This is a genomic window from Wandonia sp. (genome assembly GCF_984588085.1).
In genome coordinates this window covers 1-115,343 of the sequence record NZ_CFIGVI010000001.1, presented here as the reverse complement: position 1 = coordinate 115,343, position 115,343 = coordinate 1, and the positions used below count along the sequence as shown (strand labels likewise).

The window sequence follows — 115,343 nt, the reverse complement described above, 5'->3', positions numbered from 1 at the left end:
ATTGCTCGCACATCTTCAAATTGATAAAAAAGTACTTCCCTTTCACGCTCACAATGAACACAAGGCTTTGGAATCCGCTATTCGGGAACTAAAAAACTCGGAATTAACCGTACTTGTATCTGATGCAGGAACTCCCGGAATATCTGATCCTGGATTTTTACTGGTACGTGCAGCTTTGGAAGAACAAATCCCAGTCGAGTGTCTTCCGGGACCTACAGCGTTCATCCCTGCACTTGTTGCAAGTGGATTCCCTTGTGATCGCTTCGTATTTGAAGGGTTCCTTCCACACAAGAAAGGCAGACAAACAAAACTCAAAGAACTTTCTACAGAAGAAAGAACATTGGTTCTGTATGAATCTCCTCACCGTCTACAGAAGTGTCTGGAACAATTAGTTGAGTTCTTCGGAGCAGAACGAAAAATCTGTGTAGCCAGAGAAATCAGCAAGTTTTTTGAAGAGTTTGTAAGGGGAACAACTCAGGAAGTTTTACAGCATTTCCTTAAAAATGAACCAAAAGGAGAGATTGTGGTAGTTATTGAAGGTGCTCCCAAACCGGAAAAAGTGACCGGAAACAAATACAAGGATAAAACACAGGACAATGATTAAATCAATTCCACACCTTCAGCCAGGCGATCTCATACGCATTGTAAGTCCTGCCAAAGCGATTGATCAGGAACTTCTTGACTATGCCGGTAAATTAATTGAAGACAAAGGATATCGGGTAAAAATAGGGCAATATGCTGCCGGGCGATGGAATTATTTTTCCGGAACGGATGAACAACGCGCTCATGATATGCAGGAAGCTTTGGATGATCCCGAATGTAAAGCGATCATTTGTGCCCGTGGAGGGTATGGCTGCATTCGCATTGTAGATATTCTGAATTGGGCGGGATTTCTAAGAAACCCGAAGTGGGTTGTCGGTTTTTCGGATATAACCGTTTTTCATCAACATATTCAACGGTATGGACTCCCTAGCATTCACGCCACTATGCCCCTGAATTTTCCCGATAATTCTCAGGAAGCTATTCACAGCTTATTTAACGCATTGGAAGGAAAAAACAACACATATCATTTTTCCACCTCTCATTCCAAACCCGGGGTTGCAGAAGGAAAAGTTATCGGTGGGAACTTATCCATTCTCTATAGTCTCCTCGGAACCGATGACCGTCCTGATTTTGAAAATGCAATTCTCTTTATTGAGGATTTATGCGAGCAACTTTATGTACTCGACCGAATGTGGTATAGTTTCGAAAAATCAGGAGCTTTGGATCAGATTTCGGGACTTATTGTCGGTGGAATGACTGATATGAAAGATACATCTCCAAAAACCGGATTTAGCGTAGAAGAGATCATAAATAATATGTTTTCGTTCAGAAATATCCCCGTTGCGTTTCATTTTCCCGGTGGACATATCACGGATAATCGCGCAATCATACTGGGTAAAGAAGCAAAGCTTACTGTCGAAAAAGATATAGCAACATTAATTCAGTAGTTCCTTCTACCAATGCGGACAGCTATTACAGTCGTTCGTTGGTCGAATGTAGAACAATACGCCGATAGCCGTTTCTGAAGCTATATATCCAAACTTTTGTTTCGCATGATCTGTTCCTCCCGGTCGGGTTCTGACACGGGTTTGGTGTAAAAATCCTCCTGCTAAATTAGTTTGCAGAAACAGATGGCGCCAAAATTCGAAACGCAGCCCGATATGCCCGGAAACCCCATAACCACTGGCACTTATTGTTCGTCGTGTAAACTCTCCTCCAAAATTTAAGTCATTATACGAAAGAATCATTCCGGCAGAGACTCCCATAAGTGTATTAAATGCAAACCACCCGTTTCTCCGGGTTCTGTACCACTGATCTACACGGGAAAGTTGTAATCGAATGTAATTCAATCCATCCGAATTTTCATAGTGAAAATGTTTATCATCTATCGTGACCGGTTGCCCGTTCATTTCTCCTTCCCACAAATCATCTATTCCGGGAGCAATATACCCATCAATTGAAGTTTGCTGCCCATTACTCAGTATGTACTTCATGTGATCATATCCCAACGAAAGGTTCCAGTTGTTCCAGAAGTTATATCCGATCCGGATATTAAACTGCGGAACTGTTATTTTCTTCGGATTGATATAGGTCGAGGAAAAAGGCTCCGGGCGGTCATTTGCCTGAATTTTATTTACTGTAAAATCATATCCGCTACCAATAAGTTGAAGATCACTCCTTGTATATGCCTCACGGTTATATCCCCAGTAAAAATTTAGTGTTCCACGCGCATACGAATTTTTGGGCTTACTTTTTTTTCTCTGCCCCATCACCGGAACAGTAACGATAAGTAAAATCGAAATTAGCAGTACCTTCTTCATCACAGACAAAAGTAGATTTTTTCTTTTTAAAAACCTTTATAACCAATAAGAACAAAAGTCAATCTTGTTACAATTCAGACTTCCTGGCATCCTGTTTCAGATCTGAATTGATTTAAAAATTTGTATTTTTACGTTACTAACCACAACCTAAAGACACCATGGCTGATCACAATGACCTGGGAAAACTGGGTGAAGATCTCGCTCTTAAGACCTTACTAAACAAAGGCTTTAAACTGAAAACAAGAAACTACCGGTTCGGAAAAGGAGAAATTGATTTGATTATGGAAGATGCTGACACACTTGTTTTCATCGAAGTGAAAACCCGGCAAACATCCGAAATCGGCGAACCCTTTCAAGCCGTTACAAAACGGAAACAAAAGCTTTTGATCAAAACTGCCGAACAGTATATTCTGTCGACAGAATCAGACCTCCATGCCCGTTTTGATATTGTTTCAATCATTCATAATCAATATAAAACTGAAGTCACTCACATAGACAATGCCTTTTATCCTTCCTGATAGTTTTTGAGAAAAATCAAGACCATGAGAAACATCGCGAAAAAGTAATTCCTATCTTTACAGTCCCATTCCGGGACATTTCTATTTTGATATTTGTATGAACGAACTCAAAACAATAAAGAGACTTTTACTGATCCTGGTAATTCCGTTAGCATTTTACGTGCTCCATATTCTGAAATTTATTTTTATTCCACTTATGGGAGCAATACTTCTTGCGCTACTCTTTATGCCTCTGATGCGCTGGATGGATAAGCGTAAAGTACCCCGGATTATTGCTGTTATCACTTCCGTCGTATTGATGGTAGTAGGAGTTTCAACAGCATTCTTACTGGTTCGTTTATCTGCTCAGGAAATCTTAAGTGCAGACTCCGGTTTTTGGGAAAAGCTCACAACAAAACTGGACACACTCTTCACCATGGTTCTCAACACACTTGGTGTTGAATCACTTCAGGGAATGACAACTTTCTCAGATCTCATGCAAAGCGAAGGAGTTACGAACGCTATTTTCAGTAGTTCGGGCGAGACAATCAGCTCCATGGGAAGCACTATTACCATGCTATTAATGACCCTCTTCTTCCTTGTGCTTTTGATTTCAGGATCTATGAATGTTCAGCGGATCATGGAAAGAACCATTTTTAATTATCAGAGTTTTCCTTCTATCAGAACCTATCGGCTGATAGAAAAAAGCATGGTAAAATTCATCAAAGTGAAGTTTATTCTTAGCTTACTAACGGGCATTGGGTTCTCACTTGCCTGTGTTTATTTTGATGTTTCTTTCCCTCTTTTTTGGGGAGTTTTCACTTTTGCTATCAATTTTGTGCAGATGATCGGTTCTATCATATCCACCGTGTTACTCACCCTGTTTGCACTGGCTGAGATGGAACCCTCAGGTACCTTGCTCATATTTGCATTGACGATAACCGGTGTTCAGGTATTATTCGGAAGTATTCTTGAGCCTATTTTTATGGGAAAAACATTTTCCATCAATACAATAACTGTTCTTATTGTCCTTATGTTCTGGGGGTTCCTGTGGGGAATTCCGGGTATGATCCTTTCTATTCCGCTAACGGTTCTTATCAAAACGATACTGGAACAGTTCCCGAAAACAAGGATTATAGCCAATATAATGAGCTAGATATACGTCACAATACAAATTTAGGTCGTACCTTTGCTCCAAATTTCAAAGTATGAATTCCAAGAAAAATCCGTCGAGAGGACGCAGTAACCAAAATCGCAACCCAAAAACAAATGCGAAAGGTAAATTCGGAACCACAAAAAAAACACAGTCCGAAAAAGAATTCAAGCCCTTCTCTAAACGATCAAAATCAAACGTGGGAGATCCGCTTCCCAACATGAATACAGATGAAGTTCGTCTGAATAAATTCTTGTCAAATGCGGGAATCTGCTCCCGAAGAGAAGCAGACGTCTTGATACAGACAGGTGTCGTTACCGTAAACGGTAAAGTTGTCACTGAAATGGGTATGAAGATCAAGCCTACTGATGTCGTTCAATATGACGGAGAAACTATCAACTCTGAAAAGAAGAGATATGTACTTCTTAATAAACCTAAGGATTTTATCACAACAACCAATGATCCCTGGGGAAGAAAGACGGTTATGTCTTTAATTGCCCGCGCTTGTAAAGAGCGTGTTTATCCTGTAGGACGACTGGATCGCGATACAACAGGTCTGATGTTATTTACCAATGACGGTGACCTCACTAAAAAACTGTTACACCCTTCACGGACAGCAGTCAGTCTTTTTCATGTAGAAACAGATCACCCGATCAAACCGGAAGATCTTGCCAAACTAACAAAAGGTGTACAAATGGACGAGCATATCTCATTAAAAGTCAGAAAGGCTGAATATGTTCCCGGAAGAGACAACAGGGAGGCAGGAATTGAAATTGCATCAGAAAAAAGCCAGGTAATCCGCAAGATATTTGAACGATTGGGATATAAAATTGTTAAACTGGATCGCGTGATGTTTGCCGGACTCACCAAAAAGGATCTTCCAAGAGGTCACTTCCGTCATCTTACCGAAAAAGAAATTGCTTTCCTTCGAATGGGGTAAGTTTCCGTAATTACATCCTGATAAGTGCCCACATCGGGCTTTTCAAAGGGTAAAAGTGAATAAATTCACTCCTTTTAACGTTAGTAGCGTAAAGGTATAACGTATATTCACGTTACTATGTGGAGAAAAGTGCTGAAATGGGTCAGGTGGTTAGTAGCAGGAATTGCAGGATTAGCTCTGCTCATCACCCTGTTACTACTGATTTTCAGGAAAGATATTCAGAATTACGCACTCTCTCAACTGGACAATTATCTTAATACCAAGGTCTATGTCTATGACATGGATATTGCATTTTGGAAAACGTTCCCGAATATCTCTATTCAATTTGACAAAGTACTTATTAAAGACGAAATGATTGTGGAAGGGACAGTCCCCGACACCATGATCTACGCTGAAAGAATATTTCTGAAACTGAATACTTCTGATTTCTGGAAGGGAGATTATACCGTAAAATCTATCGATATTGATAACGCCCGGCTGGGTTTACGTGTCAACAAAGAGGGAAAAGTGAATTATGACATTATCCGGTCAGATTCTACTTCAACCGGGGAGGCTTTCCGGTTTGTTCTGGATAAAGTCAATATTCAAAATCTGGATTTCACGTATGATAATTACATCACTCAGCAACATTACCGGGCTCATGCAAAACATTTAAACTTCTTCGGTGAGTTCAATGAGAAATCCTTCGATATGCGTACAGCAGGAGATCTGTTTGTTCGTAGGATCAAAAGTAAATCCGTTGCACTGATTACGAATAAAAATGCCCGTTTTGATGTCGTTCTTTCTATCGATAAAATGAATAAGGTCTTCCGGTTAGAAAAGAGTTCCGTCGCCATCGAAAACCTTCCGTTTCATGTATCAGGAGAAATTGCCCGCGATTCCATTGACTTTTTACTCTCCGGACATAATATTTCTTTAACCGATTTCGCTGAAAACTTCAACCAGTCGGGCATTGACGCTATAAAAAAATACCAGGGCAGCGGAAATGTAAACTTCACTCTTGGTATCCATGGTCCTATTGCTTTGGAACAAGCTCCTCTCACAGAGGCACGATTCACGATTACCAATGGAAGTCTGAAAGATCCTTCCGGTAAAGTCGCTCTAAAACAGGTGAAACTAACAGGCGAATTTTCTAATAATTATGGAAAAAATGAAGTTTTGTCGCTTAGTGAACTGCACTTCGTAACGTTAAACAGCTCCTTTGACGGAACGCTGCATATCAAGAATTTTAGTGCCCCGACAATCAAAACCAGCATGAACGGAACCGTTGACCTGGCAACCTTATTCCACTTTTTCCCCATTTCAGGTATTGATCATATCAGCGGAAAAGTTGTTGCGGATGGTCAGATTCATTTAAAAATGAATGACCCGAAAAGAGATCCGGGCAATATTACCCTGTACAGTTCAAGAGGAGATTTTGACTTTTCCGGAATCCGAATGAAGATCAGAGAGGATTTACCGGAAATCAGTGAACTATCCGGGAAGGTCAGTACTTCAGGTGATAATGCAATACTATCCGGAATTACAATCAGAACCGGTAAATCACGCATTGAATTATCCGGTTCGATCCGAAACATTGTTGCCTATTTCTCAGAAAAGGCGAACCTTTCTGTAGACGCTGTAGTAGATGTACGTGAATTGTATTCGGCAGACTTTTATTCCAATAAAAATCCACAACAGGAAGTAGTCAGCAATCCGGGAGCCTACTTACTTCCTAAGAACCTGAACGGAAAGGTTATCCTGAGTATTCAGAAATTCCATCTGGATAAACACTTATTCGAAGATATTTCGTCCCGCTTTTACATTAATAACCGGACGTACTCAGCATCTGCAATACGGTTCCGACACTCCGGCTCAACCACTAATGGTTCATTGGAAATACGTGAGGATAAACCCTCTCAGATTGAGGTTTCAGGAGATTTAAGCGCCTCAGGCATTGGATTCAAAGAATTATTCAGCGAGTGGGATAATTTTGAACAGGAACTCATCACTTCAGATAAGATTTCAGGAATTGCTGATGTATCTCTTCATTTTAAACTTCCTTTCAACCTTCAAAAAGGATTACAAAAAGAAAAACTGGAAGCTACAGCCAATTTTACTATAAAAAACGGAGCATTGAGGAATGTCGAGACTTTCCGGTCGATCACTGCCAGTATGCGGGAAAGTAATCTCGTAAAGACTGTTTTGGGTAAAAATATTGATGCCCTGGAAGCCAAATTATTAAATCTTACCTTTTCAACACTTGAAAACAGACTTACCATCCGTGAAGGAAAAATCAATGTTCCGGAAATGGCCATTCGATCCAACGCGCTGGATATTGATTTCTCAGGATGGCATACATTTGATAATGAGCTGGATTATCGCTTCGACTTCAGACTGCGTGATCTTAAGTTCAATAAAAAGTCATCCGAATTTGGCGATGTTATTGATGATGGCACCGGTAAACGTATCTTTCTACATCTATACGGAAGTACAAATAATCTCAATTTTGGTTGGGATGCGGAAGCCAATAAAGAACACCGACAGGAGCAACGGGAAAAAGAGAAAGAAACCATAAAAAGTATGTTCAAAACTGAGTTGGGAATGTTTGGTAAGGACACAACTATTGGTGAGTTTACCGTGAAAGAAAAACCTCAGGAAAGACTAGAGGTAATCTTTACGAATGAAGAAGAAAATAATCCAGAGGAACTCCCGAAAGAAAAAAAGAAAATGAAAAAACTTTTTGGAATGGATCTCGAAAAAATGCGTGAAGAAAACCAAAAAGAAAAGGAAACTGAATTTAGTATCGAATAATGAATCTATACTCCAACAAACAAAAATGGAAAATAGCATTACTGCTGGTTGCTATATTACTGGTTGCTGCTTCTCTCTTTTTCTCCAACCAGATCGTTACTAAAGTTCGCGAGCGGGAAAAAGAACGGATTACACACTGGGCCGATGCAATCCGGAAAAAAGCTGACCTCGTTAACCTGACGAACCGTACGTTTGATGAACTTCGGGAAAAAGAACGACAAAAAGTCAAATTATGGGCAAAAGCAACACGCGAACTCGCCAAACCTTCTCAGGATTTCAACATGAACATGGATTACACATTCCTGCTTGAAATCATTCAGGCAAATGATGACATTCCTGTGATATTGATGGATAAGAACAATAAAGTACTTAGTCATATTAATCTCGGATTTGATAAAGATAAACTGCGTGAAGTATATCCTGAATTTGACAAAAAAGCTATCGATAAAAAATTCAATGATTCATTAGTGACACTGAGCGAATCGTGGCAGGACTCTCATGAACCAATTGAAGTAGAAGTGTACCGCAATATCAATCAACGTTTTTATTATTTTGATTCCAGGAAATTAGGTTACCTTGAAAACCAAAGAGATTCTCTGATTCATGCTTTTAACCGGGAATTAATTGACAACCGGTCTCTTGTTCCGGTCGTATTTATCAATAAAAACAACCGGGAAGTCATTGAGACAAACATTGACTCTCTCACTCCCCGGATAGGCAAACTTCTTCCTAATGAAGAAAAGATCATTTCTGCAATGCACGATTCTCTTGAAATTAGTTTTCAGGATTATCAGACCGGAATTGTCTATTTTGATGAAAGTGAAGAACTGCAACAACTTCGTTTTTATCCTTATTTGCAATTTGGAAGTATCGGACTCTTTATCCTGATCGGGTACCTTGTCTTCAGTACTTTCCGTAAAGCCGAACAGAATCAGGTTTGGGCAGGGATGGCAAAAGAAACAGCACACCAGCTCGGAACTCCTCTTTCTTCTCTGATGGCCTGGATTCAGTTACTGGAAGCAAAAGGAGTTCCCAAAGAGGATTTGAATGAGATGAATAAAGACATTGACCGGCTGACAATAATAGCAGATCGATTTCAGAAAATTGGTTCCGGGGCTATGCTGACAGATCAGAATATTGTGGATACTGTATCTCACGTAACTGACTATCTGCGTTCCCGGATTTCCTCAAAGGTTACTTTTCGCTTTACGCATTCTGAAGATGAAATTATGCTGGCACATAATGCCCCACTGCTGGAATGGGTAATCGAAAATATATGTAAAAATGCCGTAGATGCTATGGAGGGGCAGGGAGAACTAACCGTCCTCCTTGAGCAAGGTCCCAAGAAGGTCTATATTGATATTACCGATACAGGGAAAGGTATTCCTGCAAATATGCAAAAGACAATTTTCGAACCTGGTTTTACAACTAAAACGCGAGGTTGGGGACTCGGTTTGTCGCTCGTTCGTCGGATTGTGCATACCTACCACAAAGGAAGTGTATTTGTTCTTCGTTCCGAACCGGGAAAAGGAACTACCTTTAGAATCAGTTTACCTAAAAAATGAAACGCATGAACAGACCTGTTGTAATAGGAATAGCAGCATTTATTATCATCGCATTAATCACCATTCTGGCTCCGGTCGAATTGTATGATGGTGTAGTCATTCTGGAATCAGGAGAAGAGATTCATGAAAAGATGAGTCTTCAATACCTCATCAATAAAGAAAAATACATAGAGGCATATTCCGGAACCGGACTGGCTGATATACGTCTAAGACCTGTTGGTTGGTTATTTATTTTTTTGATTAACTTTCTACTTCCCGCAATCATTGGTTACCGGGCTTCATTAGGGACTAAAAATACGCCATCATGAATAACTCTTCTTCGAAATGGGCTAATTATCTTATCATAACGTTCATGATTTGCCTCCTTCTCTATTACGGAGGAAATATCGTAATGCCTTTTATTTTTTCTGTCTTTATTTCCCTGTTACTTCTACCTGTTGTTCATTTTCTTGAGCGACGGAAGTTTCCGGTTTGGTTATCCTCTCTACTTGCTGTTTTGAGTCTGACTGTATTAATTTGCGGAGTTGGTTTCTTTCTTTATCTGGAGATTGATCAGATGGTAAAAAACTTACCTGAAACCGTTAAATCTAACACAGGTGCCGTGCAACAAGCCAGTGCGTGGTTTGCCGACCTGAATATTGCAGAAAATATCGAACGCTTTTCGACAGACATTGTAACAAATTCTGCCGATTATCTGCAACAGATCATTACCTATATATCCTCCACGGTAATGATGATGGTAACTATTCCTGTATACGTGTTTTTTATGCTGGTATATCGGGATCGGGTAGAGGCTTTTATTGATCTTAAATTTGCAAAAAACATCGATTCGGCTAAATCTGTAGCGCATTCAATCAATCAGTCGGTTCGGAATTATATTTCGGGTCTATTCTTTGTAATTCTTACGGTAGGCGTACTCCTTTCTACCGGACTCTACTTTTTAGGAATTCCTTACTGGTTACTTCTCGGTATTTTATGTGCCCTGCTTACTTTACTTCCATATATTGGTGTTGTATTAGGAGCACTTTTACCTATTACCATTGCTGTACTGACGAAAGACTCCCTCTTTTATCCGATAGCTGTTCTGGGACTCTTTATTCTTGTCCAGTTTCTTGAAGGGAATCTCATTACACCAAAAATTGTTGGTAATGCCGTAAATATCAATCCCGTTATCCTCATGTTGGGATTATTAATTATGGGCGCGCTTTCAGGGATTATGGGTCTTGTTCTGACTATTCCAATTCTGGCAGTACTCCGCATTCTTTTCAACTCCAGTGAGGAGCTGAAACCTTTCGGAAAATTAATGTCCAACGAGGATTAATCTGTCAGGAGGTTTTTAAAATCTCCTGAAGCCAGTGAAATGTTCAACGTCGAAGTAAGGTAATTTAACTGTGCATTCAATAATCGGCTACGGGCAAGGGTTATCCCAAACTGAATTTCCCTAAGTTCCAAGGGAGTTAATGCTCCTGATTGGAGAGATTTCTCCATTATATCCGCCATCTCTTCAGCTTCCATTGCGTTCCGTTGCTCGAATTTCATCATTCTAACGGCCCACTCGTAGTCCTGGAAAGCGATGTGCAATTCGGTTTTTACCGCTAACTCTTGTTGTTCGGCTGCTATTCCGGCACTCTCTACCCGAATCCGGGCATTTTTAGTCTCCTTCATCCGCGTCAGTCCATCAAGAATGTCCCAACGAAGTGTCAATCCAAACTGAGGTCCATAACTTCTGTTAGACAAAAGAAAACCAACTTCATTCTGAGATGTGCCAAAATTATAGGCTCCGTAAAAAGCCAACTGAGGATAATAACGACTCAATGCTTCCTTTCTCTCCTTCTCACGCACAGCAATACCGGATTTCGCCAGTAGCAAAGTAGTATTTTGTGTCAGAGCGGCTTCTGTCAACTCCTCCCATGTCAACTGCTTGATTGTTTCAGGAAGTTCGCCCTCCAAATACAATTCAACCTGTGGTGAACGCCCTAACAACTTGTTCATCTCCGCACGCAATTGCTCAATGGCTCTCATATTATCCAACAACACAGCACTATCAGCTGTTACATCTAATCTTGCCTGAATAAGCTCCATTTCGGATGCCGCTCCTTTTTCCACACGTAATTCGAGTAGCTCCTTGCGAGCATGAGAAAGGTCTACAGATTGTTCATATACCTTTTTCATCTCTGACAAAACCAGATAGGTATAATAGGACAACGTCGCACTGTAAATCTTCATCTCCATTTCGGCTGCAAGGTTCAATTTTGTCTGTTCTTCCAACAAATCCAGTTTCTTGTCGGTCGCAAACATCCTAAAGCCATCGAAGAAAGTCCAGTTCAACATCACCCCTGCCGTAAATGCCTGGTTTTTTGCATTGGAAGCTTCATTTACCTGCCCGCTTAAAAATTCTTGTCGTGCACTATTGATTGTCCAGTTCTGCTCAGCAGTCACACCAATTGTTGGTAAATATCCTGCTGCTCCCGGGTTGTTTTCATTCTCCGAAATAAGCACTTCATTTTTCATCAGTTTGATCCCGAAATCATTCTCAAGAACCGCTGAAATATAGGTATCCAATGTATATGAATCCTGCCCTGTGGCTCTACAAAAGGTCAGTACAACCAGTAGTATTGTAAGTAACTGTCTCATGCTCTTCGTTTTGAAGTTATGTATATGTACAACCCCGGAATTACATAAAGGGTGAGAATCAAAGAGAAAGTAAGTCCTCCTATTATAGCAATACCCATCGGAATCCGGCTTGTAGCGGCGTCTCCCAATGCCAAAGCAATCGGTAATGCCCCAAGAATTGTCGCCAGAGAAGTCATAAGAATTGGGCGGAAACGTTGTGAAGAGGCATCAATAACTGCTTCCCTGACAGATAGTCCCGCTTCTTTTCGTTGATTCGCAAATTCAACGATCAAAATACCGTTTTTCGTAACCAAACCAACCAGGACAATTATACCAATCTGGGAGAAAATATTTAAGGTATGACCAAACAGCCATAAGGTAAGAACTGCTCCTGCCAGTGCCAACGGTACTGTAAGCATAATAACCAAAGGGTCCGCAAAACTTTCGAACTGGGCTGACAGTACCAAATAAACAAGTACTAATGCAAGTATCAGGGCAAAAACCAAACTACTTCCACTCTCTCTGAATTCTTTAGAAGTCCCGGCAAGTGCTGTGGAAAATGAATCATCCAGAAGGTCCTGTGCTATCCGGTCCATTGCTTCAATACCGTCCCCTATTGTCTTACCGGGAACAGGGTTCGCCGAAACGGTTGCCGAGACGTATCTGTTATAACGATACAGTTGGGGAGGGCTAGAAGCTTCTGTAATTGTCACAAGGTTATCCAGTGGAACAAGTTTACCATCTGCACTCCGAACAGAAGCTTGTCTCAAATCCATCGGATCATCTCTGAATTCCTTTTTTGCTTCTCCAATGACTTCGTATTGCTTTCCATTCATTATAAAATAGCCATAACGCTGCCCGGCAAAGTAGAGTTGCATAGTCTCCGCTATATCTCTCACATTCACCCCCATAGCCGCAGCCTTATCTCTATTGATTACTACCTGCAATTCCGGTTTATTAAATTTCAGATCTACGTCTACTACCTGAAAGGTAGGGTCTTGGGCTGCTCGTTCGATGAATGTCGGTAACACCTCTTCCAATTTTTCCAAAGTAGGTGCCTGAAGGACATACTGCACCGGAAGCCCGGCAAAACGGCCGCCACCTATTGTTTGTTCCTGTGCTACAAATATCCGAGCAAAGTTATATCCCTTTAAAATCCCACTCAATTCGTCTGCTATTTCCTGCTGACTTCGTTTCCGGTCTTTCTTAGGAACTAAATTAAGTCGAACAAAGCTTGAGTTAGCTGATATGGAAGCTCCGAAACCGGGAGAAGTAACCCCTAATATGTTATCCTTTTCGCGTATCGTATCCGTAAGTGCAATTAATTTTTGCTGGAATTCATCCATTCGCTCATACGAAGTTCCTTCCGGCGCAGTTGCCCGAATAATCATTCTTCCTTTATCCTCCATCGGAGCCAGCTCACTCTGTAAAGATCCACCAACAAACACAATTAATAGAAACGAAACTCCCATCCAGATAAATGCTACCCAAGGACGTCTCATAAAACGTGTCAATGAATTCCGGTATCCCTTCATCATACCCTCAAAAAAAGGTTCGGTTTTCTCGTACAACCAGGAATGCCTTTTCCGTTTCCGCAGTATCCGTGAGCTCATCATCGGCGTTAATGTCAACGAGATGAATGACGAGATAATTACCGATCCGGCAACAACAATTCCAAATTCCCGGAAAAGTCTCCCTGTTAATCCCTGTAAGAAAATCACAGGCAGAAACACTGCTGTTAGTGTAATCGTTGTTGATATAACAGCAAAAATAATCTCTTTTGATCCCTTATGAGCAGCCTCCATCGGTTGTTCGCCATTCTCTACCTTTGTATAGATGTTTTCCATTACCACAATGGCATCATCTACAACCAGTCCTGTTGCCAGAACAATTCCAAGTAGTGTCAGAATATTGATTGAAAAGTCCATCGTATACATCACGAAGAACGCTCCGATCAGCGAAATAGGAATAGCAATAATCGGGATCACAGTTGTTCTCCAGTCGCGCAAGAACATAAAAATAACAAGTACAACCAACAGAAAAGCGATAATCACTGTCTCCTGCACCTCGTTGATTGATTTCCGAATATTTTCCGTACTATCCAACGCTACTCCAAGCGTAATATCCTCTGGTAAATCCTTTTTTATCTGATCTACACGCTTGTAGATTTCATCGACAATCTCGATGTAATTGGATCCTGGCTGCGGCGTAACAGCAATTCCAATCATAGGAACACCTCCATTACCGCGCAATAAGGTCCGTTCATTCAGGGGGCGTAACTGAGCTGAACCAATATCTTTGAGCCGGACAATTTGCCCGTCTTTCTCCGCTACGATCAGGTTATTAAATTCCTCTTCAGTTGTCAGTCTTCCAAAAGTACGAATAGCCAGTTCGACCTGTTCGCCATCTATCTTTCCGGAAGGAAGCTCAATATTTTGTGAGAGAAGTGCACTTCGTACATCAGAAGCTGTAATTCCCATTCCAGCCATTTTCACCGGTTCGAGCAATAACTTCATCGAGAAGCGTTTCTCTCCCCAAATGTAAATTTTACTGATCCCCGGAATCGTCTGAAGCCGTTCTTTAAAGACATTTATACCTAAATCTGTTAACTCCAGCAAACTCTTCGACTCTGATTGTACTGTCAGGGAGAATATCGTCTCCGCATCAGCATCCGATTTTGCCACAATAGGAGGGTCCGCATCCTGCGGAAGGTTTCTGACTGCTGCAGAAACTTTGTCCCTGACATCATTCGCCGCCGCATCCATATCACTACTCAGCTCAAACTCAACCGTAATGGTACTTCGCCCGTCACTGCTGACTGATGTCATGGTACGAATCCCTTGTACCTCATTGATGTATTCTTCTAATCTCTCTGTTATCTGGGACTCGATAATATCTGCATTTGCCCCGGGATAGTTTGTCGTAACTGTAATAATCGGAGGGTCAACAGAAGGAAACTCCCGAACCCCGAGATAACTAAAACCGATAAACCCAAAAATCACTACTGCAATTGACATAACAGTAGCCAGTACAGGCCGGTTTATACTTAGTGATGCCAGGTTCATAATTACTTTTGTTTTGCTTTCACATCCATTCCTTCCCGCATTCCCAATAATCCGGTAACCGCAATTGTGTCCCCCACTTTAACAGCTCCGGATATCTGCACTCGGTCTTTGGTACGTATTCCTGTTTCTACAGGAATGCTCAGCGCCTTTCCACCTTTTATAACCCAGACGTTTTGGCCCTTTAATACCGGAACAATAGCAACTGCAGGAACCATAATTGCATTGTTGATTTTACCCAGATCATAAGAAACCGAAACAAAAGAACCCGGGTAGAGACTTTGATCACCTTCCAAAACAGCTCTGATTACCAACATTCGGGTTACAGGGTCAACCATTGGCTCTGCCGCATATACCTCTGCTTCATATACTGTGGAATCCTTTGCCGTTGTCAGTGCAATTTTTTGTCCCGGCTCTACCAAAGCAACATATTGCTCGGGAACAGAGAATTCAATTTTAACATTCTTATTCTGCGCAATCGAAGAAATTTTTGTGGTTGAAGTAAGATACGCTCCCTCACTAACCTGACGTAAGCCTATAACTCCCGAAAAAGGAGCATATACCGACCCTTTTGCTATTTGCACATCCAATAATGCCCGTTGTGCTTCCAATGCCGCCAATTTAGATTGTGCCTGCTCGTATACTTCTAAGCTAAGCGCTTTACTTTCCAGCAACTCACGCTTTCTTTTTTCATCTTTCTGTGCCAGATCCAGATCAACTTTGACCTGATTACGTTGTGCTTCCAGGATATCAGTATCAATACGAAGCAGTAACTCTCCTTTACGGACTTCTTTCCCTTCCTGGAAATAAATCTTTCTAACCCTACCCGAAATCTCGGCATACAGGTCAACCTTTTCAAAAGGAAGTACTTCTCCGGGAATACGAATGATATTATCTATATTTTCTCCCTCTGCGACTACTACATCAACCTCAGGAATTACCGGAGTTTTACGCTCCGGTTCTTTTCCTTCCGACATACAAGCCGTAAGAAAAAGACCTGTTGTCAAAAGTGTGTAAACAAACTTTTTCATCTTTATAGTTCTGATTGTGCGTTTATAGTTCTGTAAACAGAACAGATATACTTCTCACAGGCAAAAACGGTGTCGATTAATCTCCAAAAAGAGATCCTGGCATATACCCTGAGTTTTTTCCCAGATGCTTATACGCTTTATCTGTCACCTTTCTTCCTCTGGGAGTTCTCATTATATACCCCTCCTGAATCAGGAAGGGTTCGTAAACTTCCTCTAATGTTTCCGCATTCTCTCCCACAGCTGTGGCAATAGTTGTTAAACCTACCGGACCACCACTGAATTTATCAATGATTGTCAGAAGAATTTTATTATCCATTTCATCCAGACCATTTTTATCAACGTTCAATGCCTCTAAGGCAATGTTGGTAATCTTCGTATCTATCGTTCCGGATCCTTTTATCTCTGCAAAATCTCTCACACGTCTCAGCAATGCATTTGCTATACGAGGCGTCCCCCTGCTTCTGCTGGCAATCTCGTAAGCTGCCGGAACATCAATTCCAATGTTCAGAATCCCAGCCGATCGTTCAACTATATCGGAAAGTATTTTCGCATCATAATACTCCAGTCGGGCATTAATTCCAAAACGTGCCCGAAGCGGTGCTGTCAGCAAACCGGAACGAGTCGTCGCTCCGATAAGTGTAAATGGGTTTAAAGCTATCTGAACTGTACGCGCGTTAGGCCCCGTATCAATAAGAATATCAATAACATAATCCTCCATAGCACTATACAGATATTCTTCTATCACAGGAGAAAGACGGTGAATTTCATCAATGAAGAGCACATCACCCTCTTCAAGATTTGTTAGGAGACCTGCCAAATCTCCCGGTTTATCAAGAACCGGACCTGAAGTAACCTTAAATCCGACTCCCAACTCATTTGCTATAATATTCGCCAATGTTGTTTTTCCAAGTCCGGGAGGTCCGTGTAATAGAACATGATCTAAAGACTCTCCCCTTTTTTTGGTAGCTTCAACAAATACTTCCAGGTTTTCAATTACTTTTTTCTGTCCGGTAAAGTCATCGAACTGTTTGGGACGCAACACTTTTTCAAGTTCTTTGTCCTTTCCTGAAACTCCCTCTGACCTGTAATCGAATGAATCCAAACCGCAATTGTAATTTGGTCAAAAATAGTAAAAACAAAGGAGAGGCAGGAAACAAATATCAAATGAAAAACGAAATTCATCTGTCATTTTGAAATTATCCTTTAATTTTATCCTCCAAAATTGATTTTACTAAGGTATCATGGCTGGCATACAAGATTATGATTTTGCAGGGAAACGCGCTCTTATACGTGTTGACTTTAACGTTCCGTTAAATAAAGAAACTTTTGAGATTACAGATGACACCCGCATCCGAGCGGCATTAAAAACCATCAACCACGTGCTTGATAACGGAGGGAGTGTTGTACTGATGTCCCACCTCGGACGACCAAAATCAGGTCCAGAGGAAAAATTTTCGTTGAAGCATATCGTTCATCATTTGTCAAAACTTCTCAACAGAGATGTAAAATTTGCAGATGATTGTGTCGGTGAAAAAGCATGGGAGATGTCTGCTAATCTGAAGCCGGGAGAAGTTTTATTACTTGAAAACCTGCGTTTTTATGCTCAGGAAACTGCCGGCACAGAAGATTTTGCTAAGAATCTTGCCCGACACGGGGATTGTTATATTAATGACGCGTTCGGAACTGCTCATCGTGCCCATGCCAGTACAACGGTTGTTGCCCGATTCTTTCCGAATGATAAAATGTTTGGTTATCTGATAGAAAGTGAGATTATTGCTGTCGACAAAGTATTGAATAGTACTGAAAAACCTTTGACAGCTATCGTCGGAGGAGCGAAAGTGTCATCCAAGATTACTATTATAACCCGTTTACTGGAAAAAGTAGATCACCTGATCGTAGGTGGAGGGATGGCTTATACATTTGTTAAAGCTACCGGAGGAAATGTCGGAAGTTCACTTGTAGAAGATGACTTTCTGGGTACAGCAAGAGATATATTACAAAAAGCACAGGAAAAGGGAGTTAAAATTCACCTCCCGGTAGATACATTTGTAGCCAATAAATTTGATAATGATGCAGATAAAAAGTTATTCCCTATTGGTGAAATACCGGAAGGGTGGATGGGACTTGATATAGGACCTGATTCGTCTACTATTTTTGCAGATGTTATCAAACAATCAAAATTGATTCTGTGGAATGGTCCCATGGGAGTGTTTGAATTCAGTAATTTCAGTAAAGGAACTGCTGATGTTGCTTACGCTATTGTCGAAGCTACGAAAAACGGTGCGTACTCTTTGATAGGAGGTGGAGACTCCGTAGCTGCCATTAACCAATTCGAGCTTGCCGAAAAAGTAAGTTACGTATCAACGGGTGGTGGTGCAATGTTGGAATACCTGGAAGGAATTGAACTTCCTGGAATCCGTGCCATAAAAGAAAACTAATTTAGGATCTAAACAATAAGACTTTGTCTTTTTCGTATTGATAAGGTCTTTTGTTTAAGAATCCGAAAGACAAGAACACAGAATTACTACATGGAATTAAAAAAGCTATCCATACTTATACCGGCGTATAATGAGGAAAATACTATTCAGGTGATCCTTGAAAAAGTAAAAGAGGTTCAATTGGATCACGGAATACAAAAAGAAATTGTCATTGTCAATGACGCCTCAAAAGACAAAACTGTTGAACGGGTAGAAGAGTATATATCAAGAAACCCGGAAATGGATATCCGTCTTTTTAGTCAGGAAAAAAACCAGGGAAAAGGTGCCGCAATTAATCGCGCTATTCAGGAGTGTTCGGGAGACTACCTTATTATACAGGATGCTGATCTGGAATATGACCCTCATGAGTACAACCTGTTGATCAAACCTGTTTATATGGATAATGCCGATGTGGTTTACGGTTCCCGTTTTATGGGACACCACCCACATAGAATCCTCTTCTTCTGGCATTCTTTGGGGAACAAGTTTCTCACCTTCCTGTCTAATATGATGACGAATCTGAACCTGACGGACATGGAGACCTGCTATAAGTTGATCCGCACATCGTTGGCAAAATCAATAAAAATTAAGGAAAACCGATTTGGAATCGAACCCGAGATTACAGCCAAACTTTCCCGCATCAAGAAAATTCGAATTTATGAAGTTGGGATTTCGTATTACGGTCGTACCTACGAAGAAGGGAAAAAAATAGGCTGGAAAGACGGGTTCCGCGCCATCTATTGTATTTTTAAATACAGGTGGTTCAAGTAATGGCATGGTGAACCATCTCCATATCGGTAAGCTGTCAGGTATATTGAAACGACATTTCAGTCTGATCTGCCTGATTTTCATTACTCTGTTTTATTTTTACGAAGGGCACCAGAAATCACGTTGGAGAGAAAATCGCGTGATCATAAATGATGTCGTTATTTATTATTCGTATCTACCTGCTACTTTCATAAAAAAAGATCCGCTTTGGAACTTTTACGAAAAGCATGAAAAAGAATACAATCAAAAGGGACAATACTGGGCATTCAAATCACCACAAGGCGATTATATTCCTAAAATGTCCATGGGGAAAGCCATGATGGACCTTCCTTTTTTTCTGATCGCCGACTGGTACACACAGTTCATTTCAAACTCACCCCGTGACGGTTTTTCCCGACCGTATCAATATATCATTACCTGGTCGACACTTATCTATTCCGTACTCGGTCTTCTTCTACTTCGCGGGTGGCTCAGGCGCTTTTTTGATGATAAAACAACCGGGTGGACATTACTTGCCCTGGCACTAGGAACGAATTTGTTTTTTTATGCTACTCATGAGACAGGGATGTCACACCCACACAATTTCTTTCTCCTGGCGGCAGCACTCTACATTTTTCCATTGTGGTACAACAAACGTTTGTTTATTCTCTCCATAAGTTTTGGCATTGTAATCGGGTTACTCATTCTAATCCGACCGATCAACATTCTTTTACTTTTCCCAATTGTATTTCTGCACCGTCCTAAAAACATGGGAATGATCCCGTATATTCAATCCATTCTTTCTTTAAAACAATTGTTAATTAGTATTGCAGCAGCTGTTATAATATGGACTCCACAACTAATTTTCTGGAAGATGCAATCGGGAAACTGGTTATACTACTCATACGGAAGCGAATCATTCTTTTGGTTAAAACCACATGTTTTTGAAGGGTTGTTCTCTTTCCGAAAAGGTTGGTTTATCTATACGCCCATGATGCTGTTAGCTATTCTTGGATTCATCCCGCTTTATCGGAAGAACAAAAATTCAGTCCGTGTCCTGTTACTCTTTCTGTGTGTGTTTCTCTACGTTACGTTTTCCTGGTGGTGTTGGTGGTATGGCGGAAGCTTTGGCGCACGTACCCTGATTGATATTCTTCCCCTGATGGCATTTCCTTTGGCAGCAGGATTTGAATGGGTATCCCGTCAAAAAAAGCGATGGATTCTATTTATTGCTCCTGTTTTCTTTGTTTACCTGAACAATTACCAAAGCTGGCAATATTCGCAAGGGTTTATTCATTTTGATTCGATGACGTATGAAGGCTATACAACCATTTTTCTGAAGGATCACACGCCTATTGGCTACTGGGAAAAACTGATTACGCCAGATTACGAAAACAGCCAAAAGTACGGTGAAGAACGAAATTCTGTTCCTTTGCAATAGAACTACAAAGTAACCGACTGAACAAACTTCAACAGTTTCTCCAGAACAATCGGGTTGATCGTTTCATCCAGCTCTCCGTATTCAGTCAGATTGCACACATCACACTTCTGGAATAAATGATTCAGACCTTCCAGAATTTCCACCTGACTTTTCTCCTGAGAGGCGGCACTTAGGTTGTCTTTAATTCCCTGGCTATTTGACACAGCAGGAACCTGAAAATCTTTAGACCCGATCAACGACAGAACAGGCACCTCAATGTAGGGTAAATACTCTTTTACATCCCACTTTGAAAACTGCCGCCCGAACTCATTGTTAAGAAAAGTCGAAAGTCCCATTACGAATTGAAGTTTGGTTGTACCCTCCGTTGCACCTTCAGGAGCTTTATCCCATTGTTCGGATAAAAAATCAGTCAGCAGTTTTGTTGCATCTTTCTGAGAATGTTCATCAATAATATCCAACATTCCGGAAAATGTAGATTGATTCCATCTCGCCATTTCTTCCGACTTACCATCGTATATAATCATCAGATACTGTTGTTCTTCCAATATTTGCCTCCCGGTTGTTCCGGGACCTGCCAACGAAATAATGAAAGCAACGTCATCGTGTTTTTTGGCTGTCATCAAGGCGTGCATTCCTCCTTCTGAGTGACCAATAAGTCCAACGGGATGATCAGGGAATTTAGCTTTCACAAACCCATACGCTGACTCCAGATCGGTAGCAAATTGTTCAAGTGAAGTTCCCTGAAAAACACCTTCCGATTCCCCTGTTCCCCTGTCATCAAAACGAAAACTACCAATACCGTTTCGCGCCAGGTAGTCTGCAATTACTAAAAAAGGCTTGTGCCCTAACATCTCTTCGTTTCTATCCTGTGCTCCGGAACCTGAAGAAAACACAAGAATCGGAAACTGTTCTGTAGTATCTTCCGGCAAAACAAGAGTCCCGCCAAATGACAAGGACTCAGAAATATGTTTGAATGTATACTCCTTTGTATGATACGCAAAAGGAGGTTGAGGTTCCTGCGGGCGTACAACGATCTTTTTTTCTTGGCGTTCTCTGTGAAAACTCAAGGATGCTTTCATTCCCATTTGTTCAAACTCTCCTTCAATCACTACATCCTCTGCATTCAATACTCCCTTATATTTTGCTCCTATTGCCGAAATAGCAAATTCAAACTTCTCCTTTTCTATTTCAACCACATCTGCTGAAAGTCCCATTGCAGTGCTGTCTTGTGGATGCAACAGGTGAACTTCATATTTCTTCTTGTTCTTGTTCACTTTCAATAATAGTTCGTGTGACTGCCCCATAAGAACCATTGAACCGCTCCACAATCCCTCATACTTAATCTGCTGCGAAAAGGAAAAAGAACTTAAAAAGAATACGACTAACGCCAGGTATATTTTCATTATTCAACTTTGTTTTGATCTATAATAGTACGTAATTTACAGGAGACGGCAATATCAACTACCTGCTTTATACCCCGAAGCGAAACACGCTTGTAGCAAATATCCCCCTGTCGGAGCGTCCCAGTTCAACATCTCTCCCGCACATTTTATCTTCGGAAATTTCTTTAGTGACAAATCCTCATTCAACTCTTCCCACAAAACCCCTCCGTATGTGGAAATGACCTCATCCAACGGACGAAACCCAGAGACTGTCAGGGGATACTTTTTTATAATCTCTGCCAGTAACAAAGGAGTTGTAAATACTTTCTTTGTGGTTTTCTTAAGTAATTCGAGTTTTACACCGTCCAGTTTCATACTTCGTAAACCGTCTGTTATTTTTTTACTCCCTGCTAATCGAGTCTCAATTTCAACAGCCGAAAGGTTGGGCTTTAAATCCAAGAAAATCTGCTGCGGGAAGCTCTTTTGTCTGATAAATCGATTCATAAAGTACACAGGAGAGCCTTCAATTCCATAGTGAGCGAAAACTAATTCTCCGCTTCTCTCTGCTTCTTCCGTATACAAACGGATGTTTTTCAAAGGTCGACCTTCCAGATCATGATAAGCTTCTGACATCTCCAGTCCTGAATTGGAAGGTTCCAACAAGGAAACCCCTATCTCTTTTTCAGAAAACAACTCTGTCCATGCACCATCCGAACCGGTTTTCGACCAGGATTTACCTCCGAAAGCAAAAACAGCATGCTCGTACTGCACATTTTTCTGTTCTCCTTCTGAATCAAACACCAGATATTCCTGATTAAAATCAATCAGCCTGTGAGAAAAGTGAAATACTACACCAGACTGCCTGAGGGCATTCAGCCAGTTTTCGAGCACATGGATCGGTTTTATTCCCTTCACCGGAAACACTTTCCCGGATGACCCCACATAGGTGTCAACTCCAATACTTTTCAACCAGTCAATTGTTTTTCCGGTATCAAACTCTTGTACTATTTTTCTGATTTCAGGATGGTCATACCGCGTCAAAAAAGCAGCTAAATCTTCGCTATGTGTGAGATTAAATCCTCCATGTCCGGCAACCAGAAACTTTCTTCCCGCTGCTTTCTTATGATCATACACGTGTACTTTCATTCCTCGCGCTACACAACTTGTGGCTGCCATTAACCCGGCCGGTCCTGCACCTACTATGTGTATCGAACTCATTACCACAAAGCTAAAAAAATAACTAATTGTCTCAATTATCCAGTATATTTGAAAGTAAAGAAATTTTACGCCATGAAAGCATATTATCTCAAGCAATACGGAAAGGCTGACACCGCTTTTGAGTTAAGAGAACATCCCTTACCCGCTTCGGTTCAACCGGACGAAGTACGCATTCAGGTTGAGGCGTTTGGGTTAAATTATGCCGATGTAATGGCACGTAATAAAAAATACAGAGAGGCTCCTCCAATTCCCTGCGTAATCGGTTATGAAGTTGTTGGGACAATAACAGAAGCCGGTGCGGATATCCCTAAGGATCATCTGGGAAAACGAGTGGTAGCTTTTACACGTTTTGGTGGTTATGCTCAGGAAGTTATTACGAAACAATATGGTTATGCGGTAATCGGGGATATGGAAGCCGGAAAAGCATTGGCTTTGGCCACGCAATATGTTACGGCTTATTATATGGTGAACGTACTAACCAATATTCTGCCGGGGGACAAAGTCCTTGTTCACTCTGCTGCCGGGGGAGTCGGAACGGCATTAATTCAACTTCTTAAAATCCGCGGAGCAGAAGTTTTTGCCAAATCCCGCTCTGACAAAAAAAAGGACTACGTGCTATCCCAGGGAGCAGATCATTTTATTAATTACTCGAAAGAAGAATACGCTACTCAAATACGCCGTATTCTAAAAGAGGACCGACTGGATGTATCATACAACCCGATAGCGGGAAGTACTTATAAGAAGGATATGTCTTTATTAGGAAGCGGAGGACGAATAGTATTGTTCGGAGGAGCTGAATTATCCGGCACGAAATGGGGAATCTTCTCGCAGTTGAATTTCCTTCGAAAAATGGGACTTGTGATCCCTGTAGGACTAATGATGACTTCACGCAACATTCTTGGCGTCAACATGCTGAAAATAGCCGATAATCGACCAAAAGTAATGGCGTTATGCCTTGAGGCAGTTGTTGACTTATACCAACAGGGAAAGATTCATCCCGAGATTGGATCTCTGTATTCACATGAGCAGTTAGGAGAGGCTCACGCTTTTCTCGAATCGGGAAATTCTGTCGGAAAAATCGGGATTATCTGGTAGCAGTTGACTCACTTCCTCTGTGTCCGTAGTCACGTTACAATTCAAAATTTCTCCTTAACTTCATCCTTTCAAATAAAAAACAGCATAAATGGACAAAACACAGTCATACATTCAAACCAACAAGGATCGTTTTTTGAACGAACTCATTGACTTACTAAAAATTCCTTCTATATCAGCGGATCCCGCTTATTCAAAAGATGTACACGCAACAGCAGAAGCAGTAGCAGAGTCGCTTCGTAAAGCAGGTGCCGATGTTGTAGAAATTTGCCCAACCGCAGGATACCCGATTGTTTACGGAGAAAAAATTATTAACCCGGAACTACCAACCGTATTGGTATACGGGCATTATGATGTTCAACCGGCTGATCCAATTGAACTTTGGGACTCTCCTCCATTCGAACCTGTCATTAAAAAAACAGCTATTCATCCGGAAGGAGCCATTTTTGCCCGTGGTGCCTGTGATGACAAAGGGCAGATGTACATGCATGTAAAGGCTTTTGAAGCGATGGTAGCTTCAGGAGAACTTGCCTGCAATGTGAAATTTATGATCGAAGGGGAGGAAGAAGTAGGAAGTTCTAATCTGGCTATTTTTGTAAAAGAAAATAAAGAGAAACTTAAGGCTGATGTCATTCTTGTTTCGGACACCGGAATTCTGAGTAACGATACGCCTTCTATTACAACAGGGTTACGTGGATTAAGTTATGTTGAAGTTGAAGTAACCGGTCCCAATCGCGACCTTCACTCCGGTTTGTACGGAGGAGCTGTTGCAAACCCAGTCAATATACTTTGTCAAATGATTGCGTCACTGCATGACGAGAATAATCATATTACCATTCCAGGTTTTTATGACAAGGTAGATGAATTATCCCGTGACGAACGTGACGAAATGGGACGTGCGCCTTTCAGTCATGAAAAATACTGTGAGGCACTGGATATTGCAGATACTCACGGTGAAAAAGGATACACGACCATGGAACGTGCTTCTATTCGACCAACGTTGGACGTAAACGGAATCTGGGGAGGTTATACCGGTGAGGGAGCAAAAACAGTAATTGCGTCCAAAGCGTATGCAAAGATATCTATGCGTCTAGTTCCAAGTCAGGTGTCAGATGAAATCACTGAGCTTTTCCAGAAGCATTTCGAGTCTATCGCTCCAAAAAGTGTAAAAGTGAAAGTTAAACCCCATCATGGTGGAGAAGCTGCAGTAACTCCTATTGATTCTGAAGAATATAAAGCCGCGTCGATGGCCATGGAGAAAGGATTTGGTAAAAAACCTATTCCGATCAGAAGCGGAGGAAGTATTCCTATTGTTGCCCTGTTTGAAAAAGAACTTGGTTTAAAGACAATGTTGATGGGCTTTGGATTAGACAGTGACGCGATCCATTCTCCCAACGAGCATTACGGTGTTTTCAATTATTTCAAAGGAATTGAAACCATTCCGTATTTCTATCATTATTACAGTGAACTAAAGAAATAAATTATGATGCGATCTCTTTTTATCCTGTTGCTTACAACCCCTTTATTTGTTAGTTGTTTCTCGTACAAAGATGTCAGCTTTAAAGGAGTTGAAAACTACAAAATCGGAAAGATTCAGGATGGTGAATTATCCTTCGGGTTTGATGTTAAACTGGAAAATCCGAATAAATATAACATCAAAATAAAACCAACCGATTTGCAGGTTTTTGTTGGTGACAGGGAATTAGGAATTGCACGACTGGATAAGAAGTTGAAAATAAAGAAAAACAGTTCGGCTTCTTATCCTGTTATGATCAATGCCCGACTAAAAAATCTGGCTGGGGCAGGGATGGGAGCTATCCTTGAGCTCGCCACAAAAAAGTCGGCAGATGTACGAATTAAGGGACCTGTTAAAGGCAGTGTGCATGGAATTACACGGAAAATGGAAATTGACGAAACCCGATCTATAGACCTCAGTAAATTCAATATCCCTTTTTTAAACTAAATGTCTTTGTTGAACCGCCTGATACTTTTTTTCCTTTTCGCCTTTCTTCTGCAAGGGTGTTATGTACTCTTTCCCAAAAAGTACTATCGAAAAGCGGTTGAAAAAGCACCTTACGATGCAATTATCGTTCCCGGTTATCCTTACAATGAAGAAGATACCACCTGGAACAGAATAATTCAGGCTCGTCTGCTGTGGTCTACATGGCTGTATAAAAAGGGAATCACAAAACATATTATTTATTCCGGATCTGATGTACACTCACCTTATGTAGAAGCCATATACATGGCACAATACGGAAAAGCTCTGGGCGTACCCGAACAGGCAATTCTTCTGGACACACTGGCTAAACACAGTTCTGAAAATGTCTTCTACGGTTTTCTTCTTGCAAGAGAAAAGGGATTCGAGAAAATTGCGTTGGCTACTGATCCCTTTCAGGCAGGTATGATGCGCCCTGTACGTCGAAGAGTCAAAAGAATCTTTACACACAAAGTAGATCATATCCCTATCATTTTTGATACCATTAAGAAAATTGATACTATTCCCCACCCGATAATTGACCCTTCTTCTGCTTATCGCAGCAATCATGTTTCTTTAAAGGAAAGTGAAGGTTTTTTTAAACGGCTAAGCGGAACGCTGGGGATGAAAATTAACTGGAAAAAATACAGGAAAGAAGAACGTAAAAAACGAAAAGAGAGGAAAAATGACGAAGGATAAACATAAACACACAAATGCGCTCATTCATGAATCTTCTCCCTACTTATTACAACATGCTCACAACCCGGTAAACTGGGTAAACTGGTCAGAATCTGCCTTTGAAAAGGCAAAAGAAGAAAACAAGCTGGTTCTGATCAGCGTGGGATATTCTTCCTGTCACTGGTGCCACGTCATGGAGAAAGAATCGTTTGAAGATGAAGAAGTGGCAGCCTATATGAATGCACATTTTGTGTGTATCAAAGTCGATCGGGAAGAACGACCGGATGTTGATCAGGTATATATGAATGCTGTGCAATTGATGACCCAACGCGGAGGATGGCCGCTAAACTGTTTTGCTCTTCCGGATGGACGCCCCATATACGGAGGTACTTATTTTCCACAAGAACAATGGTTACATGTACTCCGAAGTCTGGTTCACACCTACACGACTGATCCGCAACGCGTAGAAGAATATGCCCGAACCCTAAAAGAAGGAATAGAACAAAGCGAATTGATTGAAGTTAAAACAACTGTATCTCAATTCGAAGAGGAACGTTTACATGAGCTTGTTACTCGTTGGAAACACCAGTTTGATGATGAAGAAGGCGGAGCAAATCGGGCCCCAAAATTTCCACTACCAAATAATTACCGGTTTTTGCTTCGTTATGCCATGAAGTATGAAGATCCCCGCGTTAAACGTCATTCATTGCTGACGCTTACCAAAATGGCACAGGGAGGCATTTATGATCAGATCGGAGGTGGTTTTGCGCGATATTCTGTTGACACACTTTGGAAAGTCCCTCATTTTGAAAAAATGCTCTATGATAATGCACAACTATTATCCTTATATGCAGATGGCTACAAACTCACGCAGGACCCGGAATATTTACAGGTAATTCGTCAGACTGTTACATGGTTAAAGCGGGAAATGCTGGATCCTTCCGGATCTTTTTACTCAGCACTTGACGCCGATAGCGAAGGAGAAGAAGGGAAATATTACGTTTGGTCTGAGCAGGAGCTAAAAGAGCTTCTACAGGATGATTATACCTGGTTTGCCGATTTGTTTGAGGTAGAAAATGAAGGTCTTTGGGAAGAAGATAAATCCATCTTACTCCGAAAACAATCTTTGGCTGAATTCGCTCAAAAATCCGGTCTGACAATTGAAGAGATTACAGAAAACGTAAACTGTATTTTTGAAACACTCTTACAAGTACGCACAAAACGTATTCCCCCCGGATTGGATGATAAATCCCTTACATCCTGGAATGCCATGCTCATTTCCGGACTTTGTGACGCTTATTCTGTAACTGGCGATCCGGAATATGTACAACTCGCAATAAATTGTGCTGAGTGGATTAAAAGCAGCCAGACGAAAGAAGAAGGAACACTTTGGCATACCTGGAAAAACGGACGATCAAGTATTGACGGATTTCTGGAAGATTATGCGTTTGTCATCAGTGCCTGGATTTCACTCTATACGGTAACATTCAATGAGCAATGGCTTCTTGCTGCAAGAGTATTAACAGAAACGACCATAGAACAATTCGAAGATGAAAAATCCGGAATGTTTTTCTTTACAGACAAAGACTCCGAACTAATTGTCCGGAAAATGGAAATCAATGACAACGTGATCCCTTCCACAAATTCACAAATGGCAAACAATCTCTTTCTGCTAGGTAAGTACTTCTCACTAGACGAATGGACAGATAAAGCCAGGCAGATGCTTGCGAATGTATATGACGGTATGGAGAATTATGGCTCCGGTTATAGTAACTGGGCCTGGTTACTGATGAATTTTTCCACTCCTTTCTATGAAACGGTTATTGGAGGGAAGGACTGGAAGTCTTCCCTTTCGGAATGGAATTTGCATTACATCCCTGAATCCATTGTATGCGGAGGAAACCAACAGGGAGAACTGGAAATCACGGTCGGGAAACTGGAAACGGATAAAAACAAGTGGTACGTTTGCGAAAACAAAAGTTGTCAGGCACCCGTCTCTAGTTTTGATGAAGCATTCAGAAGTATTAAAACTCCTCAATAATTCACGCTGCAATTCGTTTATAAAGAAAAGTACATGAAAGTAATCATCACAGTACTATCCCTATTTGTCTGGTATACCGGAGTTGCTCAATTGCTCAATAATAGCAAAGGAGAAGCATTTACGGATGAACCTTTTTTTAATATTGAAAATGTCCGTGCTAATAAAATAAAACGAATATCAGGGCAATATTCCACAAAGAAGATAAATGATCAGATTCGTCCCGGGAAGTTAATCTATGTCTATGAATTTGATGAAAAAGGACGATTGACTCAGAAATATGAAACTGTAGAAGTAAAGGGAGGAATCGATACGGTTGTAACCCAATACGAATATAACCCCAAAGGATTTCTTCATGTCAAGCGAAGAACAGACAACAGCGGGTTTTATGCCTATGTATTTGAATACGATGAATCAGGACGTGTCATCCGGGAAGAGTTCCGCAGGGATATGAATAAATCCGGCAGCAAAGTAGACTTTTTAAGTGACAAGCAATTTTTAATCACCTATGAAACTTCAACGTATGAAAACTATCCGGGACAGGAAAAACGAACGTATTACAACAGCTACGGAAAGCCTTTTCAGGAAAAATTCTCCTATTACAATGAAGACAGCTATCTGTTGGAAGAACTTGAAAAGCTAAAGGTTACTTCCGGACAAAAAAAAACAACTTATGCCTATAATGCAAAAGGACTATTGGCTGAAATGACAACGATAAGTTCTGTAATGGGCAATTCGGAAGTGACGTATAAATTCACATACGATGAAAATAACAATTTAACTTCCAAGGAAATTCATAGAAACGGAAACTATACAACAGAGATCCAGGTAATTTACAACGAAAAAACGGGTTTAATCAGTGCTATTCTAGTTCGTCAGGTATCTACCAATTTTATAACCATACTTCGTCTGGACGCGTATGAATTTTACGACTAAAGTGCGAGATTGAGTGTAACAAAAAAGGTAACCAGAGCAAAAAACACCCAAAACGAAAAATAATTCAGGTTATCCTTTGTCAGTTTAAGGTAAATTGTATTCACTCCTAGAGCGATAACGAACCAACAAATAAAGTTAAACACAGGAATCTCATTATCCTCCCAGTGCCAGAAATCCATCAAATGAGCTACTGGTTCAATAAGAATATCCATGCCTACCATCAAGGTGGCAGAAAGGAGAACCCGTAAATAAAAGTTTTTCACAAGCACCCTGCTCATCTCACAGGAAATAGAAGACAACAAAGCCCAGTTCACACCAATAATCAAAGGTACCTCCCATAATTTTGGTCCCAGATTACCACCATATGCATATTCACCAAATAGAAAGCTTGTATGCACACCTATCCACTCTACCACTATACCTGTTCCAAATGCTACGGAAAAAGCCAACAGTGTGGCTCTATTCAATTTGTAGAATGAAAAAGCCAACAGAAAAAAAGTGAGAGATAAATGATAAAAAGTAAGGTTAAGAAATGAATCTTGATAAGGAGACAGGATACCAACAAGTCCGACAGAATACGTAATCAGTAGAACACCTATCATTACCTTAATTCTATGTCTGACGAGTAAATCTGTCATATCAGTGAAGTTACTTCAAAATACGTAACAACGCAAGTGGTATATTGTTCAACAAAAAAATCCCTGCCGCAAACGACAGGGATTCTTCTTATAAGGAAAATACTTTTTATCCTTCCGCTTCCGCTGCTTCTTCTTCAGCAGATTTCTTTTTAGCACCACGTGCCATTTTCACAGAAACTACAACCGCATTAGCAGGATCTAAAATCTGAACTCCCGGGATCTCAACGTGCTTAACACGAATAGCATCACCAATTTCCAACTTCGTAATATCCAAAGTGATGTCAGCAGGCATATCTTTTGGAAGACCAGCTAATTTCAACTTACGGAAAACCTGTTGCAATTTCCCCCCTGATGTAACCCCAGGTGCAATCCCTTTGATACGAACCGGCAAACTAACTTTTACTGGTTTATTTTCATTCAACTCTAGGAAATCAACGTGGATAATATCATCCGTTAAAGGATTCTGTTGTACTTCCTGGATGATCGCCTGTGATTTTCTTCCGTTGATATCCAAATCTACTTTGTATACCTCAGGTGTGTAAATCAATTTTTCTACCTGTACTGCCTCAGCAGAAAAATGTACCTGCTCTCCGCTTCCGTACAATACACATGGAACAAGACCAGCACTTCTAAGTGCTTTAGCATCTTTTTTCCCTACGTTCTCCCTTGGAGAACCGCTCAACGATACTACTTTCATTTGTTTATGATTTATGATATAATAAAATGCGAACTAATTGACTGGTTATTTACCAATCGTCTGATTACGTCAGCGAATAACTCCGATGTCGATAGGACACGGATTTTATCACTCTTCTCTTTTAGCGGAATAGTATCCGTAACGATAAGCTCTGTAAGACTTGATGTATTGATTCTCTCATACGCCGGTCCGGAAAGAACCGCATGCGTACAGAAAGCGCGAACACTTTTTGCTCCCCTGCTCATAAACAAGTCAGCTGCTTTTGTAAGTGTCCCTGCCGTATCACACATATCATCAACCAGAATAACATCTTTTCCCGATACATCTCCAATCACCGTCATTTCTGCAACTTCGTTTGCTTTTTTACGGTGTTTATGACAAATGGCAAGACCTGTATCCAATTTCTTAGCATACGAATTGGCTCTTTTTGCTCCTCCCGCATCAGGAGCCGCAAGAATCAGATTACCCGTATTCAATTTCTGGATCTCTTCATAAAACAGAGTGGAAGCATACAAATGATCCACCGGTACTTCAAAAAATCCCTGAATCTGATCAGCGTGCAAATCCATGGTCATAATTCGGTTTACTCCCGCAGCCATCAGCATATTAGCAACTAATTTTGCTCCTATGGCAACTCTTGGTTTGTCTTTACGATCCTGTCGGGCAAACCCAAAGTAAGGAATTACTGCAATTATCTTACGCGCCGAAGCCCGTTTTGCAGCATCAATCATTAAAAGAAGTTCAAATAAATTTTCAGTCGGAGGCATTGTTGACTGTACGATGAATACATCCTGACCTCGTACCGTTTCTTCAAAAGAAGGCTGGAATTCGCCATCCGAAAAATCAGTAACCGTAACTTTTCCAAGTGACACACCATATGATTCCGCAATCTTTGATGCGATATCACTGGAAGCCCGACCTGTAAATATTTTTACTCCAATTGACACAACCTAAACTTTTTGAGGAGGTAAAGTTACCTCTAATTTTACTAATTTCTTACTTTTTCCTGCAAAAAAGTACAAAACGACTTATTCCAAAACAAGTTGTTGAATCTTCGGAATAGGACCTGTGCATTTCACCTGATGACACTCAATACATGACGCCACTGCTTTATTGTATAGTTCCTCTGCCTGCTCCGGATTTGTATAAATAGCACGTTGAGATTCAAGAAATGACTCCGCATGGGTTACAAAAAACTCGTCTTTCACATGACCTTCTGTCATTGCTGCTTCCAAAATTCTTTCGAAACTCTCCGGAAACTCCCCCAAATCTTCACCTGCACTAATACGCTCTTTCAGTTGCATGTTGATATGATGCATCTGCCTCATCAGAGATGCCATCTCAGAACTTTCGTGCATTTCAAACTTTTTCTTCTGCCGTTTGGGCTGTATTGTCTCTTCCGGCTGTTGTTCATCACAACTCACAAGTCCTCCAACAAATACCAGAAAAATAAAAGCAAATAGTCTCATTACTCTTTTATTAAAACACCGTCTGCTAGAAATCCGTATGTGATCTCAGGTTCTGTTATTGCATCTATCTCCTCCTGAGTAAGACCTTCGTCCTCCGCATAATGTTTTAGTTCATTAACAGAAGTCACCGAAATAAATGCTTTTCCATTTATGATCGCTTCCGATTCTGCTGCGTTCAAAGGCATAAAGAAACCATAATCTTTAAACCGCACAAAAGCTACTTCTTCGTCGTTCAGATCAACATTCATCCAGCATCCCTTTTTCTGGCAAACATTATAGATGGTTGCTGTAAATTTTGCTTCGATCGTGTCTCCTTCTTCCAATTCCTGATAGGTTGCGTACATTTCGTCAGCCGACACAGCTCCGTCTACAGTTATTGTATCTCCAAAAACGGCATAACTAACCTCTTCTTCGCTGATTTCCTGCTCCTTCTCAGGTGCTTTACTCTCTCCACATCCTACCAATAAAACAGACATTGCAAAAACAGAGAATCCTGTTTTCTTAAGAATTGTATTCATAAGGTATAATTTCTTCAATTTCAGGCACAAAATTAGTGATTTCTACTACAGTCAGCAAATGCAGTCTGTTATTTATAATCAATATAAAACAAAAACACCATCTGAAAAATCAGATGGTGTTTCCTTCTATTTCCTATCTTATTAGAGTTTTCTTGCTACCTCAACTTCTTCGAAAGCCTCGATAATATCTCCTTCAGCAATATCATTGTATCTGTCGATATTCAATCCACACTCGTAACCATGTTTTACTTCTTTAACATCATCCTTAAAGCGTTTCAATGAACCAAGTGTTCCTGTATGCTGAACAATTCCATCACGGATAACTCGGATTTTCGAATTACGTTTGATAATTCCTTCAAGAACGAAACATCCTGCAATTGTTCCCACCTTAGTGATTTTGAACGTTTCTCTAACTTCGGCAGAACCAACAACCTGCTCTTCAATTTCCGGAGACAACATCCCTTCCATCGCAGCTTTGATTTCATCAATAGCTTTGTAAATGATCGAATAAATACGGATATCGATTTGTTCTCCCTCTGCAAGTTTCTTCGCACCACCTGTAGGTCGCACCTGGAATCCGACAATGATAGCGTCTGAAGCAGATGCAAGGTTTACATCATTTTCAGTAATTGCCCCAACTCCTTTGTGTACGATATTCACCTGGATCTGATCTGTAGAAAGTTTCAGTAATGAATCAGAAAGAGCCTCAATAGATCCATCCACGTCTCCTTTAACAATCAGGTTCAATTCTTTGAAATCACCTATCGCCAAACGACGACCAATCTCATCAAGTGTAATATGTTTCTGAGTTCGCAGACCCTGTTCTCTGTACAATTGTTCGCGTTTCGTAGCAATAGATCTTGCTTCACGTTCATCATCCATGATATAGAACTTATCCCCTGCACTTGGCGCACCATTAATACCTAAGATAGATACCGGTACAGCTGGCCCTGCCTCTTTAAGATTCTTTCCATGCTCATTGTGCATCGCCCGAACCCTACCGGCATAACGTCCGGCAAGAATAATATCTCCGATTTTCAACGTTCCGGCTTCCACCAACATGTTTGTAACATATCCTCTTCCTTTGTCGAGTGAAGATTCAATCACTGTTCCCACAGCGTTTTTATTCGGGTTCGCCTTAAGATCTAATAACTCTGCTTCAAGCAATACTTTTTCAAGTAATTCATCAATGTTCAACCCTTGTTTTGCAGAAATTTCCTGACACTGGTATTTACCACCCCATTCTTCTACAAGGATGTTCATTTGTGAAAGTTGCTCACGGATTTTATCCGGGTTTGCCGTCGGTTTATCTACCTTATTAATGGCGAAAATCATTGGAACACCTGCAGCCTGAGCGTGGGCAATTGCTTCTTTCGTCTGAGGCATCACATCATCGTCAGCAGCAACAATAATTATCGCAATATCCGTAACCTGAGCACCCCTTGCACGCATCGCTGTAAAGGCCTCGTGACCCGGAGTATCAAGGAAAGTAATTCGCTTACCATTTTCCAATGTCACCGAATAAGCACCAATGTGCTGGGTAATACCTCCTGCCTCACCGGCAATTACATCTGCATTACGAATTCTGTCCAATAAAGATGTCTTACCGTGGTCAACGTGTCCCATTACCGTAACAATCGGCGCACGTGGTAAAAGATCTTCGTCTTTATCTTCCTGTACAGGGATTGCATCCTGTACTTCAGCACTTACAAATTCAACTTCGAAACCAAACTCATCAGCAACAATAGCAATTGTTTCTGCATCCAGTCGCTGGTTAATAGAAACGAAGATTCCCAACGACATACATGCCGAGATAACCTGTGTTGGTTGCACATCCATCATCGAAGCCAATTCCGACACGGTAACGAACTCTGTCAACTTAAGGATTCCTGACTCAAGTTCAGCTTCCATTGCTTCACGTTCACGTTTCTGAGCCCGTTCATCTCTTTTCGATCGGCGGATTTTAGCCGCTTTAGACTTACCTGTACCCGAAAGACGTGCAAGAGTTTCTTTGATTTCTTTTTGGATATCCTCTTCAGAAACCTGTTGTTTAACTACCGGCTTTTTACCTTTTTTGGTTACCTGAGCTCCACCACCACTACCCTGACCCGCACGATCAACGTTTACTTTCTTAATTCGTTTACGCTTCTTTTTATCCGCGCTATCTTTCGAACGATCAACTTTTGTTCTTGGTTTTTCAGTTGGAAGTTCAATTTTCCCAACTACCGTAGGACCGGAAAGTTTATTTGTCTTCGCCTTAATTGTTTCAATTTTCTTCTCAGGCTCTTCTTTCTTCTTTTCCGTCTCTTTGGGTTTCTCTACTACAATCGATTTTTCTTCTTTCGCTGCAGGCTTCACCTCTTCTTTCGGTTCCTCTTCCTGTTTTACTTTTTCTTCAGCAGGTGTAGCCTCCGGCTTATCTGCTTTTTTCTTCTTATCAGGACGTGTCTTTGTATTGATTTTATCAAGATCAATCTTTCCAATTACAGATACCTTCACTTCACCATCGCCGATCGTATTTTTATCTTCCTTCGGCTCCGACTCTTTTTCCTCCTCCTTGGGTTCTTCCTTCGCCGGTTCTTTTTCCTCTTCCTTCTCCTCTTCTTTTTCCTTCACTATAGGCTTAGGATCTGACAAAGGAGCTTTAAAAGCATCGATGTTTATCTCTACTTCATCCTCAGTTTCTTCTTCTTTATTATCTTGCTCTTTAGCGTCACGAAGTGAAATCGTCTCCTTTTTCTCCTTCACTAAAGAGGCCTGCTTTGACTTCTCTTTAACAGATTGGTCAGCAGCATACTGATCAGAAAGCAGTTCATAGACGTCTCCTTCTATCTTGGTGTTCGGATTCGAATCTATACTGATCCCCTTACCAGACAGGAATTCCACTATGGTACTCACACCTACGTTCAGCTCTTTTGCTACTTGTCTTAATCTTAATACTTTTCCGGCCATAAAACAGTCCTTCAATTGTTTTTTTGAGTTCTCACTCGTAAATTTTCGTGTTAAAGGTAGTCGGGTTAATTCAATTATTCAAATTCTGAACGCAGAATTCTAACCACTTCCTTAACCGTCTCTTCCTCAAGATCCGTACGACTCACCAAATCCTGAACATTCAATTCAAGAACTGATTTTGCCGTGTCACAACCGATAGCTTTCAATTCATCAAGAATCCATCCATCGATTTCATCTGCAAATTCTTCCAAATCAACATCTTCAACATCTTCAGCACCTTCACGGTATACATCGATCTCGTATCCTGTCAATTTACCTGCCAACTTGATATTATGCCCTCCGCGACCAATCGCAAGAGAAACCTGATCCGGCTTTAGATAAACATTTGCACGCCCTTCCTCTTCCAGAATTTCAACCGAAGAAATTTTCGCAGGAGAAAGTGCACGCTGAATAAATAAAATAGGATTACTGGTATAGTTTATAACATCAATATTTTCGTTTCTCAACTCACGTACAATACCATGGATACGCGCACCTTTCATTCCGACACAAGCTCCTACCGGATCAATTCTGTCATCATAGGATTCAACAGCAACTTTTGCTCTCTCTCCCGGTTCACGTACAATTTTCTTGATAGTAATCAATCCATCAAATACTTCTGGAACTTCCAACTCGAACAGACGTTCAAGGAACTCAGGCGCTGTACGCGAAAGGATAATAACCGGACTGCTATTACGCATATCTACTTTTGCTACAACAGCCCGAACCGTTTCTCCTTTTTTGAAGTAATCCGAAGGAATCTGTTCTGATTTCGGAAGGATCAACTCATTCCCTTCATCATCCAGAACAAGCACTTCTTTTTTCCATACCTGGTATACTTCTCCTGTAACAATCTCCCCAATACGTTCTTTATACTTCGCATAAATATGATCTTTCTCAAGTTCAAGAATACGCGAGATAAGATTCTGACGCAGCGATAAAATATTTCTTCGACCAAAGTCCAGGAACTTCAATTCTTCAGAAACTTCTTCCCCCACTTCAAAATCAGGCTCTATTTTTATCGCTTCCGAATATGCAATCTCCGTATTGACATCTTCAACCTCACCATCCGGAACAATTTCTCTGTTACGCCAGATCTCAAGATCTCCTTTGTCAATATTAATAATGATATCTATATGATCGTCTGTGCCATATTTCTTACGCAACATTGAACGAAAAACGTCCTCAAGGACATTCATCATTGTCACACGGTCAATGCTCTTAAATTCTTTAAACTCCGAAAATGATTCAATCAAGTTTAAGCTATCCATCGCTTAATTATTTAAATGATATAACAACTTTTGCTTCTTTTATATCAGCATATTTCAATGGAATATCTTCCACGATCAGCTCCTTTTTTTTCTTTCCTTCTATTCGTTCCTTACGGCTAGTTTGCAGAACAATACCGCTCGCATCAGCTTTCGTTAAAACACCTTCCACTTTATCCCCGGAAGCTGTCTTAACTTTTAATTCCCGACCTATATTCTTCGGATACTGCTTCAAAACCCGCAAAGGCTTATCCAACCCTGCAGAAGAAACCGAAAGTTCAAAATCCTGCTCCTCCCGATCCAGATTGTGTTCAATATTTCTTGAAACCCGAACACAATCATCAATCGACACACTTCCTGTTTCCGAATCAATTTCAAGAGAGATCACATTTGCATCACTAATACGCAAATCTACTATAAACAGGCCTTTATCAAGCTCTGCCATTCGCTCTTCTGCCAATACAATTATTTTCTCTCTATCCAGCATTCTTTTGACAATAAAAGAGGGGACTTTCGTCCCCTCATTTGTTCAAACAATAAATGATGGTGCAAATATAGTCAATTATTTGAAATTGACAAAGATTAGTCAGAATTTATTCCTGATCAGCCAGATCCATTGCTATTTTAAGATAGACAAACAGATCTCCAGGATGTCCGATCTGTGGTTTAATGCTCTCCGGGAAATCATCAAAACCTGATGGGATCTCTTTGTAATCCGAAGCTCGTTTATGCCCTGTTCTTACAACCACCAAGTCACGACCCGGAACAACGACTATATACTGTCCCTGAATTCCTCTTGCATAACGAATGGTATCCTCTCCTGTCGGAACCAACCACCAATGTAAACCATATCTGTGATTAACCCCTTTATCTTTTACTTCGATATCTGCCGGAACAAAAGCCTCCTTCATATACCATTCCGGAACTATTCTTTCTCCTTTCCAGACTCCATCATCAGCTATTAGCAAACCTATTTTTGCAAAATCGCGTGTCGTTGCATACAGACAGCAATACCCTTTTTCAATCCCCCCTTCTTTATCCAGACTCCAATACGCATCTGATTCGGAACCAATCTTAGACCAGATTTTATCCTGAAAATACACACTAAGCCCAAAACCTGTAGCCCTCTCCAGAACAATCGTAAGAACCTGTGTTGCGCTACTAATATATTCAAATTCTTCACCCGGTTTTCCCACCACCTCCTGTTTCAACACTAATTTCTCCAAGTCTGTTCCATAATAAGCTTCAGCGTTATCAGAAAAAGGATTACCCCCGCTTTCATGCCAACCAAGCCCCGTACTCATCGTTAAAAGATCACGTATTGTTATCTCACTGTATGGAGTCTTGTTCCACTCTTCTATGTATTTACCTACAGATTCGTCAATACTCCCAATATAACCTTCCTCCACAGCGATCCCAATTAGCAAGCTAACGATTGATTTTGCAGCTGAAAAAGTATTTGATACTGTCTCAGTCGTATGTTCTTCCCAGTATTTTTCGAAAATCACAGAATCCCGAAGTAGTACTAAAAAAGAAGTTGTCTCCAGACTTTCAAAATAAGCATTTTCCTCCCTGGAAAGATCTTTTCCGGCACTGGTCGACTCTGGTAAATTGTAAGGGGTTTTATCGTGAGTTATTGTTTTGTAGGGAAACAGCTTCAAATCATATATTCCCGGGCCGCTTTGCCCAATAAAATAAGTCTTTGACAACGCAGAATAAAAATACCACTTTCCCGTCAGAGCTATGTAAATATTCTGCACAAGTATTCCCAAAAACAAAACAAGCAAGAATATTCGCAGTACCTTTCTTGGCTTACTTCGTAGTGGTTTCTTTTTCATATTCAAATCCAAATTGTTCTGCCATTTTTTCAAGCAGAACCTCTTTAACCTCCTGCACAGAGACCTCTCGTCCCAATTCCCTCTGCAATGAAGTTACGGATTTGTCCTCAATCCCACAAGGGACAATATGATTAAAATAGTTCAGGTCTGTTGAAATATTAAATCCTATACCGTGCATGGTTACCCAACGCGAAGATTTCACTCCCATTGCACATATCTTTCGAGCGCCTGTTGTGTCACCATCAATCCAGACCCCTGTGAGCCCATCTACTCTGCCGGATTCAATCCCGTATTCTTTTAGGGTTTGAATCACTGATTCCTCCAATAATCTCAGATATTTATGAATGTCAGTAAAAAAATTGTCTAAATCAATAATAGGATAAGCGACCAACTGTCCAGGACCATGATAGGTTATATCTCCTCCCCTGTTAATTTTATAAAACGTTGCATCAATTTCTTTCAACTTCTGCTCACTTAACAGAAGATGTAATGGACTACCACTTTTTCCCAGAGTATACACATGTGGGTGCTCTACAAACAAAAGATAATTATCGGTCTGAACACTCTCGTTTTCGTTCCGGTTTCGGATCTTCCTGTCAATAATGGATTTAAATAATTCCTCCTGATAATCCCACGTCTCTTTGTAGTCTTTCTGTCCTAAATCCTGTACAAAGACTTTTTTATTCATTACAATCTCTCCAATTCTCCCTTCAAATAATCTATTACCGGAATCGCGATAGGGTCTACTTTATTCTTTTCCGAAAGATAAAATGACACCCAATCTACGAGGTGTATAAAGTACATAGTCTCTTCTACACGACTCTCTCCTTTTGAATATACCTCCATAGTTCCGGCACCTTTCTCTTCCATCACTTTTTTAGAAACTGCCAATCTAAATGCATTTCTTTCGTAAATATCACTATTTATCAAAAACAAGGATGCAAACCGTCTATCTCCTCCGGACCAACCTACCAGTTCATTATGATTCATCTCAGGAATCACATGGTGCCAGCAAAGTGTTTTGGCATTTTCATTCAGCTGCTGCCTTGTTCGTATAGCTACCCCCTCGAATAATGAGGTCGTGTAAATAATAGGCATTTTCTCAAACAGGAAATCCGCTATTCCCATAGCCGTTTCCTTTATTTCCGATTCATTCGCGAGTAATAACTCAACACTTTTTTCTAACTGAGCTGAGTATCGTATCGTAACCAGTTCTAACTTCTCCAGAATAGACGCAAGTTGCACCAATGAGAAGGCTAGACTCGCACGGGGTGGATTACCTCCAGGGACAACTATCACATCAAAAGACTTCTCTTCTGCCATTGCCTGAAGTTTACCACCGGAGCAAACCGCAACAATATGAGCCCCTTTACTCAAACCATCCTCCACTGCAGAAAGCGTTTCTTCTGTATTACCTGAATAAGAAGACGCAATAAGCAGTGTGTTTTCATTGATAAATGCCGGTAATACATAATCATTCACCAAAATAAATGGCACTTCAATGTCATTATAAACCCACTGACTGACAATTTTTCCTCCGATTCCAGACCCCCCCATACCACAAACAACCACATTCCTGATCTCGGACTGTGGCTCTCTTAAACGGGCTTCACCAGCTATCTTAATTGCTTCGGTGATGTTTCCGGGGAATTCGCGAATCAGTTTATCCATTGTCTTCTCATTCATAGGGTCAAATATAGAAAGTCTTCGAATGTTTTTTAAGTATTCAACGCAAAAAACATAGATTTCGTTTCACGAATTGAAAAAAAGATATTCCGCAATCATTAATTGACATCTATTTGCGTAATTTTGCAACCTATGAAGAATATTCGCAATTTCTGTATTATTGCTCACATCGACCACGGAAAGAGTACTCTGGCAGATCGTCTGCTTCAGGCAACAGGCACCATTTCTGACCGTGAGATGAAAGACCAGGCACTGGATGACATGGATCTGGAGCGCGAGCGTGGTATCACAATTAAAAGTCATGCCATTCAAATGAATTATACCCATGAGGGACAAGCATATACATTAAACCTGATTGACACTCCCGGACACGTTGACTTCTCTTACGAAGTCTCCCGTTCGATTGCAGCCTGCGAAGGAGCTTTGTTGATTGTCGATGCAGCACAAGGTATTGAAGCACAAACAATTTCAAACCTATATCTGGCACTTGAACATGATCTTGAAATTATTCCTGTACTGAATAAAATGGATCTTCCGGGAGCAATGCCAGAAGAAGTTACCGACCAAATCGTTGATCTGATTGGCTGTAATCCGACAGATGTTATTCCTGCTTCAGGAAAAACCGGGTTAGGTGTAGATAAGATTCTCGACGCTATTATAAACCGGGTTCCTGCTCCTAAAGGAAACCCGGACGCACCACTACAAGCAATGATCTTTGACTCTGTTTTCAACCCTTTCCGTGGTGTTATTGCATATTACAGGGTGATTAACGGAACTTTGAGAAAAGGAGAGAAAGTCAAGTTTGTCAATACCGGTCGCACATATAATGCTGATGATATTGGTATTCTTAAGATGGATCTCGTTCCTAAAAAGGAAGTCTCAACCGGTGATGTAGGATATATTATTTCCGGTATAAAGCAAGCCAACGAGGTAAAAGTAGGTGATACGATAACAACTGTAGCGAATCCTTGTACAGAAGCCGTAAAAGGTTTTGAGGATGTAAAGCCTATGGTCTTTGCCGGGATTTATCCTGTTGATACCGAAGACTATGAAGAACTCCGTTTCTCTATGGAAAAACTTCAGTTAAATGACTCCTCACTGGTTTTCGAACCGGAGTCATCAGCAGCTTTAGGTTTCGGGTTTCGATGTGGATTCCTTGGAATGCTCCACCTTGAAATTATCCAGGAACGTCTGGAGCGTGAATTTAAGATGACAGTTATTACAACTGTGCCTAACGTATCTTACTTCGCTTATCTCCGAAAAAATCCTGATGAAAAACTAATTGTAAATAATCCTTCTGAACTTCCCGATCCCTCTACTCTGGAAAAGGTTGAAGAACCTTTTATTAAGGCTCAGGTGATCACTAAATCAGAATATATCGGAGCTATTATGACCCTTTGTATTGAAAAAAGGGGAGAATTACAAAATCAGGTATACCTGACACAGGACAGAGTAGAATTAACTTTTGAGATGCCTTTGGCCGAGATTGTATTTGATTTCTACGACCGACTTAAAACGGTTTCGAAAGGATACGCCTCGTTCGACTACTTCCCGATTGGTTACAAATCTTCTGACCTGATTAAGCTGGATGTTTTGTTGAACGGAGAACAGGTAGATGCCCTTTCTGCACTTGTTCACAGAAGTAATGCATTTAACTTAGGTAAAAAAATCTGTGTCAAGCTAAAGGAATTAATTCCCCGCCAGCAATTTGAAATTCCGATTCAGGCAGCTATCGGATCGAAGGTGATCGCCCGTGAAACCATTAAAGCTCTTCGAAAAGACGTAACAGCCAAGTGTTATGGAGGAGATATTTCCAGAAAACGTAAACTTCTGGAGAAACAAAAAGAAGGAAAGAAGCGAATGCGACAAGTCGGCCGTGTGGAAGTACCACAGGAAGCCTTCCTCGCAGTACTTAAACTAAATGACTAAAGATGAAGATCCTGCACAACCCCAGATGTTCGAAAAGCCGGGAAACACTTCGTATTCTGGAAAAGTCCGGAAAAGATGTCGAAATTATTGAATACCTGAAGGACACTCCTTCCGAAGAGGAACTTCGCGAGGTACTTGCATTACTAGGGATTCCTGCGGAACATCTTGTCAGAAAAAATGAAAGCATTTACAAAGAAAATTTCCAGGGAAAATCTCTTTCTGAAGCGGAATGGATTAAAGCGATGATCACTTTTCCCAAACTGATTGAACGACCTGTCGTGATTGATGGAAATAAAGCCGTTATTGGTCGTCCTCCGGAAAATGTAAAACAACTTTTATAATACGAAAATCCCCTGTAAAAAATTACAGGGGATTTTTATTTTCAGAAACTCTTAGTTCTTATCGTTGGTAACTTTCAATATAACTATTTAATTCATCTATTGAGGTCTCAAAATCGAAAGCATCATTCAATAAATAGTAATTCCCGATATCATAGGTATATCCATAGGCATATTTAGCCAGCTCCAAACGGGTTGATTCAAAATCAAACAGCAACATAATCTGCTTCACCTGGTCCGATGATAAACAGTTGTTGTTGATTACTTGTTTCGCTATTGTAAGTTTTGAATCTTCAAAATCTTTTGATTGAATAGAAGCATATGCATTACTGAAAGACGTTGCATCCATAGGCCATGCACAACCAACTGTTCCGGTATACCCATTCACTCCAGGACGTTGTATTTGCCCGCCTGTTGAGTAGGTTGTGGTGGTTGTAGTTTGCGAATAGGTTGTCGCATTATTCTGCGAATGCATTCCTGTCTCATTTGCATTCACATTAATATTCATATTAACACCTAACTCCGGGTCATTAATATTCACCCCCATTGAAACATTTCCACTCTGCTGTGAAGGCGCATTGGTTTCAGAATGCACAACCGTAGTTGTTGTATTATTAACCGTCCCGTTCAAAGCAGGATCAACAGGAGGCATTGTAGAAAATACAACAATATTCTGATTCGCCACATTTTGAGGAGCCTGCATAATAGGAACCTCACTCAACCATCGCAGAACATAATTCTCCTTTTTTGTCTTTTTGATAACAAAAGTCGTCTCAGTACCCGCATTAAAATTGATCGTTTTATCAATATCCGGAGTTCTTCCATCTACAAACCGTATTTTCACTTTGTAATACGGCTGTATCAAATTGGTAACCTTGACATTGGTCTGTGGGTTAAAATTCTGTTGCACACCGTTCAGAACAACCAGAAACTGCTCTCCCTGCTCACTAAAAAAAACAAGGTTTGTTTGTTGTTGCGCTATGGAAAACATAGTCAGCACACAACCTATAAAAAGAGTAAGTACTTGCTTCATAAATCGTTTTTTAAATTTAAAAACAAGGAAAACAAATTCAATGCCAAACTATACATTAGGTTATTTTCCATCACCAAATGTAAGGAAGTTTGTTTACAATGATCTATTTTTGTCAGACCATGAAAAAAATGCTGATTACTGGAGCTACAAACGGTATTGGTGCAGCGGCAATACGTCAGTTAAAAGATACCGACGTTCATCCCATCCTGTTAGCAAGATCCGAAAAAAAGGCACAAGAAATACTGCGTGAAATCGGAAGAGGAGACTATTACGTTTGTGATCTTTCCGACACGACGTCTGTATTACAGACTGCACAAGAGATCATAAGTAAAGAGACTACAATTGATTATTTCATTGCAAATGCAGGAGTAATCGGATATAAAGACACCCGGAAAACAGATGAGGGAGTGGAAATGACCATGCAAGTTAACTTTCTCTCTCACGCGTTACTTGTTGAACAACTATTACCTGTTTTCGAAAAATCAGGAACTGTTTTGGCCTTTACTTCCTCTATGCTTCACCGTTCTAACTGGTTAGCAAACTACGATTTTAGTACTAGTCTAAACGCTACTAAGCATAGTCAGTTTAAGTCGTATTCACGATCAAAAGCAGCCATCTGTACCTATGCAATGTGGTTGGCGAGAAATGAAAAGATTCGTGTTCATCTTTTGGATCCCGGTGTAGCCGCCACCGGAATTACCCGATCCCGGGAAGACTGGATGGATAAAGCGATGAACAGTGTTGGGTTCTTATTCTCTAAACCTGAATCAAGTGCCCGAACTATTTTGCGGCTTATTCAGGACGAAAAGTACAAAAGGTTATCCGGAATATACCTCACCAAAAGCAGAGATAAGTCTCCGGATAAAAGAGCGATGGAAACAACCAATCAACGATCACTTTTAGATCAGATAAAAAAACATCTGCCTGCGGTTTAGGCTTCGATTATAACTATATTTGCACCTTTACTTAGCCAAAGCGCAATAGATTATCATGAAAGAATCGCTAAAAAGCAATCCGGCGGAAGGTGTCAGCGTAGCTGTTGTTTTAGATACCAATGATGAAGGAGAACCCCAACACTACGTTTACCTTATTAATGAAAGAAATGATCATCTGAATGGATGTCTCGTATCTTCAAGAGGATACGGAAAACATCCTGACTCGGAGGAAATGATACAAACCTCTACACTTCGTCATTTTCTGGGCGAAATACAACCCCATTCATTCCGCAAGATAGAACCCATAATGAAAGATTTATTCGGACTCAACAACGAGTACTGGGTGAGCTTTTGGATCGGCGACACCATGTTTGACAAAAAATTTATTTTTCTGCCGGAAACCATTCAGGAGAGCAATGAGGTTCTCGTCCCGGTATTAAAGAAAAAAGGCGTTTTTATTAAATAAATAACTGTATTGTTTAAAACGTGTATATAATTCACGTTTGGACGTTTGAACAAATTCGTATTTTTGAAAAAAATCATCCGGAGAGAAAAATGAGAGTATTAGTATTAGGGTCTGGAGGCCGCGAGCACGCATTGAGTTGGAAAATAGCACAAAGTTCACATCTGGAAGAGCTATATATTGCTCCCGGAAATGCCGGCACACGCCTGCATGGCACCAATGTTTCTATTAAAGCAGATGATTTTCAAGGTATCAGAAATTTGGTTCTGGAAAAAAACATTTCGATTGTCGTGGTAGGCCCTGAAGATCCTTTGGTAAAAGGGATTCGCGACTTTTTTGAACAGGATGAGGAACTGAAAAAGATTCCTGTGATAGGTCCGGATAAAAAAGGAGCTCAATTGGAAGGAAGTAAAGATTTCTCCAAAGTCTTCATGGAAAAATATAACATACCAACGGCTAAATACAAAACATTTACCAAAGATACGCTCGAAGAAGGATATGCTTTTCTCGCAAAACTAAAACCTCCCTACGTACTAAAAGCAGATGGGCTCGCTGCAGGAAAAGGTGTTCTTATTATCGACAATCTTGAAGAAGCTCGTACCGAGCTATCGAATATGCTTCTTGATGCCAAATTTGGTGATGCGAGTTCTCGCGTTGTCATTGAGGAGTTCCTCAAAGGCATTGAATTATCTGTTTTCGTACTCACGGATGGGCATTCCTACAAGATTCTTCCAGAAGCGAAAGACTACAAACGGATCGGAGAAGGTGATACAGGATTAAATACCGGAGGAATGGGAGCAGTATCTCCGGTACCTTTTGCTACGCCCGACTTTTTGGACAAAGTAGAAAATCAAATTGTCATTCCTACTATTAAAGGACTTCAACAAGAAGATATCAATTACAAAGGATTTATTTTCATAGGGTTAATGGCTGTAAAAGGCGAACCATTTGTTATCGAATATAATTGCCGGATGGGGGATCCGGAAACAGAGGTTGTTCTACCAAGAATTAAATCAGATCTACTCGATCTTTTTGAAGGAGTAGCAACAGGCACTCTTTCGGAGCGGGATATTGAATTTGATGAAAAAACAGCAACAACTGTTATGATGGTATCCGGCGGATATCCCGAAAATTACGAAAAAGGGAAAACAATCTACGGACTGAATGAAGTAGAAAACTGTCAGGTATTTCATGCCGGAACAGCTTCTGACGGTCCCGTTGTTACTTCTGCGGGAGGACGCGTATTAGCCGTTACAGCTTTAGGAAAATCCATCGAAGCCGCTCTGACAAAATCCTATGCTGCTCTCGAAAAAATCGAATTTGAAGGGGCTTATTACCGTCGGGATATCGGAAAAGATTTACTCTAAAATATGGATGACACGGAGTTAATTATAACTGTTTTTTTTACGCTGCTTGCATCAGCCTTCTTTTCAGGAACTGAGATTGCATTCGTATCTGCTAATCGACTGAAAATAGAGTTAGACCGATCAGCAGGGACAGTATCCGGAAAAATCCTGTCCCGGTTTGTAAAAAAGCCGGAAAGTTTCATCTCGGCAATGTTACTCGGTAATAATGCAGCCCTTGTGATCTACGGACTTTGTATGGGGATGTTACTGGAACCCGTTATACGCATGATGATCCCTAATGAAGCGGTTGTACTTATTATCCAAACAATATTATCTACACTTCTTATACTCGTTACTGCAGAATTCTTACCCAAAGCTATTTTTCAGATCAATCCGAACAGGATTTTAAGTTTTACAGCGATTCCTCTATTCATCATTTACTTCCTTCTTTACATTCCAACCTCTATTACGCTAATGTTTTCGAACATTTTTCTGCGTTTATTCAGAATGGATACCCGTCAAACCGAACGCGTATTTTCGAAAGTAGATCTCGACTATTTTGTCCGGGATATGAACGAACGACTGGAAGAAGAATCGGAATTGACAAATGAAATGCAAATCCTTCAAAATGCATTGGATTTTTCGAAAGTAAAAGCCCGTGATTGTATGATTCCGAGAACGGAAATCATTGCCATGGAAATAGATGAAGACATTGAAGATCTACGTCAGAAATTTGTTGAAACCGGTCTGTCGAAAATCATTATTTACAGAGATAATATAGATAACATAATCGGTTATATACATTCTTTCGAATTATTTAAAAAACCGAATTCCATCAAACAGATTCTTTTACCTATGCCCGTTGTTCCTGAATCGGTTCCTGGGAAAGAACTTCTGGAGCTCTTCGCAAGACAGTCGGGTAACATTGCCGTAGTTGTTGACGAATTCGGTGGAACTTCGGGACTTATAACGATTGAAGATTTGATCGAAGAAATCTTCGGAGACATAGAAGACGAACACGACCATGAAGAATTGATCGAAGAACAAATTGACGAGAATACGTATATTTTCAGTGCCCGCCAGGAAATTGACTATCTCAATGAAAACTACAACCTTAACCTTCCTGAAATGGAGGACTTTGACACTCTTGGTGGTATGGTTCTCTACTACCTTGAAAGCATCCCTGAAAAAGGGGATAAATTCAAACTGGAAAATACTGAAATTGAAGTGATTGAGGTTTCTGACCGACGTGTGGAATTGATCCGTCTTATCCATACTGATAATTAATACCTTAAAAAACACTTTCAAATTTCATTTGCATCCCTTATATTCGCACCCCTAAAGTGTATTAGAACATGATAACAATTGGAAAAATACGTGAAAAATCAGGTCTTCTTGTCGGAGTAATCGGAGGAGCTTTATTACTGTTCATCCTCGGAGAGGTCATCCGTAACATGGGAACAACAATCGAAGCCAACCCGAGAGGTGAGATTTATGGCGAACCTATTGACGAGTTGAGACTGACTGAATTGATTGAATTATTTACGAATAATGAACGTCAAATGGCAGCTCAGCAAGGACGTGAATTCACGGAGAGTGATGCAAAAAATGCCGAAGACAAAGCCTGGAATGAATATGTTCGTCAGAATTTGCTTGACAAAGAGTTTGAAGCACTTGGAATTACTGTTAGTGAAGACGAAATAGACGCCTTGATTTTCGGTTATGACGGTATGCCTCAAAACCAGATGATCGCTCAATACTTTCCGGATTCATTAGGTCAGGGAGGAGTTGACATGAATGCTCTTAACGATTTTGTTGCCAAAGCAGAAGCGAATGAAACGGTTCAGAATGGAGTTGACCAAAACGGGCAACCGACTTACTTCAGTTATGCTGAATTCTATGCAAATCTGCGTGAAGAAGTGGCAAATCAGCGTAAAGCAATGAAATATGTTACCTTGATTGAAAAAGGAAATTATGTAACTTCGCTTGAAGCTAAGGATGACTATTTCGCGAAAAACGAAGTAAAAAACATCTCTTACATTTTCCGTCCGTATTTCTCTCAGGAAACTTCTGAAATGACTTTGTCAGAAGAGCAGTTCAATACTTACTATGAAGCACACAAAGATGACAAAAAGTATGAACAACGTGCTTCACGTGTACTTCAGTATGTTTCACTTGATATCAAACCGAGTGATGAAGATAAGGAAAGAGGTGTCTCTAAATTGGAAAATCTGAAAGATGCCTTTATCCAGTCGCAGCAGGACTCTCTTTTCGTTATGCTGAATTCTCAGAATAAGCAATTTAACAGAAATCAGGTCTATCGTTCTGCTATGATGGAGGGAGCTCCTAACTCTTACCCATCTTCAATGGATGAACAATTCCAAAAAGCAGAGGTTGGAACCGTTGTGGGACCTTATGTGAATGGAGATCGCGTAGAAATGGCGAAAGTACTTGGATTTGAAACAGAAAAACAGGCCTGGGTTCGTCACATTCTTATCAAAGCCGGAGGTCCTGAAATTTCGTTTGACGAAGCACAACGGAAAGCGGATAGTCTTATCGAAGTAATCAAAACAAATGACAATTTTGCCGAGTTGGTAAAAGAGGTTTCCGAAGACCCGGGATCAATTGAAAATAATGGAGAATACAAATGGTTCCAGGAAGGTCAGATGGTCACTGAATTTAATGACTTCTCTTTCAAACAACCAATCGGAACACTAGGTACAGTTAAAACGACTTATGGTATTCACATTGTTGAAGTATTAGGTCAGAGAGAGGCAAAACTTCCAAGACTTGCTGTAGTTACTACCAATGTAGATGCTTCGGAAGGAACAATACTAACGGTTGAACAGGAAGCAAAGGACATCTGGTCATTAATGGATGAAGCTCCTGAAAAATTTGAAGCAATTGCAGAAGAGCAAAATATGTTCGTCCGCCCTGTAACGGCTTTCCTTGAAAATCCACAACTTAATGGTTTCTCAGCATCAGCTCAGAACCAGGTTCTTCGTTTCGGATTCGGAAAAGGAACACAGGCAATGGATGTTAGCGAGCCTATTAAAGATGGAAATCGTTATGTTATTGTACAATTGAAAAAAATCAAGGAAGAAGGCGCTCCTGACAAGGAAGATGCTCGTCAATTGATGGAAACAGACGCTAAAAATGAAATTATAGCTGAAAAGTATATCAACGAAATGTCATCGCAATCAGATATTACTAAGTTAGGTCAGCAACTTGATCTTCCTGTTCAGAATGCAGAAGTTAAATTCTCTACCGGAAATATCGGAAATAACGGTAACGAGCCAAAAGTAGCCGGAGTTTTATTCTCGGGTCTTAAAGACGGAGAAACAACAAAACCAATTGCGGGTCGTCAGGGAGTCTATGTTGTTAAACTGGTAAAAACGGTTGAACCAATGGCAACAACTGACTACTCAGCTTCTAAAAATGAGATTACTTCGCGACTTGTTTCAGGTACTTCACGAAATGCATTGCAATCGCTTATGAAATATGCAGATGTAAAAGATTACCGAATGCAAGTTCGTATTGGCGCAAGATAAACACTAAGAAACCAAAATAAGCAAAGTGCGGCCCGAAAGAGTCGCACTTTTTCTTTTCTGATTTTCATCATTTTTACCCCTCCATCATGTCATTTCTTTTTATATTAGGAGAAAAGAAACACATCATGGATTACAAAGACTGGACATATGACGATTTCATAACCTATCTTCTTATTTATGCTTCACATGCTGATTTTATTGTAACACGTGAAGAAGTCCGTCGCATAATTACTGAAACCGGAAGGTCTGAGTATAATAAAATCAATAGGATCTTCGAAAAGCAAAGTGATGCTGAAAAAGCGGAAGCCATTGCCTTTTTCGGAATGAATCATTGTACAACAAACGAAGAATTGAACAGTGTTTTGGAGCAACTACAAAACCTCCTGTTCTCCGATGATAGTTATAAAACAGAAGAACAGGCCTTCTTTTTCGGAGTTAAAAAACTACTTAGCACGCACAATTAACAGCTTTTTAAAGCTAGTTAATGACAGCTTAATGTCTCTTCGGCAAAAGCCAAGTACTTTTGACCCGTAGCTAGTAAGTTTTTTCATGATTGAAAGTAACATGAATTTTGGAAAAAGCGTCGAAGATTTCGGCGCTTTTTTTGTGAATTATTCGCAAGAGTATTTTGAAAAGAATACGTATTTTGGCACTGTGAAACTCATTAACAGGGAACTTAGTTGGCTTTCCTTTAACGAAAGAGTTCTACAGGAAGCCATCGATTCCAAGAACCCTCTTTTGGAACGAATTCGCTTTTTGGGTATTTACTCAAACAATCTGGACGAGTTTTTCCGGGTTCGTGTTGCTGCGGTCAAACGGATGATTGAAGTTAAATCCAAAGTTGTTTTCGGATTTGAAGGCGGACCGAAAGCTTTGCTTGAAGAGATTAAGCAGATAGTTGTTAAACAGCAACGCCTTTTCGAAATTGCCTATCAAAAGATACTGAAGGAGCTGGAAAAAGAACACGTGCTCCATCTGGATGAAAATAATTTATCCGAGCTTGAAAAAACGATTTTATCCGATTATTATCATGAAAAAGTAAAGCACTTCATCATCCCGATACTGCTTGATAAACGTTCGAAATTTCCCTCACTTCGCGAAGAAGGTATTTATCTGGCTATCAAACTTACAAATCTTGCAAAGGACAAAATTCGGTATGCCCTCATTGAAATCCCCTCCAAATTACCGCGGTTTAAGGTGATTAATGATGGGGAATTTCAAAAGGTTATTATTCTGGATGATATTGTTCGTTTACATCTTCAGGATATATTCTACATTTTTACCCCGGACACAATAGAAGCATTTACTTTTAAGTTTACACGTGATGCTGAACTGGATCTAGAAGACAGTCTTGCTCTTTCTATTGTTGAAAAGATGGAAAAGGGAATTAAGGACAGGAAAAAAGGAAATCCTGTACGTCTGGTCTATGATTCAAGAATGCCCTCTGATTTACTTGATTTTCTGGTAAGGTCTCTTGGATTGAAAATGGACGGGAATATTATTCCGGGAGGAAAATATCATAACTTTAAAGACTTTATGAAGTTCCCTGATTTTGGGAAAATGAATTTGCTTTATCCGCCCCAACCACCTGTACCTCATCCGAACCTCAAAAAAGTCAAACACTTATTCAAGCATGTGTTGCTGAAAGATGAGTTACTGCACTTTCCGTATCAAAAATTTGACTACGTTGTTGATTTGCTCCGCGAGGCAGCTCTCGACCCCAAAGTAACCAGTATTCATATCAATATATACCGTGTAGCTTCTGACTCACAAATTATGAATGCTTTGGTAAGTGCGCTCAAAAATGGAAAGAATGTTGTAGTCGTATTTGAACTTCTCGCCCGTTTTGATGAGGAGAACAATCTCTACTGGTCCAACATTCTTGATGAGTTGGGGGCACAAGTGATTTTTGGTGTTCCCGGATTCAAAGTTCACTCTAAACTAATGCTTATCACCCGAAAGTCAGCTCGGAAAACACAGCAAGTTGCTTATGTGGGGACCGGAAATTTCCACGAGGGAACAGCAAAAGTATACGAAGACTTCGGATTGCTAACAGCTATGCCCAAAATCACGGGAGAAGTCAGTAAAGTCTTTCGCTTTCTGGAAAACAATATCGACCGTGGACAATTCCGGTCTCTGATTGTTTCTCCTTTCAATTCGAGAAGAAAACTGATAGGACTTATTGAGGAGCAGATAAAACTGGCAAGAAAAGGAGAATCCGCTGAGATTTTCCTGAAGCTAAATAACCTTGTCGACTCCAAAATGGTAGAAAAGCTCTATGATGCATCAAATGCGGGCGTAAAAGTACGTATTCTCAACCGGGGAATGTGCGCCCTTGTTCCTTCCATTGAAAACCAGAGTGAAAACATAACAGTACGCTCAATTGTAGGGCGTTATCTGGAACACTCACGGGTTTTATTATTCGGGACAGGTGAAAATCGAAAAGTATTTCTTACTTCCGCAGACTGGATGATGCGAAACATTGATAAACGTATCGAAGTCGGTGCTCCTATTCTGGATGAAGAAGTTAAAGAACACCTGATCAACGTACTTGAGCTGCAGTGGAAAGACTCTGTCAAAGCTCGTATAATTGGTCCCAAACAAAAGAATAAGTACTATAGACCTGTGGAAGATAGTGAGCCTATCAACTCTCAAAATGCCCTGTATCAATTATACAGAATGCAATCCGAACAAGAATAAAATTTGTACTTTTATCGGTGATGATTTATGGTGCGATAGACATAGGGACGAATGCCGCCCGCCTTCTGATTGGAGAGGTAGTTAAAGAGAACGGACACTCCTTCGTAAAGAAAATTTCCTATACCCGGATACCTCTCAGATTGGGTCTTGAAGTATTCGAAGACGGAATTATTTCCGAGCGCAAACAGGAAGATTTCATCAAAACAATACATGCTTTTAAACTTATCTCTGAAGTTTTTAAAGTGAAAGAAATAAGAGCTTGTGCAACAAGTGCCATGCGTGAAGCTCAGAACGGTGTACGGACAAAAGAACTTATACAGGATAAAACCGGTATAAATATTGAAATTATTGACGGAGAGGAAGAGGCACGACTGATCTTCGGGACATTTTTTCTCCTGGACTTTGATAAAGACCTTCCTTTTCTGGTTATAGATGTGGGTGGAGGCTCTACGGAAATCAGTGTGTTCGAGAACGGTGTGCGGGTTGCATCCAAATCTTTTAAAATCGGAACTATCCGAATGTTGAAAAAGAAGGAATCTGTAACTATTTGGCCGGAAATACACGAATGGATTGCCAAACACGTAGATCCTAAAATGCTCCATAAAGTTTTTGCTACCGGGGGAAATATTAATAAAGTTCACAAACTACTCGGAAAGCAATTTATGGAGCCTGTCAGTTTCCGCGAATTGGATGAGTTGTACGAAAAACTTAATACACTCAGTATTGCTGACCGAATGGCAAAATATCAGCTCAAAGAAGATCGAGCGGATGTCATTGTTCCTGCATGTGAGATCTACAAATACATTATGAAGGAATTAAAGTCCAAGGAACTGTATGTTCCCAAGATCGGACTGTCTGACGGCATGATCTACGATCTACATCTTTCTGCACAATAATTACTTCTTTCTCAATATCCGTAAAACGGGATACGTAATAATAAATCCTGCTATTCCCGCAACAGTAGCAAGTGTCACTGCCCCAATAAGATATTGTTTGAAATTAATATAAATATCTTCTACTGTTATTCCATCGGAAAAAAAGAAATCCGCCGGATTATCAACAAATACCCCTCCCATAAGATAAGATCCGTATATAATAAACGGGATCATCGGAGGTATAGATATATTGGATGCAGTCAATACAATAAACTTGTTTAGTTTAAGTGCTATAGCTATCACTAGTGCTATTGCCATCTGGAACCCCCAAGCAGGAAATATTCCCATAAACAATCCAATACCTACAGCAGAGGCTTTTCGAATAGAGGACTCTTCAGATTTTACGATTTCATTGACTAACTTTTTCCAGAATTCCTTAGAAAAAAGCTGTCGGATAATCATCAGAGGTCTGAAAATCAATGCGAACAAAACAAGAAATGTATTGAGAATACTGATTCGCGTAAAATCACGGAAGGGACGGAAGTGTGTAACTCTCTCTTCAGGATCATACTTAACACGTACAGGAACAGTTACCACTTTTGCTCCCAACCAGGCAAGTTTTACAATCACCTCTATTTCCAGTTCAAACTTAGTTGTCCAAAGTGGGATATACCGCAATCTTTTCAATGGATAGACACGAAATCCGGTTTGCGTATCAGGCAATTTTATTCCTGTTTCTACCCAGTACCAGAAATTAGAGAATTTGTTCCCAAATGAACTTTTCTGGGGTACTCCTTCCTGATTCATATTCCTCGCTCCCATTACCAGAGCGTCAGGATTTTCTTTTAGGGTGTTACTAAAAGCAGGAATATCATCCGGATAATGTTGACCGTCTGAATCAATTGTCAGAGCATATCTGAAACCTGCATCGATAGCAAACTTAAAGCCTGTTCGTAATGCTTTACCTTTCCCTCTGTTCCGGTCATGCTGAATAACTGTAATCACCGAACCGAATGACTTCAGTATTTCCGTTGTTGTATCTGTAGAACCGTCATTGATTACAATCACGTCATCACAATAGTTCAGAACACCTTCTATAACTTTCTTCAGTGTTTTTTCATTGTTGTAAGTTGGAATCAGAATACAACAATTCAATTCTTTCAGTTCCTCACTATAGTTCACCTGCAAAATCTGCCTGTATTTTAAAATAGGTTTTCCCTTCAAAACTTCCCACGATCCGGGCAGAATATCTTTCATTTTCAGATGAAAGTACCATTTCCACATCCAATCCCGGAGTCATTTCAGGATTTACCATAGCCAAAAACTTGATCGTCTTTGCCTCTTTCAGTTGTAATTTTTTGTCAAGAGCATGCTCTACCAACTGGCGACAGATATCTGTTAAAACTACACCCGGAGTAACCGGCACATCTGGAAAATGGCCTTTATAAACCGGATGTTTACTATTCAGCGTAATAGCAAAGATTTCCTTACCCTCTTCCTGTCTGTATGTATCGAGTGTAAAATATGCTTCCATTAGAATTCGGAAAATAGTGTTTGACTAATTTGCGCGTTAAAGATAGGATTTATGAACTGAATAGCTGTGTACTCTCCGACAGATTCAACCATTTTCATTTCCTTCAGATGTACATTTTCCCGATCAAAAAACAGTTCGATTCGTTCAAACATATTTTTCATCCGTCTGTCTCTTGGGGTCAATTCCAATCTGTATGTCTCCTTCTGCTCAAAATAACGGATATCAAACTTCCCGCTGCTCAGAAGATCTCCGTTAACCGTTCCCATCATTACTAGTTTGATAAACGACAGCTGCCGGTTAGAAGCAAGATTATACTTACTCTCCTTTCCTTTTTTCCAAATTCGCAACTCTTCTCCAGTAATCAACAACACGTGCTTTTCTGGATTTTTCTGCTCCCATCTCATCTTCCCGGACTGATCATAATAAAAAATCCCCGAAGAACGGATTGGTTCCTTAAAATATGCAGAATACTTGTCCTGAGTGAATTCACTCTGAATTCGCTTGGTCTTTTCTGCCTGTTGCGAAAATCGGGTCCTGAAAGCCTCCGGATTCTGCATCAACTTTTCCTGAGCAATTGTCAGCCCGGAACAAAGACTTAATAATAGTATTGTAAACAATTTCTTCATGTCAGCTCATTAATCAAATGCTCAACCGTATCAAACTTCATTCCGTTCTCTTTTCCCCATTGTACAATCCGCTTGGTCAACTGAAGTGCCTGGGGGCGGTTATCATGCAACAAAACAATTGTTTTTCCCTTCTTCAACTTTCGCTTTGTCCTACGCCATAATTTTTCGACATCGGTTGTTGTTGTATCCAGTGTCCTGTTATTCCAGCCAATAATTGCTGTTCTTACTTGCAGCGCTGCTTTAGCAATATTAGGGTTCATAATTCCTATCGGCGGACGAAAAGCCTTACGGGAAGGATGTTGGTAACTTGCAATAATATCTGCAGATTTTTTCAGGTCTTCAAAAACCCTTTTTGTTTTCCAAAACTGAAAGAAAGGAGCATGAGAGAAAGAGTGGTTTCCAATAAAATGATTCTCCCCCGCTATTTCCTTCATCGTTTGTGGATTTTCTTCCACCTTCGAACCTATTACAAAGAAACTGGCGGCGACCTCTTCCTCTTTTAAAAAAGCAAGTATACTATTGGTGTGTTCCGCATCGGGACCATCATCATACGTCAGATAAATCGTATCCGCATCCCCGGAAGTAATCGCAGGAGCAAAAAAATTCAAGGACAATTTGAAAACACCAAAACTCAAAATAATCAGGTATGATAAAACCAGCAGTAAAAAAGAAATCCAAAAGCCCGGCTCTTTCCAGAATAAAAGGAAAAGTATCCCGACAAGGATAATCGAAAAACTATTTAACACCCGTAACTTCAAGTCTTCGGCAATTTGGTTAACCTTGACAAATATACAGTAATAAGTCAGACTTCAAGTCGAATTCAAATGCACCAATTTTTTCTTTCTCACTTCAATTTTGTAAATTTTGGTCTGCTTTTTGATCTGATTGGTAAGAAGAACTAAAAAACTTTGCGTTATGAGAAATTTAATTTTGTTCTTGTTAACCGGTAGTCTCGGATTTTCCTTCAGTTCATCCGAATTGAAACTACCAACCCGTAAAAACGAAAGTTTTTCTATTGGAGAACGATTACGTTATCGTGTAACCTATGGATTTATAGATGCCGGAGAAGCTGTAATAGAGGTGAAACCTACTCCCAAGAAGGGTGCCCAGGGTCAGGCTCTTTACCATGCAGTAGGAACCGGAAGAACACTTGGTGCATTCAATCTTTTTTATCGTGTGAATGATGTATACGAAACCTTCATCGATCAGAAAGGAATTTTTCCCTGGTATTTTAAACGTCGTGTGGAAGAAGGAAAATACCGTTTGCAACAAGATTATCGCTTTGACCAACACAAAGAAAAAGTTGATAACGGTAAAGGAAAGCTATTTGACATTCCTGTAGGGGTTCAGGATATGATCTCCTCCTTTTATTATGCCCGAACGCTGGACTACAAAAACATGAAAGTGGGTGATATCAGCGAATTTAAATGTTTTATGGACGATGAAATATATCCGTTAAAAATTAAGTATGTGGGAAAAGAAGAGATCAAAATCCGCAAAGGGACTTTTCGCTGTATGAAATTTGTACCGGTAGTTCAGACAGGACGCTACTTTGAAAGTGAAGACGATGTTAACTTCTGGGTTACAGATGACAAAAACCGCATTCCGGTTCTTGTGAAAGCTAAAATTCCTGTAGGCACAGTAAAACTGCACCTTGTTGAATGGAACGGACTAAAACACGACCTTGCTTTGGTAAAATAAAAAGAGGTTGGGGCAAACCCCAACCTCTTAATCAAATCAAGCTTATACGATTCTATATTTTTTCAAATGTCAGATAATCTGTAGGACCGTCATCGTCCGGATCTTCCAGTACAACTTTAGAAGTAGTCTGTTCCACCACGTGCCAGTCATCATCTAACTCATCAAAATTGGCTGTGGCCGGAAAAATAAGATCCAACTCAACATGTCCATCATCTTTCTTCACTGTCCATGATCCTGAGACAGTCTGAGATCCATTAACGGCCACGACTGTTCCGTTATCACTGAAGGTAAATACATACCCCTCAAAATAATACGTTTCGTTCTCTCCGTTATCTTCGAAATAAGTAACCTTCCATTCTCCCTCGTTGATAATCTCTTTTGTATTGTCAACAGTAACCTTTTCTTTGTTACATGCAGTCAATGAAAGTACTCCCATCAGACCCGCTACTAAAATGCCCCTAACTTTCATAGTTTCTTTTTTATCAAATTTACAGTAATAACCATCAAAAAACAACAAATTGACCTTCACTTTTCTTGAAAAACTATTTTTCATAGCTAACAACTTATCCAGAAAAAAACTACATATCTAACCTCTCCTTTTTGTCATACCGTTTACTCGTCCATTCATACCGTTCACTAACCATAACTGTATTTTTTCAATATGTATGAGATTTTCTTCGTATATTGCAAGTGGTTAAGCCCATAGCCAAACTTTGTGTTGCTTTAAATTAAATTGCTAAAACAAAAAAACAATGAGAAAAGTATATCTGCTATTGATGCATATCGGTTTTGCATCAGTAGTGTTTGGTCAACATAATGACCATGGTCATCTTCCTTGTAGGACCGTTGAACACATGGAAGAATTGAAAGCGTCTGATCCGGCAATCCGTGCCGAAATGGAATTATCCGCTCAACGTCTTGAACAGTTTACCCAACAATACATACAAAACGAATACAATCCTCTTCAAAAGGTTTCGATTTACACGATTCCTGTTGTATTTCATGTTTTGCACATGAATGGATCAGAGAATATTTCTGACGCACAAATTCTTGATGCTGTTGATCGCATGAATGAGGATTTTAACAAGCAAAACAATAACTGGAATCAGGTACAATCTGAATTTCTTCCGCTTGTTGCCGACATCCAGGTTGAGTTTAAACTTGCAAAGAAAAAGCCAAACGGAGATTGCTTCAAAGGAATCACACGAACAGAAACAGGAACAACATTCGATGATTCAGGAAACGATCAGGTTCAGGCTGTGCAACAGGCTCATGGGAACTTCCCGGGGGATATGTATTTGAACATTTTTGTGGTTGCTAATGCCGGCGGAGCAGCAGGATATACTACTTATCCTTCGAATTGGTCAGGAACCTCGATGTCAAACGGAATTAAGATTCTTCATAATTATGTAGGTCGTATCGGAACCAGTAGTAACTCTGTTTCTACTGCACTTTCGCACGAAGTAGGACATTGGTTGAACCTTGCTCACCTATGGGGGAATTCAAACAATCCGGGACAAGCAGGTAACTGTTCTGATGATGATGGTGTAAATGATACACCTAATACAATTGGATGGACTTCCTGCAATCTTCAGGGAACAACCTGTGATGGCGTCAAGGATAATGTCGAAAACTTTATGGAGTACTCGTATTGCTCTAAAATGTTTACGGAAGGACAAAAAGCACGGATGCATGCGGCACTTAACTCGTCAGTAGGAGGACGAAATAATATAACTTCAGCATCGAATCTTACTGCTACCGGAGTGAATGCCCCTGAGGTTTTTTGTAAAGCGAACTTCTATGCTCCGCTTCGTGATGTATGTGTAGGAAGTTCTATTGAATTTCAGGATGACAGTTACTTCAACCCGACACAGTGGAACTGGACATTTGAAGGAGGTTCGCCTTCTACATCAACAGCTCAGAATCCGGTTGTTACATACAATACTCCTGGAGTATACAATGTAACGTTGAGTTCCGGAGACGGATCAAGTACAGATCAGGTAACAAAAACAGGTTATATTCGCGTACTTCCATCCACATCGATTCTTCCTTTTATGGAAAGTTTCGAAGCGTATAGTACAATTGAGTCATCCAACGGTGTTTGGAACACCTATAACCAGGGGAGCAACAATGAATGGGAAATCACTCAGGCTGCAGCTCACACAGGGCAAAAAAGTGTTCGCCTTCAAAATATCGGGCAACCAAGCGGAGGAGTTGACGAGTTGATCAGTGGTTCTTTTGACTTATCCGGATTAAACTCAGCGGATGATATTACACTTTCGTTCCGTTATTCCTTCAAACAAAGAAGCTCATCCAATGATGACCGTTTACGTGTTTCTGCATCCAATAACTGTGGTGAGAGTTGGTCAACACGAAGACAGTTGCTTTCGTCTTCTATGTCATTAGGAACACAACTTTCTTCATGGGTTCCGACTTCTCAGGATGACTGGGTAACCAACCACATCACTAATATTTCCAGTTCTTTCTATGTAGATGGAATGCGTGTTAAGTTTGAATGGCAACACGGTGGTGGAAACAACATCTACCTCGACGATATTAATATGTATCTGGGAGACGTTGACCCACTTGGGATCGAAGAGAATGCATTAATCTCAGATATTAATCTATTCCCGAACCCGACAATTGATGAATTGACTGTGCGCCTTTCTATTCAGGATGCAATGGACTTTGATGTTAAAGTCGTTGATCTTTCCGGAAAAGCAATCGAAACATTCCGTATTCATGGTAAGCCGGGAACGAATGATATTATGATTTCAACTACGGATCTTGCACAGGGAATGTATCTTGTAGAGGTCGTTTCAGGAAGCGGGAAAGTTGTAAAACAATTCGTGAAAAGATAATAAAAGAGTTTCCAACATTACTCAAAAAAAGAAAAGGAGGTTGTTACAATGTAACAACCTCCTTTTTTATCTTCCTATTAACACTCTAAAAAAAGAAGAAAAAGCGAACACTATTACAGCGTTCCTCTTTTCTCTTGTTCTCTTTCAATCGACTCGAATAATGCTTTGAAGTTTCCTGCACCGAATCCACGTGCTCCCATTCTTTGAATAATCTCGTAGAACAATGTAGGACGATCTTCTACGGGCTTGGTAAAAATCTGCAATAGATACCCTTCCTCATCCGCATCAATCATAATACCCAACTTCTCCAGTTCGTTGATATCTTCTTTCATCATTCCCATGTGCTCTCCCAAACGCTCAGGAATAGCTTCGTAGTAAGATCTCGGAGGAGTAGAAAGGAATTCTACACCACGACTTCTCAAATCAGAAACAGTTGTAATGATATCATCTGTTGCAACCGCGATATGCTGAACACCGGCTCCTTCATAGAAATCAAGATATTCTTCAATCTGCGAACGCTTTTTCCCTTCAGCAGGTTCGTTAATCGGGAATTTAATTCGTCCGTTTCCGTTCGACATAACCTTAGACATCAATGCGGAATACTCCGTATGTATCTGTTTGTCATCAAATGAAAGGAAGTTTACAAATCCCATTACATCTTCGTACCACTTCACCCAGGTATTCATTTCTCCCCAACCTACGTTTCCTACCATATGGTCAATAAACTTAAGTCCGGTAGGAGCCGGGTTGTAGTCCGATGTCCACTCTTTATACCCTGGAAGGAAAATTCCATTGTATTCTTTACGTTCAACAAACATATGAACGGTTTCACCGTATGTATAAATTCCCGCACGAACAATCTTACCCTGCTCATCTTCCTCTACGGTAGGCTCCATAAATGATTTTGCACCTCTCTTCGTTGTTTCTTCCCATGCCGAACGAGCATCCTCAACCCAAAGAGCAACAATCTTTACACCGTCACCATGCTTTTTAACATGTTCACCGATCGGAGAATCACTTGTTAAAGCTGTGGTTAAAACAAGACGAATCTTATCCTGTTTCAACACATACGAAGCTCTATCTTTCACTCCCGTTTCCAATCCCGCATATGCCAGAGACTGAAATCCAAAAGCCGTTTTATAATAATGTGCTGCCTGTTTTGCATTACCTACATAAAACTCAACATAATCTGTACCTAAAAGAGGAAGGAAATCCTGTGCCCCTTCAAAGATTTTTTCTAATCCGTATTCTACGTTTTTTACTTCTTTTGCCATAGTATTTTTTCTTTTCGCAGTTCTTTATTATTTACTGCTGTACTTTTATTCTTAACTTATTCCAACCAGGATTTGTAATAGTCCTTATCTGCCAAATCCAACGCCTGTTGGGTCAACTTCAACGGTCTAAATGTATCAACCATAACCGCCAGCTCCAGTGTCTCCTTCTGACCAATAGAACGCTCCATAGCTCCCGGATGGGGTCCATGTGGGATTCCAGCAGGGTGCAAGGAAATATATCCTTTATCCACGTGGTTACGACTCATAAAGTCTCCGTCTACATAATACAACACTTCATCACTGTCAATATTACTGTGATTATACGGTGCTGGTATCGCCTGTGGATGATAATCATACAATCGCGGACAGAATGAACACACAACAAAATTATGAGCCTCAAATGTCTGGTGTATCGGAGGTGGCATGTGCACACGTCCGGTGATAGGCTCAAAATCATGAATAGAGAACGCATACGGGAAATTATACCCGTCGTACCCTACCACATCAAACGGATGAGCAGCATAGACCACTTCATGGAGCACATTTTCTTTTTTGATCTTAATCAGAAAATCCCCTTTCTCATCGATTGTTTCCAACTCCTCGGGAGCACGAAGATCTCTTTCACAAAAAGGAGAATGCTCCAGTAACTGCCCGAATTTATTACGGTAATTCCGCGGAGTTAAAATCGGAGAGAATGATTCAACAATAAAAAGTCTGTTTTCTTCCGAGTCAAAATCAATCTGGTAGGTGATCCCACGGGGAACAATCAAATAATCTCCCGGTGAAAACGGAAGATTCCCCAGCATAGTACGCAATTTACCTGTCCCTTTGTGCACAAAGAGCATCTCATCCGCATCTGCATTTTTATAAAAGTACGAACGAAGAGATTTACGGGGAGCAGCCAAAGTAATATTCAAATCATTGTTGAATAAAACAACCTTGCGACTTTGCAGAAAGTCATCTTCTGGCTGCACATTAAACCCGTTCAGCATTCTGGAAGTAATATTCTTTTCCACAGCTGCCACAGGTGTAAGATCTACAGGATCACCCACAGACCGGATCATAGTCGGACGATGTACGTGATAAAGAAGAGATGACATGCTACTAAAACCCTCAGTACCAAACAACTCTTCATAATGAAAATTTCCGCTATCCGATTTAAAAACCGTATGTCTTTTATGCGGAAATTTTCCCATTTTATGATAAAACGGCATATTCTAAAATTTTTAATTAAACGAAATGATGATTGCAGTCAGGTTTGCTCCCGTCACTCGGGATTACGCTTTAACAGTATTTTTGCCAGTTCATTTCTTCCTTCCCAAAACATAAATGATTACGTCTTTGTTCTGTCTTGAACAAAGTTAGAAAATTATCCGTATTGCTGTCAACTCTTCCGGACGGAATGATAAAAATCAGTTTTCAAAAACAGAAAGTAATTGTATTCATTTTCAACCGTATAAATTTTAGTCCTGCGAAGAAGACAAAAAATAACCCTCTGAAATTCATCTTAACTTTTAAATTTGCAGAAAACGAAGGCAGAATGAAGAAAATTCTAATTATCGGAGCGGGGGGTCAGATTGGCACAGAGCTCACGATTGAGCTGGCAAGACGATTTGGCAATAACTCGGTTATTGCTTCGGATGTTCATGCTGATTGTCCCGAAGCACTACTGGGACAAACTTATGTACAGCTAGATGTGATGGATCGATCACGGTTACATAACCTTGTTCTCGAACATGAAATCACTGAAATCTATCTGTTAGCAGCCTTGCTTTCTGCTACAGCTGAGAAACGTCCTGATTTTGCCTGGAAACTGAATATGGAAGGATTATTCAATGTACTTGATCTGGCAAAAGAGAAACTGATTACTAAAATTTTCTGGCCTTCTTCTATTGCTGTTTTCGGACCAACAACCCCGTCAGTGAACACTCCTCAATATACCATCATGGAACCCACGACAGTATATGGTATTTCCAAGCAAGCAGGAGAGAGATGGTGTGAGTACTATTTCAATAATTACGGTGTTGACGTTCGCAGTATCCGTTATCCCGGCCTGATCTCTTACACATCATTACCCGGAGGAGGAACCACTGATTATGCAGTAGATATTTTTTATCATGCAAAAAGCAACGGGCAGTATGAATGCTTCCTTTCAGAGGACACTGCTCTTCCTATGATGTATATGGAAGATGCGATCCGTGCTACAATTGAATTAATGGAAGCTCCAGCAGAATCTATCAAAATACGCTCGAGTTATAATCTTGCCGGAGTTAGCTTTACTCCGAAAGAAATTGCAGCGTCTATCAAGACATTTATTCCTGAATTCTCGATCACTTATTCGCCGGATTTCCGGCAGAAAATTGCAGATAGCTGGCCGGATTCAATTGATGACAGTCATGCCCGAAAAGATTGGGGTTGGGAAATCAAACATGACCTGATGAGCATTTCAGAAAGTATGTTAGAACATGTTAATCCTCTTAAGATTAACCTTTAAATTTATAAATTAATCCCTGATATTTAACGATTAGTCTAAACAATAAGCATAGTAAGCAACTTAATCGTGAATTTTACGTAAATTGTCATTGAACTATTGCTATATGTTTTTATATATCTATAAATACGTCTATGAAACTTGTAACTGGAATTCTATCAACCCTGACATTAACCCTAAGTCTACTCGTTTCGCAACCACTTTTATCCAATGATCAGGATCGGATCAATTGGAAAGATGAGCAAGGTCGTAAACAAGGCCATTGGATTATTTTCGGGAAAGATCGTCCCGAGCAAGGCTTCCCTCCAGAAGGAAAGGTTGAAGAAGGGAAATATCAGGATGACCGTAAAACCGGCATCTGGATCAAGTATCATAATGACGGAATCACTCCCCGACTAAAAGGAGAGTATGATTTTGGCCGCCCTAAAGGAGCCTTTACCAAGTACTATCCAAACGGTAATATTCAGGAAGAAGGAACTTACGAAAAAGGTAAGTACCTCGGTGCCATGAAAAAATACTATGAGAACGGTACCATCATGTATGAAGGTACTTACAATAATGACGGACAGGAAGATGGGCAGATCAAGTACTATCACCCTAACGGCAAAGTGGAATATGAATATTCTTCTCGTGCCGGTATCCCAACCGGAAAAGCCGTTCGTTACTGGCCCAACGGAGACATTAAAGAAGAAGTAGCGTTTGATGATACAGGAGAAGTTTCCTCTTTCGAGAGCAAAGAAATGGTGAACACCCCGGAAGAAGTAAAAGCACCTCTTCCCGCTGAAACCAAATCCGCTCCGGCACCAAAAGGCGCTGTTACCAAATCCGGCGTATTTGATAAAAACGGCTACAACAAGCTGTACAACGAAAATGACGAGCTTTGGATGGATGGAGACTTTAAAAACGGACTCCTGCATGACGGTAAGCTTTATGTCTACGACAAAGACGGTATCCTCCTCAAAATTGAGGTTTATAAAAAGGGGAAATACCACTCAGATGGACAACTCTGATAAATATATTTGAAGAAAAGGGGGGCTATTTGGTTCCCCTTTTTTATTTTTACATCATGGAAAAAGACTGGAAGAAAGAATTAAAAATATACAATGCGCTGGGTGGTCAAAAAGAAATTTTCGAACCTCTTTCCGGTGACTTTGTCGGCATGTATGTGTGTGGACCAACTGTTTACAGTTATGTTCATTTAGGTAACTGTCGTACTTTTATTTCATTCGACTTGGTTTATCGCTACCTGAAACATCTGGGATATAAGGTTCGTTATGTCCGCAACATAACAGATGTCGGACATTTGGAAAACGATGCCGATGAAGGCGAAGACAAGATTGCCAAAAAAGCTAAATTGGAAAAGCTGGAACCGATGGAAATCGTCCAGAAATACACACTTGACTTTCATGAAACGCTGGCTAAATTCAACGCGATTCCTCCTAGTATTGAACCTACTGCAACCGGCCATATTATTGAACAAATTGAAATGATTCAAAAGATCATTGACAACGGACTTGCCTATGTTATCAACGGTTCTGTGTACTTTGACGTCATGAAATATGATAAGGAAAAGAGCTATGGAGAACTATCCGGAAGGAAGATCGAGGAACTCATTTCCGGAACACGGGATCTTGACGGACAGGATGAAAAACGTAATGCGCTCGATTTTGCTCTTTGGAAAAGTGCGTCTGATGCTCATATTATGAAATGGCCTTCTCCCTGGGGAATTGGCTTTCCGGGATGGCATTTGGAGTGTTCGGCCATGAGTAGTAAGTACCTGGGAGATCAATTTGATATTCACGGAGGAGGGATGGATCTTAAGTTTCCGCATCACGAATGTGAAATTGCACAAGGAACTGCTGCTAACGGAGTTTCTCCGGTAAGATATTGGATGCACGGGAATATGCTTACCCTCAACGGAAAGAAAATGAGTAAATCAACCGGTAATACATTATTACCCGGCGAGCTTTTCAGTGGTGCAAACGATATCATGGATAAAGGATATCATCCGATGGTAGTTCGGTTCTTTATGATGCAGGCGCATTACAGAAGTACACTAGATTTTTCTTCCTCTGCATTGCAAGCTGCTGAAAAAGGTTTTCACCGTCTTATGGATGCCGTAAAACTGACAGGAAATCTACCTGTAGGCGAAACGTCTTCACAAAATGTCGAAGAACTGGTCGCTTCGTTCTATGGCGCAATGAATGATGATTTCAATGCTCCTATTCTTGTTGCCAATCTTTTTGAAGCGGTAAAATACATTAATGCCATAAAAGATAATAAAGCTTCTATTTCCCAAAAAGATTTGGATTTGTTAGCCCGCGAAATGAAGGCCTTCGTATTTGATGTACTTGGATTACAATCACTTGAAGAATCAAATTCAGCAGAATCAGGGGAAAATACCGTGGAAGGTTTGATGGAGCTAATATTAGAGCTCAGACAAGAAGCCCGAACCAATAAGGACTGGAATACCGCTGATAAAATAAGAGATGGTTTAACTGCAGCCGGAATCACTGTTAAAGACGGAAAAGAAGGTGCAAGCTGGAACCTGTCGGAGTAACCCTATAGCCAGAGAGGTTACTCTCTTGTTTTTGAATCGATCAGGATCGTAACAGGACCATCATTGATAAGGGTTACTTTCATGTCAGCTCCGAATTCTCCTGTTTGTACTTCCAATCCCGAACTCTTTCTCAGGCGTTCAATAAATAATTCATACATAGGAATAGCCAGTTCGGGACGGGCAGCGCGAACATAACTCGGTCGGTTTCCTTTTCGGGTACTTGCGTGAAGGGTAAATTGGCTTACTACTAAAAAACTACCCTTTATTTCACGAATAGATACATTCATTTTTCCTTCAGCATCATTGAAAATCCGTAAACCGGATAGTTTTGCCACCAACCAGTCAATATCTTCTTCCGAATCATCGTGTTCAATTCCGAGCAAAATCATCATTCCCTGATTAATTTCTCCTTTAACCACCCCATCAATTTTCACCGATGCTTCACTAACACGCTGGATTACAACTCTCATTCGTAATTATTTTTGCGATAATTCAACTCTTCATCGTCTTCCATCATCTGAACGTAGCTTTGATAGCGTGAGGGAGCTATTTCACCGCTTTCAACCATCTCCTTCACTTTACACTTCGGTTCTGCAAGATGCTTGCAGTTGTGAAACTTACATTGATTTAAGACAGCTCGCATCTCAGGGAAATAATGGCTGAGAACATCTTTATCCAGATCTACCAGACCGAACGCTTTAATCCCGGGAGTGTCAATAATGTATCCTCCCGATGTCAAGGGAAACATTTCTGCGAAAGTAGTTGTATGTTGCCCCTGCAAATGATACCTGGAAATCGCACCGGTTTTTGTCTGAATTTCAGGATCCAGCGCATTAACAAGTGTGCTTTTCCCCGCACCACTATGTCCGGCAATCATAACCTGGTTCCCTGCTATTTCTTCTCTCAGGAATGTAATACTGGACTCTTCCCGGGCGCAAATTTTATGACAGGGATATCCAATCGGTTCATATATGGAAATAATGTCATCAACGACCTCTAGTCCATCCTCTTCCAAAAGATCCGTCTTGTTAAACAAAAGCGTTACTGGAATCCGGAAAGATTCGGCAGAAACAAGAAAACGGTCTATAAATGCAAGATGTGTCACAGGAGCAACCAGTGTAACGATCAAATAACAACGATCAATATTCGCTGCAAGTATGTGGGATCGCTTTGACAGATTCACGGATTTTCGTGCCAGAAAGTTAAAACGTTCATCAATCCCGGTAATGATACCCTGATTTTCCTGCTCACTCTCCCACTCTACATCCACTTTATCGCCCACAGCTACAGGATTGGTACTTCGCAACCCCTGCAACCTGATTTTACCACGAATCCGACAATCCGCAACCGAACCGTCCTCCATTCTGACCTGATACCAGCTTCCTGTCGATTTGACAACTACTCCCTTCAACGTCTTTTTTGGTGAAAGATACTAATTTCATACAGAGTGCGGATAAAGAAACTGCATTGCCCGCTCCGAACCGTTAAAATTTGTTATTCTGAACTCAGGTATAGTCTCCCCCGGTTGATGAGAAAAAGTTATTTTAGTATCTTCGTCTAAAATAATACGTATATGTCCATTGAAGTATCTAATCTTCAGAAGTTTTACGGTGAACAAGCGGCTTTGGGAGGAATTTCCTTCAAAGTAAAAACAGGAGAAATCGTTGGTTTTCTCGGACCAAACGGTGCCGGCAAGTCAACCACCATGAAGATTATCACCGGGTTCATCCCCGCTTCCGATGGTAAGGTCAAAGTATGCGGTCTGGACGTCGAAGAGAACTCCATGGCTGTACGCCGTAAGATCGGTTATCTGCCGGAGCACAACCCGCTTTACCTTGATATGTACGTGAAGGAGTACCTCGATTTTGTTGCCGATGTATACAAGATCAGTAACAAACGTGAACGTATCGCTGAAATGATACAGCTTGTCGGGCTGGAGCGGGAACAGCACAAAAAGATAGGTGCGCTCTCCAAAGGATATCGTCAGCGTGTCGGACTTGCCCAGGCAATGATTCACGACCCTGAAGTTTTAATCCTTGACGAACCAACCAGTGGACTGGATCCAAATCAGCTGGTAGATATCCGAAAGTTGATCAAAAAAATAGGAAAGACCAAAACAGTAATGCTTTCTACTCACATTATGCAGGAGGTAGAAGCGATCTGTGACAGAGTTGTCATTATCAACAATGGTCAAATCGTAGCTGACAATTCTGCTAAAGAGTTGCAACAACAACAAAACGAACAGGTAATTATTGTCGAATTCGATGAAGAGGTATCTGTTTCACGCAATGAACTGAAAAAAATACCCGGAGTTCAACAAGTACGGAAAGTAGAAGAAAGTACATCCTGGCTGCTACAAAGCAACAAGGAAGGGGACCTTCGTAAAATTGTTTCCAGACATGCCGCTCAAAACGACTGGTTAATCATCAGTCTCAAGGTTGAAGAAAAATCACTGGAACAGGTATTTAAAGAATTGACCGGAAAAAAATAATCCCGGACGATCATCACCCGGGATTAAAAAATCAAAGCTTTCTATATTTTACACTTTTCTATTTACCCGCCAGTTCTTTAATATAGACGCGGGTAAAATCAAGGCGCTCCATCTGGTTCGTTTCAAACTTCTTTGCTTTCAAATTAACCATGGTGATGAAATCCTTATTAAACAAGGGCATCACTACCGCATCATCGATAATCAGCTGATCACATTGCGCATACAGATCCATTCTTTTCTTCAAATCAGTCTCCTTTTTCGCTGCATCAAACAGTTTATTGAACTCCTCACTTGAATAATTAAACGGGTTAATTGCAATAATCTCCTGCGTTTCATCTCCTCCTACAAAGATATTCAGGAAGTTTTCAGGGTCCGGATAGTCCGCCAGCCAGCCACCACGCCACATAACAGCTTCTCCGCTCTTGATAGCGTCTTCCCGTTCCTGATAGCTGACTTTTTTAATATTCACGTTTACTCCTAAATTCTCCTTTAAGCTTCTTACAATAGCTTCTGCCATCTTATATGATGCAGAACCTTCCACAGTATTTACGTAGAAGTCTACAACCGGGAATCCTTTTCCTCCCGGATATCCGGCTTCCTCCAATAATACAGCCGCCTTTTTAGCGTCAAATACATGACCGTGTACTTTACTTACCGGATAATCCGACATGTAGGGAACAAAACCGTTCTCGACAGCAATCACATCTCCATTCAGGTCTCTTTCCACAATTTCCTGACGATTTATAGCTATATTAAATGCTTTTCGAACTTTTGGGTTATTAAACACGGAATTGTTGTGAGCAAATCCGATATACTCAATATTTAAACTATTCACAGAAGCCACTCTGTGTTTAACATTTTTTCCTTCCTGTGCTTCAATTAATGTCCCCAAAACATTCTGAATTTCATCTACCGGAATTTCAAGAACAAGGTCTATTTCCTCCTTACGGAATGCCATTAACTCGTCTATTTTCTTCCCGTTAAATTGCACAAGAATAGATGATAAGTAGGGTAATTCGTTTCCAAACTCATCTTTCTCCCAGTACTTTGGATTACGTTCCAGTTTTGCTTCTGTTTCACTTAGAGAAGCAAGACGAAAAGGTCCTGTTCCCACAGCATGTAAGCCAATTTCTTCTCCGTATTTATCCAATGCTTCTTTTGGAAAGAGAACCAAAGCGGGATGGGTTAACACTTTCTCAAATCCGGCAAACGGTTCGGAAAGCTCAATTACTAATTCGTAATCAGAAGGAACACGTATTCCGGTTACCTCGTTCGCTTTTCCATCAAAATAATCCTTTGCACCTACGATACGATCTGTAAGTAGCCAACTGAATTGGTTAACCTTTGGATCATTTTTACACGCCAGTTCAAAACAATACTTAAAATCTTTTGCTTTCACTTCACGACCATTCCCCTCATCAAAACAAGCATCGTCCTGAAAGTGTACTCCTTTTCGGATTTTAAACGTAAATGTTTTTGCATCATCACTAATTGTGTATGACTCTGCCAACGCTGGTTCTGCTTTTGTTCCATCCGGACTTATACGTAGTAATCCCTGAAAAATCTGACCGCTAACCCGCTGTGAATACACATCACTTACTGTTAAAGGAAAAACATCCGAGACCACTTCAGGAGAATAAAACCTGAACTCTCCTCCATATTTAACACCTCCTCTTCCGACGAGTGCTTCTTCTTCCTTTTCTGCTTTAGTAGTGCATCCGACAAACAGTACTCCTGATAGTAGTGCTAATAAAATGTTTTTGTACATGTTACGGTTATTTTGGGATAACAAATATAATAAAATTGCCTGTTCAACATCGTTTCGTGCTGAAAATGAATCAAAAATAAAACGACAGGCTATTTGCTAGTATCCAACCTTGCTTCGTACTCTCTGAATTGTGTTTTCTGCAATGACTCTTGCCTTTGCCGCTCCTTTTGCCAAAACAGCATCCAACTCCTCCAGGTTCTGCATATAGTATTCGTACTTGACACGTGCCTCACTGAACTTTTCCAGTATCAGCTCATATAGTGCCTGCTTTGCATGTCCGTATCCATAACCTCCACGCGCATAATTCGCCAACATTTCCTGTTTTTGTTCCTCCGAAGCCATTAGCTCATAGATAGAATACACGTTACAGGTAGAAGCATCTTTCGGCTCTTCGATAGGCGTACTGTCCGTCTCAATAGCCATAACCTGCTTTCGCAACTGTTTCTCCGGCAGGAAAACATTGATATAATTATTTCTGGATTTACTCATTTTATGACCATCAGCTCCAGGTACAATTTTTGTGTTTTCCTGAATATAGTCTTGCGGCAAGACAAAAGTCTCTCCCATTTTATGATTAAATCTGGAAGCTACGTCTCTTGTAATTTCAAGATGCTGCAATTGATCCTTACCTACAGGAACCATTTCTGCATCATACAAAAGAATATCAGCAGCCATTAGCATCGGATAGGTAAACAACCCAGCGTTTACATCCTCCAGACGATCTGCCTTGTCTTTAAACGAATGTGCAAGTGTTAGTCGCTGATACGGGAAAAAACAACTAAGATACCAGGTTAACTCTGTCGTTAATGCAACATCTGACTGTCGGTAAAAAACAACTTTCGATATATCAAGTCCGCAAGCGATCCAGGTTGCCGCAACACTGTATGTATTTTCGCGAAGCAACTTACCATCCTTAATCTGTGTAAGTGAATGCATGTCTGCGATAAATACAAAAGATTCTGTATCCTGTGCTTTTGAGAGTTCTATTGTCGGCAAAATAGCCCCCAGAATATTACCCAAATGCGGTGTCCCTGTACTTTGTACTCCTGTTAAAATTCTTGGCATCTTCTTTTCGTTTGATTACAAAAATACAAATCAATCAAGGAATGCATAGTCTGAAACGAGAAATATCAATAATTTTAGTCTGTGAAAAGAATAAAAGGGATTCCGGGTTTACTTTACAAAGGATATGCAGGTATCATTTTCTCTGCGACACTCATTGTTTTCTATCCTCCTCTTTATTTCCTTGTTCGCAGTGAAAAAACACAATCATTTTCTATGCGTGTTTTCACCTTATGGTCACAAGCTTTTCACTATCTTATTCTGATGCCGCCCAACCGGAAAATTTCGACAGCATTATCTAACCAACGACCTATGATTATCTGCGCGAATCATGCATCTTATATGGATATTACGATTATGCACAGTGTATTGCGCAATAAGAAAATCATTTTCATGGGGAAACATGAAATTCTTGGTTACCCTCTTCTCAGTCATTTCTTTAAAACACTTCATATTCCGGTCAACCGCGATGATAAACATCAGTCAGCACGCGCCTTCGTTAAAGCGATACGCGCACTAAAGAACGGCTGGTCAGTAGTCATCTTTCCGGAAGGAGGAATCCCGGATGGACAGCGTCCAAAAATGGTTCCATTTAAACCCGGTGCTTTCAGACTGGCTCAATCGGCCGGAGTGCCCATACTCCCCATTACATTTGTAAATAATTACCGATTGTTTTCTGATCCGGAAGATCTGTGGGGAAAAGCACGTCCGGGCATTTCAAAAGTGGTGATTCATCCACCTATACTTCCACAGGATTATGAAAACATGAGTCTGGATGAGTTAAGCGAACAGGTTTATAAAATAATTGATGCGCCGTTGCGCAATCTTTACTAACTTTGTTAAAAAGTTGAGAGTTCATGGAGATCAATGACGAATTAATAGATCATATTGCGCACCTTGCCCGCCTGGAATTTGAAGGTGATGAGAAGGAGAGTATTAAAACTGACCTCCGCAACATTATTGATTTCATGTCAAAACTGAATGAAATTCCTACGGATAATGTTGAACCGCTAATTTTTATGACAGATGAATTATCCGATCTGCGGGAGGATGTAGCCATACAGTCTATTTCGCAGGAGGAAGCATTGAAGAATGCACCTAAAAAAGATTCTGATTATTTCCGTATTCCGAAAGTACTGGACAAAAACCAGTAAAAACAAAGAGGGTTTATCCAATTCTCAGCAATTTAACAGGTACTCCGCATTTTAATGCGTATATTTGCGCGATATAAAAAACGGATTATGTCGAAAATCAGCACACAAAAAGCTCCAAAACCCGTTGGTTTATACCCACATGCGAGAAAAGTAGGAAATCTATTGTTCTTGTCTGGAGTGGGACCCCGTGTAGCAGGATCAGATGCTACAGACTCAGAAGTTCCAGGGTTAAAACTGGATAAAAACGGTAATTTTATTGCGTTTGATTTTGAAGCCCAGTGCAGATCTGTATTTGACAACGTAAAGGTTATTCTGGAAGAATCCGGTTCTTCATGGAATCAGTTGGTTGATGTAACTGTTTTTCTTGTCAATATGAAACGTGATTTTCATACCTACAACAGAATTTACGCTGAATATTTTCAAGAAAACCAACCTTGTAGAACTACTGTGGAAATAAGCTCTCTTCCTACGCCTATCGCTATTGAGTTAAAATGTATTGCAACAATTGATTAAAACACGTATATGATTTCTTTCATTATTAAATCTGTCCTTGCTGTATTATCGGTCTTCTTTACCGTTTACTTTTTTGCAACCGGTTATTGGGGATGGGGAATTTCTTTCGTTCTTGTTAGTGCACTTGTTATTGTTACTTTCTTCAGAAATGAACAGATTATTCTTGCCCTGAATCAAATGCGAATCGGGAATCATGAGAAGGCCTATACAATTCTTAAACGTATTACACACCCTCAGTTACTAATTAAACGTCAACAGGCGTATTATTATTACCTGACAGGAATGTTGGGAGCAAAGGAGATGGGACTTAATAAAAGTGAACAATTCTTACGGAAAGCTCTTTCAATCGGGCTAAAGACAAACCAGGATAAAGCTGTTGCTCACATGCATATCGGTGGAATTTGTTTACAAACCGGGCGTAAGCGTGAAGCAATCAACATGTTTGATGAAGCAAAACGTCTTGACAAAGATGGTATGTTGAGTGATCAGTTGAAAATGTTGAAAAAGCAGGCTTCTCAGGTTGCTTCTAAAAATCAGATGCGCATGGCGCAAATGGGTGGAGGAAGAATGCGAACAGGAAAAGTTCGTTAAGCAGAACGCTTAATTTCTTTTGTCCAGCCCCCACAGTAATTTATCACGGATGGTATCCAAAAAGGTATAGTCGTCAAACTCTATCACCTTTACCGTAAAATCTGCTTTGCTGATATACAACACACAATCGTGGCTGATAAACTCTGACCGGGAATCCAACGTAAGTAGATAAGTACTGTCCCGCCCTTCGGCAGAGACTTTAATCGGGAAATTATCCGGAATTACAACGGGTCGTACATTCAGGTTGTGCGGAGCTACAGGAGTAATAATATGCACCAGACATCCCGGTGTAATAATTGGTCCTCCACAACTTAACGAATACGCTGTAGAGCCTGTTGGGGTACTGATAATAAGTCCGTCAGCCCAATACGTATTTAGGTATTCATTATTCACATCTACTTCTATTGATATCATGGAGGCAGAATCCTTTTTATGAAGCGTCAGTTCATTCAGTGCAAAATTCTCATCGCCAAACAATCCTTCCTCCGAATCAATTTTCAAAAGAGATCGTTCATTAAACGTGTACTCTTCGTTCTTCAGTTTAAGAAATGCTTCCTTAATTCTCTCTTTACTGATGTTAGCAAGGAAGCCCAGACGTCCCATATTGAGTCCGAGAACCGGAATCCCACTGTCTCGAATAAAAAGAACTGATTTTAAAAACGTTCCGTCTCCACCAACGCTGAGAGCAAGATCGGTGTTCTCCTGAAAGGATTTGTAGTCATTAAACTCTCCAATGCTTTCTAACTCGGGAAAATGCTCCAGCATCTGGAACTTGTACATCGTCTCCAGATTGATTGTCCATCCCAACTCCAGAGCTACATCAAAAACATCCTTCAAATGCGGATAATACTCTGTTTTAAGGACGCTGAATATCAGTGACACTCTCATGTAAATCAGGGATTTAAATATTTCATCAGTTCATCATAACGTTGCTTCAGATCATCATAATAATCTGACTTTTGATACGATGCTTTTACAATATAATCATATCGTTCGAAGGTCTGAATAATACGGGACACATCTACTTCGTTTATTTTCAATGTTACCTCCAGTTTGGTCGAGTCCAGTGGTGAAGTAATGTAACTACTGATAATACGTGCATTGTTTCCTTCTACACACTGTGCAATATGTGCCAGAGAATAATCCACCCTATTCATCTCCAAAACTATTATAGCACCTGATTCACGAATTCCCGCAATTTCCGTTATCCGGACCATAAGTGCCATAAGACTGATACAACCCAGGTAATTTTCCTTTTCATCCAATACAGGGACAACTGTAACCCGTGATTCAGCCATAATTCGCATCACATGATAAATGTGATTGTAATCATACACATAAGGACGTGGTAGCACATCGAACATCTCGTGTAATGTGTCGGACATGTCTTCCTGATCATAGATGTCATTATCGGAAACTACACCTACGTAGTTACTTCCTTTAAGGACAGGTAAATGTGATACTTTAAACTCATCCATCCAACGCAAAGCCTTCTCTCCGGTGTCCGTATGTTTAAGTGGCGGTATGTCTTCTGCTATTAATTCTGCTGCAATCATTGTATTAGCCAAAGTAGTAAATCTAATTTAAACTCTCTAACTTTGGTACAACAAAAATAATTCCGAAATGACGAAATTAAGTGTAAACATAAATAAAGTCGCAACCCTACGTAATGCAAGGGGAGGGAACGTTCCGAATGTTGTTCAGGTTGCTATTGATTGTGAGCGTTTTGGTGCTGATGGAATCACGGTACACCCCCGCCCGGATGAAAGACATATCACGCGAAAAGATGTCTTTGATCTGGCAAAAGTGGTGACTACGGAATTCAATATTGAGGGATATCCGGATGAACGATTCATGGAATTAATTCAAGAGGTGCGCCCGGCACAGGCAACACTTGTTCCCGACCCCCCACATGTTCTTACTTCTAATGCCGGATGGGACACGAAAACCCACCTGAAAAAATTACAGGATATTATTGGTCAGTTACAGGAATGGGGAGTGCGTAGTTCCATCTTCGTGGACACCCATATTGTAAATATTGAGTATGCTAAAGAAACTGGTGTTGATCGCATTGAACTGTATACCGGTCCTTATGCAGAAAACTTCCATACCGATAAGGAAAACGCTGTAAATCCCTATACAAAAGCAGCAATTCTTGCCAATGATCTCGGACTGGGTATTAATGCCGGACACGATCTTGACACCAAAAACCTGGCTTTCTTTAAAGCAAAGGTTCCCGGATTGTTAGAAGTTTCCATTGGTCATGCGCTCATATCTGATGCTTTGTACTGGGGATTGGAAAACACAATTCAATTGTACAAAAGAGAATTACAATAACAGATTATGTTATAAAAAAGGGTTTCCATTAACGGAAACCCTTTTTTGTTGTTGCTTGCTTATATTACTACAGGTTATCTACCAACTTCTGGTAAGATTTCATTAATTCCTGATCTGCTTTAATTGCCTTTCTCAACTGATCTGCTCTAGCCGGCTCTCCATCTTTTTCAAACTGCGCCAACTGTGCTTCTTCTTTTGCAATTCGCTGCTCAATAGCTGCCGGTACAGATGCCAGTACGTTCGGAAGAACATACCCCATATATCCTGTTGAATTTTCCGAAAGATCTTCAAAGATAGGCAAGGCTTTCTTCTGTACTTCGTAATCATTCTGACGAACGTATGCTCCAAATGAACCTACAACTCCCAACACAGAGAAACCACCTACTTTGTTCTCATTAAACAAGGATGCAAAAAAGTCAAAGTTCTCAGCCGTTCCGTGTTTACCATAAAGCGTCGCAATGTTCACTAACATTGCCTGTGCCGATTCACCTTCAAGCGATTTAGCCTTTTGCATAGCCAACTCCGCATCTGATTTCGACAAACCATTCAAAGCACTCCCCAGCACTTTATACGATTTGTCCTGCTCCATCGCATTGGCAAGCGCTTTTTTCGTCAGTTCTTCGTCTTCAAAATTCGTTACAAGGAAGTCTAGTGCTGCTGCACGTACAGTAGAGGACTTGTCATTAACAGCCAAATCAGAAAGTTTCTCCAGCAATTCTTTCGTATGTGATCGTTTAACACGATTCGATTGCGTAATTGCCAATTCCCTGATTCTGTAAAACGGATCATCCAAAGCATCCAGTATCATTCGCTTTCCTGCTTCATCTTTCAATTTAGCACCTCCAGCTAATCCGTCACGACGATCTGCATATTTTCCGCCCTTATAGAACTGAAATACAAATTGTTCTTTTGGCTTATTATCCGTCCATTCTGCAAGTATAACATGATCTGCATCTACAATTACAGAATTAACCGAGTCTTTAAACGAAAACGTAAATGTCTGTTCTCTTTTATCGACTACCACTTTATAATCATTTCTTTTCGCACCGTCGAACACACTTATTTTCATCGGCAACTTATACAATGGCATCTCATCCAGATCTTGTTTCTGTTCAATTGTTACCGCAACATTTCCATCCTTTACTTCCTGTGTAACTTCCAGTACAGGGTGTCCTTTTGCAAAGAACCACTGGTTAAAAAACCAGTTCAGGTCTTCTCCTGAAATTTCTTCAAATGCCAGTCGAAGCTCATGAATTTCTGCCGGACGATAAGCATGGCGCTTCAAATAGTACTTCAACGACGCAAAGAATGCTTCATCTCCCAAATAATTGCGCAACATGTGCAGGATTCTTCCTCCCTTATTATAAGAATGTCCATCAAACATTTGCTCTTTATCATCGTAATCGAACCAAATCATATCATGCATTCCCTGGTACTGAGCTGTCTGAAAATATCCATCTGCTTCTTTTTCAGCCTGATATTCCGCTTCATCAACACCGTATTTATGCTCATCCCATAAATATTGTGAATAGTTTGCAAACGACTCGTTTAAGGGAAGGTTGGACCAGGATTCACATGTCACCAGGTCTCCAAACCAATGGTGAAATAACTCGTGCGCAATGATTGATTCCGAATTACCATCAAGTAACTCACGATCTGTTTTGTATACGAAATCTCCAAACACCACTGCTCCGGTATTTTCCATAGCTCCCGAAACATAATCCCGAACAACAATCTGGTGATACTTGTCCCATGGGTATTCGACACCTAACAATTCTGAAAAGAAACCGATCATCTCAGGTGTATTTCCAAAGATCGCTTTCGCATAAGGTTCCCACTCCGGCTCTACGTAATAATCAACAGCGATTTTTGAACCGTCTTTCTTCGTGAAAGAATCCTTCACTACTTTAAACTCTCCTACTCCCATCATGGCAAGATAAGGAACGTGTGGAAGCTCTTGTTTCCAATGATCTGTCCTGGTTCCATCAGCATTCTTTGTAGATTTTACCAATGTTCCGTTAGAAAGCGTAACGTATTTATCATCAACGGTCATCAGAATTTCTTGTGTCATTTTCTGATTGGGTGCGTCAATTGTAGGAAACCAAACTGAACTTGCCTCGGTCTCACCCTGCGTCCATATTTGTGGCATTTTTGCCGGATCTTCTCCTTTTGGATTGATAAAATACAATCCTTTATCACTGGAAATAGCCGAACTCCCTCCCGTCTCTCTTTCATCCGGTTTTGCCGTATAATCAATTACCAGTGTAATTTCTTCCTGCGCTGTAATTGTTTTACCCAATTGTATTGTCAGGAAATCATTTTCATACGAGTGCGCCAGATCTTTACCGTTCATTTTTACACTATGAATGTCCATTCCCTTTGCATCCAGAACAAGTGTATCCTGTGGGTAGAAATGTGGCTTGAGTGAAATTGTCGCTTTTCCGTACAAATACGATTTATCCCAGTCAAAACTTACTTCCAGCTTTGTATGTACAAGGTTAAACAGTTTGGTTTCCGATGCCCTGTATATCGCTCTTTCGTTCGGGAAAGTTTTCTTTTCAGGTAATTCGATCTCATACTGATTCACTACGGGATCAGTGTCTACAACCTCTGCACTTGTCTTCGCAGTTCCGCAAGCCTGAATAAAGAGTAGTCCTGCACAACCAAAAGTCACAATTCTTTTCATAATTCTTTGAATAAGTTAAATCGCAAAAACGACGGAAACAAAGCTCAATAAAATCAAATAAAAAAGCAACAATTTAATTTTTAACGGCATTATTCCTAGATTTAGGGCAAAATTGATGAATAAATGGCTCAACACAAGTGGAAATTAGGCGAAGAAATACTTACAACTAATTCAGGAGCGAAGGTTTCCTGGGAAAATGAGCGTTTTTTTAAGATTTTTTTTCAGGGAAAAACGTTTTATGGAGAAGTAGAAGAAGCTGATACAGAAAGCGGAACAATGACTGTAAAAGTAAATCACCGTTCATTTCAACTCAAACGGGAACTCCCCATTCATGTATTGCTTAGTGAGTTAGGACTCGATAAAGTAGCAGAAAAAAGACTGGATGAGCTGCGTTCTCCGATGCCTGGAAAAGTATTACATATTCATGTTCAACCGGGAGATGTTATCCAAACAGGATCTTCCTTATTGACGCTGGAGGCCATGAAAATGGAAAATGTGATTAAAGCCGAAGGTACCGGAACGGTAAAGTCGATTCTGGTAGATGTCAATGATATTGCAGAAAAAGGTGCTCTACTGATTAAATTCGAGTAGGTTACAAACTATACTTTTTGTTTTATTACAACAAAAGGCGATCTGAATCAGATCGCCTTTGTTTTTATCCGTTTGTTTTCGCTTACTTGGCAGCGGCATATCTTTTAGCTACCTCATCCCAGTTAATTACATTAAAAAATGCATTAATGTAGTCCGGGCGACGGTTTTGGTAATTCAGGTAATACGCATGTTCCCAAACATCTAATCCAAGAATTGGTGTTCCCTGACATCCTTCTCCCATAACCGGGTTATCCTGATTTGCTGTAGAACATACTTCAAGCTTTCCGTTTGCTACACACAACCAGGCCCATCCTGAACCAAATCGTGTAGCTGCTGCTTTTGAGAACTCTTCTTTGAACGCATCAAAAGAACCGAAAGTACTGTTGATTGCATCAGCAAGCTCTCCCGTTGGCTGACCACCTCCATTTGGAGACATGATTTCCCAAAACAGACTGTGGTTATAAAAACCTCCACCGTTATTTCTTACAGCTGGCTTGTCCTTACAGTTTTTCAAGATTTCTTCGATCGATTTTCCTTCCAAATCTGTTCCGGCGATAGCCGCATTCAGATTGTTTGTATATCCTGCATGGTGCTTACCATGGTGGATTTCCATTGTTTTAGCATCGATATGAGGTTCCAACGCATCGAACGCGTACGGTAATTTTGGTAATTCGAATGACATATTATTCTGTTTTTTTAGTGTTTCTCCTCAAATTTAACAATAATTCGAGGGATTTGCTACTGAATGACGTTAAAAAAATGTAATTAACCCGAGAAGATTTTTCAGGAGATACAACCACATATTTTCCAATAAAAACCCCCTTCCGAAAATTCGGAAAGGGGTTTCTCAATTTTTATATCCTATTGTTTAAGATACCGGTTCCAGATTGGTATAACTTTCTACCGAAGGACAGGAGCAAATCAGATTTCTATCTCCGAAAGCGTTGTCAATTCTTCGCACAGGAACCCAATATTTCCACTCTTTAAGGTAAGGAAGCGGATAGGCTGCCTCTTTTGGAGAATACGGGTATGTCCATTCCAGATTGATAATACAATCTGCATTGTGTGGCGCATTTTTCAACAAGTTGTTCTCCTTATCAAATTTCCCGGATTCTACCTCCCGAATTTCTTCCCGGATTTTGATCATGGCATCGCAAAAACGATCTAACTCCTCTTTATCTTCACTTTCTGTAGGCTCAACCATTAATGTTCCTGCTACAGGGAAAGATACTGTCGGAGCATGGAATCCGAAATCAATCAGACGTTTTGCAATGTCTGCAACTTCAATTTCTGCCGTTTTCTTAAACTCACGACAATCCAGTATCATTTCATGCGCTACCGTATCGTTTTTACCGGTGTATAATACGTTGTAATGTCCCTGTAATCTTGATTTGATATAATTCGCATTCAGGATTGCATTTTCAGTTGATTTACGCAGACCTTTACTTCCCAACATCTTGATATATCCATAAGAAATCAACAGGATCAGGGCACTTCCCCAGGGAGCAGCAGAAATTGCATGAATAGCATTCTCTCCTCCTGATTTCACTATAACACTTCCCGGAAGGAAAGGTGCCAGATGTGCCGCAACTCCAATTGGTCCCATACCCGGTCCACCTCCACCGTGTGGTATAGCAAATGTCTTGTGCAGATTCAGGTGACAGACATCCGCACCGATATTACCCGGGTTTGTCAACCCTACCTGTGCATTCATATTGGCTCCATCCATATAAACCTGTCCACCATTTTCGTGAACAATGGAAGTGATCTCTCTGATTCCTTCCTCGAACACACCATGTGTAGAAGGATAGGTTACCATAAGAGCTCCTAACCGGTCTTTATATTGTTCTGCCTTAGCCCGTAAATCTTCTATATCAATATTCCCGTTTTCATCACAAGCTGTGACTACTACTTCAAATCCTGCCATTACGGCGGAAGCAGGGTTAGTTCCGTGTGCTGAAGAAGGAATCAGACATATTTTTCTGTCAAAGTTTCCATGTGATTCATGATAGGCTCGGATCACCATAAGTCCTGCGTACTCTCCCTGTGCACCAGAATTAGGTTGCAACGACATCGCTGCAAAACCAGTAGCTTCGCATAAATCAACTTCCAGTTGACGCAACATTTCATGATATCCCTCCACCTGATTTAAAGGTGCAAACGGGTGCAAATTAGCAAATGAAGGCCATGTTATCGGCATCAATTCTGACGCCGCATTTAACTTCATAGTACAAGATCCCAAAGGAATCATACTATGTACCAATGAAAGGTCTTTATTTTCCAATCGCTTCAGGTAGCGCATCATTTTTGATTCCGAATGATACGAATTAAACACTTCATGTGTAAGGAACGAATCCTCTCTTAAATGAAGTGAAGCAATTACCGTCTTATAGTTAATCTCCAGATTCTCATCTGTTTTTTCGCGCGCCAATTCTGCAAATACATACAACAAATCGCGAATATCTTCTTCCGTTGTCGGTTCACCAATACTCAACGTAAGTTGCTTATCATTTACTAAATAGCGGAAATTCATTCTGTTTGCCTCGGCAATACCTTTCAGCTGTTCTGTTGAAAGGCCGGAAGGTAATTCAATCCATAATGTGTCGAAGAACTGTTCTCCAAGAATTGTATATCCCATTCCGGTCAATTCTTTGGCAACAAAAGCAGTTTTTTGGTGGATATCCGTTGCTATCTCTTTCAATCCCTGTGGACCGTGATAGGTAACATACATTCCCGCCATTACAGCCAAAAGTGCCTGTGCAGTACAAATATTGGAGGTAGCTTTGTCACGTTTGATATGCTGCTCACGGGTTTGTAATGCCATGCGTAGAGCTACATTTCCATCCGTATCTTTAGATACACCGATTATTCTTCCCGGTATATGGCGTTTAAATTCTTCACGTGTTGCGAAATATGCCGCGTGTGGACCTCCATATCCCATAGGAACTCCGAATCGCTGTGTTGATCCTACCACTGCATCTGCACCCAACTCGCCCGGAGATTTCAAAAGAACCAAAGACATAATGTCTGCTGCCACCACTACTTTAACTCCGGCATTGTGCGATTCTTCAATAAACTTACCTATATTTTTAATTCGTCCGAATCCGTCAGGATACTGAATCAAAGCACCAAAAAATGTACTATCCGGAGTAAAAGATTCCGGATCTCCGAAAACCAACTCTATCCCCAGACACTCAGCCCGTCCGATGATAACGTCCTTGGTTTGTGGAAAAGCATATTCGGAAACAAAAAAGCGAACTCTTCCTTCTTTTACATCTGCACGTGAACGTGCATTGTAGAACATGATCATTGCTTCAGCTGCAGCCGTTGCCTCATCCAGTAACGAAGCGTTAGCAATCTCCATGCGTGTCAAATCCAACACCATCGTCTGAAAGTTCAACAATGCCTCAAGACGACCCTGTGAGATTTCAGCCTGGTACGGAGTATACGCTGTATACCATCCCGGATTCTCAAGAACATTTCTAAGAATCACAGAAGGAACTATTGTCTCATTATACCCCAAACCTATATACGACCTGAATATCCTGTTCTTCGCTGCAAGTTCTCCGATGTGCGCAAGATACTCCTGCTCTGTCATCGCCTTACTTGTATTCAGTTCACCTTTCAGCCGAATGTGTTCAGGAATGGTTTTACCGATCAATTCTTCAATGGAAGAAACTCCTACGGCCTGCAGCATCGCTTTCTGCTCTGCTTCATTTGACCCTACATGCCTTCTTAAAAATGTACTCATTGAGTGGGATTTTCGTGTATAAAAACTAAAGTGCAAATATAGCGAAAAAGCAAATGCACAAACTTTCTCATTTCAATAAATAATGCCTTATTTTGTGCTAACTTGTTGATTATTTTAACAACCTGTTTTTTGGTTCTGAAAAGTAATATACTCATTAGTTTCTCTGCGGCAATGCTGGCTTTGGGCATCGGCTCTCTTTACGAATACCCGAAAGCCATTACGTACAGTGTCTTCCTCTTCTTTGCCACTTTGTTTATTTATAATACACTCCGCTTTGTCAAGTATTACCTACATCCCGAATCGGCACAGGCTTTACTATATAAACAAAGTAAATTCATACATGCCTTTTTTGCATTGACAGGGCTCATGGGCTCAGTGCTTGTTTTCTTTACCGGAGGCTTTTTTTCAAGTACTTTTTTGTTTTGGGCAATTCTTTCAGGAGGAATTATCAGTTTACTTTATGTGATTCCTTTTATTCCTTACCATAACGGAAAAGCTGCTTTGCGGGATCTTCCATATAGCAAGCTCTTTCTGATAGGAATTGTTTGGTCTGTTATGACTTTTTTCCTTCCTGCCGCACACCATCCGGATCGCATCACACTTTTTCTCATCGGATTTCTCTATATTTTATCTGTAACCATTCCTTTTGATATCCGGGACTTGCCTTACGATAACCCCGAACAGAAAACACTTCCCCAAATACTGGGCTGGCGATTTTCTAAGATTCTATCCATCCTGTTGTGCGGATTATTTTTTGCCATATTGGCTAATCACTTCCCTCGATTTTATCTTTCTGTGTTCTTTTGGATCACAGTAGTCATTCATTTGCTTGTACTGGAGCTTGTACACCCACAACAACCTCATAACTTTTACGGTTACTTCGTTGACGGGTTAATTGCTTTGCTGGGAATCTTCCTATGGTATTCCTCCTAGTGACTCAACAATCCACAGTATAGCTTACTCCGTATGCTGTCTGTATTTAGATTCATTTTAGATAAACATCTAAAATTCGCTCAAGATTACATAACTTTGCAAAAAAGTTTGGCATGATTTCATCAATTGATCAGGATCTCGAGGAAAAAATCGTTTCTATTCTCAAAACGATATATGACCCTGAAATTCCTGTGGACATCTATGAACTCGGGTTGATTTATGAAGTTAAAATCGACGATAAGAAACAAGTTTCTATTGATATGACATTAACTTCTCCGAACTGTCCTGTAGCCGAAACAATGCCGAAAGAGGTTGAGGACAAGGTTGCCGCAATCGAAGAGGTTGAGTCCTGCACAGTACAAATCGTGTTTGATCCGCCATGGGACAAAGACATGATGAGTGAGGAAGCAAAGTTAGAATTGGGATTCCTGTAAGTTAATCCAACCATACTCTTTTTACCCGGGTAGAAAGGGAAGTAAGAATTTCATAAGGAATCGTCCCTGCCCATGCCGCCCAGTTATTGATACTGTGGTGGATTCCGAAAAGTTCTACTTCATCATTAATTGTCGCTTTTATTCCGGTTACATCCACAAAACACATATCCATACAAACGTTCCCAATTATAGGAGCCAGATTTCCCTGCAACCAGACACTCGCTTTTCCATTTCCGAAAACACGATGAATTCCGTCCGCATATCCAATGGGGAGTACAGCAACTTCCTGTTCCTTTATTGCTATATGTTCCCGGTTATACCCCAATGTTTCTCCCGGTTGTAATCTATTAATCTTCGAAATGTGCGTTTTCAGACTGATTGCCGGTTGCAATTCTGCTGATTTTCCAACACCAAACAGACCAATTCCCAGGCGAACCATATCAAAGTGTGCCTCAGGATAGTTAACAATCCCTGATGTGTTACAGATGTGTCTTTCCACTTTATAATTTAACGCAGACTGAATACGATTCGCATTTCTGACAAATCGTTCTATTTGCTTTTGGGTAAATGATCTGTCCGGATTATCTGACTCTGCCAGATGAGAATATACACTCTTCACACGAATTTCAGGTTGCGATTTACAATAGGTGATCATTTCTTCCAGTTCCTCTTCGACAAAACCTAAACGGTTCATCCCCGTTTCCAGTTTTATATGTACCGGGTAAGAAGACTTTTCATGAAGAATCAAGATTCTTGTGAATTCGTCCAGTTGTTTAACCGAAAAAACCGCCGGCTCCAGCCCGTATCTGATGATATCATCAAAAGCAGCAGGGTGTGTGTTCATAACCATAATAGGTAACTTAACCCCCGCTTTTCGTAATTCAACTCCTTCGTCTGCAAAAGCAACACCAAGATAATCTACTCCCTCATGCTCCAGAAAGTCTGCCATTTCTCTACTTCCCGAACCATATGAGGACGCTTTTACCATAACCATTAGTCGTGCACCATTGTGAATCAATCCTTTAAAATATCCCAGATTGTTTCGCAATGCACTTCTGTTAATCTCCAGATACGTCTGATGATGTTTCAATGAAAGCCGGTTAACCATAGGAGCCAACCCTGATTTATGACTTCCCTTAAAAAGAATTGTTGCATCCGTAATGGAAGTCAGAAGTTGCTCTGCTTCTTCCAGAGATAATAGACCTTCCCTATTCTGTTTGGAGCAGAGCATTAATACATCCGGACTATATCTTCCGACAAGTTCTCGGACCGCGTCAATATCCCCGCGGAACATTTCTCCAAACCCAAGCACAACAATCCGTTTGGATTCTCCGGCTATTTCTTTTTGGCGAACTAGCGCATATTCCAGCCCGTCCATATCCATATTGTAGGAATCATTAATCAGTATATTCCCATTTTTTCCGGCAACTGTCTCCATGCGCATGACAATTTCCGGAAGGGTGTTCAATTTCTCCTGCACCTGGTCGGGCGGGAAGTTCATTTCCCGTAACGTCAACAATGTTAGGATCAGATTGTCCAATTCCAATCGACCACTTAATCCTGTATAAAAGATTCCGTAATTCTCAACACACAGAACCGTTTTATTACCTGATTCTTCTATCGTAACTTCTTTCCGATTGGAATTTTTCAGATGTTCTCCACTAAAATGATAATCTGTACTAACAACACCTGAACAATTCAAAAACAAGCGTGATTTCTCCTGAAATTTTTGTTCCCTGCTTTCAAATCCATCATCATGTGCCTGTCCCAAAGCAGTAAATACGCCATCTGTTGGTTGGATCATTTCCTCCAGGTATTTCATCTCACCAATTGTTGAAATCCCGGCTTCAAAAATTCCCAGCGTATGCTCCTGCGTGATTTCAAGAACAGATAATGCGACCCCGATCTGCGAATTAAAACTCTTTGGACTGCGAACTACTTTAAACGTTTCTCTCAGGAAATGATAAAGCCATTCTTTCACAATTGTTTTTCCGGCACTTCCTGTAATTCCAATAACCGGTAAATCAAATTTTCTGCGATGAGAAATTGCCAGTTTCTGCAATGCTCTCAACACGTCAGGCACAACAAAAAAAACAGCTTTTTCTAATGCAGGAATCGGGTCTGTATTTGCCACAACAAAAGTGCGACAACCTTTTTCATAAGCCTCCCGGACAAAATCAATTCCGTTGCGTTTCCCTTTCAGACAGAAGAACAAAACACGATTCCCTTCTGTCAGGGAACGGGTATCAATACTGACCGAATGAATTTGCCCGGTTGCCTGCGGTATTTCCACACCCCAAACTTCAGCCAGATCTCTATAGGAATAATTCAGATTCAATGTTGTGGTGTCTTCATTTTATTAAAACAGCTTCTGCAAAGCGGTTCATATTCTTTTGTTGCCCCAAGATATACCTGATTCTCATCCATGGTCTTTCTATGTGAAAATTGAGCCAGATTTCCGCAAGACACACATATAGCATGGACTTTTGTGACGTATTCGGCAGCGGCCAATAAGTGTGGAATCGGACCAAAGGGTTTTCCTTTATAATCCATATCCAATCCGGCACATATCACACGAACACCATTTGCAGCAAGGGTATTACAAACATCCAGTAGTTGCATATCAAAAAACTGGGCTTCATCCACGCCTACTACTCGCTCGTTACTAACCCGTTCAAGGATTTCAGCGGAAGAACTTACAACGGCAGCAGGTATTCTTTCCCCTTTATGCGATACGACCTCTTCCTCCGCATACCGGTCATCTAATTTCGGCTTAAAAATAATTAGGCGCTGATTGGCGAATTGCGCCCTCCGCATACGTCGGATTAATTCTTCTGTTTTGCCTGAAAACATAGAACCGCAGACTACTTCAATCCAACCTAGTCGTTTACCACATTCGGGAAACTCTTCCAAAAACATATTTCTCTACTTTTTTAACAATCGACTACCAACAAGTTTTCCCCGTTTTCTGTTTTACCTCTCAATAAATCCCTAATTTGGTTAAAAAATTTGGTCTTTATACAATTCGGACCGAAATTTGCGTGTTATTAAATCAGGAACAAAAAACTAAAATACAAAAGTAGCGACAATGAGTGTATTTGGAAGCAATGAGGAGTTGGTTGATAAAATAAAAAGCCAGATCAGTACACTAAAGAGCTCTGCTCTCGAACCCAGAGAATTTGAAACTCTTTTGGAAAATACGCGAGAGTTGTATGAACGAATGCTCATATTACGTTATAAAGCATTTGAACAGCATACCGGCAAACAGGAAGAAAACCAAGCACCAATTGAACCGGAATCTTCTGCACCCGAACAGAAAGAGGTCGAAGAAGAGATCATTATTCCTCAGGTAGAAACTCCGGAAAAAGAAACAGAACCGTTTACTTTCTCTCTTTTCGAAGAAATCGAAGAGGAACAGACTAAAACAGAAAATACAGTTTCCGAAACTCCTGAAATCGAACCTGATTCTCAAGCAAAAGAACAGATAAGTAGGGACTCAAGGCAACCGGAGGCATTTCTTACAAATCAATCTCCTATCTCAGAATCCACAAAAGAGCCGGAATCTCTCCTTGAAAGACTCAGTGAACAAAGTAATTCCAATCGCCTTGCCGACAAATTAAAACTCACCCGAATTGATTCACTCGGCAGTACATTTACGCTTAACGACAGGATCCGTTTTTCACAAGGGTTATTTAGTGGAAACAATGAAGCATTCAGAAATGCAGTTCAGGAACTTGATAGTTGTGCCTCCCGTGACATTGCTATTGGTCTTCTCAAGAAATATGAAGCTGAATACAGCTGGGATATGGAAAGCAAGGATGTTGAACATTTTTACGAATTCGTAGAACGTTTATATGTATAAATTACTCCCACTACTACTTTTCTTTGTCTTTGTTGGCTATGGTCAGCAAATGGAAAAACGAGTGTTGGAAACACTTTGTTCCGAAGAACTGGGGGGAAGAGGTTATGTTGACGCTGGAGATAGTCTCGCGGCAGAATTTTTAGCCCGGGAATTTGAATCTTTAGGCTTACATCCTGTCGGCAAAAGCTTTTTTCAATCTTTCTCTTTTGATATAAACACCTTTCCCGGTACGCTTTCTGTTTCTATTAACGGCAAACCTCTGCAACCCGGAGTTGAATTTCTGATTGATCCTGCATCAGGAAGTGCTAAAGTCAGTTGCCAATCCAAACGATTTACCATACAGGAATTACTCTCCGGGGAATTAAAGGCTCACCTTGTTGATATTCGTGAGAAAAGACTGATCCCTGTGTTAGACCCATCCGGGGTTACCGATCGGGACACATTAGCAATGTTAAAACAAACAGCCATTGCTCTGGCTGATATCACACCTGTTGTCTTGTTATCGGATCACCTGAGTTGGTATCTGGCACAAAATCAGCTTCGAAACCCAGTTATTGAAATCAATACGACCAGCTACGAAGAAGGAAAAATTGAATTTGAAATCGAAGCAAGTTTCAAAAAGCATATTGCGCGAAATGTTATTGCTCAAATCCCTTCCAAAGGAAAAGCAAAACGAACTCTTGTTTTTACAGCTCATTATGATCACCTGGGGAAAATGGGACAAAAAACCTATTTTCCGGGAGCTAATGACAATGCATCGGGTACTACTATGCTACTTTCTATTGCCAGCCAACTCATAAAGAACAGGCAAGATAACACCCGTTACCTGTTTATTGCCTTTGCCGGAGAAGAAGTAGCTCTACTTGGTTCAAAGTATTTTGTTGAGCATCCTTTGATTAAGTTAAATACGATCGATTTTCTTATCAATCTGGATATATTAGGTGGTGCACAGGAAAATATTACCGTTGTCAATGGTAAAGAATTTCCTGATCAATTTAGCCTATTACAGGAAGCAAACATATCGGGAAAATATATTCCTGCTGTCAAAGCCCGCTCTTCATCTGCTAATAGTGATCACCATTGGTTCTATATAAATAATGTACCTTGTTTTTTCATCTACTCATCCGGTGATAACAAACATTATCATGTCCCTGAAGACAAAGCCGATCATATAGACATGAACTCTTTTATGAGCGTTCGTCAACTTCTTCTTGATTTTGTAAGCCGACTTTAAGTACAAGTGGTTACAGTTATTGTTCGTATATTTATATTTCATGTTTTAAACATCAAGGAACAGGAATGAAAGTAAAATTTGCGGGTGCAGCGAAAACAGTAACGGGAAGTAAACACATCATACAACTTTGGGATAATACCACCGTACTTTTAGATTATGGAATGTATCAGGGACTTGGAAAAGACACGTATTCTCTGAATGCAAGTGAGATTATCGATCCGAAAAAAGTAAATGCGCTAATCCTGTCGCATGCTCATATAGACCATTCCGGTCTGATTCCAAAATTTGTAAAAGACGGTTACGAAGGCAAAATATATTGTACACCTGCTACTTACGCATTATGTGAAATTATGCTTCGTGACAGTGCTTTCATTCAGGAGGCTGATGTGAGATACTCCAATAAAAGGAAAGGAAGAACCGGAAAAGAAGCCTATGAACCTCTCTACACATTAGCTGATGTAGATATTGCCCTCAATCAATTTGAAGTCATTGACACGCATGAAAAGTTTAACGTGGCCCCGGGAGTAGATGCCACTTTTATTCCCAATGGACATATTCTGGGCAGTGCTGCGGTTTATCTGGAAATAGATGAAATCAGTGAAAAATCAACGTTATTGTTTACAGGAGATATCGGACGTTTCAATACATCACTTATCAGGGATCCTGAATGTCCTCCTGCTGCAGATTATGTTATTTGCGAATCAACTTATGGTGATCGCTTACATAATCGTAGTGAGGATGCAGAGCAGGAATTGCTTGAAGCTGTTATCGATACACTCAAACGCAAACGGGGAAAACTTATCATTCCGGCATTTAGTCTGGGTAGAACACAGGAAATTGTATTTGCACTGAATAAACTTGACCTGTATGGACTTCTGCCGGATATTAAGATCTATGTAGACAGTCCCCTTGCGACAGATGCGACCAATATCACGCGCAACTTCAGCCATCTGCTTAACAGAGAAGTTCAACGGTTTGCAGCATCCAGGTCCGATGCATTCGGATTCCGAAAATTAACCTACATAAAACGTAAGGAAGACTCACAGGCGCTTAATTTCTCCAAAGAACCCTGCGTAATTATTTCTGCTTCGGGTATGGCGGACGCAGGAAGGGTAAAACACCATATATTTCACGGAATAGAAGATCCTTCGACAACACTTCTTTTTGTAGGATATGCAGAACCTATGTCGTTGGGCGGAAAACTTCAGCGAGGAGAAAAAGAAGTTACCATATTTGGAGAAACAAAAAAAGTAAAAGCAGAAATCCGGATGATCACTTCTCTCAGTGCGCATGGTGATTATAAAGAAATGATCCATTATTTATCCTATCAGCAACCGGATAAAATCAAAAAGCTGTTCCTGGTACACGGTGATTCTGATGCACAAACCTCCTTCAAAAAACACCTTGAAGAAACAGGTTTTTCCTCTATCTTCATTCCTGAGATGGGTGAAAGTTTCGAATTGTAAAATTACCCTAAAAAGGGTATTTCAAAATTGAAATAACACCCTGATATTTGTAATCATTCTAAATAAGGGTGAGATGAATATCGGAATATGCGTTGAAGACATTGTTATAGCGGGAGGAATAAAGCTTCTTCTCGACACCAATCCTTTGGCGGATAAGTATCCGGGAATCCCTCACATTTCGAGCCATATCTTATCTTCTGACAAAGCTGATTGCGATTTTGTGATTTGCTGCGAGAAGAATGCAGATCATCAATGTGTATCCATTGACCGCAAAAAACTGGTTTTACTTCTGGGAGATGAATCTGTAGAACAAATCCCACAACGGGTGAAAGAGAACTTTGGAGCGATTCTTCTTAAAAAGGAGTTACAATCCAATCTTATAGTAGCTGTTTATAACCTTTGGGAAGAAAACAGGTATTTCTCACCCGGAATTACTGTTTCTCTGATTGCTAATACCAATGCTCTATCTGCCGCTCTATCTGAACGCGAGTATCAAATAGCGCGACTTATTAATAAGGGGCTGAAATCCTCCGAAATAGCGGAGAAACTTTTCCTGAGTATTACAACTGTCGCGACTCACCGTAAAAACATCTTCAAAAAGCTGGATGTTCACTCCGCGGAACAACTCAGAGGCCTTTTTGAAAAAGAGGGTATGTAATATACCCTTTGTTTTACCCTTCTCTCCTCTTTTTCATGAGTTTTTACAGCACTACATTTGCACTGTTTAAATTTAGTCTAAATAAAAATTAACATGAAAAAATCAATATTCTCTCTCATTTTACTTGCATCAACGCAGGTAATGGCTCAACAAAATGAGTCCGTCAGCATGGGGGCAGGCTATGCCAATCATATCTGGTACAGTCTTGAAAACGGCGAGACAGCAACATCAGCTAAAGATAACTGGCACCTTGCATTTCAGGTAAGTCCTTACGGTGTTTCTATCCGAAATAACCGATCTGTAGATATGGAAGTATGGAAGTATCCCTCTCAGGGAACTGCAGATTGGGCAACTTTGGATACAACAGGGATGTCAGCTACATGGAGTGCTGTATATAACTCAGATTCAGATTGGGAGACCGGTGCATTCAACCAGCTTCCTTCAGGTAGTTACAGCTACGGATGGGGATCATACAATACCGTTAGTCACGCTGTAGAAGGAGATCAGTTGTATGTAATTAAATTACCGGATGACTCCTACAGAAAAGTATGGTTTGTAAGTCGCATTTCCGGCGAATACATATTCAAGATAGCTACACTCGATAATACAACAGATGTTGAAAAAACATTCTCCAACACATCCGGTGTAGCTGATAATGCATTGTTTGGATATTATGACATCATCAATGATCAGTTCGTGAACCGTGAGGCAGATGCATCCAACTGGGATTTTGTTTTCATGCAGTATAATGCAGAAATTTATGGTGCTTATGGAAACCAGCAAGTAGCAGGAGTTTTACAACACCCTGATGTAGAAGTTGCACGTGTTGATCTGGACAACCCCGGGGATTCTTATGATGCTTCTTCACTTGTATATGTAACTGAAGTAAATGCTATTGGTTATGACTGGAAATCTTTGAATTACCAAACTTACCAATGGGAGATTCCTGATACGATCCTGTACGTTATCAAAGCTCAAAACGGAGACTACTGGGAATTACAATTTACTGATTTCGGAGGGAATGCAAATGGGAACATCAGCTTCACGAAACGTAAAGTCGGTTCGGCTTCTATCGGAGAAAATGAAGAAGGTTTCTTCTCGATCTACCCTAACCCTGCATCCGGGTTTGTTACACTAACTCATGATAATTCCGAAGCATTTAACGTTTCCATCTATAGTACTTCCGGACAATTGAAAAAATCTGAGCACATCGAAGGAGGATCAGGGCTGAATACAACTACAATTTCCCTCGACGGGCTGGAAGCAGGAATCTATTTTGTGAATATTATAGCGAACAATCAAATACGTTACAATACTAAATTAATCGTCAGATAATGAAACTATTAAATACAGTATTAGTAGTTGCGATGAGTGCAGGAATATTTTATTCCTGCACTACGTCGTCTAAGGAAGAGCAAAAGACTCCACAGACTGAATCAGAAGAAATTACGGATCAGGGACCTCGTATCGTCTCTCTTCATGCTTCAGCTTCTGAAATCATTTCTGCACTAGGTTGTGAAGAAGACCTTGTGGGAACGGATATTACTTCTATTTATCCGGAAAGTGTAAAGAAGATCACTAAATTAGGTCATATCAGTGGTATTACCGCACAGGGAATTCTCTCTCTTAAACCAACATTAGTAGTTGTTCATAAAGACGAACTTTCCTCACAACTTGAGAAACAACTTCAGGAAGTTGGTGTTCAAATTGAAAAAATCGAACAAAACTATACACCTGAAGGAACGGTACGGTTAATTTCTTCTTTGGGTGAAACACTTAACCGAAAGCAGGAAGCTGAAGAGTTGATTGCAGCATTCAATAAGGAAATGGATGACCTGACAGTTACTCCTTCCAGTAAAAAAGTAGTTTTCATCTACGCTCGCGGTGCAGGAACACTTATGGTCGCGGGAAAAGGTACTCCCATGGATGCATTGATTCAATTGGCCGGTGCCCAAAATCCATGTTCAGATTTTAAGGATTTTAAACCACTCACCTCAGAATCGCTGGTAAAAGCGAATCCTGATGTGTTGTTCTTTTTTACTTCGGGAATTGAAAGCATGGGAGGACTGGAAAGTTTATCTCAAATTCCGGGATACAACCTTATCAACGCCGGAAAGAAAGGGCATGTTATCTCTATGGAAGGTTCACTCGTAAGTTCTTTTGGTCCCCGATTACCAAAAGCAATCCTTGAATTAAGTAACAAACTATCCGCTGTTCAATGACAGGAAAACGATCAAATAGTATTTGGTACGTATCACTCGCTGTGATTTGGTTCGTTATTCTTTGGTTCGGATTAACATCCGGGTCATTCGAAATCGGATCCGGTGACTTATGGAATATCCTTCAGTATAAGCTTGGTTTTGCAGAGCTGAAACTTGACAACCTGAGTGTATCGGTCCTGACCCAGATTCGTATTCCACGGGTTATTCTGGCGGCAATTGTCGGGGCATCCCTTTCCATTGCAGGAGCAGGATTACAGGGGTTATTCCGTAACCCGTTAGCTGATCCGGGACTTATCGGGGTATCAACAGGGGCTTCAGCATTTGCCGCATTTGCAATTGTACTGGGTATTCCTGCACTATTTTCGGTATCCTGGTTAAACATGTTTGCTCTGAATGTATTTACCTTTATCGGAGCACTCGTAGTTATGTTCCTTGCGATCATGATTGCCCACTCCAGAGGTAATACGTTACTGACAACTTTGCTGCTTACCGGGATCGCGCTTAATGCGCTGGGAGCATCAGTAACCGGATTGTTGACATTCCTTTCCGAAGATGAACAATTACGCAATATCTCTTTCTGGATGCTCGGAAGTCTCGGGGGAGCCAATTGGACAACAACGCTGGTTCTGGCCATCATTAATGTTCCGGTCATTATTCTGCTGCTTACCCGCGGAAAAGTACTGAATGCGCTTTCTTTAGGAGAGGAAAACGCCGGTTATCTGGGAGTAAATGTGCGAAGAGAAAAATCCATCATTATTATTCTCAGCTCACTTCTGGTAAGTACATGTGTCAGTCTGACAGGAGTTATAGGTTTCGTCGGGTTGGTCGTACCGCATGTAATACGGCTCTTAAAAGGAGGTGACAATAAATTTATTTTGTTCAACTCCATTATTGTTGGTTCAGGATTTCTGATTCTGGCAGACACGATAAGCCGAACGATAATTATTCCACAGGAATTGCCTATTGGTATCATTACCTCTCTGGCAGGAGCTCCAGTATTCCTTTATATCATCATTAAAAACAAACAAAAAGCGGGGGTATGATTCGTTTAGACAACATATCATTACAGCTTAACAGAAAAACACTGCTTCAGGATATTTCTACTTCCTTTATGCCAGGAGAACACACGGTTATCCTTGGTCCAAACGGAGCCGGAAAGTCTACTTTACTAAGAGTTGCTGCACTTGGAATACAACCTACTAGCGGAAGCATCAGTTATCCGGAAGTAGATATTTCATCACAGGCTCAACTTTCAAAAGTACGCACATTCCTGACGCAGCAAAGTATGTTCAACAGCGAACTGACCGTCCGGGAACTGGTTTTCATGGGTCGTTATCCTTATTATCACCGTACGCCCGACGCAACAGATATCGAAATTGTTGAGAATGCCTTACAACGGTTTAGTATTAAACATCTATCCGAACAAAAACTTCAGTTTCTTTCGGGAGGAGAATTGCAACGCACACACCTTGCCCGTGTATATGTACAACTTTTCACTGATGAGCAGATCAGTTCTATCCGCAACAAATTCCTGTTCATGGATGAACCTGTAAATAATCTGGATATAAAACACCAGGAAGAACTCATTACACTGGCAACAGAACTTACTGAAAATGGAGTTGGTGTCGTTAGTGTTCTTCACGATATTAATATGGCACTTCATACCGCCGACAAATTAATTCTACTCAAAAAAGGCTTACTCACGTGGGAATTAACCCCAACAGAGATTACCGAAAATATTCTGGAAGATCTTTATGAACTTCCTTTTGAACAAACAGGAGATCTGATCTTTTCACCTAAAAGAATCCGGTCAAAAATTTATCAACTTTTGTAAATATTAAAAAATGGAAACACAGCAAATCAGTTTGAAAGAGCGTTGGAATGCGCTACAGCAAACAAATCCACACCTAAGAATTCGCAATGCTGCAAATGAGCTAGGAGTAAGTGAGGCAGAGCTTCTTGCTACGAGGTCCGGAGAGGGAGTTACGCGTCTTCGTCCCGAATTCAAAGAATTACTCTCACAAGTTGAGACACTTGGCTATGCAAATGCCATCACAAGAAACGACAGTATTGTACACGAAAGAAAAGGAGTGTATCAGAACTTCACATGGTCTCCCCACGCAGCACTTTTCGTTGGAGAAGACATTGACAACCGTTTGTTTCCTTCTTGCTGGAGAAGTGCTTTCTCTGTGACAGAAGGTGAAGGAGATAAAATCCGGAGAAGTATTCAATTGTTTGACAACCAGGGAACAGCTGTACACAAAATTTACCTGACATCCCAATCAGATGTAGCTGCTTTTGAAAAAATAACTGCTGATTTTAAAAGTGAAAATCAGGAGCAAACAGAAGTAGTAGATGCTTTCAAAAAACCGGTTCATCCAGCTGAGACACGTGATGCAGAACCTGATTATGAGCAGTTCAAACAGGAGTGGATCGATCTTAAGGACACACACAATTTCTTCGGAATGATCAACCGTCATAAGCTACATCGTATCGAGGCCCTTGAAAATGCTCCTTCTGCTCATTTCGCAAAAAAAGAAGGAAATGACATTCTTCGCAAAGCACTTGTTTCTGCCAGTCAGTCAGAACTTCCTATTATGGTATTTGTAGGAAACAGAGGTGCAATAGGTATTCATACAGGTCCGGTTAAAAAAATTGTCGATCACAACGAATGGCTTAACGTTCTTGATCCTGAGTTTAATCTCCATATCAAAGAGCAGGATATCGACCAGTCATGGGTAGTTCGAAAACCTACTGAAGACGGAGAGGTTACTTCTATTGAATGTTTTGACAAAGACGGAGAGCTAATCATCACCCTCTTCGGAAAACGCAAACCGGGAATTCCTGAAATGGAGGAATGGAGACAGCTGGTTGCTTCTATTCAAAATTAATCCCTTGAAATGATAAAACAGGCTTTCATATACTTTTCATTACTTGTTACCGGGAGTGTTTATTCCCAACATGTGGATATGCATATTATAGGGCTTCCGGATTCTGTTGAGGTTCCGGGAGCTCGTGTGCATATCCTTGACAGCAACGGAGAAGTGGTTTACCGGACTTCTTCCAACTTCCAGGGAATCGCACGTATTCAGGGAGTGAGCCTTTCCTCAGTAACACGGATGGAAATAAGCAGTATGGGCTACAAAACAATAGTGCAGGAGATGAAAGGACAATCATCATTTCCTGCACGTATTCTATTACAACCTGAACATAAAGTACTTAATCAGGTTGTGGTTACCGCTTCACACGGAGCGTCTAATCAAAAAGAATCTGCCTACTCTTCTAAAATTATTACTGCAGAAAAAATCAGTGCCATGGGTGCTGTTTCGTTGAATGACGTACTTACGAACGAAGTAAATATTCAATTGCAACAAGACAATGTTCTGGGTACAGGTATTAAACTTCAGGGAACCGGAGGTCAAAATGTGAAAATTCTGATAGACGGAGTACCTGTTATCGGACGACTGGACGGAAATATCGACCTGAGTCAGATTAACCTGAGCAATGTGGAACGAATAGAAATTATTGAAGGTCCGCTTTCCGTGAACTATGGAAGTGATGCTTTGGCCGGAACCATTAATATTATCACCAAAAAGACCGTAAAAGCCTCCTGGCAAATTGAAGGTCAAACCTTTTATGAAAGTGTAGGACAATATAACGCCGATTTGCGAATTGGAAAGCGGTTCGGGCATCATATGGTTGCCGTCCGTGGAGGAAGGTACTTTTTTGATGGTTGGTCTCCCGATGATAAATTCTGGGCTTACCCTCATAAAACTCCTGCCGACACAACACGTACCCACTTGTGGAATCCCAAAGAACAGTATTTCGGAGGTCTCGATTACAGATATATCCGAAACAACTGGAGCCTCCGTATTAACTACGAAGGATATTTTGAAAAAATGACAAACCGGGGAGCTCCTCAGAAACCTTATCTCAATCGGGCTTTTGATGATGAATATCTTACCAATCGTCATACCGTTTCAGGAAACTTATCTATCAAACCTTCTGTAAACTGGACAGGAAATATTCTTCTTTCCGGAGCTTTCTATGAAAGAAATAAAAATACGTATTTGACGGATCTTACCAATTTGGAAAGAGAATGGTTGAATAATCCGCAGATGCAGGATACAACAGGTTACAAACAAGTGATGAGCCGCGGGAATTTCATCCGCAAAAAAGACTCTTCCACGGTAAGTCTGGAAATTGGTTATGAAGCTTCTTTAGAAGCTATGCAGGGAAAACGTATTGAAGCAAGCCAACAGAGTATGTTTTATGCAGATCTGTTCAGTACTCTGGAATGGCGACCTATCAAACAAATCCTTGTAAAACCGGGAGTGCGATATGGTTATAACTCAGCATACGCCACTATTCCTATTCCTTCCATTCACACCAAGTTCACCCTTCAAAGCTGGACACTTCGCGCCTCCTATGCCCGTGGTTTCAGAGCTCCGAGTATAAAAGAGTTATATTTTGAATTCATAGATATCAATCACAATATCATAGGAAACGCCGATCTAAAAGCCGAACAATCCAATAATTTCCAGCTGAACATTTCAAAAGGGTTTCAGTTTAAAAAACGGGAACTGGATCTCGAACTGAAAACCTTCTATAACGATATCAGGAACCAAATCACACTTCAGGTTACCGAAGGAACGATGGAATACAGTTACTTCAATCTGGCGCGTTCACAAACAACCGGTGTAAATTTCTCAGTAGAATACGGTGGCGATAATGTACGTGCTTCTTTGGGAGGTTCTCTTCTTGCTTACAAAATTGAAAGCCCGGAATATGTTTATCCTGAATTCCTGATGTATCCCGAAGCACGTGCATCTATACAATACAACTGGAAGTTGACAGGGCTTTCGTTTGGTTTATTTTACAAATACAACGGAAGACAACCCAGTTACTTCATTGATGCAGAAGGTACTACTTCACTGGGACAAACGGAGGACTATCACATGATGGATATCTCCGTAAGCAGAAGTTTTATAAAAAAACAACTGACTGTGAGTTTAGGGTTAAAAAACTTGTTTGACGTCAAACAGGTTAACCGCACCGGAGGAACCGGTACCGCACACGCAAGTGCTGTTTCTGCCAACAATATTGCACGGGGTAGAAGTGTCTTCCTGAGCTTACGCTATAATTTCCAAATTAACAGCAAGAAAAATGGAACTACGAACTAATTACTTGTTACATCTCTTTTTGATTTTCTCCGGTATTTTTCTTTCCTCATGTTTGAAAGAGTATCCGGTTCCTGTATCCGGAAACAGTGCGATAAGTGAAACTGTTACAGTAGAAATGGGAGAAACCTATAAAAATCAGATTTATTATGATCTGGAAGAAAATGTCATTGTGGATATTAAAGACAAAGATGCCTGGGATGTAGCTTTAACCTGTTCGGATACATCCCATCATTTATTGTTAAACAGTGCTAAAATAATGGGAGCTGTTCATCTGGAAAATGCCACACTTCAAAGTAGTGTTTCAACATCAGGGCACGAATGGGAATATGAATCCCCGGAAGGATATTATGCTCAAAGCCCCTTGTATAACTGGGATACCAAAGGCGGAATCTACCTTGTTGATGCCGGACTGAATTATTTGGGACAACATCAGGGATATTATAAAATGCAGGCTGAACTCGTTGAAAACGGTGTTAGAATTCGTTGGATGAAAACCGGAGAAACAGAAGAACACGAATTTATACTGCAAAAGGATCCTGCCTATAACTCAGTTGGTTTAAGTTTTATTCATTCCGGTTTTGTTGAAACAGAGCCGCCTGCGGATTCGTGGGATCTGAAATTCAGTGTATATACTCACATCTTTGAAGGGCACATGCCTTATTCTGTCGTTGGCGCACTGGTAAACCCCAATAAATCATTTGCTTTAAAAACAGAAAATCCGTTTTCTGAAACCGACTTTAACACATTGCAGGGTGTAACATTAAAAAGTGAACTGAATACAATAGGATACGACTGGAAAGAATTCAATTTTGACCAGAGTCTTTATGAGGTATATTCACACTTCACCTACTTGATCCGAACCCGGAATGAAATGGCATTTAAATTGCGGTTTGTTGACTTCTATAGTCCTGATGGTATTAAAGGTTATCCGACTTTTGAGCTGGAAAGTTTGTAAGTCATCCGTATTCTGAGTAAATTCCGTTTATGGGAAAAGTTACTCAATTTATAATTTCGGTAGGAGGTACTTTACTTCTGGGGAGTTTACCTTCTGTTTTTACCTTTGATTCTATTGACACGTGGTATGCAGGGCTTGCCAAACCTGTTTTCACACCTCCTAACTGGTTATTTGGGCCGGCGTGGACGATACTTTTCATCCTAATGGGTACTGCTCATTACCTTGTGTGGTCAAGACATGGAATAAAGGCTACCTGGAGCTTTTACCCCCAAATGGTGTTGAATATGCTGTGGACCTTCCTGTTCTTCGGTTTACAGGCTCCCTTTCCCGCATTACTTGAAATACTTCTTCTCATTTTCGCTATTAGTATTATGCTACTTTCCTTCGGTCGTAAAGAAAAGAGTACCCGATGGCTTTTAGCTCCGTATCTTCTGTGGGTTCTATTTGCAACGGCATTAAATACCAGTATCTGGTTACTAAACCGCTGACACACGATGCTCAGTCCGCAATTTTTCGTAGGTTTGGGCAGTAAATGTAATTAGTAACCCTTTTAATGTAACGATTCTATGTTCGGAGCCTTTGGTATTTTAATCATCCTTTTTATACTTGCGATTAGTATTCTTGTAGCTGTTCTATACTTGTTGACACTGAGCAATACCCTCAAAGAAGTTTCTCCCGAAAATCGACTTGTCCCCTATAACAATGTATGGCTCATGTTTATTCCACTGTTTAATGTTTTTTATGCTTTCTATCTCTACCCCAAACTATGTGATTCTATCAAAACTGAATTTGAAGCCAGAGGAATAGAAGAAAAAGGCGATTATGGGAAAACAATCGGACTGATTCTGGCCAGTACAAATATTATTGCATTTATTCCGAAGGTCCAAGACTATATCCAACTTGTATCTTTAGTTCTCTTAATTGTTTTCTGGGTAAAAATATCCGGATATAAAAACAAGCTCATCAATACACCAAAGGGGATTGACATGATTGGAAAGGATTTAGACGACTAAAATATGGAAGAAAAGAAAAAAGAGCAGTTGGGCTTATTAGCCCAGTTAGTAAAACTCGCCAACGCCGATCACGAGATAAAAGAAATCGAATTTCAGTTTATTATGTCTATTGCTGCACAGATGGGCGTAACTCCGGAGGAATTCAGATCAATTTTTGATACGTATGCTGAACATACTCCACCTAAACTGGAAGGGGATCGCATCGTACAATTTCATAGGCTGGTTTTGTTAATGAATGTTGATACTGAAATCACACAGGAAGAGTTAACAAAAATCCGTAAAATGGGAATGATGATGGGGTTAAACACTCAGGCTATTGAGACCGTACTGAACGAAATGCACCAATACCCGAACAAAGTTGTTCCACCGGATCGTCTGATCGAAATTTTCTCGCTTTACCATAACTAACAACTATGGATGTAGAAACGCTTCGCAACTATTGTCTAAGCAAACCCCATGTCGAGGAATCTTTTCCTTTCGACGAGAATACACTTGTTTTTAAAATTGGGGGGAAGCTATTTGCCCTGATCTCATTAAAAAATAATTCCTCTGTGAACCTGAAGTGTGATCCTGAAAAAGCTATTGAGCTTCGGGAAGCCTATCACGCAGTGCAACCGGGATACCACATGAATAAAAAACATTGGAATACGGTTCACTTTCATGAAGATCTGGAAGATAAAATCATCTTTGAACTAATCGATCATTCTTACGAGTTAATTGTAAAAGGATTGCCAAAAAAAGTACGCACAGAGTTACATTTAACATAACTATCTGTCTGCGTGCGGATGTGCATTTTTCTTACCTTTACCCCCTATGTGCGGAATAGCAGGATACATTGATTTTAACTGTCAGTCTGACCCGGTCATTCTTGACAAGATGACGGATAGTCTTATTCACAGAGGCCCTGACGGTAGAGGAACAGAACGATTTACTACAGATTCTGCAACTATTGGTTTGGGGCATCGTCGCCTGGCCATTATTGATCTTTCCGAGCACGGTAAACAACCAATGCGATTTCAGGAGTGGTGGATTTGTTTCAATGGAGAAATATACAACTATGCAGAAATAAAAGCCGAACTGGTAGTACTTGGTCATACTTTTCGAAGTAACTCGGATACGGAAATGATTCTTCACGCCTACGCTCAGTGGGGAGAACAATGTGTTTCGAAGTTTATCGGGATGTTCGCGTTTGTTATTATCAACCTAGAAAAACAGAGTGTGTTTTGCGCACGCGACCGGGCAGGTGTAAAACCCTTTTTCTATTATTTTCATGAGGGGTTGTTTCTGTTTGCCTCTGAGTTAAAGGCTTTTCATGCACATCCTCAGTTCAGGAAAAAAATTAATCCGTCAGCTGTTCAGGCGTTTCTGCAATACGGAAATGTTCCGACACCTCACTGTATTTTCCAGAATGCTAATAAATTATCTCCCGGTCATACGTTAACTTTCAGCTATAGCGTACAACCGGAACGACTTCCTGCTCCCGTTCAGTACTGGAATGTCTACGATGCTTACAACCAGCCCAAACAGAATATTTCTTTTGACGAAGCAAAAACGGAAACGGAAAAAATCATGCAATCCGCTTTTAATTACAGAATGGTTGCCGATGTTCCCGTAGGTATATTCTTAAGTGGCGGGTATGACAGCACCTCGGTTACTGCCCTGTTACAGAAAGACCGGACAGAAAAACTAAAAACATTTACGATTGGTGTTCCCGATATTGGTCTCAATGAAGCTCCTTATGCCAAAGATATTGCAGCTCACCTCGGAACAGATCATACAGAAATCAATTGTACGCAAAAAGAGGCGCTTGAATTCATTCACGATCTGCCTTTTTATTACGATGAACCTTACGCAGACAGCAGTGCTATTCCTACTATGCTCGTCAGTAAAATGGCCCGAAAAGAAGTAACAGTTGCCTTGAGCGCTGACGCAGGAGATGAAATTTTTGCGGGATATAACCGATATGACTACCTGATGCGTTATGGAAAAAAACTGGAAAAGATTCCTTCTCTGGCACGCAAAACTATTGCGGGTCTGATGGACATTATTCCTGCCAATTCTCTTCCGATCGTTCGGAATAAATACAATTTTCACAACCGCTACGAGAAACTGAAAGGATTATTACGCAATCCGTCCTCAGAGAATATTATGCTTAGTCTGAGTCAACAGTTTACAGACCAACAGGTAGGGAATTTTTTTGGTAAAGCTCCTGAATTGGCAGAAACGTGGTACTCCAGTAAAGAGTTGCAAGCTGAGTTTTTCAGTCCTTTGACCTATATGATGGCTATTGACTACCAAACGTACCTACTCGATGATATTCTGCAAAAAGTAGACCGGGCAACGATGTCCGCCAGTCTCGAAGGACGTGAACCTTTTCTTGATCACCGGATTATTGAATGGGCGGCTACTTTACCAGATGCTTATAAATACAAAGACGGTGAGAAGAAATTCATACTGAAAGAAATTGTTCATCAATACGTCCCAAAAGCACTGCTGGACCGTCCGAAAATGGGATTTGCTATTCCATTGGCACATTGGCTGGTAAATGATCTGCGTGAAATCGTCGAAGAGCACATCAATCAGGAACGGATTACCTCTGACGGAATATTAAACTGGAAAGAAGTCCGGCAAATTAAGGACAAGTTTTATTCCGGAAAAAAAGAATACGATGTGAAGCTTTGGTACCTGCTGATGTTCCAGATGTGGATGAAAAAATGGAACGCTTAACGTACTACCACCAAACGGTTACGGGGCACTTTAACACGCATCACCCCAAATGCTACTAGCACTTCGCTTTCACCAATTTCTATAACAGAACCCACTTCTTTATTGGTTTCGATCTTCACCCTTGAGCCAATAACAAGCGGAATTTCCTGCTCTTTTGCCTTTGCCTTACGCGGTTTACGGAATGTCTTAGCCGCCAGTTCAGCTTCTTTTTTCAGACGTTCAGCTTCCTGAATTTCCAGAATTTTCGTTTTCTCAACCGCTAGGTAATGAACCACCTCATCCAGTAAAGGCTTGTTGATGTTTTTTGTGTTTTTACCTACTTTAAAGCGATCAATAAAACTCCTCATCTTTTTTCCAAGTCCGAGGTATTTATTATTCTTTTCAATCAACTCAGCCTGTGAGCGGAGTCTTTCCTGGTATTTCTCTTTACTTTCTTCAAATTTCTGTTTTGCCTGTCTCGCTTCTTTTTCCGCTTTTATGCTCTCATTATTCAGTCGCTCATACTGACCTTTTTCTTTCTGAAGTGCCGAAATCATTTTGTCCATCTGTACTTTCTTATCGTCCAGTCGTGACTTTGCATCCTCGATCAGCTCTGACGGGATTCCGTTGATCTGTGCAACCTCAAAAGTAAAGGAACTTCCCGGCTGCCCGGTTGACAACTGGAATAACGGCTCCAGCGTTCTGGTATCAAAAAGCATACAACCGTTCACTGCGTTTCTCAACTGTGCGGCTTTAAGCTTGATATTATTGTAGTGGGTCGTAATCACCCCAAAACTCTTTTTGTTGTATAAGGTCTCAAAAAAGACTTCTGCCAGTGCTCCTCCTAACTCGGGATCAGATCCCGTACCAAATTCATCCAGCAACAGCAGGGTTCTTTTATTGGCTACTTCAAGAAAGTGCTTCATTCGTTTCAATCGGTAGCTATACGTACTTAACTGGTTTACAATAGACTGGTTATCTCCAATATCAGTAAGTACCTCCTGAAAAAAGCTCATTCGCGAATTCGGGTGAACCGGAATCAACAAGCCGGATTGAAACATAACCTGCAGTAGTCCGACCGTTTTCAAGGTTATACTTTTTCCTCCTGCATTTGGCCCTGAAATTACCAGCATACGACTAAACCGATCCATTTCCAACGACTGCGGAATTGTTTTCATGCGGGTAGCCTGATTGGACTGGAACAAAAGCGGATGATACGCATCAATAAGCTCTATACGCTGGTCATCAGCAAAACCGGGTAAGTTAGCATCCAAAGACAAGGCGTGCCGGGCTTTGGCATTGATAAAATCGAATCGCACCAGTACTTTTTGATAATTCTCAATCAATTCGACGTGCTCTGAAATCTCCGCCGTGAGCACTTTCAGAATCCGGAAAATCTCTTTGCGTTCATCATCAATCAACATTTCCAGTTCATTGTTTAACGGAACGTTGATATGTGGTTCTATATACGTTAGACCTCCTGTTTTCGATGATCCCAAGACAATTCCCGGGATCTCCCGTTTGTGGGAACTGATAATTGCAAGAACACGACGTTCGCTGAGGAACCCTTCTTTTGTATCACTCAGAATTCCCATTTTCGAAAGCCGGCGAACTTCTTTATCAAAATTTTTATTGATTTTATTCCGCACACTGGCGATTTCCTGACGAATACGCGCCAATTCAGGGGAAGCATCATCTTTTACTTTCCCTCTTTTATCAAAAACTTTGTCTATTGCATTGGTTATGTCTCTCGTAAAGTGAACGATCTTAAGTAAATGACTGAGGTACGGATAATCCTCCTCGCGTTTATTGAAAAAGTAAATCAGGTCGTTCACCAACATCGAGGCTCTGTATATACGTACAAAACCTTCCTGTTGTATTACCGAGTTTTTAATCTTCAGCAGTTTTATTTCTGCCTGCAATTCATCAAATTCAATATGCGGGAACGTCTCTCCTCTTCGTTTAACCTGCGTCAGCTCTTCTGCACAATACAATTCCTGCCGACACCTGTTCTCACTTTGAAGAGGGACAAGTTCCAACATACGTTTTCGGGCAGTTTTACTGATACACAACTCCGAAAGCTGTTCCCGGATCAGGTTAAATTCAAGGTCTTTTATCGTTTGTTCATCAAAAAACTGCATACGGAATCAGTCAATTTGTATTTCGCGGGCAATAATCCGTTCCTCACAACCCGCCGTGACGATCTGTCGAACCAGATATTTTCCCTTTTTATACTTTACTTCGGGGTTTGGTTCTCTGGAAACACTTCCGTTACCCAGATCCCACTCAACAGTCACGGCATTTTCAGCCCTGTTCAAAAAGTTCACTTTTTCTCCTTTTATTACAACATCAAAGCCACCTCTCAAAGGGGAGTTGTTATAGATAATCCGCCACATATTCGGATTGTTCAAGACCACCTGCGAAGCCATTAGCTGAAGGATTTCGGCAGAATACACATCTGATGATCCGGTATACGTGGAACCGTAAGGCGATTCACCAAAGATTGTTGCATAAAATGTCGCTGCCGCAAGATACGATCCGAGGGGATTTGGGTGAAAGTTATCCGGGTCATACAAATCCAGTCCCGGATAATTCTTACGCACCTGTTTCCATACTTCTCCTACGGGTGCAATACGTGCATTCAGAATGTCAGCAAAACGAAAATAGGTGCTTTGAATGCGCTCCTGCATAGATTCATAGGTATTGATTTCTTTCCACTGGCTGTTCCCGTTCTTATAGCCCCATGTCATATACAGGATAAGCTCTGTACATTCGTTATTCGCATGAATACTATCCACCAACTGTTTGGCATACGGTAAACTGATCTTATCCACCTTACTTTCCGGTTGTGCCGGTGTATTGCTCAATTCCTGTAGTACGACGTAATCCCACTTTTTCTTTTTGATTGTCTCATAGGTTTCTGCACGACCTGCGTGGTACTCCAGTGATTTCCCACCTTCCGTAATCCGCTCCACATGAAGCAGTTTATCCTTGGAAACTGCGATTCCCTGAACCATATCCGGCATATTATTCATAAACGTAAAACTGTTTCCGATAAATAATACATTGAGTGTGTCTCTTCCGGAAACAGCAGACACAAATAACAGGGAAACAAACAGGAACAGGATGTTCTTCATAGTACTCACTAAATTTTACTACAAAATTAAGCTACATTTTATCAATGTAACCATCAACTGTGAAAAATGCTCAAAAATTATGCCTGAAATTTTATGGTGGATATACTCTACCTGTAGATGTATGGCTATATTTGCAGCGCGTTCTTTGCCCCTTTTTTTGATCGGATGTACCAAGTACAACAGGGAATCGTGTGAGATTCACGAACTGTCGCGCAACTGTATGTAACCGTAAGGTAGTAACAATAAGAGTCACTTTTTGTCAGGGACAATTGGGAAGGCTGATACTACTGTGTTACAAGTCAGGATACCTGTTCCGGTCGGTAAGACATTGCTTTCGCGGTATAGAGCATAAGGTCAAAGTATATCCCTACTGAGGGGTATTTCCTCCTTTCTGTGTATCCGATTGTCGTTGTCTTTAAACACGAATAATTAGTAACAAACACAGAATATGAAAAATAAGTTTACTTCTTTTTTAGCCTGCCTTTTGGCGGTTACCACTTTCGGACAGATTACCTATGAACTGGAAATTGTAGCGGAAGGAAATTTCGGATCTCCGACCGGAGATGTTTTTGTAAGAAACACGACTGTTTCCCCGGCGACCAATTCGGGAGGACGGTACCAGGAAGCGAATTCCACCACCGGATTTGATGTATTACAGGACTATAAAATTACCGGATCGAAAGCTATTTTCATTGAAAAGCCCGCTGGAACCGGACGCATTGTCATAACGGATCACCCATCGTTTACCGAGTTGCACACCTTCACTACGTCGAATGCGCCACAATCCATTGGAGTGGTCAGTAACACAAAAGCGTATGTGAGTTATGGAAACCCGGGAGATCTGGTACTGGTAGACCTTGTCAACTACACCCTTACCCCGGTTACAGACCCGTCGGATTATGTTTCTTCTTATTCCAATCACATGGTATATGCAGCCGGGCACTTGTATGCAGCTATCGGGAGCAATCTGATCAAGGTAGATACACTTACCAACACAGCTGTAGAGCAGATCGCTACCGGATTACAGGGAATCAACGGTCTTGTTGTCAATGACGATGAGAGCAAGTTGTGGGTAATGGATAATACGAATCTGGTATCAATTGACTTGCAAAACGGAGGAGCTATCAATGCACCGGTTACAGTGGGCACCTCATCTTCATCGAATGTACGCTACTATGATGAAAACATCTATTACTGGTCCGGAACCAGTTTGTATATCTACAATATTGCGGCTCCTGAATTGCCCCTTACGAGTGTATACACCAGTTCATTACCAGGTAACGCGTGGTCTTTCGGATATGGAAAATCCTTTGCCATTGATCCGGCAACAGGAGATTTCGTAATTGCAACAGCAAACAATTATACGGCACCGGGTTATTTCGAAGTCGTAAACGGAACCGATTTTTCTATTATCGAATCCGACAATATGCCCGGATGTGCCATCCCGAACAATTGTGTACTGAAAACATATCACACGCCAACTGCTCCTCCCACACCAACTGTTGATCCGCTTCCTCTTATCACGGCAGAATGTAGTGTAACACTTGATGCTCCTACCGCGACAGGTGAAGGAGGTACTGTAACCGGTACAACAACAGATCCTGTAGAATATTCGGAACAGGGTACTTATACGGTTACGTGGACCTATACAGATGAAAACGGTTCCAGCACGCAGACACAAACTGTGGAAATAAACGATGTGACCAACCCGGTTCCTTCTGTACAGCCGATCAGTGTTTCGTGTAATGAGACGGTTGCTACTCCGGAAGCGGTTGACAATTGTGCCGGGACAATCTCCGGAACAACAACAGATCCTGTGTCGTATACAGAAACCGGGGTGTATACCATTACCTGGTCATTTGATGATGGAAACGGAAATACGGTAACACAAGATCAGGAAGTAACTGTGAATTGTCTGGCAGCACTACCGGAACAGGAAGAACTTTCGATCACGGCGTATCCGAATCCAACCCGTTCTGTTGTTTATATCTCCACCAATCAATCCCATGTATCTGTTCAACTCGTTGATGCTTTGGGGAAAGTCGTTTCCAATGCGGGCCTTATTTACAATGGTAAAAAGCAGCTTGATCTTTCGCATCTGGAATCAGGAGTTTACTTTATTTCACTTAGCAGCCCAACAGAAACACGGGTGATTCGCATGATAAAAGAATAAACAAGATCGGTACGAATTGTATTGAAAAAGGAGGTTATCAGATAACCTCCTTTTTTGTTATTTACGCTGCAAGTAAATCTTTATGAAGGTATAAACCAATACGGCTATTCCCATTCCAAACGGGACCAGTATATTGAACCAATATATCTCTCCGTTTTTCTGGTAAATCCCCTCAGAATATAGTTTAAACACCCCAACTAAAGTAAGCAATATACCAATCCCTAAATACCTTTTATTTTCTACTGTCATAAACGGTTTGTTTTATTTTTCAAACGAAATCAGAGAACCGTTTTCTCCACTCGCGTTTTTTCATACACCCCTAATAACGATTAAACCGGGAGTTTTTTAAGCTCAGAGAAAAAATCTATCTCTTTTACCGGAGATCCTGATATGTTTCCTTTTGCATTGCTTTCCGAATTCGGGAGATAAATCCCGAAATTTTTATTTGTCCTGAATACTCCGATAAGATTCTCGTATGATTCTTCATCGACCCTGACTATATAATCTTTCTCCGGTGAATCCCTGTGCTCACAAAATCCATACGTTTGTCCCTCGTTTACCGCGTCACAAATCGAAAGAAGTGCGTGATACTCCCCAAAACTAACATCCTCTACCGTAATACGTATCCAGCCATCGTAGGAATAATCTGCCTCCCATTTTTCTACCGGACTTATTTCAGCAATTGTTTTCAGAATGTCTTCAGGACTGTTTTTCTTTATATAAATCGTCTTTTTGTACCGTCCTATATCAACCGGAATCCAATTTCGATCCGAATCAGGTGAAGGAGGAACAATATAATGATGTGATTTTTTCTTTAACAATCTACTCCCCGGACCAAATCTAAAATAGATCAACGCCAGAATAACCACAAATGAAATAACCGTTTTGGGTTCCATGTATTGTTTTTAATTGCTAACTGCTACCGTTTTTCGCCGAAAATAAAAAAGCTTAGTAGAATGACGATGCTTTCTGTGGAGAAATAACAGAACTTTAGTGCCAATTGGTCTATTTTATCTGGAATTGGAAAACAGATTTTTTAGACCCACAATAAAAGGAAGAAAAAAGTAAAACGGTTTTTTTATTTACTTATTTTTCTATTTTTGAGCGTATTAAGACAACACACATACAACTAAAAACCAATTTTATGGCATATATAGCAGTGCTATTTTAGGGAAAGTTCGATAGGGTAATGGAGAAAATTAGCCTGATATAATTAACTTGAAATCAGTAATTTATGCAAAAATTAAAAGATGAATTTCCTAAAATTCTTGCTGAACGAAAGAATCTTAGAAAAAAAATAAACTCTACACAGCATTCTATTCAGAGAATAAAAAATAAAATAATAATTAGTAGAATTTTTATCTATGGTTTTTTTTCTAATAAACTTTCACAACAATTGGTGGATTTACAAAAAGAAGAAATAAACATAAGAAAAGAGTTGAGTGAAACAAAAATAGCACTCAAATATAATCTCGATGAGAATGACAAATCGAAATCACTTATAACTGATTTACAAAATAAATTTAAAGAATTATCGAAATCTGAAAAGATCTGGGATATAACAAATTCACAAGAAGTTACAGAAAATAAATCCTCTGCTACTACTTCAATAAAGAGAATTCCAACTAAGATTGAAATGTCTGATTTTGAGTTAATAAAATGTGATATAAAGGGGCTTCTTTTCAAAAATAAGAATGGAAGAAACATAATTTTCTATCCGAGTTTTATGATTTCATGGGAGCATTCGGATAACTATGAAATCTATTTTAATTCTGAAATAAAAGTTGAATTCAGAATCTCCAATTTTTTAGAGGAAGAAACAATTCCTTCTGACTCAGAAGTCATAGGTGAAACTTGGAGAAAAGTAAATAAGGATGGTAGTCCTGATAAGAGATTCAAAGGCAATTATAAGATTCCAATTGTTAAATATGCAGAAATCACATACCACTTTGGAAACTCTACGGAAACATTTCAATTTAGTAATTATACGAAAGCTTTGGAATTTTCGGAAGATCACCATATTATTCTGACTCATTTACAATCCAAATAAAATAAGTTGGTAAAAGATATTCACAGATCTAAAAAGTAAAAACTACCATGACCTAACGTTGGTTTATAAGAATTTGAAGAACATAATAAAAAAGAGAATTATCAATTGAGATTATTTCCAATCCATATATTACTAAAAGACCTTTCATTTATGATGATATATTTCATCATTATGAAGTATAATCTCACAGGGGAAACCTACCTTCCTGATACCATCAGAAATTTTCCCGGAGCACCAAGAATGACGTTTTTAGACATGATAACTGCATCATGTTTCTACAATTTACTCCCCTTATTAGTTAGTTTCTTAAGTTATTACCCGATAGTCTGGGTTTTTAGAAAACTATTGTCAAATACAAAAAAACTGAGACTCATTATGACTGGAATAACACTATCCGTTACAACCCCAGTAGTTTATCTTTGGGCTAGTGGCTGGAAACATAATGATTATTATCAAATAAATGCAGAAACAATAGCAATGCTATTAACATTCATAATTTCTGTAACAATCTATTGGTCGTTCAATAAGAACGAACAAAAACCCTATAAAACACTGTAAAAATGGTCTATATTCAACATCTGTGACATTTTCCATTGCCAATGAAAAGAAATTCAAACTACATAAACCAACAAGGATATTTACACAAATACTACTAATCCCCAAGGTATCAATTTTTGAGTAGTTTCTCCATATACACACCATTATTCGTACGTATCATTAGGGTATATACTCCCTTGCTTAAAGAAGCAACCGAAACCGGAATTTGATGTTCCCCCTCAGGAAGCCCTATTTCTTCTGTTTTAGAAATCAACTTTCCCGAAACATCAACTATGTCGATTGATACTGTAGATTGTTGAGTTAGCGTAAGGCTAAGGTTTATTACTTCAGAACCTGGATTAGGATAAAGTTGTATTTTTTTCGTTGTGAGTTCGTTTTCATCGATTGAAATAGTTGTCATTGTCAACAACCGTATGACCGGGGCAAACGTCATATTCTGATAATAATCGTCCGGGGCTGTATAAAACCAACTTGTTACATTTTTACCTATTACACTTTTAAAAGGTAATAAGCCAGAAAGTTGTATAGGAGCAAATGTACTTCCTGAGTTGCAAATAAACACGACGGCCCGATCTCCGGTATTCAAATAAGACGGGTTAAGAGAATTATTAGATGGAACTAAATTTATATGTGTCCCTAAATCTTCAAATTGAATTTCATATTCTTCTGATGAAGACAAGAACTCTAAAGAGCTACCATCATACCTGTAAATTTCAGCATAAATTGAACTTCCCTGTATTTGCTGAAATTCTTCTTGAGAGAGTTTTGAAATCCCAACACTAATCCCATCAAAAAACAAAGTATTCGCAAAAAACAATTCAAATACCATACCCAAACAAGCACCTGAATTATCTTCGCCATCAAATTCATAAAAAGCCCCTGTCAAGCTTTCATCGGAACCATCATAAAAATCCCGGGTGTTAAAGCGATTTGTGTTATAAGTAGAAAAATATTCAAAAGGAATATTTAATGTATCATTCCATGTGTTTTCCAACTGCTCCATTGTTTCCAGTTCAAAGTGAAAATTGTATTGTTCATCAACAAGGAATTCGTAGATATCTATTCCATTTGTTCCCTCTATAGTAAGGGTGTCTATCTCATGAGGTTGTACTAAAACACTTTGCGGGCTGACTCTCTCTATACCGTTAGAAGAGATTATCTTAAGGCTTACTTCTATCGGCGCAGAGCCTTCATTTTTTACAATTGCACCAAAATTAATAAAGGTGTTCGGATGAAAGATTCGGTCTTCTGACAACTTTGTATAGGAAATACGGTTATCACCAATGCTAGTGAAAGCTTGTACTAATTTTAAATCATACTCAAACCCTTCACGAATTTTCACATCATCAATAAACCATCCATACGATTTTCCGTTTACTACATCATCAGTATTATAATCAACCGTAAACCGGAACATAACCTGAGAAGGATTGTCCGAAATAGCAGTAGTAATGTTGTACTGTCTTAGCATAGATGCCGGATAGGGTACACCACCGTCATACGTAAGTCTGAAAATATCATCATTTGTACCCACGACTTTCCAGGTAACTCCTAAATCTGTTGATACTTCTACAAGTTGTTGATCATAGTACCGTGCACCGTATTGTTCAAATTCAATAATTACGTTATTTAGTGCAGACAGGTCAAAAATAGAGTCAAAAGTTAGGTGAAATGTATTGTTTATGTGGGAGGCATTCGTTGGATCTCCATTTGTAAACAAGGCGTAATTTCCTCCACTTGTAGAAGCGGTCCATGCATCAAAATACCAGGTTCCTTCACCTGAAGTGATCGTAAAGGTATTATCCGGGTTCATTTCTGCAGGTCCTGTAGCTATCCAATTCGTTAGGGATGAGAAATTTGCGGTCCATACAATGTTTCCTAATGTCCCCGACTGACCATTTTGAACAGGAAACAACATTGCCCGTCTATTTCCTTCATCCATAGGTTGTGTAACCATCGAACGTGGAGTAGCATCAAAATTCTGAGAAAATACAGACGTGGAGATCAATAGGAAAATAAAACCGATTAGTACGTAGGCATATTTCATTTTCTGGATGAATTAATCTTTAATAATCTGAAAGTTACGAAAAAAGATTATGGCAAAACCCTGTTAGGTAACAAAACTAAAACAGGCAAACTCAATTGACCACTGATTTTCTGAATTTAAAATTATACTTTACCGAACACCCTACCCAGGGGGATAAACGGCTACTTTTTCGCTCTTTATAAATGGAGTAGCGATAGATGAGGTAACCACTAATTGAAAAATGGAATCTATTGTTTCTTGTCCTGTAAAACATTCCCAAAGAACCGGAAGGCATTACAATAACGACCGGAGGTAAGTCTGCGTAAGGCAAATAGTTTGACTTACCAGTTGACAGTATAGGATTGATACCGGCTGCGAACGCCAAACTAATACGTGGTCCGAATCTAGTTCCATATTCGTAAAAAGGAGAAAGACTGAATGTATAGTTAGGATATGATTTTCC

103 protein-coding genes and 1 riboswitch (1 of these 104 running past the window's edge) are annotated in these 115,343 nt (G+C 40.4%); of the genes, 61 read left to right on the top strand and 42 right to left on the bottom strand.

Features of this window, described 5'->3' with window-relative positions:
* Together rsmI and AC4PL9_RS00510 are read left to right on the top strand one after the other, a co-directional pair.
* Nucleotides 1-604: the 3' portion of a 16S rRNA (cytidine(1402)-2'-O)-methyltransferase gene (rsmI, locus tag AC4PL9_RS00515; protein ID WP_491602839.1), read on the top strand. Its footprint begins 122 nt before the window's first position; the window shows 604 of its 726 coding nt (coding positions 123-726); its start codon lies beyond the left edge, outside the window; the stop codon is at nt 602-604.
* Entirely contained in the window at nt 597-1,490 is an 894-nt protein-coding gene (locus AC4PL9_RS00510; protein ID WP_491602838.1) for a S66 peptidase family protein, read from the top strand. The genes rsmI and AC4PL9_RS00510 overlap by 8 nt, the downstream gene beginning before the upstream one ends.
* Before the next feature lie 6 nt (nt 1,491-1,496).
* Here the strand turns inward: AC4PL9_RS00510 and AC4PL9_RS00505 are convergent, their stop codons facing one another.
* Nucleotides 1,497-2,363, bottom strand: a complete 867-nt coding sequence (locus tag AC4PL9_RS00505; protein ID WP_491602837.1) for a hypothetical protein — start codon at nt 2,361-2,363, stop codon at nt 1,497-1,499.
* Nucleotides 2,364-2,521: 158 nt separating this feature from the next.
* Here AC4PL9_RS00505 and AC4PL9_RS00500 point away from each other — a divergent pair, with 158 nt between their 5' ends.
* The 7 genes from AC4PL9_RS00500 to AC4PL9_RS00470 all read left to right on the top strand — a co-directional run bounded on the left by AC4PL9_RS00500 (nt 2,522) and on the right by AC4PL9_RS00470 (nt 10,632).
* Nucleotides 2,522-2,881, top strand: coding sequence for a YraN family protein (locus tag AC4PL9_RS00500; protein WP_491602836.1), 360 nt, complete (start codon nt 2,522-2,524; stop codon nt 2,879-2,881).
* 97 nt (nt 2,882-2,978) lie between these two features.
* A complete protein-coding gene (locus tag AC4PL9_RS00495) occupies nt 2,979-4,016 on the top strand; it encodes an AI-2E family transporter (RefSeq protein ID WP_491602835.1) in 1,038 nt (345 codons plus the stop codon).
* A gap of 52 nt (nt 4,017-4,068) precedes the next feature.
* Nucleotides 4,069-4,953, top strand: coding sequence for a pseudouridine synthase (locus AC4PL9_RS00490; protein WP_491602834.1), 885 nt, complete (start codon nt 4,069-4,071; stop codon nt 4,951-4,953).
* 117 nt (nt 4,954-5,070) lie between these two features.
* Nucleotides 5,071-7,746, top strand: a complete 2,676-nt coding sequence (locus tag AC4PL9_RS00485; RefSeq protein WP_491602833.1) for a hypothetical protein — start codon at nt 5,071-5,073, stop codon at nt 7,744-7,746.
* Nucleotides 7,746-9,311, top strand: a complete 1,566-nt coding sequence (locus AC4PL9_RS00480) for a sensor histidine kinase (protein ID WP_491602832.1) — start codon at nt 7,746-7,748, stop codon at nt 9,309-9,311. The genes AC4PL9_RS00485 and AC4PL9_RS00480 overlap by 1 nt, the downstream gene beginning before the upstream one ends.
* Before the next feature lie 5 nt (nt 9,312-9,316).
* On the top strand, nt 9,317-9,619 hold the full coding sequence (locus AC4PL9_RS00475; protein WP_491602831.1) for a hypothetical protein: 303 nt from the start codon (nt 9,317-9,319) through the stop codon (nt 9,617-9,619).
* On the top strand, nt 9,616-10,632 hold the full coding sequence (locus AC4PL9_RS00470; protein WP_491602830.1) for an AI-2E family transporter: 1,017 nt from the start codon (nt 9,616-9,618) through the stop codon (nt 10,630-10,632). The genes AC4PL9_RS00475 and AC4PL9_RS00470 overlap by 4 nt, the downstream gene beginning before the upstream one ends.
* Here AC4PL9_RS00470 and AC4PL9_RS00465 read toward each other — a convergent pair.
* The 4 genes from AC4PL9_RS00465 to ruvB form a co-directional block, all read right to left on the bottom strand.
* Nucleotides 10,629-11,945 (bottom strand): TolC family protein, encoded by a 1,317-nt coding sequence (locus AC4PL9_RS00465; RefSeq protein WP_491602829.1) that lies wholly within the window; start codon nt 11,943-11,945, stop codon nt 10,629-10,631. The genes AC4PL9_RS00470 and AC4PL9_RS00465 overlap by 4 nt on opposite strands.
* Nucleotides 11,942-14,989, bottom strand: a complete 3,048-nt coding sequence (locus AC4PL9_RS00460) for an efflux RND transporter permease subunit (RefSeq protein WP_491602828.1) — start codon at nt 14,987-14,989, stop codon at nt 11,942-11,944. Before AC4PL9_RS00460 ends, AC4PL9_RS00465 begins: the two co-directional genes overlap by 4 nt.
* A gap of 2 nt (nt 14,990-14,991) precedes the next feature.
* Nucleotides 14,992-16,017 carry an efflux RND transporter periplasmic adaptor subunit gene (locus tag AC4PL9_RS00455; RefSeq protein WP_491602827.1) on the bottom strand — a complete coding sequence of 342 codons (1,026 nt, stop codon included), beginning with the start codon at nt 16,015-16,017 and terminating at the stop codon, nt 14,992-14,994.
* A gap of 76 nt (nt 16,018-16,093) precedes the next feature.
* On the bottom strand, nt 16,094-17,119 hold the full coding sequence (gene ruvB, locus AC4PL9_RS00450; RefSeq protein ID WP_491602826.1) for a Holliday junction branch migration DNA helicase RuvB: 1,026 nt from the start codon (nt 17,117-17,119) through the stop codon (nt 16,094-16,096).
* Between the two features lie 139 nt (nt 17,120-17,258).
* On the opposite strand from ruvB, the gene AC4PL9_RS00445 reads away from it, so the two are divergent.
* The 3 genes from AC4PL9_RS00445 (at nt 17,259) to AC4PL9_RS00435 (ending at nt 20,682) form a co-directional block, all read left to right on the top strand.
* A complete protein-coding gene (locus AC4PL9_RS00445) occupies nt 17,259-18,455 on the top strand; it encodes a phosphoglycerate kinase (RefSeq protein WP_491602825.1) in 1,197 nt (398 codons plus the stop codon).
* Nucleotides 18,456-18,545: 90 nt separating this feature from the next.
* The gene (locus AC4PL9_RS00440) at nt 18,546-19,265 is read left to right on the top strand and encodes a glycosyltransferase family 2 protein (RefSeq protein ID WP_343784948.1); all 720 of its coding nucleotides are present in this window, start codon (nt 18,546-18,548) and stop codon (nt 19,263-19,265) included.
* Between the two features lie 4 nt (nt 19,266-19,269).
* On the top strand, nt 19,270-20,682 hold the full coding sequence (locus AC4PL9_RS00435; protein ID WP_491602824.1) for a hypothetical protein: 1,413 nt from the start codon (nt 19,270-19,272) through the stop codon (nt 20,680-20,682).
* 2 nt (nt 20,683-20,684) lie between these two features.
* Here AC4PL9_RS00435 and AC4PL9_RS00430 read toward each other — a convergent pair whose 3' ends face one another.
* Complete coding sequence (locus tag AC4PL9_RS00430) at nt 20,685-22,085, bottom strand: alpha/beta hydrolase (RefSeq protein ID WP_491602823.1); 1,401 nt, start codon at nt 22,083-22,085, stop codon at nt 20,685-20,687.
* 54 nt (nt 22,086-22,139) lie between these two features.
* A complete protein-coding gene (locus AC4PL9_RS00425; RefSeq protein WP_491602822.1) occupies nt 22,140-23,282 on the bottom strand; it encodes a BaiN/RdsA family NAD(P)/FAD-dependent oxidoreductase in 1,143 nt (380 codons plus the stop codon).
* 72 nt (nt 23,283-23,354) lie between these two features.
* Between AC4PL9_RS00425 and AC4PL9_RS00420 the strand changes: the two genes are divergently transcribed.
* The 6 genes from AC4PL9_RS00420 (at nt 23,355) to AC4PL9_RS00395 (ending at nt 30,004) form a co-directional block, all read left to right on the top strand.
* Nucleotides 23,355-24,377 carry a quinone oxidoreductase family protein gene (locus AC4PL9_RS00420; protein ID WP_491602821.1) on the top strand — a complete coding sequence of 341 codons (1,023 nt, stop codon included), beginning with the start codon at nt 23,355-23,357 and terminating at the stop codon, nt 24,375-24,377.
* A gap of 88 nt (nt 24,378-24,465) precedes the next feature.
* Nucleotides 24,466-25,854: a dipeptidase gene (locus tag AC4PL9_RS00415; protein ID WP_491602820.1), complete on the top strand. Its 1,389-nt coding sequence runs from the start codon at nt 24,466-24,468 to the stop codon at nt 25,852-25,854.
* A gap of 3 nt (nt 25,855-25,857) precedes the next feature.
* Nucleotides 25,858-26,337 carry an LEA type 2 family protein gene (locus AC4PL9_RS00410; protein ID WP_491602819.1) on the top strand — a complete coding sequence of 160 codons (480 nt, stop codon included), beginning with the start codon at nt 25,858-25,860 and terminating at the stop codon, nt 26,335-26,337.
* A gap of 9 nt (nt 26,338-26,346) precedes the next feature.
* Nucleotides 26,347-27,051: a YdcF family protein gene (locus AC4PL9_RS00405; protein ID WP_491602818.1), complete on the top strand. Its 705-nt coding sequence runs from the start codon at nt 26,347-26,349 to the stop codon at nt 27,049-27,051.
* Nucleotides 27,038-29,071, top strand: coding sequence for a thioredoxin domain-containing protein (locus tag AC4PL9_RS00400; protein WP_491602817.1), 2,034 nt, complete (start codon nt 27,038-27,040; stop codon nt 29,069-29,071). Before AC4PL9_RS00405 ends, AC4PL9_RS00400 begins: the two co-directional genes overlap by 14 nt.
* A gap of 33 nt (nt 29,072-29,104) precedes the next feature.
* Nucleotides 29,105-30,004: a hypothetical protein gene (locus AC4PL9_RS00395; RefSeq protein ID WP_491602816.1), complete on the top strand. Its 900-nt coding sequence runs from the start codon at nt 29,105-29,107 to the stop codon at nt 30,002-30,004.
* On the opposite strand, the gene AC4PL9_RS00390 is transcribed toward AC4PL9_RS00395, so the two are convergent.
* The 11 genes from AC4PL9_RS00390 to AC4PL9_RS00340 all read right to left on the bottom strand — a co-directional run bounded on the left by AC4PL9_RS00390 (nt 30,001) and on the right by AC4PL9_RS00340 (nt 41,109).
* Nucleotides 30,001-30,642 carry a carotenoid biosynthesis protein gene (locus tag AC4PL9_RS00390; RefSeq protein ID WP_491602815.1) on the bottom strand — a complete coding sequence of 214 codons (642 nt, stop codon included), beginning with the start codon at nt 30,640-30,642 and terminating at the stop codon, nt 30,001-30,003. The genes AC4PL9_RS00395 and AC4PL9_RS00390 overlap by 4 nt on opposite strands.
* A 106-nt stretch (nt 30,643-30,748) precedes the next feature.
* Nucleotides 30,749-31,339 carry a 50S ribosomal protein L25/general stress protein Ctc gene (locus AC4PL9_RS00385; RefSeq protein WP_491602814.1) on the bottom strand — a complete coding sequence of 197 codons (591 nt, stop codon included), beginning with the start codon at nt 31,337-31,339 and terminating at the stop codon, nt 30,749-30,751.
* A gap of 11 nt (nt 31,340-31,350) precedes the next feature.
* Nucleotides 31,351-32,286 carry a ribose-phosphate pyrophosphokinase gene (locus tag AC4PL9_RS00380; RefSeq protein WP_491602813.1) on the bottom strand — a complete coding sequence of 312 codons (936 nt, stop codon included), beginning with the start codon at nt 32,284-32,286 and terminating at the stop codon, nt 31,351-31,353.
* Nucleotides 32,287-32,367: 81 nt separating this feature from the next.
* Nucleotides 32,368-32,808, bottom strand: a complete 441-nt coding sequence (locus AC4PL9_RS00375; protein WP_491602812.1) for a hypothetical protein — start codon at nt 32,806-32,808, stop codon at nt 32,368-32,370.
* Nucleotides 32,808-33,326, bottom strand: a complete 519-nt coding sequence (locus AC4PL9_RS00370) for a DUF4920 domain-containing protein (RefSeq protein WP_491602811.1) — start codon at nt 33,324-33,326, stop codon at nt 32,808-32,810. The genes AC4PL9_RS00375 and AC4PL9_RS00370 overlap by 1 nt, the downstream gene beginning before the upstream one ends.
* Before the next feature lie 141 nt (nt 33,327-33,467).
* Nucleotides 33,468-36,278 carry a translation initiation factor IF-2 gene (gene infB / locus AC4PL9_RS00365; RefSeq protein ID WP_491602810.1) on the bottom strand — a complete coding sequence of 937 codons (2,811 nt, stop codon included), beginning with the start codon at nt 36,276-36,278 and terminating at the stop codon, nt 33,468-33,470.
* A gap of 74 nt (nt 36,279-36,352) precedes the next feature.
* On the bottom strand, nt 36,353-37,588 hold the full coding sequence (nusA, locus tag AC4PL9_RS00360) for a transcription termination factor NusA (protein WP_491602809.1): 1,236 nt from the start codon (nt 37,586-37,588) through the stop codon (nt 36,353-36,355).
* 7 nt (nt 37,589-37,595) lie between these two features.
* Nucleotides 37,596-38,072, bottom strand: a complete 477-nt coding sequence (gene rimP, locus AC4PL9_RS00355; RefSeq protein ID WP_491602808.1) for a ribosome assembly cofactor RimP — start codon at nt 38,070-38,072, stop codon at nt 37,596-37,598.
* A gap of 106 nt (nt 38,073-38,178) precedes the next feature.
* Nucleotides 38,179-39,423 (bottom strand): serine hydrolase domain-containing protein, encoded by a 1,245-nt coding sequence (locus AC4PL9_RS00350; RefSeq protein ID WP_491602807.1) that lies wholly within the window; start codon nt 39,421-39,423, stop codon nt 38,179-38,181.
* A complete protein-coding gene (gene lipB, locus AC4PL9_RS00345) occupies nt 39,398-40,111 on the bottom strand; it encodes a lipoyl(octanoyl) transferase LipB (protein ID WP_491602806.1) in 714 nt (237 codons plus the stop codon). The genes AC4PL9_RS00350 and lipB overlap by 26 nt, the downstream gene beginning before the upstream one ends.
* On the bottom strand, nt 40,111-41,109 hold the full coding sequence (locus AC4PL9_RS00340) for a bifunctional phosphoglucose/phosphomannose isomerase (RefSeq protein WP_491602805.1): 999 nt from the start codon (nt 41,107-41,109) through the stop codon (nt 40,111-40,113). The genes lipB and AC4PL9_RS00340 overlap by 1 nt, the downstream gene beginning before the upstream one ends.
* Nucleotides 41,110-41,241: 132 nt before the next feature.
* Between AC4PL9_RS00340 and lepA the strand changes: the two genes are divergently transcribed.
* Nucleotides 41,242-43,038, top strand: coding sequence for a translation elongation factor 4 (gene lepA, locus AC4PL9_RS00335; RefSeq protein ID WP_491602804.1), 1,797 nt, complete (start codon nt 41,242-41,244; stop codon nt 43,036-43,038).
* 2 nt (nt 43,039-43,040) lie between these two features.
* Nucleotides 43,041-43,379, top strand: coding sequence for an arsenate reductase (glutaredoxin) (arsC, locus tag AC4PL9_RS00330; protein ID WP_491602803.1), 339 nt, complete (start codon nt 43,041-43,043; stop codon nt 43,377-43,379).
* Nucleotides 43,380-43,437: 58 nt separating this feature from the next.
* Here arsC and AC4PL9_RS00325 read toward each other — a convergent pair whose 3' ends face one another.
* On the bottom strand, nt 43,438-44,409 hold the full coding sequence (locus AC4PL9_RS00325) for a proline and serine-rich protein 1 family protein (protein ID WP_491602802.1): 972 nt from the start codon (nt 44,407-44,409) through the stop codon (nt 43,438-43,440).
* Between the two features lie 128 nt (nt 44,410-44,537).
* Between AC4PL9_RS00325 and AC4PL9_RS00320 the strand changes: the two genes are divergently transcribed.
* The 8 genes from AC4PL9_RS00320 (at nt 44,538) to AC4PL9_RS00285 (ending at nt 54,300) form a co-directional block, all read left to right on the top strand.
* Nucleotides 44,538-45,344, top strand: a complete 807-nt coding sequence (locus AC4PL9_RS00320; RefSeq protein WP_491602801.1) for an SDR family NAD(P)-dependent oxidoreductase — start codon at nt 44,538-44,540, stop codon at nt 45,342-45,344.
* Nucleotides 45,345-45,399: 55 nt separating this feature from the next.
* Complete coding sequence (locus AC4PL9_RS00315) at nt 45,400-45,810, top strand: hypothetical protein (protein ID WP_491602800.1); 411 nt, start codon at nt 45,400-45,402, stop codon at nt 45,808-45,810.
* An 89-nt stretch (nt 45,811-45,899) separates the two neighbouring features.
* On the top strand, nt 45,900-47,174 hold the full coding sequence (gene purD, locus AC4PL9_RS00310; RefSeq protein ID WP_491602799.1) for a phosphoribosylamine--glycine ligase: 1,275 nt from the start codon (nt 45,900-45,902) through the stop codon (nt 47,172-47,174).
* Between the two features lie 3 nt (nt 47,175-47,177).
* On the top strand, nt 47,178-48,440 hold the full coding sequence (locus tag AC4PL9_RS00305; RefSeq protein WP_491602798.1) for a hemolysin family protein: 1,263 nt from the start codon (nt 47,178-47,180) through the stop codon (nt 48,438-48,440).
* A 68-nt stretch (nt 48,441-48,508) separates the two neighbouring features.
* Complete coding sequence (locus AC4PL9_RS00300; RefSeq protein ID WP_491602797.1) at nt 48,509-50,704, top strand: peptidylprolyl isomerase; 2,196 nt, start codon at nt 48,509-48,511, stop codon at nt 50,702-50,704.
* Nucleotides 50,705-50,829: 125 nt separating this feature from the next.
* The gene (locus AC4PL9_RS00295) at nt 50,830-51,168 is read left to right on the top strand and encodes a hypothetical protein (protein WP_491602796.1); all 339 of its coding nucleotides are present in this window, start codon (nt 50,830-50,832) and stop codon (nt 51,166-51,168) included.
* 100 nt (nt 51,169-51,268) lie between these two features.
* A complete protein-coding gene (gene ppk1 / locus AC4PL9_RS00290; protein WP_491602795.1) occupies nt 51,269-53,404 on the top strand; it encodes a polyphosphate kinase 1 in 2,136 nt (711 codons plus the stop codon).
* A 20-nt stretch (nt 53,405-53,424) separates the two neighbouring features.
* Nucleotides 53,425-54,300: a Ppx/GppA phosphatase family protein gene (locus AC4PL9_RS00285; RefSeq protein WP_491602963.1), complete on the top strand. Its 876-nt coding sequence runs from the start codon at nt 53,425-53,427 to the stop codon at nt 54,298-54,300.
* Here the strand turns inward: AC4PL9_RS00285 and AC4PL9_RS00280 are convergent, their stop codons facing one another.
* Genes AC4PL9_RS00280 through AC4PL9_RS00265 form a run of 4 tightly spaced genes read right to left on the bottom strand, consistent with a single transcriptional unit; the run spans nt 54,301 to nt 57,197 of the window.
* Nucleotides 54,301-55,536 carry a DUF2062 domain-containing protein gene (locus AC4PL9_RS00280; protein WP_491602794.1) on the bottom strand — a complete coding sequence of 412 codons (1,236 nt, stop codon included), beginning with the start codon at nt 55,534-55,536 and terminating at the stop codon, nt 54,301-54,303.
* On the bottom strand, nt 55,451-55,813 hold the full coding sequence (locus tag AC4PL9_RS00275; RefSeq protein WP_491602793.1) for an ApeI family dehydratase: 363 nt from the start codon (nt 55,811-55,813) through the stop codon (nt 55,451-55,453). Before AC4PL9_RS00275 ends, AC4PL9_RS00280 begins: the two co-directional genes overlap by 86 nt.
* On the bottom strand, nt 55,813-56,439 hold the full coding sequence (gene lolA2 / locus AC4PL9_RS00270; protein WP_491602792.1) for a flexirubin biosynthesis/transport protein LolA2: 627 nt from the start codon (nt 56,437-56,439) through the stop codon (nt 55,813-55,815). The genes AC4PL9_RS00275 and lolA2 overlap by 1 nt, the downstream gene beginning before the upstream one ends.
* On the bottom strand, nt 56,436-57,197 hold the full coding sequence (locus tag AC4PL9_RS00265) for a polysaccharide deacetylase family protein (protein WP_491602791.1): 762 nt from the start codon (nt 57,195-57,197) through the stop codon (nt 56,436-56,438). Before AC4PL9_RS00265 ends, lolA2 begins: the two co-directional genes overlap by 4 nt.
* A gap of 157 nt (nt 57,198-57,354) precedes the next feature.
* On the opposite strand from AC4PL9_RS00265, the gene AC4PL9_RS00260 reads away from it, so the two are divergent.
* Nucleotides 57,355-58,140, top strand: a complete 786-nt coding sequence (locus AC4PL9_RS00260; RefSeq protein ID WP_491602790.1) for a DUF3108 domain-containing protein — start codon at nt 57,355-57,357, stop codon at nt 58,138-58,140.
* Between the two features lie 52 nt (nt 58,141-58,192).
* On the opposite strand, the gene AC4PL9_RS00255 is transcribed toward AC4PL9_RS00260, so the two are convergent.
* Nucleotides 58,193-58,609 carry a hypothetical protein gene (locus tag AC4PL9_RS00255; protein WP_491602789.1) on the bottom strand — a complete coding sequence of 139 codons (417 nt, stop codon included), beginning with the start codon at nt 58,607-58,609 and terminating at the stop codon, nt 58,193-58,195.
* Nucleotides 58,610-58,892: 283 nt separating this feature from the next.
* Here AC4PL9_RS00255 and AC4PL9_RS00250 point away from each other — a divergent pair, with 283 nt between their 5' ends.
* Nucleotides 58,893-61,001, top strand: coding sequence for a zinc-dependent metalloprotease (locus AC4PL9_RS00250; RefSeq protein ID WP_491602788.1), 2,109 nt, complete (start codon nt 58,893-58,895; stop codon nt 60,999-61,001).
* Nucleotides 61,002-61,114: 113 nt separating this feature from the next.
* Here AC4PL9_RS00250 and hppD read toward each other — a convergent pair whose 3' ends face one another.
* Entirely contained in the window at nt 61,115-62,275 is a 1,161-nt protein-coding gene (hppD, locus tag AC4PL9_RS00245) for a 4-hydroxyphenylpyruvate dioxygenase (protein WP_491602787.1), read from the bottom strand.
* Nucleotides 62,276-62,331: 56 nt separating this feature from the next.
* Complete coding sequence (locus tag AC4PL9_RS00240; RefSeq protein WP_491602786.1) at nt 62,332-63,489, bottom strand: homogentisate 1,2-dioxygenase; 1,158 nt, start codon at nt 63,487-63,489, stop codon at nt 62,332-62,334.
* 326 nt (nt 63,490-63,815) lie between these two features.
* Here AC4PL9_RS00240 and AC4PL9_RS00235 point away from each other — a divergent pair, with 326 nt between their 5' ends.
* The 3 genes from AC4PL9_RS00235 to cysS all read left to right on the top strand — a co-directional run bounded on the left by AC4PL9_RS00235 (nt 63,816) and on the right by cysS (nt 67,326).
* Nucleotides 63,816-64,769 (top strand): NAD-dependent epimerase/dehydratase family protein, encoded by a 954-nt coding sequence (locus tag AC4PL9_RS00235; protein WP_491602785.1) that lies wholly within the window; start codon nt 63,816-63,818, stop codon nt 64,767-64,769.
* Between the two features lie 131 nt (nt 64,770-64,900).
* Entirely contained in the window at nt 64,901-65,776 is an 876-nt protein-coding gene (locus AC4PL9_RS00230) for a toxin-antitoxin system YwqK family antitoxin (protein WP_491602784.1), read from the top strand.
* A 56-nt stretch (nt 65,777-65,832) separates the two neighbouring features.
* Nucleotides 65,833-67,326, top strand: coding sequence for a cysteine--tRNA ligase (gene cysS, locus AC4PL9_RS00225; protein ID WP_491602783.1), 1,494 nt, complete (start codon nt 65,833-65,835; stop codon nt 67,324-67,326).
* A 17-nt stretch (nt 67,327-67,343) separates the two neighbouring features.
* On the opposite strand, the gene dtd is transcribed toward cysS, so the two are convergent.
* Entirely contained in the window at nt 67,344-67,796 is a 453-nt protein-coding gene (dtd, locus tag AC4PL9_RS00220) for a D-aminoacyl-tRNA deacylase (RefSeq protein WP_491602782.1), read from the bottom strand.
* Nucleotides 67,793-68,737 (bottom strand): ribosome small subunit-dependent GTPase A, encoded by a 945-nt coding sequence (rsgA, locus tag AC4PL9_RS00215; RefSeq protein WP_491602781.1) that lies wholly within the window; start codon nt 68,735-68,737, stop codon nt 67,793-67,795. Before rsgA ends, dtd begins: the two co-directional genes overlap by 4 nt.
* Before the next feature lie 162 nt (nt 68,738-68,899).
* Here rsgA and gldA point away from each other — a divergent pair, with 162 nt between their 5' ends.
* Entirely contained in the window at nt 68,900-69,817 is a 918-nt protein-coding gene (gene gldA / locus AC4PL9_RS00210; protein WP_491602780.1) for a gliding motility-associated ABC transporter ATP-binding subunit GldA, read from the top strand.
* Between the two features lie 58 nt (nt 69,818-69,875).
* Here gldA and AC4PL9_RS00205 read toward each other — a convergent pair whose 3' ends face one another.
* Nucleotides 69,876-71,585, bottom strand: coding sequence for an ABC transporter substrate-binding protein (locus tag AC4PL9_RS00205; RefSeq protein ID WP_491602779.1), 1,710 nt, complete (start codon nt 71,583-71,585; stop codon nt 69,876-69,878).
* Nucleotides 71,586-71,681: 96 nt separating this feature from the next.
* Nucleotides 71,682-72,650, bottom strand: coding sequence for a tryptophan--tRNA ligase (gene trpS, locus AC4PL9_RS00200; protein ID WP_491602778.1), 969 nt, complete (start codon nt 72,648-72,650; stop codon nt 71,682-71,684).
* An 81-nt stretch (nt 72,651-72,731) separates the two neighbouring features.
* On the opposite strand from trpS, the gene AC4PL9_RS00195 reads away from it, so the two are divergent.
* The 4 genes from AC4PL9_RS00195 (at nt 72,732) to AC4PL9_RS00180 (ending at nt 74,905) form a co-directional block, all read left to right on the top strand.
* The gene (locus tag AC4PL9_RS00195) at nt 72,732-73,481 is read left to right on the top strand and encodes a lysophospholipid acyltransferase family protein (protein ID WP_491602777.1); all 750 of its coding nucleotides are present in this window, start codon (nt 72,732-72,734) and stop codon (nt 73,479-73,481) included.
* A gap of 23 nt (nt 73,482-73,504) precedes the next feature.
* On the top strand, nt 73,505-73,801 hold the full coding sequence (gatC, locus tag AC4PL9_RS00190; RefSeq protein WP_491602776.1) for an Asp-tRNA(Asn)/Glu-tRNA(Gln) amidotransferase subunit GatC: 297 nt from the start codon (nt 73,505-73,507) through the stop codon (nt 73,799-73,801).
* A gap of 87 nt (nt 73,802-73,888) precedes the next feature.
* Nucleotides 73,889-74,314, top strand: a complete 426-nt coding sequence (locus tag AC4PL9_RS00185) for a RidA family protein (protein ID WP_491602775.1) — start codon at nt 73,889-73,891, stop codon at nt 74,312-74,314.
* Between the two features lie 9 nt (nt 74,315-74,323).
* Nucleotides 74,324-74,905, top strand: a complete 582-nt coding sequence (locus AC4PL9_RS00180) for a DUF2892 domain-containing protein (protein WP_491602774.1) — start codon at nt 74,324-74,326, stop codon at nt 74,903-74,905.
* A gap of 9 nt (nt 74,906-74,914) precedes the next feature.
* On the opposite strand, the gene AC4PL9_RS00175 is transcribed toward AC4PL9_RS00180, so the two are convergent.
* The gene (locus AC4PL9_RS00175; protein WP_491602773.1) at nt 74,915-75,793 is read right to left on the bottom strand and encodes an NAD kinase; all 879 of its coding nucleotides are present in this window, start codon (nt 75,791-75,793) and stop codon (nt 74,915-74,917) included.
* Between the two features lie 5 nt (nt 75,794-75,798).
* Nucleotides 75,799-76,473 (bottom strand): CBS domain-containing protein, encoded by a 675-nt coding sequence (locus AC4PL9_RS00170; RefSeq protein ID WP_491602772.1) that lies wholly within the window; start codon nt 76,471-76,473, stop codon nt 75,799-75,801.
* A 55-nt stretch (nt 76,474-76,528) separates the two neighbouring features.
* Between AC4PL9_RS00170 and AC4PL9_RS00165 the strand changes: the two genes are divergently transcribed.
* Nucleotides 76,529-77,242: a pyridoxine 5'-phosphate synthase gene (locus tag AC4PL9_RS00165; RefSeq protein WP_491602771.1), complete on the top strand. Its 714-nt coding sequence runs from the start codon at nt 76,529-76,531 to the stop codon at nt 77,240-77,242.
* Nucleotides 77,243-77,309: 67 nt separating this feature from the next.
* On the opposite strand, the gene AC4PL9_RS00160 is transcribed toward AC4PL9_RS00165, so the two are convergent.
* Nucleotides 77,310-79,928 carry a M1 family metallopeptidase gene (locus AC4PL9_RS00160; protein ID WP_491602770.1) on the bottom strand — a complete coding sequence of 873 codons (2,619 nt, stop codon included), beginning with the start codon at nt 79,926-79,928 and terminating at the stop codon, nt 77,310-77,312.
* Nucleotides 79,929-80,051: 123 nt separating this feature from the next.
* On the opposite strand from AC4PL9_RS00160, the gene AC4PL9_RS00155 reads away from it, so the two are divergent.
* Nucleotides 80,052-80,519, top strand: a complete 468-nt coding sequence (locus tag AC4PL9_RS00155; RefSeq protein WP_491602769.1) for an acyl-CoA carboxylase biotin carboxyl carrier protein subunit — start codon at nt 80,052-80,054, stop codon at nt 80,517-80,519.
* Between the two features lie 82 nt (nt 80,520-80,601).
* Here AC4PL9_RS00155 and AC4PL9_RS00150 read toward each other — a convergent pair whose 3' ends face one another.
* Nucleotides 80,602-81,201 (bottom strand): superoxide dismutase, encoded by a 600-nt coding sequence (locus tag AC4PL9_RS00150; RefSeq protein ID WP_491602768.1) that lies wholly within the window; start codon nt 81,199-81,201, stop codon nt 80,602-80,604.
* Between the two features lie 186 nt (nt 81,202-81,387).
* Nucleotides 81,388-84,270: an aminomethyl-transferring glycine dehydrogenase gene (gcvP, locus tag AC4PL9_RS00145; protein ID WP_491602767.1), complete on the bottom strand. Its 2,883-nt coding sequence runs from the start codon at nt 84,268-84,270 to the stop codon at nt 81,388-81,390.
* Between the two features lie 129 nt (nt 84,271-84,399).
* Between gcvP and AC4PL9_RS00140 the strand changes: the two genes are divergently transcribed.
* Together AC4PL9_RS00140 and AC4PL9_RS00135 are read left to right on the top strand one after the other, a co-directional pair.
* On the top strand, nt 84,400-85,203 hold the full coding sequence (locus tag AC4PL9_RS00140; RefSeq protein ID WP_491602766.1) for a UbiA prenyltransferase family protein: 804 nt from the start codon (nt 84,400-84,402) through the stop codon (nt 85,201-85,203).
* A 113-nt stretch (nt 85,204-85,316) separates the two neighbouring features.
* The gene (locus AC4PL9_RS00135) at nt 85,317-85,637 is read left to right on the top strand and encodes an SUF system Fe-S cluster assembly protein (RefSeq protein WP_491602765.1); all 321 of its coding nucleotides are present in this window, start codon (nt 85,317-85,319) and stop codon (nt 85,635-85,637) included.
* Between the two features lies 1 nt (nt 85,638).
* On the opposite strand, the gene AC4PL9_RS00130 is transcribed toward AC4PL9_RS00135, so the two are convergent.
* Nucleotides 85,639-87,975: a bifunctional UDP-N-acetylmuramoyl-tripeptide:D-alanyl-D-alanine ligase/alanine racemase gene (locus AC4PL9_RS00130; protein ID WP_491602764.1), complete on the bottom strand. Its 2,337-nt coding sequence runs from the start codon at nt 87,973-87,975 to the stop codon at nt 85,639-85,641.
* A complete protein-coding gene (locus tag AC4PL9_RS00125) occupies nt 87,972-88,556 on the bottom strand; it encodes a thymidine kinase (protein ID WP_491602763.1) in 585 nt (194 codons plus the stop codon). Before AC4PL9_RS00125 ends, AC4PL9_RS00130 begins: the two co-directional genes overlap by 4 nt.
* Nucleotides 88,557-88,725: 169 nt before the next feature.
* Between AC4PL9_RS00125 and AC4PL9_RS00120 the strand changes: the two genes are divergently transcribed.
* From AC4PL9_RS00120 to asnB, 16 genes are all read left to right on the top strand, one after another.
* Nucleotides 88,726-89,499, top strand: a complete 774-nt coding sequence (locus tag AC4PL9_RS00120) for a DUF8457 domain-containing protein (RefSeq protein WP_491602762.1) — start codon at nt 88,726-88,728, stop codon at nt 89,497-89,499.
* Nucleotides 89,492-90,733, top strand: coding sequence for a M28 family metallopeptidase (locus tag AC4PL9_RS00115; protein WP_491602761.1), 1,242 nt, complete (start codon nt 89,492-89,494; stop codon nt 90,731-90,733). Before AC4PL9_RS00120 ends, AC4PL9_RS00115 begins: the two co-directional genes overlap by 8 nt.
* A gap of 65 nt (nt 90,734-90,798) precedes the next feature.
* Nucleotides 90,799-92,199 carry an MBL fold metallo-hydrolase RNA specificity domain-containing protein gene (locus AC4PL9_RS00110; RefSeq protein WP_491602760.1) on the top strand — a complete coding sequence of 467 codons (1,401 nt, stop codon included), beginning with the start codon at nt 90,799-90,801 and terminating at the stop codon, nt 92,197-92,199.
* 73 nt (nt 92,200-92,272) lie between these two features.
* On the top strand, nt 92,273-92,857 hold the full coding sequence (locus AC4PL9_RS00105; protein ID WP_491602759.1) for a response regulator transcription factor: 585 nt from the start codon (nt 92,273-92,275) through the stop codon (nt 92,855-92,857).
* Nucleotides 92,858-92,950: 93 nt separating this feature from the next.
* Nucleotides 92,951-94,192 carry a T9SS type A sorting domain-containing protein gene (locus AC4PL9_RS00100; RefSeq protein WP_491602758.1) on the top strand — a complete coding sequence of 414 codons (1,242 nt, stop codon included), beginning with the start codon at nt 92,951-92,953 and terminating at the stop codon, nt 94,190-94,192.
* Nucleotides 94,192-95,079 (top strand): heme/hemin ABC transporter substrate-binding protein, encoded by an 888-nt coding sequence (locus AC4PL9_RS00095; protein ID WP_491602757.1) that lies wholly within the window; start codon nt 94,192-94,194, stop codon nt 95,077-95,079. The genes AC4PL9_RS00100 and AC4PL9_RS00095 overlap by 1 nt, the downstream gene beginning before the upstream one ends.
* Entirely contained in the window at nt 95,076-96,122 is a 1,047-nt protein-coding gene (locus AC4PL9_RS00090; RefSeq protein ID WP_491602756.1) for a FecCD family ABC transporter permease, read from the top strand. The genes AC4PL9_RS00095 and AC4PL9_RS00090 overlap by 4 nt, the downstream gene beginning before the upstream one ends.
* Entirely contained in the window at nt 96,119-96,913 is a 795-nt protein-coding gene (locus AC4PL9_RS00085) for an ABC transporter ATP-binding protein (RefSeq protein ID WP_491602755.1), read from the top strand. The genes AC4PL9_RS00090 and AC4PL9_RS00085 overlap by 4 nt, the downstream gene beginning before the upstream one ends.
* 10 nt (nt 96,914-96,923) lie before the next feature.
* On the top strand, nt 96,924-97,970 hold the full coding sequence (locus AC4PL9_RS00080; RefSeq protein ID WP_491602754.1) for a hemin-degrading factor: 1,047 nt from the start codon (nt 96,924-96,926) through the stop codon (nt 97,968-97,970).
* Nucleotides 97,971-97,979: 9 nt separating this feature from the next.
* Nucleotides 97,980-100,262 carry a TonB-dependent receptor plug domain-containing protein gene (locus tag AC4PL9_RS00075; RefSeq protein ID WP_491602753.1) on the top strand — a complete coding sequence of 761 codons (2,283 nt, stop codon included), beginning with the start codon at nt 97,980-97,982 and terminating at the stop codon, nt 100,260-100,262.
* Entirely contained in the window at nt 100,246-101,217 is a 972-nt protein-coding gene (locus AC4PL9_RS00070) for an HmuY family protein (RefSeq protein WP_491602752.1), read from the top strand. Before AC4PL9_RS00075 ends, AC4PL9_RS00070 begins: the two co-directional genes overlap by 17 nt.
* A 29-nt stretch (nt 101,218-101,246) precedes the next feature.
* Nucleotides 101,247-101,705, top strand: coding sequence for a TspO/MBR family protein (locus AC4PL9_RS00065; RefSeq protein WP_491602751.1), 459 nt, complete (start codon nt 101,247-101,249; stop codon nt 101,703-101,705).
* Nucleotides 101,706-101,783: 78 nt separating this feature from the next.
* Complete coding sequence (locus AC4PL9_RS00060) at nt 101,784-102,230, top strand: hypothetical protein (protein ID WP_491602750.1); 447 nt, start codon at nt 101,784-101,786, stop codon at nt 102,228-102,230.
* A gap of 3 nt (nt 102,231-102,233) precedes the next feature.
* Complete coding sequence (locus tag AC4PL9_RS00055) at nt 102,234-102,638, top strand: TerB family tellurite resistance protein (protein ID WP_491602749.1); 405 nt, start codon at nt 102,234-102,236, stop codon at nt 102,636-102,638.
* A 5-nt stretch (nt 102,639-102,643) separates the two neighbouring features.
* Nucleotides 102,644-102,997 carry an MmcQ/YjbR family DNA-binding protein gene (locus AC4PL9_RS00050; protein ID WP_491602748.1) on the top strand — a complete coding sequence of 118 codons (354 nt, stop codon included), beginning with the start codon at nt 102,644-102,646 and terminating at the stop codon, nt 102,995-102,997.
* Between the two features lie 46 nt (nt 102,998-103,043).
* Complete coding sequence (gene asnB, locus AC4PL9_RS00045) at nt 103,044-104,957, top strand: asparagine synthase (glutamine-hydrolyzing) (RefSeq protein WP_491602747.1); 1,914 nt, start codon at nt 103,044-103,046, stop codon at nt 104,955-104,957.
* Here asnB and AC4PL9_RS00040 read toward each other — a convergent pair.
* Nucleotides 104,954-107,077, bottom strand: a complete 2,124-nt coding sequence (locus AC4PL9_RS00040; protein ID WP_491602746.1) for an endonuclease MutS2 — start codon at nt 107,075-107,077, stop codon at nt 104,954-104,956. The genes asnB and AC4PL9_RS00040 overlap by 4 nt on opposite strands.
* 6 nt (nt 107,078-107,083) lie before the next feature.
* Entirely contained in the window at nt 107,084-108,073 is a 990-nt protein-coding gene (locus AC4PL9_RS00035) for a DUF4886 domain-containing protein (RefSeq protein ID WP_491602745.1), read from the bottom strand.
* Nucleotides 108,074-108,219: 146 nt separating this feature from the next.
* Nucleotides 108,220-108,404, top strand: a riboswitch (cobalamin riboswitch).
* Nucleotides 108,405-108,521: 117 nt separating this feature from the next.
* On the opposite strand from AC4PL9_RS00035, the gene AC4PL9_RS00030 reads away from it, so the two are divergent.
* On the top strand, nt 108,522-110,246 hold the full coding sequence (locus AC4PL9_RS00030) for a T9SS type A sorting domain-containing protein (RefSeq protein ID WP_491602744.1): 1,725 nt from the start codon (nt 108,522-108,524) through the stop codon (nt 110,244-110,246).
* A gap of 329 nt (nt 110,247-110,575) precedes the next feature.
* On the opposite strand, the gene AC4PL9_RS00025 is transcribed toward AC4PL9_RS00030, so the two are convergent.
* Nucleotides 110,576-111,142: a hypothetical protein gene (locus AC4PL9_RS00025; protein WP_491602743.1), complete on the bottom strand. Its 567-nt coding sequence runs from the start codon at nt 111,140-111,142 to the stop codon at nt 110,576-110,578.
* A 338-nt stretch (nt 111,143-111,480) separates the two neighbouring features.
* Here AC4PL9_RS00025 and AC4PL9_RS00020 point away from each other — a divergent pair, with 338 nt between their 5' ends.
* A complete protein-coding gene (locus tag AC4PL9_RS00020; RefSeq protein WP_491602742.1) occupies nt 111,481-112,296 on the top strand; it encodes a hypothetical protein in 816 nt (271 codons plus the stop codon).
* A 171-nt stretch (nt 112,297-112,467) separates the two neighbouring features.
* Nucleotides 112,468-112,854: a hypothetical protein gene (locus AC4PL9_RS00015; protein WP_491602741.1), complete on the top strand. Its 387-nt coding sequence runs from the start codon at nt 112,468-112,470 to the stop codon at nt 112,852-112,854.
* Nucleotides 112,855-112,963: 109 nt separating this feature from the next.
* On the opposite strand, the gene AC4PL9_RS00010 is transcribed toward AC4PL9_RS00015, so the two are convergent.
* Both AC4PL9_RS00010 and AC4PL9_RS00005 read right to left on the bottom strand, forming a co-directional pair.
* Nucleotides 112,964-114,901: a T9SS type A sorting domain-containing protein gene (locus tag AC4PL9_RS00010; RefSeq protein ID WP_491602740.1), complete on the bottom strand. Its 1,938-nt coding sequence runs from the start codon at nt 114,899-114,901 to the stop codon at nt 112,964-112,966.
* 91 nt (nt 114,902-114,992) lie between these two features.
* A partial coding sequence (locus AC4PL9_RS00005) for a hypothetical protein (protein WP_491602739.1) occupies nt 114,993-115,343 on the bottom strand: 351 nt, incomplete at its 5' end.

Bases quoted from the DNA above. Each gene is read 5' to 3' on its own strand.
- AC4PL9_RS00510 (WP_491602838.1), top strand. From the start codon at position 597: ATGATTAAATCAATTCCACACCTTCAGCCAGGCGATCTCATACGCATT.
- AC4PL9_RS00505 (WP_491602837.1), bottom strand. From the start codon at position 2,363: ATGAAGAAGGTACTGCTAATTTCGATTTTACTTATCGTTACTGTTCCG.
- AC4PL9_RS00500 (WP_491602836.1), top strand. From the start codon at position 2,522: ATGGCTGATCACAATGACCTGGGAAAACTGGGTGAAGATCTCGCTCTT.
- AC4PL9_RS00495 (WP_491602835.1), top strand. From the start codon at position 2,979: ATGAACGAACTCAAAACAATAAAGAGACTTTTACTGATCCTGGTAATT.
- AC4PL9_RS00490 (WP_491602834.1), top strand. From the start codon at position 4,069: ATGAATTCCAAGAAAAATCCGTCGAGAGGACGCAGTAACCAAAATCGC.
- AC4PL9_RS00485 (WP_491602833.1), top strand. From the start codon at position 5,071: ATGTGGAGAAAAGTGCTGAAATGGGTCAGGTGGTTAGTAGCAGGAATT.
- AC4PL9_RS00480 (WP_491602832.1), top strand. From the start codon at position 7,746: ATGAATCTATACTCCAACAAACAAAAATGGAAAATAGCATTACTGCTG.
- AC4PL9_RS00475 (WP_491602831.1), top strand. From the start codon at position 9,317: ATGAACAGACCTGTTGTAATAGGAATAGCAGCATTTATTATCATCGCA.
- AC4PL9_RS00470 (WP_491602830.1), top strand. From the start codon at position 9,616: ATGAATAACTCTTCTTCGAAATGGGCTAATTATCTTATCATAACGTTC.
- AC4PL9_RS00465 (WP_491602829.1), bottom strand. From the start codon at position 11,945: ATGAGACAGTTACTTACAATACTACTGGTTGTACTGACCTTTTGTAGA.
- AC4PL9_RS00460 (WP_491602828.1), bottom strand. From the start codon at position 14,989: ATGAACCTGGCATCACTAAGTATAAACCGGCCTGTACTGGCTACTGTT.
- AC4PL9_RS00455 (WP_491602827.1), bottom strand. From the start codon at position 16,017: ATGAAAAAGTTTGTTTACACACTTTTGACAACAGGTCTTTTTCTTACG.
- AC4PL9_RS00445 (WP_491602825.1), top strand. From the start codon at position 17,259: ATGGCTGGCATACAAGATTATGATTTTGCAGGGAAACGCGCTCTTATA.
- AC4PL9_RS00440 (WP_343784948.1), top strand. From the start codon at position 18,546: ATGGAATTAAAAAAGCTATCCATACTTATACCGGCGTATAATGAGGAA.
- AC4PL9_RS00435 (WP_491602824.1), top strand. From the start codon at position 19,270: ATGGTGAACCATCTCCATATCGGTAAGCTGTCAGGTATATTGAAACGA.
- AC4PL9_RS00430 (WP_491602823.1), bottom strand. From the start codon at position 22,085: ATGAAAATATACCTGGCGTTAGTCGTATTCTTTTTAAGTTCTTTTTCC.
- AC4PL9_RS00425 (WP_491602822.1), bottom strand. From the start codon at position 23,282: ATGAGTTCGATACACATAGTAGGTGCAGGACCGGCCGGGTTAATGGCA.
- AC4PL9_RS00420 (WP_491602821.1), top strand. From the start codon at position 23,355: ATGAAAGCATATTATCTCAAGCAATACGGAAAGGCTGACACCGCTTTT.
- AC4PL9_RS00415 (WP_491602820.1), top strand. From the start codon at position 24,466: ATGGACAAAACACAGTCATACATTCAAACCAACAAGGATCGTTTTTTG.
- AC4PL9_RS00410 (WP_491602819.1), top strand. From the start codon at position 25,858: ATGATGCGATCTCTTTTTATCCTGTTGCTTACAACCCCTTTATTTGTT.
- AC4PL9_RS00400 (WP_491602817.1), top strand. From the start codon at position 27,038: ATGACGAAGGATAAACATAAACACACAAATGCGCTCATTCATGAATCT.
- AC4PL9_RS00395 (WP_491602816.1), top strand. From the start codon at position 29,105: ATGAAAGTAATCATCACAGTACTATCCCTATTTGTCTGGTATACCGGA.
- AC4PL9_RS00390 (WP_491602815.1), bottom strand. From the start codon at position 30,642: ATGACAGATTTACTCGTCAGACATAGAATTAAGGTAATGATAGGTGTT.
- AC4PL9_RS00385 (WP_491602814.1), bottom strand. From the start codon at position 31,339: ATGAAAGTAGTATCGTTGAGCGGTTCTCCAAGGGAGAACGTAGGGAAA.
- AC4PL9_RS00375 (WP_491602812.1), bottom strand. From the start codon at position 32,808: ATGAGACTATTTGCTTTTATTTTTCTGGTATTTGTTGGAGGACTTGTG.
- AC4PL9_RS00370 (WP_491602811.1), bottom strand. From the start codon at position 33,326: ATGAATACAATTCTTAAGAAAACAGGATTCTCTGTTTTTGCAATGTCT.
- infB (WP_491602810.1), bottom strand. From the start codon at position 36,278: ATGGCCGGAAAAGTATTAAGATTAAGACAAGTAGCAAAAGAGCTGAAC.
- nusA (WP_491602809.1), bottom strand. From the start codon at position 37,588: ATGGATAGCTTAAACTTGATTGAATCATTTTCGGAGTTTAAAGAATTT.
- rimP (WP_491602808.1), bottom strand. From the start codon at position 38,072: ATGCTGGATAGAGAGAAAATAATTGTATTGGCAGAAGAGCGAATGGCA.
- AC4PL9_RS00350 (WP_491602807.1), bottom strand. From the start codon at position 39,423: ATGAAAAAGAAACCACTACGAAGTAAGCCAAGAAAGGTACTGCGAATA.
- lipB (WP_491602806.1), bottom strand. From the start codon at position 40,111: ATGAATAAAAAAGTCTTTGTACAGGATTTAGGACAGAAAGACTACAAA.
- AC4PL9_RS00340 (WP_491602805.1), bottom strand. From the start codon at position 41,109: ATGAATGAGAAGACAATGGATAAACTGATTCGCGAATTCCCCGGAAAC.
- lepA (WP_491602804.1), top strand. From the start codon at position 41,242: ATGAAGAATATTCGCAATTTCTGTATTATTGCTCACATCGACCACGGA.
- arsC (WP_491602803.1), top strand. From the start codon at position 43,041: ATGAAGATCCTGCACAACCCCAGATGTTCGAAAAGCCGGGAAACACTT.
- AC4PL9_RS00325 (WP_491602802.1), bottom strand. From the start codon at position 44,409: ATGAAGCAAGTACTTACTCTTTTTATAGGTTGTGTGCTGACTATGTTT.
- AC4PL9_RS00320 (WP_491602801.1), top strand. From the start codon at position 44,538: ATGCTGATTACTGGAGCTACAAACGGTATTGGTGCAGCGGCAATACGT.
- AC4PL9_RS00315 (WP_491602800.1), top strand. From the start codon at position 45,400: ATGAAAGAATCGCTAAAAAGCAATCCGGCGGAAGGTGTCAGCGTAGCT.
- purD (WP_491602799.1), top strand. From the start codon at position 45,900: ATGAGAGTATTAGTATTAGGGTCTGGAGGCCGCGAGCACGCATTGAGT.
- AC4PL9_RS00305 (WP_491602798.1), top strand. From the start codon at position 47,178: ATGGATGACACGGAGTTAATTATAACTGTTTTTTTTACGCTGCTTGCA.
- AC4PL9_RS00300 (WP_491602797.1), top strand. From the start codon at position 48,509: ATGATAACAATTGGAAAAATACGTGAAAAATCAGGTCTTCTTGTCGGA.
- AC4PL9_RS00295 (WP_491602796.1), top strand. From the start codon at position 50,830: ATGGATTACAAAGACTGGACATATGACGATTTCATAACCTATCTTCTT.
- ppk1 (WP_491602795.1), top strand. From the start codon at position 51,269: ATGAATTTTGGAAAAAGCGTCGAAGATTTCGGCGCTTTTTTTGTGAAT.
- AC4PL9_RS00285 (WP_491602963.1), top strand. From the start codon at position 53,425: ATGATTTATGGTGCGATAGACATAGGGACGAATGCCGCCCGCCTTCTG.
- AC4PL9_RS00280 (WP_491602794.1), bottom strand. From the start codon at position 55,536: ATGAAAGATATTCTGCCCGGATCGTGGGAAGTTTTGAAGGGAAAACCT.
- AC4PL9_RS00275 (WP_491602793.1), bottom strand. From the start codon at position 55,813: ATGGAAGCATATTTTACACTCGATACATACAGACAGGAAGAGGGTAAG.
- lolA2 (WP_491602792.1), bottom strand. From the start codon at position 56,439: ATGAAGAAATTGTTTACAATACTATTATTAAGTCTTTGTTCCGGGCTG.
- AC4PL9_RS00260 (WP_491602790.1), top strand. From the start codon at position 57,355: ATGAGAAATTTAATTTTGTTCTTGTTAACCGGTAGTCTCGGATTTTCC.
- AC4PL9_RS00255 (WP_491602789.1), bottom strand. From the start codon at position 58,609: ATGAAAGTTAGGGGCATTTTAGTAGCGGGTCTGATGGGAGTACTTTCA.
- AC4PL9_RS00250 (WP_491602788.1), top strand. From the start codon at position 58,893: ATGAGAAAAGTATATCTGCTATTGATGCATATCGGTTTTGCATCAGTA.
- hppD (WP_491602787.1), bottom strand. From the start codon at position 62,275: ATGGCAAAAGAAGTAAAAAACGTAGAATACGGATTAGAAAAAATCTTT.
- AC4PL9_RS00240 (WP_491602786.1), bottom strand. From the start codon at position 63,489: ATGCCGTTTTATCATAAAATGGGAAAATTTCCGCATAAAAGACATACG.
- AC4PL9_RS00235 (WP_491602785.1), top strand. From the start codon at position 63,816: ATGAAGAAAATTCTAATTATCGGAGCGGGGGGTCAGATTGGCACAGAG.
- AC4PL9_RS00230 (WP_491602784.1), top strand. From the start codon at position 64,901: ATGAAACTTGTAACTGGAATTCTATCAACCCTGACATTAACCCTAAGT.
- cysS (WP_491602783.1), top strand. From the start codon at position 65,833: ATGGAAAAAGACTGGAAGAAAGAATTAAAAATATACAATGCGCTGGGT.
- dtd (WP_491602782.1), bottom strand. From the start codon at position 67,796: ATGAGAGTTGTAATCCAGCGTGTTAGTGAAGCATCGGTGAAAATTGAT.
- gldA (WP_491602780.1), top strand. From the start codon at position 68,900: ATGTCCATTGAAGTATCTAATCTTCAGAAGTTTTACGGTGAACAAGCG.
- AC4PL9_RS00205 (WP_491602779.1), bottom strand. From the start codon at position 71,585: ATGTACAAAAACATTTTATTAGCACTACTATCAGGAGTACTGTTTGTC.
- trpS (WP_491602778.1), bottom strand. From the start codon at position 72,650: ATGCCAAGAATTTTAACAGGAGTACAAAGTACAGGGACACCGCATTTG.
- gatC (WP_491602776.1), top strand. From the start codon at position 73,505: ATGGAGATCAATGACGAATTAATAGATCATATTGCGCACCTTGCCCGC.
- AC4PL9_RS00185 (WP_491602775.1), top strand. From the start codon at position 73,889: ATGTCGAAAATCAGCACACAAAAAGCTCCAAAACCCGTTGGTTTATAC.
- AC4PL9_RS00180 (WP_491602774.1), top strand. From the start codon at position 74,324: ATGATTTCTTTCATTATTAAATCTGTCCTTGCTGTATTATCGGTCTTC.
- AC4PL9_RS00175 (WP_491602773.1), bottom strand. From the start codon at position 75,793: ATGAGAGTGTCACTGATATTCAGCGTCCTTAAAACAGAGTATTATCCG.
- AC4PL9_RS00165 (WP_491602771.1), top strand. From the start codon at position 76,529: ATGACGAAATTAAGTGTAAACATAAATAAAGTCGCAACCCTACGTAAT.
- AC4PL9_RS00160 (WP_491602770.1), bottom strand. From the start codon at position 79,928: ATGAAAAGAATTGTGACTTTTGGTTGTGCAGGACTACTCTTTATTCAG.
- AC4PL9_RS00155 (WP_491602769.1), top strand. From the start codon at position 80,052: ATGGCTCAACACAAGTGGAAATTAGGCGAAGAAATACTTACAACTAAT.
- AC4PL9_RS00150 (WP_491602768.1), bottom strand. From the start codon at position 81,201: ATGTCATTCGAATTACCAAAATTACCGTACGCGTTCGATGCGTTGGAA.
- gcvP (WP_491602767.1), bottom strand. From the start codon at position 84,270: ATGAGTACATTTTTAAGAAGGCATGTAGGGTCAAATGAAGCAGAGCAG.
- AC4PL9_RS00135 (WP_491602765.1), top strand. From the start codon at position 85,317: ATGATTTCATCAATTGATCAGGATCTCGAGGAAAAAATCGTTTCTATT.
- AC4PL9_RS00125 (WP_491602763.1), bottom strand. From the start codon at position 88,556: ATGTTTTTGGAAGAGTTTCCCGAATGTGGTAAACGACTAGGTTGGATT.
- AC4PL9_RS00120 (WP_491602762.1), top strand. From the start codon at position 88,726: ATGAGTGTATTTGGAAGCAATGAGGAGTTGGTTGATAAAATAAAAAGC.
- AC4PL9_RS00115 (WP_491602761.1), top strand. From the start codon at position 89,492: ATGTATAAATTACTCCCACTACTACTTTTCTTTGTCTTTGTTGGCTAT.
- AC4PL9_RS00110 (WP_491602760.1), top strand. From the start codon at position 90,799: ATGAAAGTAAAATTTGCGGGTGCAGCGAAAACAGTAACGGGAAGTAAA.
- AC4PL9_RS00105 (WP_491602759.1), top strand. From the start codon at position 92,273: ATGAATATCGGAATATGCGTTGAAGACATTGTTATAGCGGGAGGAATA.
- AC4PL9_RS00100 (WP_491602758.1), top strand. From the start codon at position 92,951: ATGAAAAAATCAATATTCTCTCTCATTTTACTTGCATCAACGCAGGTA.
- AC4PL9_RS00095 (WP_491602757.1), top strand. From the start codon at position 94,192: ATGAAACTATTAAATACAGTATTAGTAGTTGCGATGAGTGCAGGAATA.
- AC4PL9_RS00090 (WP_491602756.1), top strand. From the start codon at position 95,076: ATGACAGGAAAACGATCAAATAGTATTTGGTACGTATCACTCGCTGTG.
- AC4PL9_RS00085 (WP_491602755.1), top strand. From the start codon at position 96,119: ATGATTCGTTTAGACAACATATCATTACAGCTTAACAGAAAAACACTG.
- AC4PL9_RS00080 (WP_491602754.1), top strand. From the start codon at position 96,924: ATGGAAACACAGCAAATCAGTTTGAAAGAGCGTTGGAATGCGCTACAG.
- AC4PL9_RS00075 (WP_491602753.1), top strand. From the start codon at position 97,980: ATGATAAAACAGGCTTTCATATACTTTTCATTACTTGTTACCGGGAGT.
- AC4PL9_RS00070 (WP_491602752.1), top strand. From the start codon at position 100,246: ATGGAACTACGAACTAATTACTTGTTACATCTCTTTTTGATTTTCTCC.
- AC4PL9_RS00065 (WP_491602751.1), top strand. From the start codon at position 101,247: ATGGGAAAAGTTACTCAATTTATAATTTCGGTAGGAGGTACTTTACTT.
- AC4PL9_RS00060 (WP_491602750.1), top strand. From the start codon at position 101,784: ATGTTCGGAGCCTTTGGTATTTTAATCATCCTTTTTATACTTGCGATT.
- AC4PL9_RS00055 (WP_491602749.1), top strand. From the start codon at position 102,234: ATGGAAGAAAAGAAAAAAGAGCAGTTGGGCTTATTAGCCCAGTTAGTA.
- AC4PL9_RS00050 (WP_491602748.1), top strand. From the start codon at position 102,644: ATGGATGTAGAAACGCTTCGCAACTATTGTCTAAGCAAACCCCATGTC.
- asnB (WP_491602747.1), top strand. From the start codon at position 103,044: ATGTGCGGAATAGCAGGATACATTGATTTTAACTGTCAGTCTGACCCG.
- AC4PL9_RS00040 (WP_491602746.1), bottom strand. From the start codon at position 107,077: ATGCAGTTTTTTGATGAACAAACGATAAAAGACCTTGAATTTAACCTG.
- AC4PL9_RS00035 (WP_491602745.1), bottom strand. From the start codon at position 108,073: ATGAAGAACATCCTGTTCCTGTTTGTTTCCCTGTTATTTGTGTCTGCT.
- AC4PL9_RS00030 (WP_491602744.1), top strand. From the start codon at position 108,522: ATGAAAAATAAGTTTACTTCTTTTTTAGCCTGCCTTTTGGCGGTTACC.
- AC4PL9_RS00025 (WP_491602743.1), bottom strand. From the start codon at position 111,142: ATGGAACCCAAAACGGTTATTTCATTTGTGGTTATTCTGGCGTTGATC.
- AC4PL9_RS00020 (WP_491602742.1), top strand. From the start codon at position 111,481: ATGCAAAAATTAAAAGATGAATTTCCTAAAATTCTTGCTGAACGAAAG.
- AC4PL9_RS00015 (WP_491602741.1), top strand. From the start codon at position 112,468: ATGAAGTATAATCTCACAGGGGAAACCTACCTTCCTGATACCATCAGA.
- AC4PL9_RS00010 (WP_491602740.1), bottom strand. From the start codon at position 114,901: ATGAAATATGCCTACGTACTAATCGGTTTTATTTTCCTATTGATCTCC.